Here is a 109,549-nt window from a genome sequence, read left to right as displayed (position 1 = left end):
GTCCGACTGGCTGCCCATGATGATCGCGACTGGTGGCCGCATGGCGCCCCCTGGCGGAACTCCGCGACAATGGCGAATTCCGGAAAATTGAGCGAGTTAGGCGAAGTGCCCGGCCATGGCAAGCGGAATGATCGGCGGCTTCAGGCGATGATGTCGGGGGTGAGCCTATCGGCGATGGCGGCGAGCCGATCGCGCAGGTAGAGCTTGCGTTTCTTGAGCCGCTGCACCTGCAACTGGTCGAATTTCCCGAGCGATTCAAGCGCCACGATGGCCGCGTCGAGATCGCGATGCTCGCTCTCGAGGCGATGCAGTTCGATTTCCAGCGCCTGGCGTTCCTCGTCGGTCAGTTGCACCCGCATGCCCGCACCTGCCTCGCCTCGCCCGGCACTCCCGAACCGGCAGCGCCGCCCGGACAAGGAGCCTGCCTCCTCCAGCCCGGACGCTCGCACGACGTCGTTAACCCGCCGCTAACAGCGTTGTCCACAGCCCTGTTCGCCGTCGATCCGAAGCCGCCGAATCGCCTTGCGGTTGCCCGATTTTGTGCGACACTTTTTTGTCCCGACATAAGGAACGGAGGTTTCTCTCATGTCGATGACGGCTCATATCGCCGAGCTCGAGCGCAAGCATCAGGCGCTCGACAAACGCCTCACCGAGGAACTGGCGCATCCGAACCAGGACAATGTCCGGATCGCCGCGCTGAAGCGCCAGAAGCTCGTCCTGAAAGACGAGATTTCCCGCCTCAGGGGCCGCAGCGCCGCCGGGAAATCCAAGCTTCACTGAGCGGCCGGCCCAGCCCGCCGAACCGCGCTTCGGGGCCAGGCCGGGAGCCTGCCCCGTCACAGCTGGCGCGCGCGTTCGCGCAGGAGGTATTTCTGGATCTTGCCGGTCGAGGTCTTGGGCAATTCGCCGAAGATCACGGTGCGGGGCGCCTTGAACGCCGCGAGATGCGTGCGCGCATAGGCGATGATCTCCGCCTCGCTGATTTCGGCGCCCGGCCGCAGCTCGATGAAGGCGCAGGGATGCTCGCCCCATTTCTCGTCGGGACGGGCGACGACCGCGACCAGCAGCACCGCCGGATGCCGGAACAGCACATCCTCGACCTCGATCGAGGAGATGTTTTCGCCGCCGGAGATGATGATGTCCTTCGAGCGGTCCTTGAGCTGGAGATAGCCGTCCGGATGCATCACCGCGAGATCGCCGGAATGGAACCAGCCGCCGGCGAACGCCTCCTCGGTGGCCTTCGGATTCTTGAGATAGCCCTTCATCACGATATTGCCGCGGAACATCACCTCGCCCATCGTCAGCCCGTCAGCCGGCACCGGCTGCATCGTCTCCGGGTCGAGGACGTCGAGATCCTCCAGGCCGGGGTAATTGACGCCCTGCCGGGCCATGCGCGCGCCGCGCGCCGCGTCCGGCAATGAATCCCATTGCGCCTGCCATTCGTTGACCACCGCCGGCCCGTAGGTCTCGGTGAGGCCGTAGACATGCGTCACGTCGAAGCCGGCGCCCTTCATCGCCGTCAGCACGGCCTCGGGCGGCGGCGCGGCGGCGGTGATGAACTTCACTCGCTGCGGGAAGGGCCGCCGCTCGTCATCCCCGGCATTGAGCAGCGTCGACATGACGATCGGCGCGCCGCAAAGATGCGTGACGCCGTGATGCTCGATCGCCTCGAAGATCGCACCGGCGCGGACATGGCGCAGGCAGACATGCGTGCCGCCGACCGCCGAAAGCGTCCAGGGGAAGCACCAGCCGTTGCAATGGAACATCGGCAGCGTCCACAGATAGATGGGATGCCTGCCGAGATCGGTCGCGAGCGTGTTGGCGAAGCACATCAGATAGGCCGAGCGATGCGAATAGACGACACCCTTCGGGTTGCCGGTGGTGCCTGAGGTATAGTTGAGCGTGATCGCATCCCATTCATCGTCTGGCCGGGCGAAGCGCGCCTCCGGATCGCCCTGGCGGCGGAATGCCTCGACCGTCTCCGCATAAAGCGCCGGCGGCGCGACCATAGCCCCGGCCTCGCGCCATTCGGGATCGCGCTCCTCGATCACGCGCGGCGGATCCGCCATGCCCTCGATCGCGGCCCGGAGCAGGGCCGAGAATTCGGTATCGACAAACACGATCCGCGCCTCGCCATGTTCGAGGATGAAGCGGATCGTCGCCGCATCGAGCCGGGTATTGATCGTGTTGAGCACCGCGCCGAGCATCGGCACCGCGTAATGCAGTTCGAGCATCAGCGGCGTGTTCGGCAGCAGCGCCGCCACCGTGTCGCCCTTGCCGATGCCCGCTTTCACCAAAGCCGAGGCCATGCGCCGCGCGCCGGCAAGGAACGCCGCATAGGAGATGCGCGCGCCGCCATGGATGATCGCAACCCGCTCCGGGAACACCTTGGCCGCGCGTTCGAGAAAGGTTATCGGCGTCAGCGGCTGGAAATTTGCCGCCCGCCGGTTGAGCCCGTGATCATAGGCCGCCATGTCACCCCCCTCCGGATTTCGTCCGCTCCGGTTCAAGTCCGGGAGGAGATTAGGCGCGTGCCGGGTTTTCGCACAAGCAGGGCGCAATTCGGCGCGACTTGATTGACTCGGGGCCGCGGATCGCTAACGAAGGCGCCAATCGCAACAGGCTCCGGAACGAAGGAACGCCATGTTCAATCGCGCGCAGCACGACGCGATGGCCAATGCCATTCGCGCGCTTTCCATGGATGCGGTGGAGGCGGCGAAATCCGGCCATCCCGGTCTGCCGATGGGCGCGGCAGATATCGCGACCGTTCTGTTCCGCGACCACCTCGTCTTCGATCCCGCCGATCCCGCCTGGCCGAACCGCGACCGTTTCGTGCTCTCGGCCGGCCACGGCTCGATGCTGCTCTATGCGCTGCTGCACCTGATCGGCGTCAAGGGCGTGACGATCAACGACCTCAAGGCCTTCCGCCAGCTCGGATCCCGGACACCGGGCCATCCGGAATTCGGACATACCCCCGGCGTCGAGACGACGACCGGCCCGCTGGGGCAGGGGCTCGCCAACGCCGTCGGCATGGCGATGGCGGAACGCTTCCTCCAGCACCGCTTCACGAAGAAGCTCGTCGACCATCACACCTATGTGCTCGCCTCCGACGGCGACCTGATGGAGGGGATCAGCCAGGAGGCGATCACCCTTGCCGGCCATCTGCGGCTCAACAAGCTGATCGTGCTCTTCGACGACAACGGCATCTCGATCGACGGCCCGCTGAGCCTCGCCGACAGCACCGACCAGCTCCGGCGATTCGAGGCGGCCGGCTGGCGCGCCGAGCGCATCAACGGCCACGATCCTGCGGCGATCTCCGCCGCGATCGAGCGCGCCAAGACCGCGGACCGCCCCTCCCTGATCGCCTGCGTGACGACGATCGGCTACGGGGCGCCGAACAAGGCCGGCAAATCCGCGGCCCACGGCGCCCCGCTCGGCGCCGAGGAGATCCGCGGCGCGCGCGAGACGCTCGGCTGGCCGCACGGCCCCTTCGCGGTGCCGGACGAGGTGGTCCGCCTCTGGAGTGCGACGGCCGAGCGCGGCAGCGCCGCCCGCAAGGCCTGGTCGCTGCGGCTCGACCATGCCCGGCCGAAGCTCCGGGCGGAATTCGAGCGTGTCCTCTCCGGCGCCCTGCCCAAGGCCCATGCCCGGGCGATCAGGGCCGTGAAGGCCTCGGCGATTGCGGCGCCGCAGGAGATCGCGACCCGCAAGGCATCCGAGCTGACGCTCGAGGCGCTCTCTCCCGCCATTCCCGAACTGATCTCCGGCTCGGCGGATCTCACCGGCTCGAACAACACCCGCACCCGCGACATGGGCGTGGTGAAGCCGGGCGATTTCTCCGGCCGCTTCGTGCATTACGGCATCCGCGAGCATGCGATGGCCGCGGCGATGAACGGGATGGCGCTGCATGGCGGGCTGATCCCGGCCTCGGGCACCTTCCTCGTCTTCTCGGATTATTGCCGGCCCGCAATCCGCCTCTCGGCGCTGATGAACCAGCGCGTCATCTACGTCATGACGCATGATTCGATCGGCGTCGGCGAGGATGGCCCGACGCATCAGCCGGTGGAGCATCTGGCCGCCCTGCGCGCCATTCCCAATTGCGACGTGTTCCGCCCCTGCGACCTGACCGAAACCGCCGAGGCCTGGGATTGCGCGCTCCAGAACAAGTCCGGCCCGTCGGTTCTCGCGCTAACGCGCCAGAACCTGCCGCAATTGCGCAAGGATGCGGGGCCGCGCAACCTCTCCGCGCTCGGAGCCTACGAATTGCTGGGCGCCGATGGCCGGGCGGAGGTCTCGATCTTCGCTTCCGGCTCGGAGGTGAGCCTCGCGGTTCGGGCACGCGCCGAGCTGCTGCGGCTCGGCATCCTCGCCCGTGTCGTCTCCGTCCCCTGCCTCGACCGCTTCCTTGCCCAGCCCGAGGCCTACCGGAAGAAGGTCATCGGCCGCGCGAAGGTGAAGATCGCCTGCGAAGCCGCGATCCGCATGGGCTGGGACGCGATCATCGGCACCGACGGGATTTTCATCGGCATGAGCGGCTTCGGTGCCTCGGGCCCGGCCGCCAAGGTTTACCAACATTTCGGAATTACCGCCGAGGCGATCGTCGCGGCGGCTATGGAGCGCGTGAAGCGCTGATCGGCACGGCCCATCCACGCACTCGGCGTGGGGACGGGCATGCCCATAAGGGCCAGGAGAATGAAATGACGGTTCGGGTAGCGATCAACGGGTTCGGGCGCATCGGCCGCAACGTGCTGCGCGCCATCGTGGAATCGGGCCGCAAGGACATTCAGGTCGTCGCGATCAACGATCTCGGGCCGGTCGAGACCAATGCCCATCTCGTGCGGTTCGATTCGGTTCATGGCCGGTTTCCCGGCACGGTGACGGTGGCGGGCGACACGATCGATGTCGGCACCGGCCCGATCAAGGTCACCGCGATCCGCGATCCCGGCCAGCTTCCGCACCGGGAACTCGGGGTCGACATCGCGATGGAGTGCACCGGCATCTTCACCGCCAGGGACAAGGCGGCCGCGCATCTCGAGGCCGGCGCGAAGCGGGTGCTCGTTTCCGCTCCGGCGGATGGCGCCGATCTCACGGTCGTCTACGGCGTCAACCACACCAAGCTGACGAAGGATCATCTCGTCGTCTCCAACGCCTCCTGCACCACCAATTGCCTCTCGCCGGTCGCGAAAGTGCTGCACGAGGCGGTCGGGATCGAGCGCGGCATGATGACGACGATCCATTCCTATACCGGCGACCAGCCGACGCTCGACACGATGCACAAGGATCTCTACCGCGGCCGCGCCGCGGCGCTGTCGATGATCCCGACCTCGACCGGCGCCGCCAAGGCGGTCGGCCTCGTGCTGCCGGAACTCAACGGCCGGCTCGACGGCATCGCGATCCGCGTGCCGACGCCGAATGTCTCGGTGGTGGACCTGAAATTCCTCGCCAAGCGCGAGACGACGAAGGACGAGGTGAACGCGGCGATCAAGGCGGCGGCCGATGGGCCGCTCAAGGGCATTCTCGGCTATACCAACCACCCGAATGTCTCGGTCGATTTCAACCACGATCCGCATTCCTCGATCTTCCACATGGACCAGACCAAGGTGATGGGCGGGACGATGGTCTCCATCCTCGCCTGGTATGACAACGAATGGGGCTTCTCCAACCGCATGTCCGACACGGCGGTGGCGATGGCGAAGCTGATCTGACGACAACCGCAGCACGGGAGCGGGCCATGAACGATCGTATCGAGCCGAGCATCGGGGTTGATCCGACCGCGGAGCCGGCACCGGCGCCGAAGGCCGCTCCCCGTTCCGCCCTCGACCAATTGTCGCGGATCGAGGACAAGGCCGCGCGGATCGAGGAAAAGTTCGCGCGCTATGAAGCGGTGTTCGGCCGCGCGCAGGACAATCTCGACCGCGCCGCCCAGCGTGTCGAGGAGGCGGCGCGCGGGGTCGACGCCGCCGAGCTCGCGGCCGAGGTAGGGCGGCTGCGCAAAACCGTCGCCAAGGTGCCGCGCTTCTCCGCGCTCATCGCCACCGCCTTCGTCACGGCGGCGGCCACGACGATCCTCGTCGTGCTGGTGTTGAGGCTGTTTCCGGGGCTCGCGAAATGAGGCGCGTCGCCGCGCTCGCCGCCGCCCTTGCCGGGCTGGGGGCCGCGGGCGCCGCATCGGCCTTCGACGACGCCACCACGGGGTTCGGCCTCGCGCCGCCTCCCGGCTATTCCGCCACCCGGACCGGCCATCGCCGGCAGTTCGATATCGGGGTCGGGCTGAACCCGATCGCGGGGCGGCCGACGAAGGCAGGCACCGGGGATTATCTCTGCGAGGCAGGGTTCAAGCAGGCCGAAGCCAACGCCAAGCTCTCCCGCGCCGAGATCAACGCGCTGATCGAGCGGCCGGAATGGGTCAATCTCGCCAAGGCCGCGTTCGAATTCGTGTTCCGCATCACCGATGAGGGCCGCTTCACCCTCCGGGGCTATCGCGGGCTCGAACTGCTCGCTGCGCCCAAGGCCGGCCCGGACCACGAGAATGTCCGCGTCTTCGTCTCGCTCGCGGAGACGCCGAAAGGACGCGTGACGCTGATCTGCGCCACGACCCGCGCCGAATTCGCGGCGGCGCTGGCGGATTTCCGCGCCATCCGCGCCGGCATCCGCCTTCCCGAATGATTGAGGCCAGGACCATGATTGAGGCCAGGACCATGACCACTTTCCGCACGCTCGACGATTTGGAGCCCAAGGGCAAGCGCGTGCTGGTGCGCGTCGATCTCAACGTGCCGATGGAGGATGGGCGGGTCACCGACGCCACGCGCCTCGACCGCATCCTGCCGACACTGCGCGATATCGCCGGGCGCGGCGGCCGGGTTATCCTCCTCGCGCATTTCGGCCGGCCGAAGGGCGAGAATTTCGCCGAGCGCGCCAACCCCGCCGAGAGCCTCGCCCCCGTCGCGGCGGAACTCGCCCGCCGGCTCGGCCAGCCCGTCGCCTTTGCGCGGAACTGTGTTGGCGAGGAGGCGGAAGCCGCCGTCGCCGCCCTGCGCGACGGGGAGATCCTCTGCCTCGAGAACACGCGCTTCCATTCCGGCGAGGAGAAGAACCGGCCGGCCCTGGTCGAGGCCATGGCGAAGCTCGGCGATGCCTATGTCAACGACGCCTTCTCCGCCGCGCATCGCGCCCACGCTTCCACCGAGGGTCTTGCCCATGCCCTGCCGGCCTATGCCGGGCGGACGATGGAAGCGGAACTGAAAGCACTCGACGCCGCGCTCGGCAATCCGAAGCGCCCCGTGATGGCCATTGTCGGTGGCGCCAAGGTCTCGACCAAGCTCGATCTGCTCGGCAATCTCGTGACCAAGGTCGATTGCCTCGTCATCGGCGGCGGCATGGCGAACACCTTCCTCGCCGCGCGCGGCATCCCTGTCGGAAAGAGCCTCTGCGAGCATGATCTCGCCGAAACCGCCCGCGCGATCAAGGAGAAGGCCCGAATTTCTGGATGCGAAATCCTTCTGCCGGTTGATGCTTTGCTAGCAAAAGAGTTTCGGGCGCATGCCGATCACCGCGTCGGCGATGTCTCGCATGTCCTGCCGGACGAGATGATCCTCGATATCGGCCCGAAATCCGTGGCGGCGATCGAATCGGCACTGGACCGGATGGCCACCCTGGTCTGGAACGGCCCGGTCGGCGCCTTCGAGCTTCAACCCTTCGATTCCGGCACGGTTGCCATCGCCCGCAAGGCCGCGAACCTCACCGATGCAGGCCGGCTCGTTTCGGTGGCGGGCGGCGGCGACACGGTCGCGGCGCTCAATGCCGCCCATGCCGCCGAGGAGATGTCCTATGTCTCGACCGCCGGCGGCGCCTTCCTCGAATGGATGGAGGGCAAGGACCTGCCGGGCGTGAAGGCGCTCATGAAATAAGCCGGCTTACCATAAGAGGGAAACGACATGGCCCGTATCACCCTTCGCCAATTGCTCGACCATGCCGCCGAGCATGATTACGGCGTTCCCGCCTTCAACATCAACAACATGGAGCAGGCGCTGGCCATCATGGCGGCCTGCGATGCGGTCGATGCGCCGGTGATCATCCAGGCAAGCCGCGGCGCGCGTGCCTATGCCCACGACATCATGCTCAAGCACATGATGGACGCGGTGACCGAAATCTACCCGCATATCCCGGTCTGCGTGCATCTCGACCACGGCAATGAGCCGGCAACCTGCATGACCGCGATCCAGGCCGGCTTCACCTCGGTGATGATGGACGGCTCGCTCAAGGCCGACGGCAAGACGCCGGGCGACTGGGATTACAATGTCGGCGTGACGAAAAAGGTCGTCGAGATGGCCCATCTCGGCGGGATTTCGGTCGAGGGCGAACTCGGGGTGCTGGGCAGCCTCGAAACCGGGATGGGCGACAAGGAAGACGGCCATGGCGCCGAAGGCAAGCTCAGCCACGACCAGCTTCTCACCAACCCGGACGAGGCGGTCAAGTTCGTGAAGGAAACCAAGGTCGATGCGCTCGCAATCGCCATGGGCACCAGCCACGGCGCCTACAAGTTCTCGCGCAAACCGGACGGCGCGATCCTCGCGATGCATGTGATCGAGGAAATCCACCGCAAGCTTCCCAATACCCATCTCGTGATGCATGGCTCGTCGAGCGTGCCGCAGGACTTGCAGGACATCATCAACCGGTTCGGCGGCAAGATGAAGCCGACCTGGGGCGTCCCGGTGGAAGAGATCCAGCGCGGCATCAAGAACGGCGTCCGCAAGATCAACATCGACACCGACAACCGCATGGCGATGACCGGGCAGATCCGCCGCGTGCTTGCGGAGGAACCCGGCGAGTTCGACCCGCGCAAATATCTCAAGCCGGCCATGGAGGCGATGACCAGGCTCTGCCGCCAGCGGCTCGAGGAATTCAACACCGCCGGCCAGGCGGGCAAGATCAAGAAGATCGTCCCGCTCGCCGAGATGGCGAAGCGCTACGCCTCGGGCGATCTCGACCCGAAGATCGCGTAACACCCTCACCTTCCGTCCGCGAAGGGCGAGTGCCGCCGGCATTCGCCCTTCGTCGTCTTTTATGGCATGCTTCTGACATGGTTCCGCAATTTTTCCTCATCACGCCCCCCGTCGCCGACCCGCAGGCCTTCCGGCCGCTGCTCGAATCCGTGATCGCGACCGGAGCGCTGGATGTCGTGCTGCTGCGCCTCGCGCCGCAGGCCGATCCGAAACGGGTCATCCCGCCGCTGAGGCCGCTCGTCCAGGAGGCGGGAATCGCCCTGCTGATCGAGGCGCCGGAGGATCCGCGCCTCGTCGCCCGGCTCGGGATCGACGGCGTGCATGTCGCCGCCCCCGGCCCACGCCTCGCGGAGGCGGTCGCGGCGCTGAAGCCGGACCGGATCGTCGGCATCGGCGGGCTCAAGGCGCGGCACGACGCGATGGAGGCCGGCGAGATGGACGTGGATTACGTGATGTTCGGCGAGCCGCGCGGCGACGGCTCGGTGCCGCCGCTTGCGCAGGTCGTCGAGCGGGCGGAATGGTGGGCCGCGATCTTCAACACGCCCTGCATCGCCTACGCCCCGGATCTCGAATCGGTCGCTCCGCTCGCCGCCACCGGCGCGGAATTCATCGCGCTGGGCCCCTGGCTCTTCGAGACGGCGGACCCGGCGGAGACGATCGCCCGCGCCCGCCGCGCGGCCAAGGCCCGCGCCGCCGGCCCCGCCCCGGCACCCTGAGCCCACCGGGCTTGCCTTCGGCGCCGATTTCCGCGACAGCCTTCCCGCCCCTTTCCGAACCGGAACGCCCCATGCTGCGCTCACCGCTGATGAATGTCATGACCGCCGCCGCGCTCAAGGCCGGCAAGGGCCTCAAGCGCGATTTCGCCGAGCTTGCGAGCCTGACCATCTCCAAGAAGGGGCCGGGCGATTTCGTCTCGGAGGCCGACAAGCGCGCCGAGCGCATCCTGTTCCAGGAATTGTCGAAGGCGCGGCCCGGCTACGGCTTCCTGATGGAGGAGGAGGGCGCGGTTGAGGGCAGCGACAAGACCCATCGCTTCATCATCGACCCGCTCGACGGCACGACCAACTTCCTGCACGGAATCGCGCAATTCGCGATCTCGATCGGCCTCGAACGGGATGGGGAGATCGTCGCCGGGCTGGTCTACAACCCCGCGACCGAGGAGATGTTCATCGCCGAGAAGGGACAGGGCGCCTTCGCGACGGGACCGACGAGCCGCGACAATTTCCGCCTGCGCGTCTCGCCGCGCAAGGATATGGCCGAGGCGGTGATCGGCTGCGGCGTCCCGCATGCCGGGCGCGGCGACCCCGCTTTGTTCGTGCGCGAGCTTGCCGGCATCATGCCGCGTTGCGCCGGCATCCGCCGCATGGGCGCGGCGGCGCTTGATCTCGCCTTTGTCGCGGCAGGCCGGCTCGACGGGTTCTGGGAGCGCAACCTCTCGCCCTGGGACATGGCGGCCGGCATCCTGCTCATCCGCGAGGCGGGCGGTTTCGCGACCGCGCCGGACGGCTCGGCCGCGATCTTCGACGGCCGCGCCGTCACCGCCGGCAACGAGGCGATCCACGCCGAATTGTTGCACCTCCTCGCCAAGGCGCGGGCCTGAACGCCTTTCATCCAAGATTGCCATCGGCGTGTTATCGGTCTTGACTACCGGCGCGGGCAGGCCCGTGATTCCGGGCGGATCCGACGGCAAGGATGAAAGCATGGCAAAACCGCGCGGCAGCCGAACCCTGACCTCTCCGGGGCTCTTCCTGTTCCGCATGATCGTGTTTCTCGTGCTGGCCGGGCTGATCCTGCTGGTGATCCAGAAACAGGTCATCGTCGCCTTCTGGGCGAATGCAGCGCTCAACAGCGTCATCCTGCTGGTGCTGCTGCTCGGCATCGTGTTCTCGCTGGCGCAGGTGACGCGGCTCTTCCGCGAGATCCGCTGGGTGAACAGCCGCATCCATCCCGACGAGACCCGGCCCGCCCCGCCCGAGCCGCTGCTGCTGGCGCCGATGGCCGCGCTACTCGGCGACCGCGCCGGCCGGACGGGCATCTCGACCCTCACCCTGCGCTCGGTGCTGGATTCGATCGGCGGTCGGCTCGACGAATCGCGCGAACTCGCGCGCTATCTCACCGGGCTGCTGGTGTTCCTCGGTCTGCTCGGCACGTTCTGGGGCTTGATCGAAACCGTGAGTTCGATCGGCGGCGTGATCGAGAAACTGCCGAGCGCCGGCGACAACAACACGCTGTTCGATGAATTGAAGCGCAGCCTCGCCGCGCCGCTCGGCGGCATGGGCATCGCGTTCTCGTCCTCGCTGTTCGGGCTCGCCGGTTCGCTGACGCTGGGCTTCCTCGATCTCCAGGCCGGGCAGGCCCAGAGCCGCTTCTTCTACGAGGTCGAGGAATGGCTCTCCTCGACCGTTCAGGACCAGCCCGCGGGCGGCGGCGCCCCCGCCGAACTGCGCCAGACGCTCGACGGCATCTCGCGCGCGGTGAGCGAAGCCGGGGCGGGGCGCAATGCCAGCCAGGCGATCGCCAGCCTCGCCGAGGGCATCCAGGCCATGGTCCAGCACATGCGCAACGAGCAGCAGATGATCCGGACCTGGGTCGAGGCGCAGGCCGCCCAGCAGGCCGATCTCAAGCGGTTGCTCGAGAAGCTCACCCGGGAGGAGCGGCCCGCATCCCCGGCCCGCGATCCCGCGCCCGCCGGCGAGAAGCGGAGCGAGTGACATGGCGCTCGGACGGACCCGAGGCCGCGAGCGCGGCATCGATTACTGGCCGGGCTTCGTCGACGCGCTCTCGACCCTGCTGCTGGTCTTCATCTTCCTGCTCGCCGTCTTCATGCTCGGGCAGTTCTTCATCAGCCGCGAGATCGCCGGCAAGGATGATTTCCTCCAGCGCCTCAACCAGCGCATCGCCGAACTGACCGATCTCCTGGCGCTGGAGAAAACCTCGAAGGAGGAGGGCGAGCGCCGCCTCACCGCGCTGGTCGCGACGCTCGAGGCCGAGCGCGCCGAGCGCGAGCGCCTCGCCGGCATCGCCGCCGGGATCGGACGCGAGCAGGACCGCGCCTCCGAACTCGTCCGCGCGGTCGAAAACGAGCGCAACATCGCCGCACGCGCCCTGCGCGAGGTCGAGCTGCTCAACCAGCAAGTCGCGGCGATGCGGCAGCAATTGCAGGCGCTCGAAAACGCGCTCGCCACCGCCGAGACGCGCGAGAAGGACGCGCAGGTCCGGATCGCCGATCTTGGTAGCCGGCTTAACGTCGCTCTGGCACAGCGCGTCCAGGAGCTGAGCCGCTACCGCTCGGACTTTTTCGGGCGGCTGCGCACGGTGCTCGGCAATCGGCCGGATGTCCGCATCGTCGGCGACCGCTTCGTCTTTCAGTCGGAAATCTTCTTCGGTTCGGGCGCCGATGAACTGGAGAATGCCGGCAAGGAGGAGCTCGACAAGCTGGCCGGCGCGCTGAGCGAACTGGAGCGCACGATCCCGCCCGACATCGCCTGGGTCGCGCGGATCGACGGGCACACCGACAAGCGCCCGCTATCGGGCCTCGGCCGCTTCAAGGACAATTGGGAACTCTCCTCGGCGCGCGCCATTGCCGTGGTGCGCTATCTCGCCTCGAAGGGCGTTTCGCCGCAGCGGCTGGTCGCCGCCGGGTTCGGCGAATTCGCGCCGATCGATTTCGGCGACAGCCCGGAAGCGCTCGCCCGCAACCGTCGCCTGGAGCTGAAGCTCACCGAACGTTGATCCGCGCACCCGCTCAGGCGGCGGTGAACTGGAGCGCGGCGAGGCGCGCATAAAGGCCGCCGGCGGCGTTCAGCGTCTCATGCGTGCCCTCCTCGACGATCCGGCCGCGATCCAGCACGAGGATGCGGTCCGCGTCCCGGATCGTCGCCAGCCGATGCGCGATGACGAGAGCCGTGCGCCCCGCCATGGCCCGCGCGAGCGCCGCCTGCACCGCGCGCTCGTTCTCGGCATCGAGCGCCGAGGTCGCCTCGTCGAGGATCAGGATCGGCGCGTCGCGCAGGATGGCGCGGGCGATCGCGATCCGCTGCCGCTCACCGCCGGACAGCGTGATGCCGCGCTCGCCGACCAGGGTCGAGAGCCCCTCCGGCAGGCGCGCGGTGAACGCCGTCACCGCCGCCTGCTCGGCCGCGGCCTGCACGGCCTCGTCATCGGCTTCCGGCCGCGCGAGGCGGATATTCTCGGCGATTGTCTCGGCGAAGATCACCGGATCCTGCGGCACCATGGCGATCAGGCCGCGCAGCTCCGCAAGCCGCATCCGCGCCACCGGCACGTCGTCGATCAGGATGGCGCCGGCATCGGGGTCGTAGAACCGCATCAGGAGCTGGAAGATCGAGGTCTTGCCGGCGCCCGACGGCCCGACGATCGCGACCCTTTCGCCTGGCCGGATCACGAGATCGAGCGGCCCCAGGACCGGCCGGTCCGGTGCGCCGGGATAGGCGAAGCGGATCCCCTCGAACCGGATCGCGCCGCGCGCCGGCCGCATCGGCGCAAGCGGCGCTGCCGGCTCGACCACCCGCGGCTCGGTCGCCAGCAGGTCCGCCAGCCGCCCGGCCGCGCCGCTCGCCTGCGCAAGTTCGCCATAGACTTCGGAAAGCTGGCCGAGCGCGCTGGCCGCGAACACCGCGAAGAGCACGAATTGCGACAGCCGCCCGGCGGTCATCTCACCAGCGATCACCGCCTTGGCGCCGGTCCAGAGCACGAAGGTGATGCTCGCGAAAACGAGGAAGATGAGCACGCCCGTCAGCCAGGCGCGCGCGGTGGTGGCGCCGCGCGCCGCGTCATAGGCCGCCTCGACCACCGCGGCGAAGCGCCGCCCCGCCGCCGCCTCGCCGCCGAGCCCCTGCACCACCCGCACCGCGCCGATGCGCTCGGACGCGAAGGCCACGGCCTCGGCAAGGCTGTCCTGCGCCGCGCGCGAACGGCGGCTCACGCCGCGGCCGGCCGCGACCAGCGGCAGCACGATGGCCGGAATCGCCAGCAGCACATAGGCGGACAATGTCGGCGAGGTCACGATCATCATCACCACTGCGCCGACAAGCAGGATGAGGTTGCGCAGCGCGATCGAGGCGCTGGCGCCGAAGGTCGATTTGAGCTGCACCGTATCAGCTGTGAGGCGCGAGACGATCTCGCCCGATCGGGCGGAGTCGAAGAAGGCGCCGTCGAGCCGCATGATCCGGTCGAACACCGCCGTCCGCAGCCTCGCGACGACGCGCTCCCCGATGGTCATCACCAGATAATAGCGCAGGCTCGAAGCCAGCGCGAGGCCGAGCGTCAGCAGCACGATCACCCCGAAATAGGCGTCGACAAGGCTGCGCGCATCGGCGGAGAACCCGAAATCGACCATCCGCCGCACGGCAAGGGGCACCGCGAGGGTGATGGCCGCGGCGGCCGCCAGCGCGGCGAGCGCCAGCACGATCCGACCGCGCTCGGCCGCGAGAAAGGGGGCGAGCCGGGCGAGCGATCCGAAATCGAGGCGTGGCCGGCGGCCGGGTTTCGCCTCATCCTGCGCGAGCGTCGCGTCGGTCATGCCGGGCGCATCCTTGTCTGTGGCGGCTGGCCGCCTGCTTCGGCCGAGGTTTGGCCGCTCGGTGCTTGTCCCGTCAAGCGCTCTCATGTATAGGGCGCTCTTCCGAACATGATCCGAGGGTCCGGACGGCCGAAATCCCGCCGCCGCCAGCCCGGTTTTTGACGAAAGGCGCGAGCGCGATGAAGGCCGACATCCATCCCGAATACCATTTCATCAAGGTCGTGATGACCGACGGAACCGAGTTCGTGACGCGCTCGACCTATGGCAGCGCCAATGACACGCTCAACCTCGACATCGACCCGAAGACGCATCCGGCCTGGACCGGCGGCAACCAGCAGCTGATGGATCGCGGCGGCCGCGTCTCGAAGTTCAACTCGAAATTCGGCGGCCTCACCTTCGGGAAGAAGTAAGCGGCCGGTTCCCGACCGCAGCGCCAGCCGACCGGACGAAAACCCGCAACAAAAGCCCGCCGGGATGCGCCCCGGCGGGCTTTTCGCATGAGCGGCGGATGCGGTGGGCGGATGACGTCAGCCGCGGCCGAACGCCGCCGCCAATGCGCCGATCTGCCCGGCGACCGGGTTGAGCGGCTCGGCCATGCGCTGGCCCTTGAGATCGGCATCAATGCGCTGGATGCGCTCCTGCAGGCGCTGGGAATGATCGATCAGTTCCAGGAGCCGGGCCGGCAATTGCTGGAAGATCTCCGGCGCCGTGCGCGATTCCGGCATGGCGATCACCACCCGCCGATGCTCGCGCTCGGCATCGTTGCGGGTGAGTTCGCCCTCATTGACCGCACGCTGGAGCAGCAGCCACGACGTGAGCTGCATCAGCCGCGTGGTGAGCCGCATGCTCTCGCTGGCATAGGCGAGCGCGATGGTGCGGTCGAGAATCTTCGATTGCTGCCGCCCCTCGCCGTCGAGATAGGCGGCCGTCGCCTCGACCAGCGCCATCCCCTCGCGGAACAGCGTCATGAACGCATCGGAGGCGAGCATCTTCTCCGTGAAGGAGACGGCACCCTCGTGTTCGGATGGGGAAAGGGGGCCGATGCCTGTCATGGGCTCGCGGGTCTTGTCCTGCATCGTCGGATCTCCGGTCTCCTTGTGCCACGCCGGGGCGGGCGCTGCCGATGCGGAGGGTTTCTGCAAGACTAACACCAAGCCTCGATGTCGAAACGAGGGCCGTGCCGGAATGGTTAACGCGCGCGACAAAAAAAGGACCGCCGAAGCGGTCCTGATGAAGTCCAACAGGGAGGCGTCAAACAGAGCGGCAGGAGCCACTCGGGATCCGGCGAGCCGGAACGGTTTCAGGATTAACCGGAAGCGCTTAACGCCGCGTTAAATTCGGAGAATTTTCATCAAATGCATGCGACATTCCTGTAACCCTATGAATTTCCACATCCTTCACGCTGATCACCCGTCAGGACCGGAAGAGCGCATCGGCCGCCGCCTGGCTGACGAGCTTGCCCGCCCGCGCCGCCTCGAGGCGCTGGATCTCGGCTTTCAGCATCTCCACCCGCGCGTCGATCTCGGCAACGGAGAGCGGCGCGAGATCCTGCCCGATTTCATGCGCGGCGGCTTTGCGTGGACGGTTCTCCTCCTCGAACATGCTGTCGCTCCCTTGCGGCCTTCAGGCGCTGCTTGCATGGCTCAATTCCGAACAGTATAAAGCGATATTCCCAATTTGGCATCGAGACTTTCTCGCTGCGGGCCGCCCGGGGAAGGCGGCGCGGACGAAGAATCGCATGCATTTCGGCCCGCGAGAGGCCGGACGAACGCTCAGGAGCCGAAAAACATGGCCACCCTCCTCATGCCGAAGGCGACCGCGGTCTGGCTGGTCGAGAACACCGCGCTGACCTTCGACCAGATCGCCGCCTTCTGCGCGCTGCACCCGCTCGAGGTGAAGGGAATCGCGGATGGCGACGTCGCGGCCGGGATGAAGGGCCTTGATCCCGTGCAGGCCGGCCAGCTCTCCCGCGAGGAGATCGAGCGCGGCGAGGCCGATCCCGATTACCGGCTCAAGGTGCTGGAGCCGAAGGTCCGGCTGCCCGATCTCAAGCGCACCAAGGGGCCGCGTTACACCCCGGTCTCGAAGCGGCAGGACCGACCGAACGCCATCCAATGGCTGCTCAAGAACCATCCCGAGCTGAAAGACAGCCAGATCATCCGCCTCGTCGGCACGACCAAATCGACGATCCAGTCGGTCCGCGAGCGCACGCACTGGAATTCGGGCAATCTCCAGCCGCTCGACCCGGTGACGCTGGGGCTGTGCACGCAGATGGACCTCGATCTCGAGGTGAGCCGCTCCGCCAAGGACCGGCCGGCGCCGTCGCCTGTGGAAACCGGCGCGACGCTGATCCCCGCCGAGATGACGACCGCCGCCGAGCCGCCACGCCGGAAGGCCGAGCTCGATATCGAGCATGTCTTCGCGAACCTCAAGGAGACGCGGCGCGACGACGATTCCGAGGGCTGATCCCGCCGGCATATCCGGATACACCAAAAAGTAGCAATAGGCGAGTTATGCTACTTTTGAGTGCATTTGTGGAGTGCTGCCTTGCCCTGCCTGATCGATACCTGCGTGCTGCGGGAACTGCATCTGCGCCGCCCCTATTGGCGGGTTCGCCGCGCCATCGATGACCTCTGGCTGGAAGATATCCATCTCTCGATCGTGACCTTCGCGATCATGGAGGGCGGCGTGCTGCGCCTGCCGGAGGAGTTCAAGCAGCGCCGCGTGCGCGGCTGGATGCGGGAAATCCGCCGCAAACTGGGCGCGAACCTGCACGGCATCGATTACGAGACGGCGATCCTCTGGGGGCAGATCATGACCTCCGCCGCGCGCCGGGAACTGCGCCTGCCCTATCCCGACGGGTTGATCGCCGCCACCGCCAAGCGCCACGGCCTCAAGGTCATGACCCGCAATGTCGGAAACTTCGTGCCCTTCGGGATCGAGGTCTTCGATCCCTGGGCCGATCCCAAGGAGAGCGGCTACGATTTCGGCGAGGAGCCGGCAAGCGACACGCCCGAGCCGGGCTCGACCAGTGCCGAACTCGCCATGCCGCTCGAACCCGGGGACGCGGAAACAGCCGGATTGGCGACGGCCACACCGGCCGCCGCCTGATCCGCTCAGCCGGGGCGATGCGCCTGTTTCAGGACGTCCCCGATCTCGTCGAGGATCGCGGGGTCGTCGATCGTCGCGGGCATGGTCCAGGGCTCGCCATCGGCGATCTTCTTCATCGTCCCCCGCAGGATCTTGCCCGAGCGCGTCTTCGGCAGGCGCCCGACGACGAGCGCCGTCTTGAAAGCCGCGACCGGGCCGATTTGATCCCGCACCCGCGCCACGCATTCCTGCGCGATCGTGTCAGGGGCGATGTTGACGCCGGCCTTTAGCACCACGAAGCCGAGCGGGACCTCGCCCTTCAGGCTGTCGCGGGCGCCGATCACCGCGCACTCGGCCACCGCCGGATGCCCGGCGAGCACCTCCTCCATCCCGCCGGTCGAGAGGCGGTGGCCGGCGACATTGATGATGTCGTCGGTGCGCCCCATGATGAAGAGATAGCCGTCGGCGTCGCGATAGCCGGCATCCGAGGTGCTGTAATAACCGGGGAATTCGGCGAGATAGCTGTCCTGGAAGCGCTCGTCCGCCTGCCAGAGCGTCGGCAGGCAGCCTGGCGGCAGCGGCAGGCGGATCGCGATCGACCCCATCGTGCCGGGCGCGACCGGGCGGCCGGTCTCGTCGAGGATCTGCACGTCATGGCCCGGCATCGGCACCGTTGGCGATCCGTGCTTCACGGGAAGAAGACCGAGGCCGAGCGGGTTGCCGGCGATCGCCCAGCCGGTCTCGGTCTGCCACCAATGATCGATCACCGGGACCTTGAGCATCGCTTCGGCCCATTTGACCGTATCCGGGTCGGCGCGCTCGCCGGCAAGGAACAGCGCCTTGAACCGCGTAAGGTCATAGCGCTTCAGATGCGCTCCGTCCGGATCCTCCTTGCGGATCGCGCGGAACGCGGTCGGCGCGGTGAAGAGCACGCGGACATCATGCTCGGCGATCACCCGCCAGAACGCGCCGGGATCGGGCGTGCCGACCGGCTTGCCCTCGTAGAGGATCGTGGTGCAGCCCTTCAGCAGCGGGCCGTAAACGATGTAGCTGTGGCCGACGACCCAGCCGACATCCGAGGCCGCCCAGTAGACATCGCCCGCCTCGACGCCGTAGAGCGCGCCCATCGTCCAGTGCAGCGCCACCATGTGGCCGCCGGTATCGCGCACCACGCCCTTGGGCCGGCCGGTCGTGCCGGAGGTGTAGAGGATATAGAGCGGGTCCGTTGCGTGCATCGGCTCGGGCGGCAGCGGGCCAGCGCCGCCCGCGATCACCTCCTGCCGCAGCGCTGCCCAATCATGGTCGCGGCCCGCCGCCAGCGTCGCCGGGGCCTGCTCGCGCGCAAGGATGAGGCAGGATTCCGGCTTGTGCCGCGCCTCGTCGATCGCGCGGTCGAGCAGCGGCTTGTAGGGCACGATCCGCCCCGGCTCGATCCCGCAGGAGGCGGCGAGGATCACCTTCGGCCGCGCATCGTCGATCCGGGTCGCGAGTTCATGCGCCGCGAAGCCGCCGAACACCACCGAATGCACGGCGCCGATCCGCGCGCAGGCGAGCATCCCGATCACCGCCTCGGGCACCATCGGCATGTAGAGGATGACACGGTCTCCCTTCGCAACGCCAAGCCGCCGCAGCATGTGTCCGGCGATCTCGACCTCGCGCAGCAAGTCGCGATAGCTCAGCTCGCGTCGGGCACCGGCAAGGGGCGAATCGTAGATCAGCGCCTTGCGCGCGCCATGGCCTGCAGCAACATGCCGGTCGAGGCAGTTCGCAGTGGTGTTGCAGATCCCGTCCGGGAACCAGCGGCCATAGATCCCGGCGGCCGGGTCGAACGCGGTCCGCGGCGGCTCGATCCATTCGAGATCGGCGGCGGCGGCGAGCCAGAACCCTTCCGGGTCCTCCCGCCAGGCCTGGTATGTCGCGTGGTATCCCGGATGCGCCCCGGCTTTCATGGTCGAACCTCCCGCGTTCTTGCTCTTGGCGTTGTTTTACCGCGTTCCGTCGCCGCCCGCTCCTAGCAATTTGTGGAAGATCCGGCGCCGCCACAACCGTGGCGTGATTTGCCCCGGATGAGTGATTGACCATGGCCTCACCCGATGTCTAAGCTTCGAGGCTCAAAGAATTGATTTGCCGGCACCGTGCGGCAAATCTCCCATCCGCCCGCATCTACTGGAGAATGGGGAGACGCCATTGAGCGAATCCATCCGCGAAGCCTTGGCGCGCCTCGGCGCCGCGCTCGATCGGCTCGACGCGGCCTCCCTGCGCCATGCCGACGGCGAAAGGGTGCGGGCCAATCTCGAAACCGAACTCGACCTGATGCGGGAGGACCGCCATCAACTCGCGCGGCAGCTCGACGGCGAAAGGGCCGGCCGCGAGGCCGCCGAGGCGGGGCTTGGCGAGATCGCACCGCGGCTCGACCGGGCGATCGCCGCCCTGCGCGCGAGCCTGGCATGAGGCGGCCGTCATGACGCAAGTGACGGTCATGATCGACGGCAAGCAGTTCCGCATGGCCTGCGATGACGGCCAGGAACCGCATCTCGAACGGCTGGCCGAGCATCTCGACACCCGCATCCGCATGATGCGGCAGAATTTCGGCGAGATCGGCGATCTGCGCTTGACCGTGATGGCGGCACTAATGGTCTGCGACGAACTGGCCGAGGCCGAACAGAAGGCAAAGGATCTCAAGGCCGCGCTCGACAGCGATCAGATGCTGCGCCATCAGGCGGCGGAAAGCGTATCGCAGCGCGACGCGGCGATTGCGGCGGCGATCGACGGGATGACGAGCCGCGTCGACCGCATCACCCGCATGCTTTCCGGTGCGCAGGCGGAATCCTGACCCCTTCTCATCGGCCCGCGAAGCGCCTACATTGGGAATGCGGGGCTGCGGGATGCGGCAGGTTATACGTATTCCCCGGGGCCTTATCGATCCTAAGGGAGCTGTCCCTGACCGGGTCCCTGGACCCGGACACACGGCGCCCACCTACTCATGTAGGTTCCCGGGATCGACACTCCACCGGTCCATGCGGCTCCGCAACTTCCGCCGGCCTCGCGGCGGCATTCCGGCCTGATCCTTACCGCGCGGGGTTCCGATGCGCATCCTGTTCCTCGGCGACGTGGTCGGTCGCCCCGGCCGCGAGGCTGTGACCCGACATCTGCCCGCCCTGCGCGCGCGCTGGGCGCTCGATTGCGTGGTGATCAACGGCGAGAATTCCGCCGGCACCGCCGGCATCACCGAGGCGATCTGCGCCGAGCTGCTCGATGCCGGCGCGGATTGCATCACCCTCGGCAACCATGCCTGGGACCAGCGCGAGGCGCTGGTGTTCATCACGCGCGAGCACCGCCTTATCCGCCCCGCGAATTTCGCCGTCGGCTCGCCCGGCCGCGGCGCGGCGCTGGTCGAGACCCGGACCGGCGCGCGCGTGCTGGTGGTCAACCTGATCGGCCGGGTGTTCATGGGCCTTGCCGATGATCCCTTCGCCGAGATCGAGCGGCAGATCGCCGCCTGCCCGCTCGGAACGGGCTGCGATGCGATGCTGATCGACATGCATGCCGAGGCAACGAGCGAGAAGCAGGCGCTCGCCTATTTCGTCGATGGCCGCGCATCCGCCGTCGTCGGCACCCATACCCATGTGCCAACCGCCGACCAGCGGATCCTGCCCGGCGGCACCGCCTATCTTTCCGATGCCGGCATGTGCGGGGATTACGATTCAATTCTCGGCGTCGAGAAATCCGCGCCGCTGCACCGTTTCCTGCATGCGACGCCCTCCGGCCGCTTCGAGGCCACGGAGGGCACGGCGACGCTCTGCGGCTTCGCCGTCGAGACCGACGACAGGACCGGCCTTGCGAAAGCATGCTGGGCGGTGCGGCTCGGCCCGCTGCTCGCGGAAAGCCTGCCGCAGGGCTGGGAATGACCGGCCGGTCGCGCCTCTCGGCTCCGGGCGTGGCCGCTCTCGCTGTCCTGCTCGCGACGGTCGCCGCCGCGCAGGATGCGGCGGATCCGGCCGGGCTCTGGGAACTGCGCGAGGCGCAACGCTTCGAGAACCAGCGCCGGGATTGCGCCGCACAATGGGAGGGAGCGGCGCGGAAAGGCCGGAGCGGCGACGGGCCGCGCGAGGCCTTCATTGCGGAATGCGCGGCGGCGGCACGCATCGCGCGCTGCCATCCGCCGGGTCATAACCCGACCTGCCGCTACGAGGCGCGCGAGCGCCGCAGGACACGAAGCGGAACGGCCGCCCCCTGAACCTGGCGGGAGGGCATCAGCTTCGAGCCGACTTCCCTTGCCGGATTTCTTTTCCTATAAGCCCGCCATCCCAGACCTTCGCGACCTTCGAGGCAGAAATGGCCGGTCATTCGCAATTCAAGAACATCATGCACCGCAAAGGCAAGCAGGATGCGGCGCGCTCGAAGCTGTTCGGCAAGCTCGCGCGCGAGATCACGGTCGCCGCCAAGATGGGCGCGCCGGACCCGAACATGAACCCGCGCCTGCGGATGGCGGTGCTCGCCGCGCGCGCCGAGAACATGCCGAAGGACAATATCGAACGCGCGATCAAGAAGGCCTCGGGCAGCGACGGCGAGAATTACGAGGAGGTCCGTTACGAGGGGCGCGGCCCCGGCGGCGTGATGCTGATCGTCGAGGCCCTGACCGACAACCGCAACCGCACCGGCTCGGCCGTGCGCTCCTATTTCACCAAGGCCGGCGGCGAACTCGGCGCCTCGGGCTCGGCAACCTTCATGTTCGACCGCCTCGGCGAGATCACCTATCCCGCCGCCGTCGGCGACGCCGACAGGGTGATGGAAGCCGCGATCGAGGCCGGCGCCGATGACGTCGTCTCCGACGAGAACGGCCATGTCATCACCTGCGCTTTCGCCGATCTCTCGGAGGTCTCGAAGGCGCTCGAGGCCGCGCTCGGCGCCCCGGCCTCGGCCAAGATCGTCTGGCGGCCGCAGAACACGGTCGAACTCGACGAGGAAAAGGCGATAAGCGTCATGAAGCTCATCGACAATCTCGACAACGACGACGACGTTCAGAACGTCTTTTCGAATTTCGAGGTGTCGGACGAGGTGATGGCGAAGCTCACCGCGTGAGCCGCTCTGCACAGCAAGTTTCGCCGCGCGCCGGCTTTCACTTTTCGTTCCGGTTCGAGGCGGCATAACCTCGCCGCATGAAACCCGCGACGCGAATCATCGGTATTGATCCCGGCCTGCGCCATACCGGCTGGGGCGTGATCGCGGTCGAGGGCACGCGGCTCAGCTACATCGCCTGCGGCGCCGTCGAGCCCAGCCCCGCCGCCGATCTGGCCGACCGGCTGGCCGCGATCCACGAGGGCCTTCGCGGGGTGATCCGGGAGCACGCACCGGAAGAGGCGGCGGTTGAAGAAACCTTTCTCAACAAGGATCCGCGCGCCACCCTCAAGCTCGGCGCCGCCCGCGGGGTGGCGATGCTCGTTCCCGCGCAGGCGGGTCTCAGGGTGGCGGAATACGCGCCGAACCAGATCAAGAAGGCGGTGGTCGGCGCCGGCCATGCCGAAAAGGCGCAGATCCGCATGATGGTGAAGGTGCTGCTGCCGAAAGCCGAGTTCCGCACCGACGACATGGCCGACGCGCTCGCCATTGCCATCTGTCATGCGCATCATCGAGGGAGGGAGAGATGATCATGCGGGGATTGACCGCTTTCGCAGCACCGGTTCTGGCGCTGCATGTCATGGCCGCGCCCGCCTCGGCCGAGCAGGCGCCGCGGCCGCTCTCGGGCCGCTATGCGCTCGATCTGCCGGCCTGCCGCGCCGGCGACAATTTCCTCACGCTGGGGCCGGACAGGCTCGACCTCCCGGTCTTCTCCTGCCAGGGGCTGACCTTCACGCCCGAGACCGCCGCCGGGGATCGTGTGCTGTGGTCGGTTTCCGCGCGGCGCTGCGAGGGCGAGGAGGGCGCGCCCGGCCCCCGCCGGTTCCGGATCGAGGCAAGCGGCGCCACCCTGCGCATCCTCTGGCCGGACGGCACGAAAAGCGCGCCGCTGCGGCGCTGCGGACGCTGAGCATGATCGGCCGGCTCCGAGGCGTGATTGACGGCTATGGCGAGGATCACGTCATCCTCGACGTGCATGGCGTCGGCTATCTGGTCCATTGCTCCGCCCGCACGCTGCAATCCCTGCCCCCGGCGGGCGAGGCGGCGACCCTGCATGTCGAGACCGTGGTGCGGGAGGACATGATCCGCCTGTTCGGCTTCGCGACCCCGGTGGAGAAGGACTGGTTCAACATCCTCATCGGCGTGCAGGGCGTGGGCCAGAAGGTGGCGCTGGCGATCCTCTCGACGCTGCGCCCCGCCGATCTCGCCAACGCCATCGCGATGAAGGACAAGGCGGCCATCGCGCGCGCGCCGGGGGTCGGCCCGAAGCTCGCGGAGCGCATCTGCGTCGAGCTGAAGGGCAAGGCCCCGGTCTTCGGCGGCATCGATCCGGCGATCGTCGCGCTCGCCGGCGATGTCGGGGACGGGCGCGCCAGCGGCCCGGTGAGGGACGCAATCTCGGCGCTCGTCAATCTCGGCTATGGCGAACCGCAGGCGACCGGCGCGATCGCCGCCGCGGCGAAGGTGCTGGGCGGGAACGCCGAAACCGGCGCGCTGATCCGGCAGGGCCTGAAGGAACTGGCGAAATGACGAAGGAAACCGGCATCCGCATCGAACCCATCACCGATACCGAATATCTCCGCGCGCTGCTGATGAAGCGCTGGGGGGATACGCTGCTGATGGGCGGGCGCGCCTGGCCCTGCGAGCAGGTGCGCGCCTTCCGCGCGATCGATCCCGATGGCGGGCTTCTCGGCTTCGTGTCTTGGAACATCCTGCGCGCGACCGCCATGGTCTTCACCCTCGACAGCCACAAGCCCGGCCTCGGCATAGGCGCCCGGCTTCTCGACGCGGTCGCGGAAGCTGCTCGCCGGGAAGGCGCGAAGGCGATCCGGGTGATGACGACCAACGACAACACCCCGGCGCTGTTCTATTATCAGAAGCTCGGGTTCCAGCTGGTCGGCTTCTTCCCCGCCGCCGTCGATATCTATCGCGCGGTGGCGCCGCATCTGCCGACGATCGGCCATGGCGGCTTGCCGATCCGCGACACGCTCGAACTGGAGAAGGCGCTGTGACCCAGCCCCGCCCCGGCCTGCTCAACCCCGAGAAGCGCGGCGACGATTCCGACAGCGCGATCCGTCCGCTCGCGCTCGGCGAGTTCATCGGGCAGGCGCAGGCGCAAGAGAACCTGAAGGTCTTCATCCAGGCCGCGAAGGCGCGCGGCGAGGCGCTCGACCACGTGCTCTTCGTCGGCCCGCCGGGGCTCGGCAAGACGACGCTGGCGCAGATCGTCGCGCGCGAGCTCGGCGTCAATTTCCGCTCGACCTCCGGCCCGGTCATCGCCAAGGCCGGCGATCTCGCGGCCCAGCTCACCAATCTCGACGAGCGCGACGTGCTGTTCATCGACGAGATCCACCGGCTCAACCCGGCGGTGGAGGAAATCCTCTACCCCGCGATGGAGGATTATCAGCTCGACCTCATCATCGGCGAGGGGCCGGCCGCCCGCTCGGTGAAGATCGACCTGCCGAAATTCACCCTGGTCGGCGCCACCACCCGCGCCGGGCTACTGACGACGCCGCTGCGCGACCGGTTCGGCATCCCCATCCGCCTCAATTTCTACACGGTGGAGGAACTGGAACGCATCGTCACCCGCGGCGCGCGCGTGCTTGGCATCGGCATGAGCGCGGACGGCGCCAACGAGATCGCCCGGCGCGCCCGCGGTACGCCGCGCATCGCCGGCCGGCTGCTGCGCCGCGTGCGCGACGTCGCCATCGTCGAGGGCGCGGAGACGGTCACCCGCGCGATCGCCGACCGGGCGCTGACCATGCTCGACGTGGATTCGATCGGCCTCGACCTGATGGACCGCCGCTACCTGACGACGATCGCCGAGAAATTCATGGGCGGCCCGGTCGGGATCGAGACCATGGCGGCGGCGCTTTCCGAGCCGCGCGACGCGATCGAGGACATCATCGAGCCCTATCTCCTGCAGCAGGGCTTCCTCCAGCGCACGCCGCGCGGCCGGCTTCTCACCGAGGCCGCCTTCCGCCATCTGGGCCTTGACCCGCCCTCGCGGCCCGCGCCGCAGCTCGGGCTGTTCGAGGACGGGGAGGAATAGCGCCGGGAGGCGCAGCAATTCAGGTCGGCAGCGAGGTCTGCCCGGCCGAACGCCGCCAGGCGACGATCCGCAACGCGAGCGCCACCGCGAAAAGCCCGAGGAAAAACCAGTAGATCGGCCCGCCCATCGCGGCCCGTTTCCCGAAAGCGATCACGAATTGCAGCCAGAGCCAGGAAATCCCGGCCAGATGCAGGATGCTCCAGGCTGACCGGCCGATCATCGCTGCCGGGCGCTGGAACGAGGTCGCCGCCATCAGGATGATCAGCGCATAGCCGATCGAGCCGGCAATGATCATGTCCGGCGTCACCGCCGCCGCGTATTGCTGCGGCCCCTGCGAGGCATAGGCGATGATCTGCCCCGCATGAACGCCATGCGAGAAGGCGAAGGCGAGGCCGAGATGGCGGCGGTTGGCCCGCAGCCAGCGGCTCGGCGCCGAGGGAAAGAGCCGCACCATCGCGCTCGCGACAAAGGCAAGCAGGAAAAGCACTGCCGAACTGCGGGCCGTGAAGCGGATGCCCCAGCGCAGTGCATCGGTCTCGAAGCCGTGCGCCGCCGGCACGCCAATCCCGATTACGAGCACAACTGCGCTGCTGAGCCAGAAAAACCGCCAGCCGGATGGAAATCCGGTATCGGACATCAAAACCTCCCGATGCACCAGCCGCCGATCGCGGCGCGACGGAAGGTCGCATGGAATGACGCCGCCCACGCTTCACGAAGCCGAGGCGCCGTTTCACATCAACGTGAGCAGAGCCAAGGCGATGCTCGGGCGGCGAGGGATGCCCGTTCAGCTCCCGCGCTTCTTGCGCTCGCGGTCGAGTTCGTCGAGCACCGCGACCACATCGAGATAATCCTCGTGCTTCGCGGGCGCGTAGCCCTTCACCTTGCCGTCGGTCAGCGCCTTCCAGACATCCGGGGCGCGCTCCTTCATCGTGAAGAACGCCTCCTTCACCGCATCCTGGAGCGCCTGCGGCAGGTTGGCGCGCGCGCAGAACGGGCTCGCCGGGATGAGCGGCGATTTCCAGATGATCCGCACGGCGCCCTTCGGGATCATGCCGCGGCTTTCGAGCCGCTGGACCATGCCGCTTTCCTCGTTGGTCCAGTAGGTGGCGGCGGCGTCGTATTGCCCGCGCACCACGCCGATCACGGAATTCTCGTGGCTGCCGGAGAAGGCGGTGGCGGAGAAATGCGCCGCCGGGTCGAAACCCTGCTTGCGCATGTAATATTGCGGGAAGGCATAGCCCGAGGTCGAGTTCGGGTCGGCGAACAGGAAGGGCTTGCCCTTGAGATCGGCGAGGGTCTGGTAGGGGCTCTCCGCCTTCACCACGACGATCGAATAATAGCCCTCGGCGCCGTTGTTATCGATGTCGCGGAACAGCGGCTTCAGCTTATCGCCCATCACGCGCCGCCCCATCGAATAGACGGCCGGCCCGAAGCGGGAGAACTCGATCTGGTCGCCGCGCATGCCTTCGACCAGGCCGGCATAATCCGCGACCCGATAGGTCCGGACCGGCACGCCGAGGACCTCGGTGAGATATTTCGCGACCGGTTCCCAGCGCGCGAGCGCGCCGGCCTCGTTCTCGGCCGACGAGACCCCGAGCCGCAATTCCTTGAACTGCGCCTTCCAATCCTGCGCGACGGCGCGCAGGGGCAGCAGCGACGCGGCGGCGGATGCGAGAACAACGCGACGGTTGAGATGGATCGCCATGGCTGTTACCTCCCCGACCGCTCCCAGCGGTCGGGACCGACGAAGCACGAAAGCATCACAACCCCATGACACGCCGCGCCGAACCATTCCCGCTCCGCGTCTATTACGAGGACACGGATTTCTCCGGGGCCGTCTACCACGCGCGCTACCTGCATTTCTTCGAGCGCGGACGGACGGAGGCGCTGCGCGCGCTCGGCATCGATCAGAGCCGGCTGTTCGCGGCCGCGGGCGGACCGCAGCTCTTCGTGGTCCGGCGGATGACGATCGAATACCATCGCCCGGCACGGATGGACGATCTCCTGCTGGTCGAGACGACGGTCGCGGCGATAACGGGCGCGCGGATCGCGATGCGCCAGCGGCTGCTGCGCGACGGGAACACCATCGCCGAAGCCGAACTGGAACTCGGCTTCCTCGTTCGCGGCCGGCCCGCGCGCGTGCCGGCGGAAATCGCCGCAGCGCTGGCGCTGATCACCAAAGGTTAACCATAACGCGCGATGGATGGTAGCATCGGGCCGGGCCATCGCGCCGGCCGCACATGGCCCTGCGCCTCAGTTTGGTCGCAAAACCACTGCATGTGCCCGCGTTTGCCGGGAAATCGGGCCCGGCCGGAAAGGTCTATCGCCATGCCAGCCGCTGAAGCCAGCGCCGATCTGTCGCTCGTCTCGCTGTTCCTCAACGCCCATGTCATCGTCAAGCTGGTGATGATGGGGCTGCTCGCCGCGTCGATCTGGTCCTGGGCGATCATCATCAACAAATGGCTGATGCTGCGCGCGATGAAGGCCCGGATGGACGAGTTCGAGGACATGTTCTGGTCCGGCCAGAGCCTCGACGATCTCTATCGGGCGCTGGTGCAGAAGACGAATGACGGCTTCGCGGCGCTGTTCGTGGCGGCGATGGGCGAATGGCGGCGCGCCCTCGAGGGCTCGGGGCGCGGCTTCGCGAGCCTCCAGACACGGATCGACAAGGTGCTCGACGTCTCGATCGCGCGCGAGGTCGAGCGACTCGAATCGAAACTGCTGGTGCTGGCGACGATCGCCTCCGTCGGCCCCTATATCGGCCTGTTCGGCACGGTCTTCGGCATCATGACGACCTTTCGTTCGATCGCCGCCTCGAAGAACACATCGCTCGCGGTCGTCGCGCCCGGCATCGCCGAAGCACTGTTCGCCACCGCGATCGCGCTGGTGGCGGCAATCCCCGCCAACATCTTCTACAACAAGTTCGTGAAGGACACGTCGCGCAACCAGAGCCGCCTCGAGGCCTTCGCCGACGAGTTCTCCGCCATCATCTCGCGGCAGATCGACGAGCGCGCCGGCCATGTGCCGACGCGCGCCGCGTGAGGTGCCGCCATGGCGATGGCGATGAGCCAGAACGGTGGCGGGGGCGGCAAGCGCCGGCGCGCGCGCCGCGCCGCGCCGATGGCCGAGCTGAACATGATCCCCTTCATCGATGTCATGCTGGTGTTGCTGGTGATCTTCATGGTCGCGGCGCCGCTGCTGACCGTGGGCGTGCCGGTGGATCTGCCGAAGACCGCCGCCGGCCAGCTCAACATCGAGCAGAAGCCGATTTCGGTCACGATCGACGCGCAGGGCAAGCTGTTCCTGCAGGATCGGGAAACCCGGCTCGAGACATTGGCGGCGGAGATCGGCGCGATCGCGAAGCAGGGCTTCGACGAGCGCATCTATGTCCGCGGCGCGGCGCAGGTCGAATATGGCCGCGTCGCCGCGGTGCTCGCGGCGCTGAACAAGGCGGGTTTCGTCAAGACCGCGCTCGTCAACCAGCCCCTTGCGGGGAACTAGGACGGCAAAAGGCATGCGATCCGGGTCCGATATCCTGCGGTCCTTCCTGTCCTGGCGTCAGCCGGGCGGGATCGTCTCGGCCACGGCGCATCTGACGCTGCTGCTCGCGAGCGTTTATGCCTTCGCCAGTGCCAAGCCCTTCGAGCCGGCCACCGAGGCGCTCGCGGTCGATGTCGTGTCCGAGAGCCAGTTCAACGAGATGATGAAGGGCGATTCGCGCGCCGAGAAGCGCCCGGAACCGCAACGCCGCGTCGATCGTGTCGCGGAAACGCGCGAGGACCGCGATCCCGGCCTCCAGCAGCGCGAAGTGCCGGTGCCACCGGTCCGCACCGAGGCAAGGCCGGAACCGCCGAAACCCGAACCGCCGAAACCCGAGCAGCTGGCCGCGATCACGCCGCCGGCACGGCCGCCCGAATTGCGCGCAGCGCCACCCGCCCCCGCCCCCGCCCCGCCGGAAAAGGCCGAGGAGGAGGAGGCGAAGGACGCCGAGATCATCCGCCAGCGCCCCTTCCCGCCGAGACGGGCGGAGCCGCCGAAGCCGGAGGCACCGCAGCAGGACGCACTCGAAAAGCTGCTGCGCGAGCAGCAGGCCGAAGAGAAGCAAAAGGCCGAGGAGGCCCGCAAGGCCGAGGAGAGGCGCCGCGCCGAGGAGAAGCGCAAGGCGGAGGAAAAACGCAAGGCGGAGGAAAAGGCTCGCAGGGAGCGCGAGGCGCGCGAGAAGGCCGAGGCCGAAAAGCTCAACGAGGCGATCCGCCAGAAGCTGCTGACCTCACGCGAGGCTCCGGCCTCGACCGGCGCCACCGGCGCGCAGGTCAGCCAGACCGCGAGCCTCGGCACCCAGAACGCCACGGGCCAGAAGCTGTCCCCCAGCGACCGCGCGCAGCTCATCGGCATCCTGACCGAGCAGATGAGCCGCTGCATCTCCTATAACGGCACCGCGCCGAAGACCGGGCCGCAGATCACCTTCACGCTCGGCCGCGACGGCGGGATCATCAGCAGCGTGCAGCTCGTCAACCGCTCGCCGGAACCGAATTTCGTGCCGTTCGCGGAAGCCTCGATCCGCGCGTTGCGCAATTGCCAGCCCTACCGCATCCCGGCGCGCTTCCTCGCGACCTACGAGGATTGGAAGAACGTCCGCCTCAACATGATCACCGACGATTTGCGATGAGCCCCAGCCTTGCGATGAGCCCCATGCCATGAACCGCCCGTTCCAGCTCTTCCGTCCCGTCTTCTTCATGCTCGGCCTCGGCGCGGCGCTCGCGCTGCCGCTGCTGATCAAATCCGAGGCGCGCGCGCAGGCCGGCGGCGGCTGCCGCCAGGGCGAATTGTGCATCGATCTCAACCCGCGCAACTTCAAGCCGATGCCGATCGCCATCCTCGATTTCAGCGGCGAGCAGCAGGCGGTGATGGTGGCGGAGATCATCGCCTCGAACCTGAAGCGCTCCGGCGTGTTCGAGCCGCTCGATCGCACGCGCTTCCCCGAGAAGCAGATCGGTTTCGACCAGGTGCCGAATTTCCCGGCCTGGTCGGCGGCCGGCGTGCAGGCGATCGTCACCGGTCGGCTGGTGCGCGACGGCGGCCGCCTCGCGGTGGAATACCGCCTCTGGGACGCGACGACCGGCAAGCAGATCGTCGGCCAGAAGCACGCGATCGATCCCGCCAACTGGCGCCGGCTCGGCCATCTCGCCTCCGACGCCGTGTTCGAGCGCATGACCGGCGAGAGCGGCTTCTTCGATACACGCATCATCTTCGTGGACGAGACCGGCCCGAAGGAGAAGCGCCGCAAGCGTCTCGCCATCATGGATTCCGACGGCGCCAATTTCCGCGCCATCTCCTCCGGCAGCGAATTGCTGATCACGCCCCGCTATTCGCCGAAGGGCGACCGCGTCGCCTTCATGGCGCTCGGGGATGACGGCCGCGCCAATGTCCAGATCCTCGATCTCGCGAGCGGCCGGCGCAGCCTTGCCGCCAATTCGGGCGCAACGACCTTTGCGCCGCGCTTCGCGCCGGACGGCACGCGGCTTGTCCTGTCGGTCGAGCAATCCGGCAACACCAATCTCGCCCTTGCGGATGGCACGGGCGGGCTGCGGCCGCTCACCTCCGGCGGCGCGATCGACACCTCGCCCTCCTTCTCGCCCGACGGGACGCAGATCGTGTTCGAAAGCGATCGCGGCGGCGGCCAGCAGATCTACATCATGGGCGCGGACGGCTCCGGCGCACGGCGGATCTCCTTCGGGGAAGGCCGCTATTCGACGCCCGTCTGGTCTCCCAAGGGCGATCTGATCGCCTTCACCCGCCAGCGCGGCAATACGTTCGCCATCGGCGTGATGAAGCCGGACGGCTCCGGCGAGCGCATCCTCACCGAGGGCTACCACAACGAGGGGCCGACCTGGGCGCCGAATGGCCGCTACATCATGTTCTTCCGCGATTCCGGCGGCGGGCCGAAGCTGCACATGGTCGATGTCTCGGGCCGGATCGACGTGCCGATCCCGACCCCGGCCTATGCCTCCGATCCGGCCTGGTCGCCGCTGCTCTCGGCACGCTGAACGCATGGACGATTCGGCCCTCGTGCTGTTCTCGGGCGGGCAGGATTCCGCGACCTGCCTCGCCTGGGCGCTCGCGCGCCATGCGCGGGTCGAGACGCTCGGCTTCGATTACGGCCAGCGCCACCTGGTCGAGCTTGAATGCCGCGACGGCTTGCGCGCCGGCATGGCGGCGCTGAACCCGGACTGGGCGGCCCGGCTGGGGCCGGACCACACCCTGCCGCTCGCCGCACTCGGCGCGATCTCCGAAACCGCGCTGACGCGGGAGGCGGAAATCCGCATGGGCGAGGCCGGGCTGCCCAACACCTTCGTGCCCGGCCGCAACCTCGTCTTCCTCGCCTTCGCCGCCGCCCTCGCCTATCGGCGCGGCATCCGTCGCATCGTCACCGGGGTCTGCGAAACCGATTATTCCGGTTACCCCGATTGCCGCGACGACACGATCAAGGCGCTGCAGGTAGCGCTCAATCTCGGGATGGAGCGCCGCTTCGTGCTGGAGACGCCGCTGATGTGGCTGGACAAGGCGGAAACCTGGGCGCTCGCCGAGCAGCTTGGCGGCACGGCGCTGGTGACACTGATCCGCGAGACGAGCCACAGCTGCTATCTCGGCACGCGTGACAAGCGCCATGATTGGGGCTATGGCTGTGGCCAATGCCCGGCCTGCACGCTTCGCGCCGCAGGTTACCGTCGCTTCATGGCGCGGCAGGGGCAGTAATCCAGGGTGGCTGATCCCTCTAAGCCGTCAGGTTTTGCAACCGGGCCAAAGCGAGAAAACATGATGTCCCGAATTTCCGATCCGCGCCGCGAGGGCCTTGCCTGCCTCGCGCTCTTCATCGCCTGCATTCCGGCGGCGAACTGGCTCATCCAGAATGTCGGCACCGTCTGCGTGCCGAACGGCCCCTGCCTCATCCCGGTCGGCCCCGGGCTGACCGCGCCGAGCGGGGTGCTGCTGGTCGGTGCCGCGCTTGTCCTGCGCGACATGATCCAGCGCCGGCTCGGGGCGGCCTGGGCGCTGGGCGCCATCGCGGCAGGCGGCCTGCTCTCCGCCTTCATCGCCCCTCCGGCCTTGGTCGTCGCTTCCGTGGCGGCGTTCCTGCTTTCGGAACTCGCGGATTTTGCGGTGTTCACGCCGCTCCAGAAGCGCGGCCTCGTCCGTGCCGTTCTGGTTTCGAGCCTGCTCGGCCTCGTCGTCGACAGCCTGGTCTTCCTGTGGCTGGCCTTCGGGAGCCTCGATTACCTCGCGGGGCAGGTCGCCGGAAAGGCGCTGATGGTGCTCGCGGCGCTGCCGGTCATCCACCTCGTGCGCAATCGCGACCGCCGGCTCGGCATCGAGGCGGCCTGAGCGGAGCGGGGCCGAGAATTCAAGGTTCCGTTCACCATTCGCCGCAAAGTCGCCATCGATCGCGGTGCATAGCCCTGCCTGCGAGGCTTAACGGAAGCTTTCGTTAAGCAGGCGAATTTTATCTGGTCGCAAGGGGCGGGGCGCCCTTTGCAAGGAGTGGTGGGATGGTTCCCGTTCGTTCACGCGCGCTCGCGGCGCGCTTCGCGGTGGCGGTCGTCGCCGCCGGCCTGCTGGCGGCCTGCGCCAAGAACAGCGCCGACACCGACGGGCTGGCGGCAGGCGCCGCGACGCCCGGCTCGGTGCAGGATTTCACGGTCAATGTCGGCGACCGGATCTTCTTCGATTCGGATTCCTCCGAAATCAACGCCGCCGGCCAGGCGACGCTCGACAAGCAGGCGCAATGGCTCCAGCGCTATCCGCGCTATTCCTTCACCCTCGAAGGCCATGCCGACGAGCGCGGCACGCGCGAATACAATTTCGCGCTCGGCGCGCGCCGCGCCGAAGCGGCGAAGAACTATCTCGTCGCCCGCGGCATCGGCGCCAACCGCATCCGCACCGTCTCCTTCGGCAAGGAACGGCCGGTGGCGGTGTGCAACGACATCTCCTGCTGGTCCCAGAACCGCCGGGCCGTGACCGTGCTTGCCGGGGCGGGAAGCTGAGGGCTCTTCCAGGGCGCCGGAATCTGCTAGGTTCAATCCATGGCGTTTTCGATCGCATCTCCGATTCGCCGGGCATCCCCGCTTGAGCGCGCCCTTCTCGGCGTCGCGCTGGTTCTTGTCGCGTCGGCGGGGCCGGTGCGGGCGCAGGATGCCGCCGAATTGCTGCTGCGCGTCGACCGGCTCGAGACCGAGAACCGCCGGCTCACCGGCCAGGTCGAGGAGATGCGCTTCCAGATCCGCCGCCTCGAGGAGGCACAGAAGCGCTTCGAGACCGATGCGGATCTCCGCTTCCGCGATCTCGAAGGCAAGGGCGGCGCGCAGCGCCCTGCCGGCCAGCCGGCCCCGGGCGCATCTCCCGCGCCGCAGCGCCGTTCGGATGCGTTCGACCCCGGCGCCAATGCTGCGGCACCCGGCGCGCCGCGCCCGCTCGGGACCACGCCGCCTTCCGCGCCCGCCGGCATGAACCCCGCCGGCATGAACCCCGCCTTGCCGGCCGGCGCCCTTGCGAGCCCGGGTGGCGATCCGGTCGGCGCGCCGCTCGACGTGACCGGCCGCCGCCCCCCGCCCCCCGCCCCGGTGGTCGGGCGGGGCGATGCGCGCAGCGATTACGCCTATGCGAAATCGCTCATCGATCGCGGCGATTACGAGCTCGCCGAGGGCGCGTTCCGCGATTTCCTGCGCGCCCACCCCAAGGACCGCCGCGCGGCGGAAGCGCATTTCTTCCTCGGCGAGAGTTATCTGCGCCGCACCCGCTACCGCGAGGCGGCGGAGCAGTTCCTCACCGTCACCAGCCAATACGCGAGCGCGCCGCGCGCGCCGGAGGCGATGCTCAAGCTCGGCATCGCGCTGCGCGGGCTCGGCGCGAACCAGGAGGCCTGCGGCACCTTCGCGCAGGTCGGCCGCAAATATCCGAACGCACCCGCCGAGATCAAACAGGCGGTGGAGCGGGAAAGGGCGCGCGCGCAGTGCTGATCGAGGCCGAGACGCAGGACCCGACCGACGAATGGCCCCTGACCCCGGAGGAGGCTCTCGCCCTCTATCGCGGTGCGATCGGCAATGACGAGGCGAGCGGAATGCTGCTTGCCGTTTCCGGCGGCCCAGATTCCATGGCCCTGCTCGGGCTGACGGCCGCCGCCCGCGCCTATCTGCCGCCGATCGCGGTTGCGACCGTCGATCACGGCCTGCGCCCGGAGGGACGGCGCGAGGCGGAATTCGTCCAGGAATTCTGCCGCGAGATCGGCGTTCCGCACAAGATCCTGCCCTGGAGCGACCGGCCGGAAGGTCCGGTGAGCCAGGAGGCGGCGCGCAAGGGCCGCTATGCCCTGCTGATGACCCATGCCCGCGCCATCGCGGCCTCGCATCTCGTGACTGCCCATACCCTCGACGATCAGGCGGAAACCGTGCTGATGCGCATGGCCTCCGGAAGCGGGCTCGCCGGACTCGGCGCGATGCGCCCGAACATCCGGCGCGGCATGCTCGGCCATCTTCGCCCCTTCCTCGAAGTGCCGAAATCGCGGCTTGTCGCCACCTGCGCCAGGAACGGCTGGCTGTTCTCCAAGGACCCCAGCAACGAGGATCATCGCTTCGCGCGCACGCGCTTTCGCGCGCTGATCCCGATCCTCGCCGGCGAGGGGCTGACCCCGGAGCGGCTCGGCAATCTCGCCGCCCGTGCGCGGCGCACCGAGGACGCGCTCGAACATGTGGCCCGGCGCAGCGTAGAGGAAGCGGTGATCCGCCGCGCGCCCGATGGCGGCGCGCTGCGGCTGCGGGCTGAACCGCTCTTCGCCGAACCCTTCGACATCGCGCTGAGGATGTTGCGCCGGGCGATGAACGAGATCGCGCAGGAGGAGCACGCGGAGATCCAGATCCCGCTCGTCAAGCTCGAGCGGCTGCTCAAGAACCTGCGCATAGCGATCCGCGACCAGCGCCCGATGCGCCAGACGCTGGCCTGGGCGGTGATCGCGCATGGCGGCGGTTTCGTCGAGGTGCGGACCGCGCCGCCGCGCCGCCTCCAGCGCGTGCAGAAGCTCGCCGCCGGGCAACGCTGAGCCCGCCCCGCAACCAAAACGTCGCGCGGCGCTTGGCAAGCCCCGCCCCGGCGCCTAGATAAGATTACAAGGGCCGCATCCGGCGAAAAAGCGCCCCGGTCGGGGATCCCCGGCCCGAACAGCCGCCCCAAGTGAGACAAGGCGTCGATGAACCCGAATTTCCGCAACATCGCTCTCTGGGCCATCATCCTGCTTCTGGTGCTGGCGCTGGTCTCCGTCTTCCAGAGCCCGTCCGGCCGCACCGGCGGGCAGGATCTGCCGTATTCGGGCTTCCTCGATGCGGTGGAGCGCGGCCAGGTCGATCGTGTCGTGATCTCCGGCCATGAGATCCAGGGCAGCTTCAACGACGGGCGCGGCGCCTTCCAGACCTACGCGCCGTTCGACCCGCGCCTCGTCGAGCGCCTGCGCGAGAAGAACATCAGCATCACCGTCCGCTCCCCCAACGCGGATTCGCCCTGGTACATGTCGCTGCTGCTCAACTGGCTGCCGATCCTGTTCTTCCTCGGCGTCTGGATCTTCATGTCGCGGCAGATGCAGAACGGCGCCGGCCGCGCGATGGGCTTCGGCAAGTCCAAGGCCAAGCTGCTGACCGAAGCGCATGGCCGCGTCACCTTCGAGGATGTCGCGGGGATCGACGAGGCGAAGGAGGATCTTCAGGAGATCGTCGAGTTCCTGCGCGATCCGCAGAAATTCCAGCGCCTCGGCGGGCGCATCCCGCGCGGCGTGCTGCTGGTCGGCCCGCCCGGCACCGGCAAGACGCTGACCGCGCGCGCCGTCGCGGGCGAGGCCAACGTGCCCTTCTTCACCATCTCGGGCTCCGATTTCGTCGAGATGTTCGTCGGCGTCGGCGCCTCGCGCGTCCGCGACATGTTCGCCGAGGCCAAGAAGAACGCGCCCTGCATCATCTTCATCGACGAGATCGACGCTGTCGGGCGCCATCGCGGCGCCGGGCTCGGCGGCGGCAATGACGAGCGCGAGCAGACGCTCAACCAGCTCCTCGTCGAGATGGACGGGTTCGAAGCCAATGAAGGCATCATCATCATCGCCGCGACCAACCGCCCGGACGTGCTCGACCCGGCGCTGCTGCGCCCCGGCCGCTTCGACCGGCAGATCGTCGTGCCGCTGCCGGATGTGAACGGCCGCGAGAAGATCCTGCGCGTCCATGCGCGCAAGGTGCCGATGGCGCCGGATGTCAACCTCAAGACATTGGCGCGTGGCACGCCCGGCTTTTCCGGTGCCGACCTGATGAACCTCGTCAACGAGGCGGCCCTGCTCGCCGCGCGGCGCAACCGCCGTCTGGTGACGATGCAGGAATTCGAGGATGCCAAGGACAAAGTCATGATGGGCGCCGAGCGCAAATCCATGGCCATGTCCGACGAGGAGAAGCGCAACACCGCCTATCACGAGGCCGGCCACGCGATCATCGCGCTGAAACTCGAGGGCATCGACCCGATCCACAAGGCGACGATCATCCCGCGCGGCCGCGCGCTCGGCATGGTGATGACCCTGCCGGAGAGCGACCGCTATTCGATGAGCCGCGAGAAGGCCATCGCCCGGCTCGCCATGCTGTTCGGCGGCCGCGAGGCCGAGATCTTCAAGTTCGGCCCCAGCAAGGTGACCAACGGCGCGACCGGCGACATCCAGATGGCGACCCGCCTCGCCCGCTCGATGGTGATGGAATGGGGCATGTCGGACAGGCTCGGACGGGTCCGCTATCAGGGTAACGAGCAGGAGGTCTTCCTCGGCCATTCGGTGACGCAGACCACCAACATGTCGGACGAAACCGCGAAGCTGATCGACGAGGAGGTCCGCAAGCTGATCGAGGACGGCGAGACAACCGCCCGCCGGATCATCACCGACAACAAGGATCAGTTCGAAGCCATCGCCCAGGCCCTGCTCGAATTCGAGACCCTGACCGGGGACGAACTCCGCGCGCTGATGGAAGGCAAGCGCCCCGACCGTTCGGACAGTGATGAGCCGCAGACGCCGCGCGGCTCGGCGGTGCCCTCGGCCGGCAAGCCGCGCCCGCCGGAGGCGCAGGGCGGGCTGGAGCCGCAGCCGCAAGGCTGAACGCGGAGGGCTGAGCGCGCCCGTGGCTTAACCGCGCCGCGCGCTTTCGCTTGCCAGACGCCGCGTTCCGGGGCACTCCATCCGGATTCCGGGGATACGGAAACGGGTGCGAAGGGGAACCTCATGGCACGCAAGTTTTTCGGCACGGACGGGATCCGCGGCCTCGCCAATGGCAAGATCACGCCGGAACTCGCCCTCAAGGTCGGCCAGGCGGCAGGGCTCGTGTTCCATCGTGGCGAGCATCGCCATCGCGTGCTGATCGGCAAGGATACCCGCCTCTCGGGCTACATGATCGAGAACGCGCTGGTGGCGGGGTTCACCTCGATCGGCATGGACGTGATGCTGACCGGCCCGATCCCCACCCCCGGCATGGCGATGCTGACCCGCTCGATGCGCTGTGATATCGGCGTGATGATCTCCGCCTCGCACAATGCCTACGAGGACAACGGCATCAAGCTGTTCGGCCCGGACGGCTACAAGCTCTCCGACGAGGTCGAGAACGCGATCGAGGATCTGCTGGCGCAGGATCTCTCGAACCGTCTTGCTCCGCCGAAGGCGATCGGCCGCGCCAAACGGATCGAGGATGCGCAGGCCCGCTACATCGAATTCGCCAAGCGCACCCTGCCCCGCAACCTGGAACTGGACGGCATGCGCATCGTGATCGATTGCGCGCACGGCGCCGGCTACAAGGTAGCGCCCGAGGCGCTGTTCGAACTCGGCGCCGAGGTGATCCGCATCGGTGTCGAGCCGGACGGTTTCAACATCAACCGCGATCTCGGCTCGACCGAGCCTGCCGCGCTCCAGCGCAAGGTGCGCGAACTGCGCGCCGATATCGGCATCGCGCTCGACGGTGACGCCGATCGCGTGCTGATCGTCGACGAGAAGGGCCATGTCGTGGACGGCGACCAGCTGATGGCGCTGATCGCCGAGAGCTGGCACCAGGAGGGCAAGCTCGCGCAGCCGGGCATCGTCGCGACGATCATGTCCAATCTCGGCCTCGAACGCCATCTCGGCGGTTTCGGGCTCACGCTGCACCGCACCGCCGTGGGAGATCGCTATGTGCTGGAGCATATGCGCGAGCACGGCTTCAATGTCGGGGGCGAGCAATCCGGCCACATCATCCTTTCGGACCACTCGACGACCGGCGATGGGCTGATCGCCGCGCTCCAGGTGCTCGCCGTGGTCCGGCGCGAGAACCGGCCGGTCAGCGAGCTTTGCCATCGGTTCGAGCCGCTGCCGCAGATCCTCAAGAACGTGAAGATCCGCGGCGGCAAGCCGCTGGCCGATGCCGGCGTCACCCGCGCGATCGAGCAGGTCCGCGCCCGCCTCGGCGAAGGCGGGCGGCTCGTCATCCGCCCCTCCGGCACCGAGCCGGTGATCCGCGTCATGGCCGAGGGCGACGACCGCGACCTCGTCGAGCGCGTGGTGGATGACGTGATCGAGGCGATCTCCAAGGCGGCGTGAGGGCTCGGCGCGGCGCATGCGCCGCGCAATCCAGGCAAGGTGGCCGGTCTTCAGCCGCGGTTAACGGTAATTTTTAGGGTTAAGCTCGGCTTAACCTGCTTCTGGCATCGTCGGTTCCGTTCGAGTCCCGCGGCCGTACGCCGCGACACCATGAAGGAACATGACATGCTGAGCCTGAAGTCGCTTCGCTCGGCGGCCGTCGCGGCGCTTCTCGCCAGCGCGAGTGCCGGCATGGCCGAGGCGGCCGATATCCTGCGCGGCCCGGCGCCGCCGCCGCTCGCCCCCCCGCCCGTCCTCGATGCCGGTGGCGGATTCTATCTGCGCGGCGATGTCGGCATCGGCATCCACGATCACAAGACGATCGACACGCTGCCGCCGCTCGCCGGTCTGCGGACGATCGACAGCAACGTCAACACCACCGGCTTCGTCGGGATCGGCGCGGGCTATGCGTTCAATTCCTGGCTCCGCACCGACGTGACCGGCGAGTACCGCTTCAGCGCCCGCCACCGCCATGTCGACACCTATACGGGTGGCGGCAACCTGATCAAAGGCCGGCTTGACGGCTTCGTCGGCCTCGTCAACGCCTATGTCGATCTCGGCACCTGGCACCGCGTGACGCCCTTCATCGGCGCCGGCATCGGCGCGGCCTCGCTGACCATGAGCAGCACGCGCGACATCAACGTCGCGAACGGCACGGTCGCGGCCGGCACCAACAAGACCGAGACGCATTTCGCCTGGGCGCTGCATGCCGGCCTCGGCTTCGACATCACGTCGAACTGGAAGGCCGAACTGGCCTATCGCTACCTGCATATCGGCGACGTCAAATCCGGCACCGTGCAATGTCCCGGCGCGCCCTGCTCCGGGCCCTACCATGTCCGGATCAAGAGCCTCGACAGCCACGACGTGAAGCTCGGCCTGCGCTACATGTTCGCGGATGCCGCGCCCATCTTCGCGCCGGGGCCTCTGGTGCGCAAATACTGAGCGGCATCCCGTCTCCAGCCGCGGCGCGGGCCCTCCCGCGCCGTTCGCATGTCATGAGCCGGTTCAGCGCCCGAAGCGCCGCTCGATATAATCCGCGACGATCGTCTTGAACGCATCCGCGATGCCGGCGCCGCGCAGCGTCAGCCGCTTCTCGCCGTCGATGAAGACCGGCGCCGCCGGGGCCTCGCCGGTGCCAGGCAGCGAGATGCCGATATCGGCATGCTTGGATTCGCCCGGTCCGTTGACGATGCAGCCCATCACCGCGACGTTGAGCGTCTCGACGCCGGGATAGCGCGTCTTCCATTCCGGCATCGATTCCGAGATCCAGTTCTGGATATCGCGCGCGAGTTCCTGGAACACGGTCGAGGTCGTGCGGCCACAGCCCGGACAGGCCGCCACCAGCGGCACGAAGGTGCGGAACCCCATGGTCTGGAGCAGTTCCTGCGCGGTCCGGACTTCGAGCGTCCGGTCGCCGCCGGGTTCGGGGGTCAGCGAATAGCGGATCGTGTCGCCGATCCCCTCCTGCAACAGGATCCCGAGCGCGGCCGAGGAGGCGACGATGCCCTTCGAGCCCATGCCCGCCTCGGTCAGCCCGAGATGCAGGGCATAGCGCGAGCGCCGCGCCAGCTCGCGGTAGATGGTGATCAGGTCCTGTACCGCCGAGACCTTGGCGGAGAGGATGATCCGCTCGGCGCCGAGGCCGATCTCCTCGGCGCGTGCCGCCGAGCGCAGCGCCGATTGCACCATCGCCTCGCGCGTGATGGCGCGGGCATCGAGCGGGCGCGCGGCGCGGGCGTTCTCGTCCATCAGATGCGTGAGCAATTCCTGGTCGAGCGAGCCCCAATTGGCACCGATCCGCACCGCCTTGCCGTGCCGGATGGCGCATTCGATGATGGCGCCGAACTGGCGGTCGCGCTTCTCGCGGAAGCCGACATTGCCGGGATTGATGCGATATTTGTCCAGCGCCTCGGCGCAGGCCGGATGATCGGCGAGGAGCTTGTGCCCGATATAGTGGAAATCGCCGACAAGCGGTGCATTCACCCCGCGCCGCAGCAGCCGTTCCCTGATATGCGGCACGGCGGCGGCGGCCTCGTCGCGATCGACCGTGATGCGCACGATCTCCGACCCCGCGCGCGCGAGCGCCGCCACCTGCGCGACGGTGCCGTCGATATCCGCCGTATCGGTATTGGTCATCGACTGCACGACGATCGGCGCCGGATGTCCGGCGATCCGTCCGCCGACCTGGACGAAGCCGACGCGGACGCCGGCCGTTTCGTGGCGCGTCCGGGGGCCGAAGGCGGCTGCCTCAAGGCAGGGGGGCGGCGACAGATCCATGCCTCAGCTCCGCGATTCCGCCGCACAGGCGCGGCAGGATCCGGCCAGTTCCACCACTTGCCGGCGGGGCGTGAAGCCCTGCGCCGCAGCGATCTCGCCGAGGGTCTTGTCCAGTTTTTCCGCCACCGCCTCCTCGACATGACGGCAGGTCTCGCAGATCAGGAACACCACCCGCGCCGAGGCGCCATGACCATGCGGGCAGGCAATGAACGCGTTGAGCGTCTCCAGCCGGTGGATGAAGCCGTTCTCGCGCAGGAAATCGAGCGCGCGATAGATCGCGATCGGCGCCGGCGCCCGCCCCGTCTCCGCGCGCAGCAACTCGATCAGATCATAGGCGCCGAGCGGGCGCTGCGAAACCGCAAGCCTTTCGAGCACCGCGCGGCGCTGCGCGGTGAGGCGCAAACCCCGGGCCCGGCACGTCTGTTCGGCGGCGGCAAGCGTCTGCTCCGCCGGCACGGCATGGCCGGCGCAGCAGGCATCATGCCTGTGCGCGGAGGCATGGGGACGGGTTTCGAGCCGCAGCGACATGCGCGACATATAATTCGCTCGCGTCGCGAAGGCGAGATCGCGCATACGGATATTGCAGCGCGCATGGATATTGCGACGCACCATGCTAGAAGGGGCTCCGCGCCCCGGACGGGGCTTCGCGAAAGGAACCCAGGATGTCGATGAAGGGAAAAAGCGCGCTCGTGACCGGTTCGACGAGCGGGATCGGCCTCGCCATGGCGCGGGCCTTCGCCAGGGAGGGCGCGGATGTGATGCTGAACGGCCTCGGCGACGCCGCCGAGATTGAGGCGACGCGCGCCGCGATCGAACGGGATTTCGGCGTCCGCGCGGCCTTCGATGGCGCCGACATGCTGAAGCCCGACGAGATCCGCCGCCTTGTCCGGGCCACGGAGGATGCCTTCGGCAAGATCGACGTACTGGTCTGCAATGCAGGAATCCAGTTCGTCTCGCCGGTCGAGGATTTTCCGGACGAGAAATGGCAGCAGATCATCGGCATCAACCTCTCCTCCGCCTTCTATGCGATCAAGGCCGCCGTGCCGGGCATGAAGCGCCAGGGCGGCGGGCGGATCATCAACCTGTCCTCCGCGCATTCGCTGGTCGCCTCGCCGTTCAAATCCGCCTATGTCGCGGCCAAGCACGGCATTGCCGGCCTCACCAAGACGGTGGCGCTCGAACTCGCGCAGGCGAAGATCACCGTCAACGCCATCGCGCCCGGCTATGTCTGGACACCGCTTGTCGAGCGCCAGATCCCCGACACGATGAAGGCCCGCAACATGACCGAGGAGCAGGTGAAGCGCGACGTGCTGCTCGCCGCCCAGCCGACCAAGGAATTCGTGACCGTCGAGCAGGTCGCAAGCCTCGCGCTCTACCTCGCCTCCCCCGCCGCGGCATCGATCACCGGGACGACGATCTCGATGGATGGCGGCTGGACAGCGCAGTAAGCGGACCGGGCCGGTGGACGGCATCAAGCCGATCAACATCGCGCTCCAGGGCGGCGGCGCGCATGGCGCCTTCACCTGGGGCGTGCTCGATGCGATCCTCGAGGACGAGCGGCTCGCGATCCGCGCGCTTTCCGGCGCTTCAGCCGGGGCGATGAACGCGGTCTGCCTTGTCGAGGGCTATGCCGAAGGCGGGCGCCAGGGCGCGCGCGACCAGCTTCGCCGCTTCTGGGAGCGCGTCTCGGACGGGGCGCGCTATTCGCCGATCCAGCGCAGCCTGTTCGACCGGCTCCTCGGGCGCTGGGGCATCGAGCAGACGCCGGGCTTCCTCTGGTTCGAATGGCTGAGCCATGTCGTCAGCCCCTACGAGACCAACCCGCTCGACCTCAATCCGCTGCGCGACGTGCTGAACGCGGAGATCGACTTCACCCGCGTGCGCGGCTGCGCCAATATCCGGCTCTTTATCGCCGCGACCAATGTCCATACCGGCCGCATCGAGGTCTTCGACCAGAAGAAACTGACGGCGGAGCATGTCCTGGCCTCGGCCTGCCTGCCCTCGATCTTCCGGGCGATCGAGATCGACGGCGTGCCCTATTGGGATGGCGGCTATACTGGAAATCCCGCGCTATTCCCGCTCTTCCACGCGACCGAGAGCGCCGATCTCCTGATCGTCCAGCTCACGCGGATGATCCGGCGCGAATTGCCGACCACCGCGCGCGCGATCGAGAACCGTCTCAACGAGATCACGTTCAACGCCTCGCTCCTCGGCGAGTTGCGGGCGATCGAGTTCGTCCAGCGTCTGATCGAGGGCGGGATGGTGCCGGCCGACCGCTATCGTCGCCTCCGGCTGCACCGGATCGACGCCGACAAGGCGCTCGCCGATCTCGACGCTTCCTCCAAGATCAATGCCGAGCGCGATTTCATCGAGACGCTGTTCGAGCGCGGCCGCAAGGCGGGCCGCGACTGGCTGCGTCGGCATTACGACGATATCGGCCGGCGTGACACGCTCGATCTCGCCGGTATCCTGGCCGGCCGCGCCAATGGCGGCTGAACGGCTTCATTCCGCCGGCTGAGGCCGCGCCCCCGCCCGCCGCGCGCGGCGGCGGTCCCGGCGGGCGGCGCGCCAGCCGGAGAGATTGGCGACGAGCTGGAGCGCCGCCGGCGTGACGATCAGCGTCAGGATCGTCGCGAAGGACAGCCCGAACAGCATCGCGGTCGACAATTGCACCCACCATTGCGTCGCGGGCGCGCCGATCGTCACCTCGCGTGCGGCGAACTCGATATTGACCCCGAAGGCGATGGGCGCGACGCCGAGCACCGAGGAGGCTGCCGTCATCACCACCGGGCGCGCGCGCTCGGCGCAGGTGCGCAGGATCGCCTCCCGCGCCGCAAGCCCCTCGCGGCGCAGGATGTCGTAGGTATCGATCAGCACGATGTTGTTGTTCACGATCACCCCGGCGAGGCTGATGACGCCGAGCCCGGTCATCACCACGCCGAAGGGCTGATCCATGACGATGAGCCCGATGAACACGCCGATCAGCGCCAGGACCACCGAGGACAGGATCAGCCCGACGCTGGTGAAGGAATTGAACTGCGCGAGCAGCACCGCGAAGATCAGGAAGATCGCCGCCCCGAACGCCTTGGAGAGGAAGGCGGACGCCTTCGCGCGTTCCTCATCCTCGCCCTTGAGGCGGAAGAACACGCCGGCGCCGAGATCGAGCCGGCCGAGCTCGGCCTGCACCTCCTTCTGCACCAGGGCCGTGGGCACGCCCTCGGCGACATTGGCAGAGAGCGTGATGACGCGGTTGGCGTTGATCCGGTTGAGGGTGCCGACCGAGCGCGTCGCCTCGCGGCTGACCAGGGTGCCGATCGGCACCGGGCCGACGGGCGTGTTGACGAGCATGTCGTCGAGCTGATCGAGGGAGCGGCGGTTCTCGGGAAAACGCAGCAGCACATCCACCGATTTGTCGGCGGTGACCGGGCGATATTCGGTGAGCTTGACGCCGTTCGTCACGAGCTGCACCGCAGTGCCGACCGTTCCGGCCGCCGCGCCCACCTTCGCCGCCTCGCCCCGGTTCAGCCGCAAGGTCCAGTCGATCCCCGGCAGCGGCAGCCCGTCGTCGAGATCCTTCAGATCGCGGCGTGCGGCGAGCATCGCCGCCACCTTGCGGGCCGCCGGCTCCAGCCGTTCGGGGTCGAGCCCGGTCAGCTCGATCTGGATCGGCTTGCCGGTCGGCGGGCCGGCGCGCGGCTTCGTCACCGCGATCTCGACGCCGGGAATATCGGCCGTGCGGGCGCGGATATCCTCCATGATCGCGCTGGCCTTGCGGCGCTTCTGCCAATCGACGAATTCGAACTGGATGATCCCCACCGTGTCCGGCGAGACCTCGTTGTTGCCGCCGCGCTGCATCTCGCCGACGCGGGTATAGACCGTCTCGACCTCGCGCATGTCGAGCAGGCGCTGCTCCACCCGCTTCACGAGCCGGTCCTTCTCGGCGAGGCTGAGATTGCCGCGCGCCCGCACCTGCACCAGCGCGTAATCCGGCTCGACATCGGGGAAGAACTCCACCCCCTTGCCGACCTTGGCGTGGATCATCGGGATTGCGACCAGCATGGCGATCGCGAGCAGGATCGTCAGGCCGGGGAATCGCAGCGCGAGGCGGACCGTGCGCATGTAGAGCCCGTTCCGGGAAAGGGCGTCGCCCTCGTCCGGCGTGCCGGAGCGGCCGATCAGGGCGCCGAAGGCGGGCACGAACAGCAGGGCATAGACAAGGCTCGCGGCCAGGGTGGCGATCAGCGTGATCGGCAGGTATTTCATGAACTCGCCGACGATGCCCGGCCAGAACAGCAGCGGCGAGAAGGCCGCGACGCGCGTCGTCGTGGCGGCGATGACCGGCACCGTCATCCGGCTGGCGGCGAGCGCATAGGCCTCGCGCGGGGCGATGCCCTCCGCCATCCGCCGCTCGGCGAATTCCGTGACGATGATCGCGTCATCGACCAGTTCGCCCACGGCGAGGATCAGCGAGAACAGCACGACGATATTGACCGTCAGTCCCGCCACGGAGAGCACGAGGATGCCGGCCAGGAACGAGAACGGCACCGCGAGCCCGACCAGGAAGGCCGCGCGGAAGCCGAGCGTCGCCAGGATGACGATCGCAACGAGCAGCACGCCGGAAATCACCGAATTCTGCAGATCTCCGAGCATCTGCCGGATATTGGTCGAGCGATCCTGGGTCGTGGTCAGCTCGATGGTCGGCGGCAGAAGCGGCCGGGCGCGCTCCAGCGCGGTCTTCACGCCGTCCACCGTGTCGATCAGGTTGGCGCCGACGCGCTTCGAAACCTCGATCGTGACCGCCGGCTTGCCGTCGACGCGGGTGATCGAGACCGCGTCCTTGAAGGTCGGCCGCACCTCGGCGACATCGCCGAGCCGCACCACCGCGCCGCCGGTCGCGAGCACGGGAAGCTGGAGGATATCCTCCGGCTTTTCGAGCAGGCTCGGCACCTTGACCGAGAAGCGCCCGCTCGCGCTCTCGATCGCGCCGGCCGCGATCAGCGTGTTGCCGGCCGAGACGACGCGCACGAGATCGTCGAGCGAGACGTTATAGGCGGCGAGCAGAGTCGGCTCGACGATGATCTCGACCACCTCGTCGCGCGCGCCCTTGAGATCGGCCGCCAGCACGCCCGGCACCTGCTCGATCGCGGTGCGAAGCTGGCGGGCGAGCCGGACCATGGTCTGCTCCGGCACGTCGCCCTTCATCGCGACGATGATCACGGGGAACAGCGAGACATTGACCTCGGTGACCTTGGGTTCATCGGCGTCGCGCGGCAGGTCGCGCTTGGCGTCGTCGACCTTGGCGCGCACATCCGCGATCGCGCGGCGGGAATCGAAGCCCGGCTGGAATTCCAGCAGCACATAACCGCCGCCCTCATAGGCCGCGGCGCGCATCTCCTTGACGTTGGAAACGGATTTAAGCTGCGTCTCGAGCGGCCGCAGGATCAGCCGTTCCGCATCCTCCGGCGAGATGCCGCGCTGGGTGACCGAGACATAGACGATCGGGATCTGCACATCCGGCTCGGCCTCCTTGGGGATGCCGAAATAGGCCGTGACGCCGGCGAGGAGCAGGAACACCATCGCCGCCGCCGTGAGGCGCACATGGCTGATCGCGTATCCGATCAGCGCGGTCATCGCCGGCTCGCCTGGATCTCGAGCGGCTCCTCGACCGCCTCGACCCGCTCGCCCTCGCGGATGAAATCCTGTCCGCGCACGATGATCCGCTGCCCGTCCTTCAGGCCGCGGACCCAGATCGAGGCATCGTCATCCTCGATCAGTTCGACCGGCGCAAACCCGACCATCCCCGCCGGATCGACGACGCGCAGCCCGAGCCGGCCCTCGCTCGAGAAGGTCAGCGCCGAGCGTGGCACCTGCGCCGCCTCGACCGGCGCCAGAACCACCGCCACCTCGGCGGCGATGCCGTCGGCGATCGCCCCGTCCGGATTGGCGAACCGCACATCGACGCGATAGGTCCGCGTCTGCCCGCTCGGCCGGCGGGCGATGAACCGCACCTCGCCGCCGCGGATCTCCCCGGTCACCAGCCGGATCTCGGCCCGATCGCCTACCGAAACCCCGCCAAGCCGCCGCTCCGGCAGTTCCACCACCGCGAGGATCGGATCCGGCGCGATGATCTCGGCGACCTGCGCCCCGACGACGACCCCCTGCCCCACCTCGACCGGAAGATCGTTGATCATGCCGGCGATCGGCGCGGTGATGTTGGCGCGCAGCAATTCAGCCTCGGCGCTCGCGAGCGCAGCCTCGGCCGCCCGCTTCTCTGCCCGCACCTCCTCAAGGCTCAGCATCGGGTAATTGCCGCGCCGCGCCAGCGCCTCGCGCGCCTCCAGCTCCGCGGCCCGCTGCGCGAGCCGGGCCCTGGCCTGCGCGACATTGGCCTCGCGCGCCTCGTCGGAAAGCTCGGCGATCAGGTCGCCCACCGCCACCTGCGCGCCGCGGCTCACCGCGAGCCGCGTGATGATGCCGCTGGTGCGCGCGCTGACCATCACGCGCTGGTCGCTCTGGGTGCGTCCGGTCAGCGTCAGCCGGCGCGCATGCGCCACCACCCGCACCGGCGCCACCGCCACCTTGAACAGCGGCCGCTGCTGTTCCGCGACGCGCGCCGGCGGCACTGGCGGCGTCGCCGGGCGGAGATAGCCCGAGGCAACCCAAAGGCTCGCGAGAACCAGAACGGCCAGCGCGGAAATGCGCGCCCAGATCATGACACGTGCCTTTCCAGCGCCCCGTGAACGGCTTACGCATGCGCACGGGAACAGATCACGCAGGCGGAAGGAGATACCGGTGTCGCACGACACGGGGAAGCCCGGCAAGAGCCCCTTCGGCCCGCCTCATCGGCGGCAATTGCGGCTCATTCATGGTGGCGGCGAAGGCACAAGGCGCTTCGGCAGATGACGGCGGCCGAGTTCGGAAGAGCGGCCTTCATCCGCGCCAACACGGCGCTGCGCCCGGTGCCGCATGTGCCGGAAATCCGCCTCCATGTCGCGCATGAGGCAATCGCGCTCTGGCAGAAGACCGAGGAGGATCTGGCCGAGATGGGGCTGCCGCCGCCCTTCTGGGCCTTCGCCTGGGCCGGCGGGCAGGCGCTGGCCCGCCATCTTCTCGATCATCCCGGCATTGTCGCCGGGCGGCGGGTGCTGGATTTCGCCTCCGGCTCCGGGCTCGTGGCCATCGCGGCGGCGAAAGCCGGGGCGCGCCGGGTCGAGGCCGTGGATATCGACGGCTACGCGGCCGCCGCGATCGCGCTCAATGCGGCCGCGAACGGCGTCGCGATCGCGCCGGAGCAGGCGGATCTTGTCGGCGAGGATCGCGGCTGGGAGGTCGTGCTCGCGGGCGATGTCTGCTACGAGCAGGCACTGGCCGCGCGCGTCTTCGCCTGGCTGTCGGCGCTCGCGACGCGCGGCGCCGAGGTGCTGATCGGCGATCCCGGCCGCGCCTATCTGCCGAAGGACCGGCTCGACGCGATCGCGACCTATTCGGTGCCGGTCGTCGGTGCACTGGAGGACAGCGAGATCAAGCGCACCAGCGTCTGGCGGATCGCGTCGGCGCGATCCGCCTGAGCGGGGAGGTCAGCGGCGATCCACCGAGAACGCGCCCGGCCCGGCAACCGCCAGCGCGAGGAACCCGCCGGTGACCGAGATGTTCTTCATGAACAGCAGGAACTGCATCTGATCGGCGAGCTTGAAATGGAACAAGAGCGCCGCCGCGAGCGTGAAGCCGGCCAGCGCCAGAGCCGCGAGCCGCGTCTGGAACCCGACCATGACCATCGCCCCGCCGATCAGTTCGACGATGATGACGAGCGGCAGCAACGCGCCGGGAACCCCGAACGCCTCCATGTATTTCTGGGTGCCGGCATAGCCTCCGATCTTTGAATAGCCGCTGAGGACAAACATCAGTGCCAGCATGAGGCGGGCGGCGAGCAGGATGAGATTGGAAAGGGCGGGGGGAAGAGACATGACGACCTCGATGATGTGAAACGGCAGCTATGAGACGAAGTGTTAACACGCTCTTCAAGACACTGAAATGAATTGAAAATTGCAATCCGGCAATGAGAACTTGTCCAGAATGCGCCGCATCCGGCGGGCACGCCGCCCGCCTCCCCCAAAGGAAAAGGCCCGGATCGCTCCGGGCCCTCGCATCGCTGGATCGGGCGCGCAGATTGGCTGCGCGCGGCAGGGTTCCGATCCGGGCATGGCCCGGATCGGCGCCGGATGGCCTTAGAAATCCATCCCGCCCATGCCGCCGCCCGGCATCGCCGGGGCCGGGGTGTCCTTCTTCGGGGCTTCCGCAACCATCGCCTCGGTGGTGATGAGCAGCCCCGCGACCGAAGCCGCGTCCTGGAGCGCGGTGCGCACGACCTTGGCCGGATCGACGATGCCGGCCTCGATCATGTCCACGAACTCCTCGGTCTGGGCGTTGAAGCCGAAGGTCGGCGACTTGTTCTCGGAGATCTTGCCGACGACGATCGAGCCTTCGACGCCCGCATTCTCGACGATCTGGCGGATCGGCGCCTCAAGTGCCTTCAGCACGATGTTGATGCCGGCCTTCACGTCCTCGTTGTCGGACTTGACCTTCGCCGCCGCCGCCTTGGCGCGGAGCAGCGCGGTGCCGCCGCCCGGAACGATGCCTTCTTCCACAGCCGCGCGGGTCGCGTTGAGCGCGTCGTCGACGCGGTCCTTCTTCTCCTTCACCTCGACCTCGGTCGCGCCGCCGACGCGGATCACCGCGACGCCGCCCGCGAGCTTCGCAAGGCGCTCCTGGAGCTTCTCGCGATCGTAATCGGAGGTGGTCTCCTCGATCTGGGCCTTGATCTGGTTGACCCGGGCCTCGATCTCCTTCTTCTTGCCGGCACCGTCGACGATCGTGGTGTTCTCCTTCTCGATCCGCACCTTCTTGGCGCGGCCGAGCATGGCGAGCGTGACGGATTCGAGCTTGATGCCGAGATCTTCGGAGATCATCTGGCCGTTGGTGAGGATCGCGATGTCCTCGAGCATGGCCTTGCGGCGGTCACCGAAGCCCGGCGCCTTGACGGCCGCAACCTTGAGGCCGCCACGCAGCTTGTTGACGACGAGCGTGGCGAGCGCTTCGCCCTCGACATCCTCGGCGATGATCAGCAGCGGCTTGCCGGTCTGCACCACGGCCTCGAGAACCGGCAGCATCGGCTGGAGCGACGACAGCTTCTTCTCGAAGATCAGGATGTAGGGATCGTCGAGCTCGGCGACCATCTTCTCGGCATTGGTGATGAAATACGGCGAGAGGTAGCCACGGTCGAACTGCATGCCCTCGACGACGTCGAGTTCGGTCTCGAGGCTCTTGGCCTCTTCGACCGTGATGACGCCCTCGTTGCCGACCTTCTGCATCGCGTGCGCGATCATCTCGCCGATCGACTTGTCGCCATTCGCCGAGATCGTGCCGACCTGCGCCACTTCCTCGGAATTCTTGACTTTCTTGGCCCGCGCCTTGATGTCCTCGATCGCCGCGGCGACCGCGAGGTCGATGCCCCGCTTGAGATCCATCGGGTTCATGCCGGCGGCAACCGACTTGGCGCCTTCGCGAACGATCGCCTGCGCGAGAACGGTCGCGGTCGTGGTGCCGTCGCCGGCGACGTCATTGGTCTTCGAGGCAACCTCGCGGACCATCTGCGCGCCCATGTTCTCGAACTTGTCGGCGAGCTCGATTTCCTTGGCGACCGTCACGCCGTCCTTGGTGATGCGCGGGGCGCCGAACGACTTCTCGATCACGACATTGCGGCCCTTGGGGCCGAGCGTCACCTTCACCGCATTGGCGAGGATGTCCACGCCGCGCAGCATCTTCTCGCGGGCATCGCCCGAAAACTTCACGTCCTTGGCAGCCATTTCGACTTACTCCGGTTCTGGTTTGCTGGCGGGGCGATCAGGCGATCACGCCCATGATGTCCGACTCCTTCATGATGAGGAGTTCGACACCGTCGATCTTGACTTCCGTGCCCGACCACTTGCCGAACAGGATGCGGTCGCCGACCTTCACGTCGAGCGGGACGAGCTTGCCATCGTCGCGGGCGCCGGGGCCAACCGCGATGACTTCACCTTCCTGCGGCTTCTCCTTGGCCGTGTCGGGAATGATGATCCCGCCCTTGGTCTTCTCCTCGCTGTCGATGCGCTTCACGACAACGCGGTCATGCAGGGGACGAAACTTCGTCATGGTGTCCTCGTGGCAGTTTGAACGGATGGCCGGTCGGGACCTGTCGGGCCATGCCATGGGCAGAATCGCCGGTCGGCCGGAATTGTTAGCACTCGACGGTGGTGAGTGCTGACCGACGATATGGTCGGCACGGCAGCAAGAGTCAAGCCCCGGCCCATCAAGCCGCGGCCTGTCAGGGGTCTTGTGGGGCCGATGCCCTCACGGCGCCGGCTCGATCGGCGGCTCGGCTGGCCTGGCGTCCTCGCGCCGCCCGCGGATCGTGATCAGCGTGCCGGCGACGATCAGCGCCGTGCCGAGCAGCGTGGCGAGGCCGGGCGTCTCGTCGAAGATCAGGAAGCCGAAAGCGGTTGCATAGAGCAGCGCGGAATATTCGGTCACCGCAAGCCTCGAGGCCTCCGCCCGCCGGAAGGCCATGCCCATCAGCAGATGTCCGGCGACCCCCATCAGCGCCAACGCGACATAGATCGCAAGCTCCGCGCCGGTCGGCGGCACCCAGACCAGCGCCGCCGGCACCGCCATCACAATGGCCGGCACGACATGCTGGAACAGCACGATGGTGATCAACGCATCCTGCTGCGCGCGCTGGCGGAGGAGCACCAGCGAGAGCGCGTAGGTCACGGCGGAGCCGATCGCCGCCGCAACGCCGGATGCCGGAAGGCCCTGACCGCCGAATCCCTGGCCGAGCACCATCGCCGCCATGCCGCCGAAACCGAGCACGAGACCGGCGAGAACCCGGCGATCGAGCGCCTCGCCGAGCAGCAGCGCGCCGAACCCGGCGAGAAACAGCGGCGAGAGGAACGAGAACGCGATCGTCTCGGCGAGCGGCAGGGTCTGGAGCGCATAGAAGAACATCGAGGCCGTGCACAGCCCGATCAGCCCGCGCACGAGATTGATCCGCACCGCCGCGCATCCCGGCAGCGGCGTCCGCATCCAGAGCCACAGCGCGCCCGCCGCCACGAGCCCGAAGGCGAAGCGCAGGAAGACGAGCTGGAAGGTGGGAAACCGGGCGCCGACGAGCTTGATCAGCACATCCATCGCCGAGAGAACGCCGATGGCCAGGATCGCGGTCGCGGCCGGAGGAAGACGGTCGAGCATCACGGAAGGAGCGCCTTCGCCGCCACATAGACCAGCCGTGCGCCGCCGATCACCAGCAGGCTGTTGGTCAGGAGCAGGATCGCACGCTGCGAGAGCCGGTGGTGAAGCGCGATCCCGGCGCGCACCGCGAGCGGAATCACCGGCGCCAGCATCAGCGCCGCCGCCGCCATGTCCGGCCGCGCCGCCATCAGCATGCCATAGGGGCCGAGCTTGAGCAGATTGCCCAGGGTGAAGAACGCCGTCGTCGTGCCGACGAAGAGCCGTTTGTCGAGCCCGCGCCGGATGAGATACATCGCCACCGGCGGCCCGCCGGCATGCGCGATGAAGGTGGTGAAGCCGGAGGCCGCGCCCGCGACGAAGCCGAGCGCCGGCTCGATCGGCCGCAGTGTCGGCGATGCCCGGCGCCAGAGCTGCCAGAACCAGTGCCCCGCGAAGCCGAGGCTGACGAGGCCGATCACCAGCGCGACGATCCGCCCATCGATCTCGGACACCAGCAACCAGCCGAGCGCCAGGCCGAGAAGCAGGCCCGGAACCAGTACGCCGAGATCGGGCCGCGACCAGCTCGACGGGCCGAAGCTGCGCAGCGTGAACATGTCCATCACCGAGATGAGCGGCGCAACGAGGATCGCCGCGCCGACCGGATCGGTCACGAAGGAGAGCATCGGCACGCCGAGCGAGGCGGCGCCACCGCCGAACGCCCCCTTCGAGAAGGCGATCAGGCCGATCGTCGCGAGGCCGATCGCCCAGAAGAGCGGGTCGGCGGCAAAGCGCGTCGCGGCCGCGAGCATGAGATCGGAATAGGGCACGGGGAATCCGGCGGAACGGTCAGCTTCACGAGATAGCGCGGCGATGGCGCGAGAACAATGCGCAGCCGCTTGCCTTCGCCGGCGCTTTCAACGCAATAGGCATGATGCTGATGCCCGCCACCTTCCTCGCTTCCGCCCTGGTTCAGTTCGGGCTCGGGCTGGCAACGGCCTGGATCCTCGGGCCGACGGAATTCGGCCGCTACGCTTTGGCGCTGGCCGGCGCCGTGCTCGCCCAGACGCTGATCTTCGAATGGCTGCGCCTCGCGGCGATCCGCTACCATCAGGCCGGCGCGCCGGCGGGGCGGTTCCTGCACCTCTTCGCGGGCGCGGCGGCGCTGGCACTGGCGCTGGCAGGGTTGGCCGTCGCGATTCCCGGTGCGCCGCGCGGGCTACTGCTGCTCGGGGCCGCAATCACGCTCGCGGCCGGCTATGCCGAACTGCGCGCGGCGCTCCTGCGTGCGGCTTTCGACGAGGCGGGCTATGTCCGAATCGTGGCGATCCGCAACGGCACGGCGATCCTCACCATGCCCGTCGGCGCCCTGGCGACCGGCTCCGCGGAAGGCGGCCTCGCAGGCTTCCTCGGCTCGGTTCTCGCCGCTTTGGCGGCGGATGCGCTGCGCTTCCGCCGCGCTGCCGCGGTTGCGCGACCGGACGACCTGCCCCGCCTGGGCGCGCTGATCGGCTATTCCGGCCCCATCATCGCGACGAATGTCGGCTATCTGGCGATCTTTCTCGCGTTGCGCGGTGTCAGCGCGACGCTTGGCGGCCTCGCGGCGGCAGGGCAGTTCAGCCTCGCCTTCGATCTGATCGCGAAGCTCGTCACCACCATCGGCACCGCCGCCGATCTCGCGCTGTTCCAGCTCGCGGTCCGCGCCGAGCGCGAGAACGGCGCCGAGGCCGGGTTCGCCGCCGCACGACGCAACCTCACCGCGCTGCTGGCCATCCTGTCGCCGGTGGCGCTGGGCCTGATGCTCGTCCTGCCGGATCTCGAGATCCTACTCGTGGCGCCCGATTTCCGCGGCCCGTTCCGTGCGTTCGCAGAGGCGCTGATTCCCGGACTCACGCTTTACGCGCTGATCCAATATGCCCTGCACCCGTTCTTCCAGCTCCGCCACCGCACCCTGCCGCTCACGGGCGCGGCGCTGGCGGCAATGGCGATCATCGCGACATCGCTGCCGATCCTGCGCCTCGCTGGCGCGGGCTTGCCGCTCGCGATCGGCCTGTCGCTCACGGCGGGGATGACCGGCGCCGGCGCATTGCTGGCGTCACGGCTCGGCCGGTCGATTCTGCCGGAACGCGGAAATGGCCTACGGCTCGGCGTGGCGCTCGCGGCATTGCTGCTCGGGGCTCTGCCGGGGCGGATGCTCGATCCCGGCCCTGCGGCCCTGCTGGCTACGGCGGCGGGCGGCGTCGCCGGGTATGGCTTCGCCGCGCTCCTGCTCGATCTCGCCGGGGTAAGGGCGCTGCTGCGCGGCAGGGGCCCGACCGGGCTCAGCTGAACAGCGCGTCGATCTCGTTCTGGTCGACGTGATCCTCGGAATTGACCGGAACCGGCCCGGTGAGCAACGCCGCGGCGCCCTCGGTCGCGCGCTCCTCCTCCTTGGTGGAGATTTCCGCCTCGATGAGGTCGTGCAGCGCCTGCAACCCGCCCCAGGCATCGATCATCCGGTGGATGCGGCTCTCCACGAAATTCAGCGTATCCACAACCCGGCTGACGCGCTGGCCCGAGAGATCCTGGAAGTTGCAGGCCATGTAGATCACGGTCACCTTCTCGGCGATCTCGGCGGCGCGGGCCTTGGCGTCCTCGAGCGTGGTGTCGCTCTGGATGGCGCCGGCCAGCGTCTCGATCGCTTCGCTCGCCGCGAGGATGTCATTGGTCGCCTGCTCGGTCTGGCTGACCACGGTCGTCAGCTCCAGCGCCGCGATGTCGACGCCGCCGATATTCGCGCCGACCTTGATCGCGGCGAGTTCCTTCTTGGTGCCGCGGATCGCCTCGTCGATCTCGCCGATATCCGAACGCAGCATGGAGACGCTGCGCAATTCGTTGCGATAGCTGTCGCTGAGATTCTCGATGATGCCGCGCAACGGCGCCACCAGCGCGCGCAGCGCCCGCAATTCCTCGAGAATCGGCTGCGAAAGCCCCGGCGGTTCGGCGCTTGCGGGCATGTCGGTTCCTCCGATCTCGATGGGGGCCGGCAACGCGAAGGCAGGGACGGCCATCCGCGGCGCCGGACGTGGGACGCCACCTTCAATGCGGAACCGGCGGGCACTCTCGCTCATGGAACAATCTCTGGTTGTCGCAGCCTGTTTCCGCAGCTTCGCCCGGACAAGTTAAGCATCGGTTCATCCGCTTGGAATCACTCAATTACGTTCCGTTAATCCTGAATAATTCGTCAAATCGTTCAAGGTCCTATAAATGATTCTTTAACCCTAAGACGAATGGTTCACATTCCTGCTGAACAGAAGCTTACATTAACCACGAAGATTAGCGATTTCTATCCAGAAGCAGATCGAAACTTGAAAAGACGGCGGGAATGCATGCCAAAGGCATCGTTCCGGGCTCGGCCGTTCGTGCAACGCCCAGAGGTTGGTGCCATGAACGTTGATACCATGAACAAGGTGATGCCATGAGCGCCTCGCTGATTTCCTTCCGCCGCCGTGCGGCCCTCCCCGTGCGTTCGCCGCTGGCGATCGCGATCTGCCTCGCCGCGACGACGCTGCCGGCCGCCGCCGATCCGCGCGGCGGCAATCTCGGCGGTGGATTCATCGAATTCCTGATGACCGGCGCGGCGCCCTCCCATCGCCAGGGCGCGCCGCTCTATGCCGCGCCGCCGCAGCCCGTCCATCCCGGACGCGTCTACGCTCCCGCTCCGCAGCGGCGCGGCCTGGTCCAGCAGCAGGCGGTGGCGCCGATCCTGGCCGAGGACGAGCCGGATTTCGGCGCGCCGCCGCGCGGCATGCGCCGCGAACGCATGCCCGCGCCGGTCGCGCCCGGCTTCGACCCCCGCTACGAGAAGCAGGAGGTCGCCTATCCCGGCCGCCATGCGCCCGGAACGATCGTGATCGATACGCCCAACAAGTTCCTCTATCTCGTGCAGGGCAATGGCCGCGCCTTGCGCTACGGCATCGGCGTCGGCCGGCCGGGCTTCGAATGGGCCGGCGTCAAGGCGATCACCCGCAAGGCGGAATGGCCGGATTGGCGTCCGCCGGCGCAGATGCTGAGGCGCCGCCCCGATCTGCCGCGCTACATGGCCGGCGGCCCGGAGAATCCGCTCGGCGCCCGCGCGCTCTATCTCGGCTCCTCGCTCTACCGCATCCACGGCACCAACGAGCCCTCGACGATCGGGCAGGCGGTGTCCTCGGGCTGCATCCGCATGCGCAACGAGGATGTCGTCGATCTCTACGGCCGGGTGCGGGTGGGGACGAAGGTCGTCGTCATCTGACCCGTCCGGTGCAAGACACCAGCAAAAAGGCCCCGGAACCCGGGGCCTTTCGCGTTACCGGTGTGCCGGATCACGCCTCATAGCTGTCGTCGCCGCCATCGAAGAAACCGCCATCGTCGCCGGTATCCTCCTCGTAGCCCTGATGCTCCTCCGGCGGCAGCTGCGGATCATTGGGCTGGCCGAAGAAATTGCTCGACGCGGCAGGCGCGGCATGCGCCTGCCCGCCGCCGAACGCGCCGGAAAGCAGGTTGCCGATCATCATGCCGCCGGCGACACCGGCCGCCGCGGCCGCCGCGGTGCCGAGAAAACCCATGCCCTGCCGCTGCTGGGGCTGCGCCGCCTGCCCCCAGGGGCCGGCCGGAGGCTGCGGCTGGCCGCCCCAGGGGCCGGCCTGCGGCGCCATGCCTTGGGCTGCCATCGGCGCACCGCGCTGGCCATAGGCGGGCATGGCCGGCTCGGGCGCGCGCGCGCCGCCGAACAGCCCGGACAGGAAGCCGCCCGATGCCTGCGGCGCCGCCGAAACCTGCTGCTGGAGCCGGGCGACCTCCTGCTGGAGCCGCTCGATCTCCGCCTGCTGGTTCATCAGCGCCTGCTCCTGCACGAACACCGATTGCGTGAGCGCGTAGGGCGCATAGGGCTGCTGGCGGACAAGTTCGGCAATGTGCTTCTCGGCCTCCGGATCACGGGGCTGGGTCGCCACATTCTTCAGACGCTCGAAAATACCGTCGATAACCTTACGCTCTTCAGCGTTCATGCGATCCTCCTCACGACCCTACGCCTCTCCCCGGCGGGGGTCATAAGATGAGATAGCGAGCCTTGATGGCAATTGCACCGCCCGTTACGAAAATTTCATGCAGGCCCCGTGCCGGCGGGGGCCCGGCGCCGAGAACGCCGGCCGCGGCAAAGTCCGGCCCGTCAGTCGATCTTCGCGTAGGCCGGAACGGTGAGGAAATCCTCGAATCGCGGCGCAAGACTCAGGGCGCGGAAGAGTTCGATCGCCTCCGGGAAGCGGCCCCTGTCATAGTTCTCGGCGCCGATCTCCTCCTTCACCCGCGCCATTTCCTCGGCGAGGCAGGCATCGAAGAAGGCCGCATCGGCCTTGCGGCCGCTCTCGAAGGCAAGCCCGTATTTCACCTGCTGCCAGATCTGCGCCCGCGAGATCTCGGCGGTCGCGGCGTCTTCCATCATGTTGTAGATCGGCACCGCGCCGCGCCCGCGCAGCCATGCCTCGATATATTGCACGCCGACGCGGATGTTCTCGCGGAACCCCGCCTCGCTGCGGGTGCCCTGATGAACCTCCAGCAGATCCTTCTGCGTGACATTCACGTCCTCCCGCAACCTGTCGAGCTGGTTGGGCTGCGGCATCAGCCGATCGAACACCTCCATCGCCACCGGCACGAGATCGGGATGCGCGACCCAGGTTCCGTCATGCCCGTCGCCGGCCTCGCGCTCCTTGTCGGCGCGCACCTTGGCGAAGGCGGCCTCGTTGGCGGCCGGATTGTTCTTGACCGGGATCTGCGCCGCCATGCCGCCCATGGCGAAGGCGCCGCGCCGGTGGCAGGTCTTGATCAGCAGCAGCGAATAGGCGCGCAGGAACGCCTTGCCCATCACCACCTGTCCGCGATCCGGCAGGGCGTAGTCCCTGTTGGCGGCGAGCTTCTTGATGAACGAGAAGATATAGTCCCAGCGCCCGCAATTGAGCCCGACGATGTGATCGCGCAGTTCGAACAGGATCTCGTCCATCTCGAACGCCGCCGGCAGGGTCTCGATCAGCACAGTGGCCTTGATCGTGCCCTTCGGGATGCCGAGGGCCTCCTGCGCCATCACGAACACATCGTTCCAGAGCCGCGCCTCGAGATGGCTTTCGAGCTTCGGGAGGTAGAAATAGGGGCCGCTTCCTTGCGCGATCTGCGCCTTCGCGTTGTGGAAGAAATAAAGCCCGAAATCGAACAGCGAGCCGGAGCAGGGCTCGCCATCAATGAGCAGATGACGCTCCGGCAGGTGCCAGCCGCGCGGGCGCACGAGCAGCACGGCCGGCTTCGGGCCGAGCCGATACGCCTTGCCGCTGACGGGATCCGTAAAATCGAGCCGGCCGGCCCAGCGATCCTTCAGGTTGATCTGGCCTTCGACATTGTTGGCCCAGGTCGGGGAATTGGCGTCCTCGAAATCGGTCATGAACACCTTCGCGCCGGAATTCAGCGCGTTGATGACCATCTTGCGGTCCACCGGACCGGTGATCTCGACGCGGCGATCCTGAAGATCGGCCGGAATCGGCGCGACCTTCCAGTCTCCGGCGCGGATATTGGCGGTCTCCGGCAGGAAATCGGGCAGCGTGCCGGCATCAAAGGCTGCCTGCCGCTCAATCCGCGCGGCGAGCAGATCCTTGCGGCGGCCGTTGAAGGCACGCTGGAGGGCGGCAACGAAATCCAGCGCCGCCGGCGTGAGGATCTCGTCGAAGCGCGGGGCCATCGCCCCCTTGATCTCGATTCCGGCCATGGCGCGTCTCCCTGTTCCCCTGGTTCGTGACCGGGAACCATAAGAACGACGCTCCGGCCGGCGCAAGGCGCCATTCGGCGATGATACTCTTTCCAGAAAAGACAAAATCGCGCGCATGATTGCGCCCAACGAAAAAGGCGGCCCGAAGGCCGCCTCGCTTCGCACCGGAAGATCCGGCGATCGGCTCACGAACCGCTGGTCTTGGACTTCAGCGTTTTGCCGATATTGGTGAAGGCCTGCGACAGATCGCCCGAGAAGGCGTTGAGCGCGGCGATGATGGCGGCAGCCATGAGGGCGGCGATGAGGGAATACTCGATCGCGGTGGCGCCGGACTCGTCCTTGGCGAAGCGCGTGAAGATCGACATGATGTGCTCCTTACTCTGTCTGTGCTCCAGGTTTCCGTTCGCTGCGCCGCAAGGCTTCCGCGCCGGAACCGAGGGCAAACATAAGCCCCCGGCCTTTCAAGCAAGTTAATTCGATTGGAAATAAAGGATCTCAATCTTCGCAATAACAGCGATAGTTAATACAGTAAAAAACTTTTGAGTGGATGGCGAAATCTGAAGAAAAAAATGCCTAACAGCACGTTAATACAAAAATACGATCAAAGATTTTTAAAAAGCAACTCGATTTCTGCTTTTATATCGATTTCTCTCTCTGCCCTTTCGTAAAGCGCCATGCTCAGAAAACTATCCGTGAGGCGCTCTTCCGCTATAAGAACAATCCTGAGTTGCGTTTCATGAAGGAGAAATCGCGCCGCAAAACTTGATGTCCGCCCCAAACCGGTCCGAGAGCGATGAAGCCCGCGAATCCCCTTCAGCCTGCTTTACCGATTGTTCACCCTGCTCGGGCAGGCTTGCCGCGTGAGCCGGCATGCGCATAGCCCCGCGCCGCCCGGTCTGTGGAGTTGAGCGATGGACATGGCCCGCAAGCACCGAGCCCAAGGGATGCGAGGCTGCGGAACGGCGATCGTCGCCGCGCTGCTGGCAATCTGCGGCGCGGCCCGGGCTGAGGAGGGCGCGATCCGCGTCGTTCTCGATCAGGCCAAGCTCGTGAAACTGCCGGCGGGCACCGAAACCATCGTCATCGGCAACCCCGCGATCGCCGATGTCACGGTCCAGCGCGGCGGCGTGATGGTGATCACCGGGCGCTCGCCCGGCCGCACCAATTTCATCGCGCTCGACGGCGCCGGCACGATCATCTCCGAATCGCAGGTGGCCGTGGCGGATCAGGAGACCGGGCGACTCGTCGTCCAGCGCGGGCTTGAACAATCGAGCTACGATTGCACTCCGCGCTGCCTGCCGACCGTGACCCTCGGCGACGACGACAAGCATTTCACCCGCGCCGTCAGCCAGGCTGCGGCCAGGGACGGCATGGCAAATGGCAGCACCGCCGCCAACAGCAAGGCCGAGAAGAAATAAGCCGCGCGCGCCCGCGCGAGGCGCGCGGAGGCTTTGTTAAAAAACCGTCTACTGGCTGCGCGGGATTCTCCCGAACGGCCGAAACGGAACGGAAATCTGTCTCTGCTATCCAGAATCCGCAAGGTTGGCCCATGCCGCGCAAGGCGGGCCGGCAGGTTTCGCGACCGGACGGGTGAGACAATGAACGAACGGAAGCCGGACGGAATCACGGCGACGACGGCGACCAGGCCAGGCTGGATGCGGCGTTTCGCGCGCCATCGCGCGGGCGCGACGGCGGTCGAGTTCGCGATGATCGCGCCGCTTCTGTTCGGTTCGCTCTTCGCGATCATCGAGAGCGGCACGCTTTATCTCAAGGCCACCGCGATGGAGGCCGGGGTCGAGGAGGCCAAACGCGTCACCATGACCGGCCAGGTCGCGGGAGCGGGCGCCGCCGAGGCGCAGATCGCCAAGTTCCGCTCGGCGTTCTGCAGCCAGGTGGACTGGATCATTTCCTGCGACGCGGTGAAGTTCGATGTCCGCGCCTTCGATACGTTCGGGCTCGCCGCCATGCCGAACCCGGTGGTGGATGGCGTGCTCAAATCCGGCGACATGCAGTTCAACACCGGCAAACCCTGCCAGATCGTGGTGATCCGCGCCTATTACGAGGCGACCGCCATCACCGCGCGCATCCGCAACGATGTCGCGCAGCTCGCGAACCGGAACGTGCTGATCTCCGGCTCAGCCGCGTTCAAGAACGAGCCGTTCGGCGCCTGCTGAGGAGGAACAGCCGATGATTCGCCCCCTCGCCACCCGCTCGCGCCGCACGCTTCGTCGCTTCATCGCCGCGCGCCGGGGCGCCGCCGCCGTCGAATTCGCGCTGCTCGCGCCGGCCATGCTCGCCGTCTGGGTCGGGATGATCGTCGCCACCGATGCGCTGACCGCCGACAAGAAGGTGACGCTGCTTGCCCGCACGCTCGCCGACATGACGACGCAGATGCAGGCCGTCAGCCAATCCGACATGGATTCGATCTTCGCGGCGACGGCATCGGTGATCTGGCCGCATCCGATCGACAAGATGGGCATGCGCACCGTGTCGATCGATATCGACGGCAACGGCACCGCCTTCGTGGATTGGTCGATGGTGCCGTCGGATGCGAAGCTCAGGGGCAATTTCACCCCGCTCGCGCGTTGCACCAAGTTCACCAACCTGCCCGCGGGCCTGAAGGTGGCGCGGACATCGGTCGTGCTGGCCGAGGTCACGATGCGCTATCAGGCCTCGGTCGCGACGCAGATCGTCGACGAATTGTTCAAGGGCTCAGCCATCGATGGCGAGATGGGCCTCGGCGATTTCCTCTACATGCGCCCGCGACAATCGACCAAGGTGACGCTCAACCCGCCGCCGAGCGGGAATTGCCCCGGCTATGTGAGCTGACCGACCTGTTTGGGATCACAAAAACGCGGCAGGGCAGGAATGGTAGCAGTGGGCGGGCTCGAACCGCCGACCTTGGCATTATGAGTGCCACGCTCTAACCAGCTGAGCTACACTGCCATGCGAACCGGGCCGCGAGCCGGGCGCGAAGGCTTGCCTTAAAGGCCGGTTGCCTGCCGCTGTCAAGCCTCGACGGGCGCGTCAGGCGGCGCTGGCGGCGATGCCTTGCGCCGCGCGCTCGTCCTTCAGGCGGATCACCGTGAAGAAGCCGACCGGCGCCACCTTCCGGGCCGAGACAAGCCGGAACCCCGCACGCTCGGCCCAGGCGCGGATCCGCGCCAGCCGGAAATCCGTGCTCCAGCCGACCTTGCGCGCGAGTGGCGAGATCAGATCCTCGAAAGCGGCGACGACGCCGCCATCCGCCCCGAGATGGTTGACAAGAACGATCTCGCCGCCGGGGCGCACCACGCGTGCGAACTCGTCGAGCGCCGCCTCGGGGTCCGGCACCAGCGTGATCACATATTGGCTGACGACGGCATCGAACCGCGCGGCGGGGAAGCCGAGACGGCAGGCATCCATCACCGCGAGCCCCTTGACCTGCCGGAGCCCCTGCGCCGCCACCTTCTCGGCTGCCTTGTCCAGCATCGCCTTGGAGAGATCGACGCCGATCAGCTCGGCTTGCGCGGGATAATAGCCGAGCGAAAGCCCGGTTCCCACCCCAACCTCGAGGATTCGCGGGCCGCAGGCCATCGCCAGGCGCACCGCTTCGAGCTGACCGGGCTTCAGGATCCGGACATAGACCGCGTCATAGATCGGTGCCCAGCGGCCATAGGCCTTGGACATCTTGATCCGGTCGGAATCAACATCATCCACCCGCGCCATTTCCGCCCCCTGTCATTCCGCTGCTCGAACGGCCGGCGCGTGCGGCACCGGCTGCGACACCGCCTCCCGCCTGGCGATCGTGCCGCCGCCAAGCACGCGCGCACGCGCGCCGCCATCGGCATAAAGCACGCAGGCCTGGCCCGGCGCCACACCCTCCTCGCCCTCGGGCAGATCGATCCAGGGCGCATGATCCTCGATCCGCAACAACGCGGGGCGCGGGGCGCGCGTGGAGCGCACCCGCGCATGGACCTCGAGCCCCTCGGCCGGCAGATCCTCGAGCGCGCCGTCCCCCAGCCAATTGAAATCACGCAGCCGCAGCGCATGCGTTTTCAGCGCTTCGCGCGGGCCGACGATCACTTCCGCCGTGTCGGGATCGATCCGCACCACGTAGAGCGGCTCGCGCGCAGCGATGCCGAGCCCCCGCCGCTGCCCGATCGTGAACCGGATGATGCCTTCGTGCCGGCCCATCACCCGCCCGTCGGCATGACGGATCACGCCGGGCCGGACCGCATCCGGCCGCAGCTTGGCGACGAGGGCGGCGTAATCGCCGCTGGGGACGAAGCAGATGTCCTGGCTGTCCGGCTTCTCCGCATTTCCGAGCCCCAGTTCGCGTGCGATGGCGCGCGTTTCGGGCTTGGTGAGGCCGGCGAGCGGGAAGCGCAGCAGGTCGAGCTGCGCGCGCGTCGTGGCGTAGAGGAAATAGCTCTGGTCGCGGTCGAGATCGGCCGGGCGGAACAGCCCACGCCCCCCGCCGGACAACGGCCGGCTCTCGACGTAATGGCCGGTCACCAGGCAATCGGCGCCGAGATCCTCGGCGAAGGCCAGGAGATCACGGAACTTCACCGAACGATTGCATTCCACGCACGGGATCGGCGTTTCGCCGGCCGCATAGCTGTCAACGAACCGGTCGATGACCGATTCCTGGAACCGGCTCTCGTAATCGAGCACGTAATGCGGGATGCCGAGGCCGGCGGCGACATTGCGGGCATCCTGGATGTCGCGGCCGGCGCAGCACGCGCCCGCGCGATGGATCGCGGCGCCGTGATCGTAGAGCTGCAGCGTGATCCCGATCGTCTCGTAGCCGGCGCGATGCATCAGCGCCGCCGCCACCGAGGAATCGATGCCGCCCGACATCGCGACAACGACGCGCGTCTCGGCGGGCAGCTTCGGGATATCGAGGCGGATCGGGTCCATCACGCGCAGCGGGTGGTTGGCACGGCCTGTTCCATACCGCGTCGCAAGCCGGCTTTCCAGCCTTGCGCGCCGAAACCGGCAGATTTTGCCGCCCCGGCAGGGAGGGGTCGGCGCTTCCTGCCGTGAAACCGTCCGTTCCTGCGAAAATTCTCTATGCTTTACAGATACATAAAAGTATGGCGCCGCTGGCCTCCGCTTTGCTTGACAACGATCGAACAGCAAATGGGTTCTGATCGATGTCCAGTGAAGTCTCCCTTTCCCTCGCCAATGCCCTGACAGATCTCATCACCCGGCGCGCCGGCGAGAAGCCTGCGACGCCCGAGAATGACTCGGCGCCCGGCGGCGGGGGGACGGCACAGACAACCTTCGGCATGCTGGTTCGCGAAACGGCCGGCGCGGAGGGGGCACGCGAGGCGCGGCGCCCCATACGGGCGCGCCCGGATGAGCGCCTGATGCCCGGCGAACTGCCCCGCCCGCAACGGCCCGAACCGGAATCGCGACCGGGCGCCCGCGCCGAGGATCGCCCCGCCCAGGAGGCGCGTCCCCAGGAGGCCCGTCCCGAGCCGGCCCGTTCCAAGGATCGCTCTCCCCTTCGTGAGACGGACGCGCCGCGCGCCCCCAGCGACGACGAAACCGCGCGCGATGCTGCCGGCGAGGCGGCGGAGGAGCCCGCCGCTTCCGAGGCCGTCGCCACGGAGGCCGGAGAGACCGGTCCGGCGAAAGGCGAAACGGCCGCCGCAGAGGGTGAGGTCGTTGCGGATGCCGCCGGCACCGGCGAGACCGTCGCCGCCGATCCGGCCGCGACGGCGGCGGAGGCCCTGCTGATCGCCGCCGCCCCGGTGAAGACCGATCCCGTCGCAGCTGCGGCGTCTGCGACGGCCGGGACGGACGGCAGCGAGGGCCCGGCGGCCGCGCCCGCCCTCGTCGCGGCGGCGGCCAGCGAACCGGCGGCGGAGAAGATCGCGGCCGGCACCCCGGCCGGAACCGGCCTCGACGCGCCCGCCCGCCCGGGCACTGCGGCAGCGAAGGCCGCGACGGCCGGCGAAGCCGCCCCGGCTGCGATGGAGTCCGCCGCCGGCGAGGACACGGCGAAAACCGCTGCGGCAACACCTGTGACCACAGCGGCCGGCAAGACCGGCGCGCAGGGCGCGGCGACCGAGGCGGGCAAGGCCGCGAAGCCGGCCCAGCCGAACCTGCATCCCGTGCGCACCAGCCCCTTCGCCGAGATTCTCGAGAGCTTCCATTCCGGCAGCATCCACCGCCCGGCGGATATCCTCGCCGGCCTCGAGCGCAACGCGGCACCGCAGGCCCAGCGCGCCGAAACCGTGAGCCGCCCGACCCCGCTCCAGATGCTGCCGATCGAGATCGGCATGCAGGCGGTGCGCGGCGCGACGCAATTCCAGATCCGTCTCGACCCGGCCGAACTCGGCCGCATCGATGTCCAGCTCCAGATCAAGGAGAACGGGGAAGTGAACGCGAATCTCGTCGTCGACCGGGTCGAGACGCTGGCGATGCTCCGCCGCGACGCCTCGACCCTCCAGCAGGCTTTCGAGCAGGCCGGGCTGCGCCAATCCTCCGATGGGCTCTCCTTCTCGCTGCGCGGCGAGGGCCAGCAGGGCGAGAGCCGGCAGGGTTCGGGCCAGCCCGGCCGTCAGGACGCGCTCGACGAAGCCGCACTCGCCAATCTCGCCTCCGAGGTCGCGATGCGCCGGGTGATGATCCCCAACGCCTCGATCGACCGGATGATCTAGTGCCCGGCCGGCCCCGCGGCCGGCTCATCCACCCGCGTTTCCCGAATCCCGCAAAAGCCCAGGCACCCGTCATGACCACCGTCAGCAACGCCACCGCGAGCACCGCCAAAACGACGAGCGCGACCGATTCCAAGGCCCGGATCGCCGATAATTTCGATCAGTTCCTCCAGCTCCTGACGACCCAGCTCAAGAACCAGAGCCCGCTGGATCCGCTCGACACCAACCAGTTCACGCAGCAGCTCGTCCAGTTCGCGAGCGTCGAGCAGCAGATCAAGACCAACGACAACCTCGCCGCGCTTCTTGTCTCGAACAAGACCGCAACCCTGACCAACGCGCTGAGCTTCGTCGGCTCGCGCGTGACCGCCGACGGCACGACGAGCGCGCTGAAGGACGGCAAGGCCACCTGGCAGATCAACGCGCCGCGCGCCGGCACCATGGCCTATGTCGTCACCGATAAGAGCGGCAACCAGCTCTTCTCGGGCACGCGCACCGTCACCGCCGGCGACCAGACGCTCATCTGGGACGGCCGCATGTCGAACGGCCAGACGGCGCCGGCCGGGGATTACACCATCACCGTCGCTGCCAAGGACGCCAACGGCCAATCGATGACCGTCAAGTCCGAGGTCTCCGGCACGGTCGAATCGGTCGATGTCACGGGCAGCGAGCCGGTGCTGAAAATCGGCGGCGTGCTGATCCCGATGTCGAAGGTCAAGTCGGTGGCCCGCTGAGAGCCGGCAACGTTTCGAGGCTGTGATTTAGGCGTTTCTTAAGAGGCGGACCGCTACATTGGCGCGCGTTATCGTTGCGTTTCGTGAGCGTACCCATGAGTGAGCCGCTTCGCCCTCGCGTGAAGTATGTCATCGGTCCTGATGGCAGCCCGTTGACGATCTCGGATCTGCCGCCGCCCGAAACCCGGCGCTGGGTGATCCGCCGCAAGGCCGAAGTGGTTGCCGCCGTGCGCGGCGGGTTGCTCTCGCTCGACGAAGCCTGCTCGCGTTACACGCTCACGGTCGAGGAATTCCTGTCCTGGCAGCACTCGATCGACGAGCACGGGCTCGCCGGTCTGCGCACCACCCGGATCCAGCATTACCGCCAGTGACCGGCCCGTCCCGCGCCGCCTGCCACCCGCCCGCGCCCTCCGCGCGGGCGTTTCGTTTCAGGCAGACCCCTTGCGCGCCGCCGCCATGGCGCGGGCGACGGCCACCGCCTCGGCGAGGCTCGACGGATCGGCGATGCCCCGGCCCGCAATGTCGAAGGCGGTGCCGTGATCGACGCTGGTGCGGATGATCGGCAGCCCGACGGTGATGTTCACGCCCTTCTCGATGCCGTTGAGCTTGACCGGGATCAGCCCCTGATCGTGATATTGCGCGACGACGATGTCGAACTCACCGCGCCGGGCCCGCATGAACACCGTATCCGGCGGGTATGGCCCCGAGACATCAAACCCGGCCGCGCGTGCCTCCGCCACCGCCGGCGCGATGATCTCGATCTCCTCGCGCCCGAACAGTCCCCCCTCCCCCGCATGCGGGTTGAGCCCGGCGACCGCGATCCGCGGCCGCGCGATGCCGAGCGCGCGGCAGCCCTGATCGGCGAGGCGGATGGTGCGCGCTTGGGCCTGCGGCGTCACCCGGTCGAGCGCCGCGCGCAGCGAAAGATGGATCGAGACCAGGATGACGCGCAGCCCGCCCTCGACCAGCATCATGCCGAAATCGCGCGTGCCCGTCCGCTCGGCGAGGATCTCGGTATGGCCTGGAAACGGCACGCCGGCGGTGCGCAGCGCCTCCTTGTGGAGCGGCGCGGTGACGATGGCCGCGATCTCGCCCGCCAGCGCGAGATCGATCGCCCGTATCACGGCGTCATAGGCAAGCTGACCGGCGCGCGCGTCGATTCGCCCCGGCGCCAGGTCCGGCGGCAGGCGCCCGACCTCGACAACGGGCAGGATCGACGGCCTTCGAGGCAAAGTGTTGAGACTTTGCTCGCCCGGCCATGGGAGGATTTCGCGCGTGCCGCCGAACGCGGCGCCGGCGCGGGCCATGGTGCCGGGATCCCCGATCACGACCAGATCGTCGGCTCCCGCGGCGGAAAGGTAGCGGGTGATGATTTCCGGGCCGATTCCGGCGGCATCGCCCATGGTGATCGCGATCGGCTTCGACAATGTCGGCATCCTTTCAGGCGGCGCGGCGCAGGGAACGCCCCGGCGGGCTTTTTCCACGCGATGGGCAAAAAAGACCGCCGCATTAACGGGGCGGTAACCATCCGCCGGGCAATTCTTGCCTAGCGCAGAACTCGCTCGAGACGCAAACCGCGTCGGTTTTACGGGAATGGTGGGGCAGTGAACGGCATCCTTGAACTCGTCAACAAGCTCGGCCCGCAACGCCTCGTGGCGATGGGGGCCGTCACGCTGGCCCTGGTCGGCTTCTTCGCCTTCGTCATGACGAAGATGTCGACGCCGGGCCTCGGCGTCCTCTTCACGGACCTTCCGATGCAGGATTCGAACGCGATCCTGCGCGAACTCGAAACCCGCGGCGTCAAATACGAGATCCGGCAGGATGGCGGCACCATCCTCGTCCCGCGCGACATGGCGACCCGGCTCAGGATGGAATTCGCCGGCAAGGGGCTGCCGGCGGGCGGCTCGGTCGGCTACGAGATCTTCGACAAGGGTGACAGCTTCTCCTCGACGAGCTTCGTCCAGAACATCAACCAGCTCCGCGCCCTCGAAGGCGAACTCGCCCGCACCATCAAGGGCCTCGACCGGGTGCAGCAGGCGCGCGTCCACCTCGCCATCCCGGAGAAGAAGCTCTTCCAGCGCGATACGCCCGAGGCGCGCGCCTCGATCGTGCTCAAGGTGCGCGGCGAACTCGATGCCGGCCAGATCCGCGCGATCCGGCATCTCGTCGCCACGGCCGTGCAGGGGCTCAAGCCGGAGCGCGTCTCGATCGTCGACGAATCGGGCCGGCTTCTCGCCGACGGCGCCGGCAACGAGGCCGACACCGCCGCCATCGCCCAGGACAAGCAATCGAATTACGAACGCCGGCTGCGTGGCCAGGTCGAGGAGATCGTGGCGAGCGTCGTCGGGCGCGGCCGGGCGCGCGTTCAGGTCGCGGCGGAGATGGATTTCAACCGCATCCAGCAGGTGACCGACAATTTCGATCCCGAGAGCCGCGTCGTCCGCTCGACGCAGACCCGGACCGAGAACCAGCAGAGCCAGGAGCAGCGCGACACGCAGGTGACCGTCGCCAATGAACTGCCGCAGAACCAGCAGCAACAGCAGCAACAGCCGCAGCAGCGCGACGCCACCCAGCGCAACGAGGAGATCATCAATTACGAGATCTCGAAGACCACCCGCACCGAGGTGATCGAGGCGGGCCGGGTGAAGCGCCTCTCGGTCGCGGTGCTGGTCGACGGCATCTACAATCCCGGCCAGAACGGCCAGATGGCCTACCAGCCGCGCACGGCCGAGGAACTCGACCGCATCGCCGCGCTGGTCCGCTCCGCCATCGGCTTCGATCGCAACCGCGGCGACCAGGTGGAGGTGATCAATCTCCGCTTCGCCGAGGGGGCGAGCATCGCACAGCCGGGTCCGACGCCGAGCCTCGTCGAGCAGTTCCTCGCGCTCAGCAAGGAAGAGGCGCTGCGCATGGTCGAACTGGCGGTGTTCGGGGTGCTCACGCTGCTGGTGACGCTGCTGGTCGTCCGGCCGTTGCTGCGCCAGATGGGCATCGGCGCCCGGCCGGGCAAGGAGGAGGGCGCGGCCGCCGCGCCGCAGATCTCCGGCCTCGGCAGCGTCATCGCGAATTCGGTCATGGCCAACCAGCCGCCGGGCGGCGCCCCGCTCGCGCTGCCGGCGCCGGGGCAGGAGGGCGCGCTGGTTCCGGCCAACACCAACCAGGCCGCGGCCAACCAGGTGGCGATCCAGCAGGCGCTCCACCAGAGCGCGGTCGATCACCTCGGCAAGATCGTCCAGGACAATCCGAGCGAATCGGTCGCGATCGTCCGGCAATGGATCGCGCAGACGCGCTGACGGCAGTGAGAAGAACTCGGATCTGACGGATTGGAATCATGGCGAAAGCAGCGACAGCACAGGATACCAGCGCGGAGCAGAAGGCTTCGTCGCCGAACCGCGAGCTCACCCGCTACCTCACGGGGCCGGAAAAGGCAGCGATCATCCTGCTCGTGCTCGGCGAGCGTTATGGCGGCGAGATCTGGGCCTCGCTCGACGAGGACGAGATCCGCACCGTCAGCCGCGCGATGTCCCGCCTCGGCGCGGTGACGGCGGAGGCGGTGGAAGCGCTGGTCGCCGAATTTCTCTCGATGATGGCCCAAGGCGGCGCGGTGACCGGCGATTTCGACCGCACCGAGGCGCTGCTCTCCAAGCTCCTGCCGAAGGAGAAGGTCTATTCGCTGATGGAGGAGCTGCGCGGCCCGGCCGGCCGCAACATGTGGCAGAAGCTCGGCAATGTGCAGGATCAGGTGCTGGCCAATTACCTCAAGGGCGAATATCCGCAGACCGTCGCCGTCATCCTCTCGAAGATCCGCTCCGAACATGCCGCGCGCGTCCTCTCGCTCCTGCCGCATGAATTCGCGCTCGAGGTCGTCAACCGCATGCTCAACATGGAGCCGGTTCAGAAGGAGGTTCTGAACCATATCGAGGAAACGCTGCGGACGGAGTTCATCTCGAACCTCTCGCAGACCTCGCGGCGCGACAGCCACGAGATGATCGCCGAGATCTTCAATTCCTTCGACCGCCAGACGGAAAGCTGGTTCCTCGCCGCGCTCGACGAGCGCAACCGCGAAGCGGCGCAGAAGATCCGCTCGCTGATGTTCACCTTCGAGGATCTCCAGAAACTCGATCCCGGCTCGACCCAGACGCTGATCCGCTATTCCGACCGCGACCTTCTGGCGGTGGCGCTCAAGGGCGCACCGCCGGCGATCAAGAAGTTCTTCTTCTCGCAGATGTCGACCCGCGCCGCGCGCAACATGGAGGAACTGATGCAGAGCCGCGGCCCCGTGCGCCTTAAAGAGGTGGACGACGCTCAGACAAAGATCGTGATGCTCGCCAAGGAACTCGCCTCGCGCGGCGAGATCACCATCGGCAAGAACCGCGCCGAAGACGAACTGATCTACTGAGGCGGGGGCCATGGCGGACGCGCATTCCACATTCACCTTCAACCGGGATTTCACGCGCGCCGGGCGCGGAACCCCCTTCGTTCCGCCAGGCGCGCGCGTGCCGGTTCCCTATGCCGAGCATATCCGGCTGCTCGAAGAGGCGAAGGCCGCCGCCATGGCGGCCGGAATCGCGGAGGGACGCCGGCTCCAGACTGATCACGAGGCGATGCGGCTCGCGACCTGCCTCGACCAGATCCTTGCCCAGCTCCAGGTGGCGACCATCGAGATGCGGCGGCTGGAGGAGGAGGCGCGGCGCGAGGCGGTCGAGTTCGGCATGATCTTCGCCCGCAAGCTCGCGGGGCGGATGATCGAGAACCAGCCGCTCGGGCCGATCGAGGCCACGGCGCGGGCGATCTTCAACGATATCCGCGGCACGCCGCATCTCGCGCTGCGCGTGGCGCCGGATCTCGTCGATTCCTGCAAGAGCCGGATCGGCGCGCTGCTCGCCGAGAACGGGCTTGAGACCAGGCTCTTCGTCTTTCCCGATCCCGAGATCGCCGCCGGCGATTGCCGGATCGAATGGGCCGATGGCGGCATCGTCCGCGATCGCGCCAAGCTCGAGGCGCTGCTGGAGCGTGCGATGGCGCTGCTCTTCCCGGCACCGGACAACACCATTCTCGATGGCTGAAGGCAGGGTGACCCATGTCGACTGAAGGAAATTTCGAACTCCAGGATCTCGAATCGACCGCGGATCTCGTCGCGGCCGCCTATGGCACGGATGGCGAAGGCCCGATCTCGGCGAAATCCGCCGCGGACCTCGAACATGTCTTCGACGTGCCGGTGCAGGTCTCGGCCGTCCTCGGCCGCACCAAGATGGGCGTCGGCGATCTGCTGCGCATGACTCCCGGCCATATCCTCGAACTCGACCGCCGGGTCGGCGAGGCGATCGACATCTTCGTCAACGACCGGCTGGTCGCGCGCGGCGAGGTGGTGCTCGTCGACGACAAGCTCGGCGTGACCATGACCGAGATCATCAAGTCGGAGCGCTGAGGCGCTCCGCATCACGGAACGACGCGGCGCCGGCGCCCGTGCCGGCCCCGCGCAAGAAGAACAGGAGAAGCCCCATGCGGCTGCTGATCGTCGGAACGCTGCGCGGCGAACTCATCACCGCCGCCAAGATCGCGCGCGAGCGCGGCGCCGCCGTCGCGCAGGTCGACGGGATCGAGGCCGCCCTGTCGCATCTGCGCCAGGGCAAGGGCGCGGATCTCGCGATGGTCGACGTTCATCTCGACATTCCCGCGCTGGTCGCCGGGTTGGAGGCCGAGCATATCACCCTGCCGCTCGTCGCCTGCGGCACCGCCAACGACAAGCGCGCGGCGGTCGCGGCGATCGAGGCCGGCGCCAAGGAATACGTGCCGCTGCCGCCCGATCCCGAGCTGATCGCCGCGATCCTCGAGGCGGTGAGCCGCACCGAGACCTCGGTCATCTTCCGCGACGAGGCGATGGGCCGGGTCGTGAAACTCGCCCAGCAGATTGCCGGCTCCGACGCCTCGGTGCTGATCACCGGCGAATCGGGCGTCGGCAAGGAGGTGATGGCGCGCTTTCTCCACGAGAAATCGAAGCGCGCGGCCAAACCCTTCGTTTCGGTGAACTGCGCGGCGATCCCCGAGAATCTGCTGGAATCCGAATTGTTCGGCCATGAGAAAGGCGCCTTCACCGGTGCCGTCGCGCGGCGCGTCGGCAAGTTCGAGGAGGCCGATGGCGGCACGCTGCTGCTCGACGAAATCTCCGAGATGGATATCCGGCTTCAGGCGAAGCTGCTGCGCGCCATTCAGGAACGCGTCATCGACCGCGTCGGCGGCAACCGGCCGGTTCCGGTCGATATCCGCATCATCGCGACCTCGAACCGGAATCTCGCCGAGCATGTGAAGGCAGGCCATTTCCGCGAGGACCTGCTCTACCGCCTCAACGTCGTCAATCTGCGCATCCCGGCGCTGCGCGAGCGGCCGAACGACATCGTCGAACTCGCGAACCATTTCGCCAAGCGCTACGCACAGCTCAACGGCCTGCCAAACCGGCCGATCAGCCACGACGCCAAGCGGATCCTGCTCGCCAATCCCTGGCGCGGCAATGTCCGCGAGCTGGAGAACACGATCCATCGCGCCGTCCTGCTCGCGGCCGGCGCCGAGATCGGCCCGGATTCAATCCTGACGCCGGAGGGCGATTCGATCGCCCGCGACGCGAGCGAGGCGACCGCGCGCCGCGCCGCCGAGGCCGCCGAGGCCGCGACCCGCGCGCTGGTCGGCCGCACGGTGGCCGATGTCGAGCGCGAGCTGATCCTCGACACGCTCGACCATTGCCTCGGCAACCGCACCCATGCCGCGAAGATCCTCGGCATCTCGATCCGGACCCTGCGCAACAAGCTCAACGAATATGTCGCGACGGGAATCGACGTGCCCGAGCCCGGCGCCGCGCGGGTCGCGACAATCTGACCGAAGTTCCGATCCGAGCCCGCTCCAGCCCGCGCGCACCAGGCCCGCGGGCTTTTTCATACGCAGGCATCCCCTTCGATCCTCCCCGCTTCGGCACGGCAAAACACCAGCCGCTAACCGGACATTAACCATCCACCCGGCAAGAATTGCCTAGGGGCGGACCGATGCATCCAGCATCGGCATCGCGCGATCGGCAGGATCGTGTTGGACAGGGGCAGGCGAATGAGCGACGCGAGCGTGGGGCAGACCGGCGGCGGCCTTGGGCTGCGGTTGGGCCAAGGCATGTCCCGCAAGGACGTGACGGATTTCCTCAAGCGCGGCGACATCGCGCTGGCGATGGGCGTCCTGACGATTCTCGTCGTGCTGATCGTGCCGCTGCCGCCGATCCTGCTCGACCTGTTCCTCGCCGTCTCGATCATCCTCTCGGTGCTGATCCTGATGACGTCGCTGTTCATCATGGCGCCGCTGGAATTTTCCTCCTTCCCCACCATCCTGCTGATCGCGACCATGCTGCGGCTGGCGCTGAACCTCGCCTCGACCCGGCTGATCCTCGCCAACGGCCATACCGGAACCGGCGCGGCGGGGCATGTGATCGAGGCGTTCGGCTCGTTCGTGATGAGCGGCAATTTCGTCATCGGGCTCATCGTCTTCATCATCCTGGTGATCGTGAACTTCGTCGTCATCACCAAGGGCTCGGGGCGCATCGCCGAGGTCGCGGCCCGCTTCTCGCTCGATGCGATGCCGGGCAAGCAGATGGCGATCGACGCCGATCTCTCGGCAGGGCTGATCGACCAGGACGAGGCCAAGGTGCGGCGCAAGCATCTCGAGGACGAGAGCGCCTTCTACGGCGCGATGGACGGCGCCTCGAAATTCGTGCGCGGCGACGCGATCGCCGGCATCCTCATCACCTTCGTCAACATCATCGGCGGCATCATCATCGGCGTCGCCCAGCACGGCATGACCTTCGGCGATGCCTCGCGCGCCTACACGCTGCTGACCGTCGGCGACGGGCTCGTCACCCAGATCCCGGCGCTGATCGTCTCCACCGCCGCCGGCCTGCTCGTCTCGAAGGCGGGCGTCAGCGGCGCGGCCGACAAGGCGCTCGCCAAGCAGCTCGCATCAATGCCCAAGGCGCTCGGCATGTCCGCCTTCGTGATGGTCGTGATCGCGATCCTGCCCGGCATGCCCGCACTGCCCTTCCTGGGGCTTGCGGGGCTCGCCGGCTATTTCGCCTACACGCTGCATCAGAAGACACGGCGTGCCGAGCTTGAGGAAGTGGCTTTCCAGGCCCTTGCCCATGCGGATGCGAAGAAGGACGAAGCGCCCGTCCAGGACGCGCTGAAGCTCGACGAATTGCGCATCGAGATCGGCTACGCGCTGCTGCCGCTCGTGCAGGGCGAGGGCGGCGAGGACAAGATCACCGAGCAGATCAAGGCGCTGCGGCGCACGCTCGCGACCGAGATGGGCTTCATCCTGCCCTCGGTGCGGCTCGTCGACAACGTCCAGCTCGAATCGAACCAATACGTCATCAAGATGAAGGAGATCGAGATCGGGAACGGCATCGTGTTCCCCAACCAGTACATGGCAATGGACCCGGCAGGCGGCCAGGTGCAGCTTCCCGGCGCGCATCTCCTCGAGCCGACCTTCGGCCTGCCCGCGACCTGGATCGACGAGAGCCTGCGCGACGAGGCGCAGCTGCGTGGCTACACCGTCGTTGATCCCGCCACCGTCATCGCCACCCATCTCACCGAGGTCATCAAGACCAACATGGCCGAGCTGCTCTCCTTCGTGGAAGTGCAGAAGCTCATCAAGGATCTGCCCAAGGCGCACCAGGACCTCGTCAAGGAAATGGTCCCCTCGCAGATCGCCATGACGGGCATCCAGCGCGTGCTCCAGCTCCTGCTTGCCGAGCGCGTCTCGATCCGCGACCTCGGCACCATCCTGGAAGCGATCGCCGAGGTCGCCGGCGCCCTGCGCGATCCGCGGATGATCGTCGAGCATATCCGGTCCCGCCTCGGCCGGCAGATATGCGCCCAGCATACCGGCCCGACCGGCCAGCTGGCGCTGATCACCCTCTCGCCGCAATGGGAGGATGCCTTCGCCTCCTCGCTGATCGGCGAGGGCGAGGTGAAGCATCTCGCGATGCAGCCTTCGAAGCTGCACGATTTCGTGATCGCGCTGCGTGATCGCTTCGAGGAGGCGGCCAAGCTCGGCGAATTGCCGGTCCTGGTGACATCAAACGCCGTCCGGCCCTATGTGCGGATGATCGTCGAGCGCTTCCGGCCGCAGACCGCTGTGCTCGCCCAGGGCGAGATCCACCCGGCCGCGCGGCTGCGCACCGTGGGCTCGATCTGACGGATGCTCAGGCCGGCCCCTGCGGATCGGCCGGTTCCCGCCCCGCCGCGCTGAGCTGCGCCTTCTCGAACAGCAGCACGACCGGCAGGGAGATGGCGAGCGGAATCAGCAGATAGAGCAGGCGCCAGACCAGCAACGCGGCGAACACCTCGGAGGCCGGCATGCCCGGCATCACCTTGAGGAAGATCGCCTCCATGACGCCGATCCCGCCGGGAACCTGGAACAGCAGCCCGGCCGAGAATGACAGCAGGAACGCGCCGAGCACGATCATGAAGCCGGGATTGCTCTCGCCAGGCAGCGCGAAATAGATGATCCCCGCAGCACCGATCAGTTCCATCGGCGCCGCGAGCCATTGCCGCCAGACGATGTTGAGCCGCGGATATTCGATCTTGAAATTGCGGATCACGAGCGGCTTGAACTGGAGCCAGGAACCGACCGTGTAGGCGAGGCAGAACGCAAGCATCGCCACGCCGACCGCCTGCACCATGCCGGTGCCGATCGGTGCCAGCGGCCGGACGATCTCGGGCTCGTAGAGCAGCACCGCGCCGCCGAGCAGGATCGTCCCGAAGCCGAAGGTGAACGAGCAGAGCGCGACCAGCACCGCCACCTCGGCCGGCGAAAGCAGCTTCGCCGTATAGGCCCGATAACGCACCATGCCGCCGGAGAAGACCGAGGCGCCGATATTGTGCGAGATCGCGTAGGTGGTGAACGAGCAGACGGTGATGTAGAGCCAGGAAATCCCCTTCGTCCGGTTGAGATGGACGAGCGCGATCCGGTCGTACCAGGCAAGCGCCCAATAGGCGATGAGGGTGGAAACCACCGCGAGCACATAGCCCTGCGCCGGAATGACCGCCAGTTTCTGGCCGATCAGGCTTGCGATGATGCCGATGCTCTTGAAGAAGCCGGCGCCATCGATCAGCGCCTCGGTCGCGGCATCGGCGGCAGCCTCGGCGCGCAGTTTCGAGTAGAGCACCTTGAGCGACCAGATGACCGCAACGAGGCCGACGACCGGCCAGAAGAAATCTTTCGCTCGCTTCATCTTGTCCCCTGAGCGCGCCGGTTCCGGCCCGATTCTCGATCCAGACCGGGCACGTTCCCGCGCCCTGCCCCCCACCTTCGTCACTGCCCGAGCTTGCCGCAGGTTGCAAGGGGCGCGATCCTCGGCAAGGAAGGCCGCCCAAGCCCTCAACACGCGGGAAATCCGGATGGATCTCGACGGCTATATCGATCTTCCCCCACACCGCCTCGCGGCGCTGGTGACCTATCTCGCGCGGGATCTCGGCAATATCGAGCCCGGCATGCCGGCGCTGCCCGACGGCGTGACGCTCGAGCGGCTCGCCGGGCGCAATGCGGCGCGCTACCGTCATCTCTTCATCCGCGTCGGGCGGGACTGGCTGTGGTTCTCGCGCCTGCGCCTCACCGTCTCCGAGATCGAAGCCCTGCTGGACGATCCCCGGATCGAGGCGCTGGCCGTTCGCGCCGGGGAGGCGGATATCGGGCTGATCGAACTGGATTACCGCAATCCGGATGCGCCGGAACTGGTCTATTTCGGGCTGGTGCCCGAGGCGCTCGGCCGCGGCCTCGGATCTGCCTTGATGGCGGAAGCGTTGCGCCGCGCCCGGGCGGCAGGCCTGCGCCGGCTTCAGGTGCATACCTGCTCGCTGGATCACCCGCGCGCGCTGCCGTTCTATTGCCGTGCCGGGTTCCGGCCCGTCGGCCGCGCGATCGAGATCTTCGACGATCCCCGGCTCGATGGCACCCTGCCGCGTGACGCGGCGCCCTGGCTGCCGCTCATCGAGCCCCGGGCGCGATGAGCGCGGGCATGTTCCGATCAACCGGACACGGTTGATCGCGAGAGAATGCGCGGGGACAGATCCTAGAGCCGGCCGGCGGCGTAGCGCATGCGCGCGGCGATGCGATCCGTTTCCATCTGGTCGCGCAGCGCCATCTCGGCACGCTCGGCCGCCTTCTCGCGATCCTCGAGGATCTCGACCTTCTTCAGCTCCTCGAACGCCTCGTTGAGCTGCGCCCGTGCTTCCTCAAGCTGCCCGGCGAGTTCGGCTGCCGAATTGAGCAGGTTGTCGCGGCGCTGCCGCGCGGCCTTGGCATAGGTCGGGTAGGCGAAATGTGCGGTATCCGAAATGCCAGCCCGACGCTCCTCGCCTTCGATCTCGCGGTCGAGCTCGCCCGCCATGCGCTGGAATTCCGCGATCATCGCCTCGATTTGTGTGACCCGGCGGCGCTTCTCGTCGACATGGAAGCGCTTCAGCCGGATAAGCGTATCGCGCGACTTCATGATCCCCAAACTCCTCGACCCACCCCGGAATGACGCCCGGAGGCCAGGGCGCGGGATCAGGAAGAACCAGCGCCCAGGCGATTAACAATATCCGCGAGACGGAGATAGCTTTCACCCAAGGAGGTTGATTCTTCCTTACCCTGTCCGAGAAAGCTTTCGAGTTCGGGATAGGCGTCGATGGCGCGGTCGACCTCCGGCGAGGCCCCCCGGCGATAGGCGCCGAGCCGGATCAGCTCCTCCATGTCGGAATAGGTCGCCATCAACGCCCGCGCCGCCTGCACGCTCGGCAGGAAGGCGGGATCGGCCGCGCGCGGCATGGTGCGCGATACCGATTTCAGGATGTTGATCGCCGGATAGCGGCCCCGTTCGGCGATCCGCCTTTCCATCACCACATGCCCGTCGAGGATGCCGCGCACCGCATCCGCTACCGGCTCGTTATGGTCGTCGCCATCGACAAGAACCGTGAAAAGCCCGGTGATCGTGCCGGCCCCGACCGGCCCCGGCCCCGCACGTTCGAGCAGCTTCGGCAATTCGGCGAAGACCGAGGGTGTATATCCCTTGGTGGTCGGCGGTTCGTTGACGCTGAGGCCGATATCGCGCTGCGCCATCGCGAAACGCGTGATCGAATCGATCATGCACAGCACGTCGAGCCCCTCATCGCGGAAATATTCGGCGATCGACAGGGTGAGATAGGCCGCCTGCCGCCGCATCAGGGCGGATTCATCCGAGGTCGCGACCACGACGACCGAACGCGCGAGCCCTTCCTCGCCGAGATCGTCCTGAAGGAATTCCTGCACCTCGCGGCCACGCTCGCCCACAAGCCCGACCACCGAGACATCGGCCGCGGAATTCCGCGCGAACATCGACAGCAGCACGGATTTCCCGACGCCGGAGCCGGCGAAAATGCCCATGCGCTGGCCGCGGCAGGTGGTGAGGAAGGCATTGAGCGCGCGCACTCCGAGATCGAGCGGCTCGCCGACCCGCTGGCGGCGATGCGCGGCCGGCGGCTCGTTGCGGAACGGATAGGGACGCGGGCCGGGCTGGATCGGCCCCTTGCCGTCGATCGGCCGGCCGAAGGCATCGACCACGCGGCCGAGCCAGTTCCGCCCCGGGCGGATCGTCGCCCGTTTGGAGACGACATGCGCCGGGCATCCCCGGCGCAGGCCGTCGACACTGGCGAACGGCATGACGAGCGCCCGCCCGGCATCGAACCCCACCACCTCGCAAAGGATCGGCTCGCCCGCCTGGACCTCGATCGAGATCAGCCCGCCGAGTTCCATCGCGCTCAGCGGACCGACGATCTCGATCATCAGCCCGCGCACCGCGCCGACCCGGCCGAACACCTCGGTCTCGGCGATCTCGTCGACGACGCTTCTCACGGCTTCGATCGCCATGACGGCCTCCCTCGCTGCCCCGCCGCGCTCCGGCTTGGGCGGGCCGGATGCGCGTGATTCGCCGGCGAATCACGTCTTCGACCTTACCCAAGCGCGCCTCCGCGCGCGAGGGCGTGCCGCCGGCGCCCCCAGGCATGGCGCCAGGCGCATGGTCGCTGCCCGGCGGAGCAGGTCCGTCGCAAGGTGAAAAGCTGAGTCCGTTGAATCGCTTGGGTTCAAGTTCTCAGGAATTGATTCACCATTCTACTACTTTAAAGTGCCCGATCTCGATCCTGCCAATGATAGGAATTAAGGGTTACCGCGCCTGGAAAGCTTGCCTTAACGAATTACGTTTTGTTAACTCTTGCGGCGTAATTTGTGTCGGAAGTTTTAAGACATCGTTCGTGCATGGGGGCATCGGCAATGCTCCGGGCCCGGCGCACGATGAGGCAACGACTGCAGGTTGGGGACCATCCGATGCGCGTTCTCCTGATTGAAGACGATTCCGCGACCGCCAAGAGCATCGAGTTGATGCTGAAGTCCGAGAACTTCAACATCTACCTGACCGATCTCGGCGAGGAAGGGATCGATCTCGGCAAGCTCTATGATTACGACATCATCCTTCTCGACCTGAACCTGCCCGACATGTCCGGCTACGAGGTGCTGCGCTCGCTGCGTGTCGCCAAGGTCAAGACGCCGATCCTGATCCTGTCCGGCATGGCCGGCATCGACGACAAGGTGAAGGGCCTCGGGTTCGGCGCCGACGATTACCTGACCAAGCCCTTCCACAAGGACGAACTCGTCGCGCGCATCCACGCCATCGTCCGCCGCTCGAAGGGCCATGCGCAATCGGTGATCCAGACCGGCGACCTCATCGTCAATCTCGACCAGAAAACCGTCGAGGTCGCCGGCCATCGCGTGCATCTGACGGGCAAGGAATACCAGATGCTCGAACTGCTCTCGTTGCGTCGCGGCACGACGCTGACGAAGGAGATGTTCCTCAACCATCTCTATGGCGGCATGGACGAACCGGAGCTGAAGATCATCGACGTCTTCATCTGCAAGCTCCGCAAGAAGCTCGCCAATGCCTCGGACGGCAAGAATTACATCGAGACGGTCTGGGGCCGTGGCTACGTGCTGCGCGAACCGACCGATGCCGACGAGCGCATCCCCGCCTGAACGCATTCTTCGCCCATGCGCGCATAGGAAAACCCGCCCATTCGGGCGGGTTTTCCTATGCGCCGGGCCTGGCCTGCTCAGGCGATGGCGGGGCGGACGGCAGCGGCGGGCATGGTCGCGGCGCGCTTCGGCACCGGCACCTGCAGCATCCGCTCCTTGGGATGGGAGGTGAAGCGGTCGGTGACGCCGAACGTGCTCTCCGCGCCGCCGAGCAGCAGGTAGCCGTCGGGCGCGAGCCGGTCCGCGAGCCGCTCGAAGATCGCGGCGCGGGTCGTCCGGTCGAAATAGATCAGCACGTTGCGGCAGAACACGACATCGAAGGTGCCGAGCGCACGCGGTTCGTCGAGCAGATTGAACTTGAAGAAGTTCACCCGGCGGACGACATCCTGGCTGATCTTCCAGTTGTCGCCATCCTTGGTGAAATACTGGAGCAGCATCTTCGTGGGCAGCCCGCGCTGCACCTCGAACTGGTTGAAGACACCGCTTTTCGCCTTGGTGAGGATCGATTCCGAGATATCCGAGGCGTGGATCTCGACATTGCGCCCCCCGAGCTGCGCCTTCATCTCGTCGAGGATCATCACCAGCGAATAGGGCTCCTGGCCGGAGGAACAGGCCGCGCACCAGATGCGCAACGTCTTGCCCGCCGGCCGGCGCGCGAGCAATTCGGGGATGATGATCGTCTTGAAATGCTCGAAGGGCGACTTGTCCCGGAAGAAGAAGGTCTCGTTGGTGGTAAGCGCGTCGATCACGCGCTGGGCGAGCCGCCGGTCGCCGCGCTCGGCACGGTTCATCAATTCATCAATGGACGGCAGGTTTTCCTCGCGAATGACCGGCGAAAGACGCGCGTCGATGAAATACGCCTTCTCGGTCGTCAGCACGATCCCGGCGGCCTTGTTGATGAAATCGATGACGCGATGGATGGTCGGAACGCTCATGGGGTTTGTGCTTCGAGCAGCGTGACCGCAAGCTCGCCGAGTTTTTCCGGAGGGAGGAGCGCGTTCGCGAGGCCGGCCTCGGCGATGGAGCCCGGAATGCCCCAAACCACGCTGGATGCTTCATCCTGCACGATGACATTGGCCGCGCGCCGCGCGAGATGCTGTGCGCCCTCGGTGCCGTCCCGTCCCATGCCGGTCAGCGCGATCGCCAGCGCCTCGCCGCCGAAGGTCTCGGCAGCGCTCGAGAACAGGAGATCGATCGAGGGGCGCCACGGCCCCCGCGCCTCCGAGGGCAGCATCGCGATCACGATCTGCCCGTCGGGCTTCTTGCGCACCACGGTGTGGCACCCGCCTGGCGCAAGATAGATCGCGCCGGGCATCAGCACCGCCCCATCCGCCGCCTCGACGGCCGGCAGCCCCGCATGCTGTTTGAGATGCGTGGCGAAGATCGAGCCGAAGATTGGCGGCATGTGCTGGGCGATCACCACCGGCACACGGCCAAGCGCCGGGCGCATCCGCGCGAGCAGCGCGACGAGCGCCTGCGGTCCCCCGGTGGAGGCTCCGATCACGACGAGTTTCGGGCGCCCGCGTTCGATCGGCCGCAGACGGATCTGTCCCGGCGCCGCCGGCGCGGACACGGCGGGCCGCACGAACGGTGTCGGGATGGCCGGGCGCTCGGGCAGCGCCGCCGGCTGCGGCGGGCGCGGCCGCGCCAGAGGGGAAACCGGCGCGGGCACAGATGCCGGCTGGACCGGCACCCGCGCCGCCAGCCGCACACCGCCGACCGCCAGCACCTTGGCGACCAGCGCCTGGCGGAAATCCGCCGAGGTCGAGACCTCGCGATGGTTCGAGGGCTTCGGCAGGTAATCCGTCGCGCCACGCATCAGCGAGCGCATGGTGAGTTCGGCGCCGTGGACGGACAGCGACGAGACGACGATCACCCGCGAATGCGGCGATTTCGCCAGGATCAGCGGCAGCGCGGTGATCCCGTCCATCTCCGGCATGTCGAGATCGAGCAGGATGATCTTGGGCATCACGCCCGGCAGGGCGTTGATGATCTCGCGCCCCGAGCGATAGGTGCCGACGACCTCGACGCCGTTCGTCTCCGACAGCCATTTCGACAGCAGGCCGCGCACGACGACGGAATCGTCGACGACCGCGACGCTCACCGGCTGCGGACCGGCTCGGGGGAGGACTCGGTGCGGAACGGCCACCATGCGGAAACTCCAGGGCGCGAGGGCCCCCATCAAGGGTTGTGGTGGGCCGTCCTGGCCGCGAAGCGCTCAGACGAGGCCGACCTCGCCGAACTTCGAGGTGATGATGTCCTTGTCGAACGGCTTCATCACATATTCGTCGGCGCCCGAATCCATCGCCTTGGCGATATGGGCGACATCGTTCTCCGTGGTGCAGAACACGACCTTCGGCCGGTCCCCGCCCGACATCTTGCGCAGCAGGGTCAGGAATTCGTAGCCGTCCATGTTCGGCATGTTCCAATCGAGCAGGATGGCGTCCGGCATCCTGGCCGAGCAGGCGTCCAGCGCCTGCTTGCCATCCTCGGCTTCGGCGATCTCGAACTGCATGCCCTCGAGGATGCGGCGTGCAACCTTCCGGATGACGCTCGAATCATCGACCACAAGGCAGTATTTCATCGGACCGTTCCCTTCAGGCAGCCTGGAGCGTCATCGTTTCGAGAAGCGCGTGCAGGTCGATTTCGATCATCAGTTCGCGCTCGAGCTTGTGCACCCGCCGCGTGAAGCGCGTCCAGCTATGGCCGAGATTGGCGGGCATCGCCTCGCTCGAATCCGCGGAGAGCGACAGAACGTCGCCGATCTCGTCGACGACGAGACCGAACACCTCGCCCTGCCATTCGACCCCGACCGCCATCGGCTCGTGATCCTTCGGGCGGCCCGTCTTGCGGGCGTTGAGCAGCGAGCCGAGATCGAGAATGGTCACGATATGGCCGCGCAGGTTGACGAGCCCCGCGACCGCGCGATCGGCGCGCGGCACCGGCGTCATCGCATGGATCGAGAAGACATCGCGCACCGAGGTGATAGGCAGGCCGATGAGCTGCCCCTCGATGCGGACGGAGACGAGCTGGATATCGTCGACGATCGCCATGTCCAGGCGCCTGCGATTGTCCCCACTCATGCCGCGACCCCCCATTGCGTGTTGCCGTAGCCGCCGAGCGCCTCGCCAAGGGCGCCGAGCAGGCCCTGCCGGTCGAACTTGCCGACGAGATCATAGAGCCCGGCGGCCTTGCCGCGCTCGATGAGCTTCGGCGCCGCACGGCTGACGAGCCCGATGACCGGCGCATCGAACCCGGCCTCGGCAAGCTCACGGACGAAGGCGAAGCCCTCCTCGCCCGGCTGGTCGAGGTCGAGCACCACCACCGCCGGCCTCTGGCGCGCCATCGCGGCCTTGGCCTGCTGCATGGAGCCGACCACCGAGAGCCGGTAACCCGCATTCTGGAGCAGCGGGGCAAACAGCGCCCGGAAGAATTCCGAACCCTCGACGAGCATCACATCGACATGCTCCTCCGAGGTCGCCCCCATCTTCTCGCTGCCTTCCGGCGCCACCAGTTCCGAGACATCGACGATCTCGACCGCCTTGCCGTCGATGATCGCCGCGCCGACCGTGCCCGGCACCGCGTGGCTGGTATCGATCTCGATCGCGACCTCGACGACATCGACGATCTCGTCGACCGCCATGCCGATCTCGCGATCCTTCTGGTGGAAGACAAGAACCGGCTGGCGCGATTCGAGATCGAAGCCTTCGCCGAAACCGCTCTGGCTCGGATAGCCGAGGATCGGCATGAGCCGGCCCTGATACTGGACCACCGCCTTGCCGCCGGTATCCTCGATCTTGGAGCGCTCGAATTCCTCGAGGCGGCCGATGAAGGCGAGCGGGATCGCCTTGAGATTGACCCCGCCGGCGCGGAACAGCAGCAGCAGCGAGCGTTCGGTGCTCGCCGCCAGCTCGGCCGCAAGTTCGGCCTCGCTCTGGCCCGTGCCCTCGCGGCTGCTGCTGTCGATGACGGAGCGCGCCACGCCGGCCGGTTCGAGAATGAGGATCACCGAACCGTCGCCGAGGATCGTCGCGCCGGAATAGACCGACATGTGCCGGAGCTTCGAGGAGATCGGCTTCACGACGATTTCCTCGGTGTGCAGGATCGAATCGACGATGATGCCGAAGCGATGGCCGCCGACATGGCAGACGACGACCAGCTTGTCCTCGCCCGCCGCCTTGCCCGCCGACCCATCCTCGCCGCGCGCGGCCTCCAGTCCGAGTTCGTCCGCGACATCCACCACGGGCAGCAATTTCTGGCGCAGCCGCAGGGTGGATTGGCCGTTGAGCTTCTCGATCCGGACCTCACCGGATTCCTGGGTGCGCACCAGTTCCGCCACCGAGATCTGCGGAATCGCGAAGCGCTGTCCGGCCGCCTCGACGATCAGCGCCGAGGCGATCGCCAGGGTCAGCGGCAGCTTGATCGTGACCGTAAGCCCCTTGCCGGCCCGCGAGCGCAGATCGACGACGCCGCCGACCTGCTCGACCTGGCTGCGCACCACGTCCATGCCGACGCCGCGGCCGGAAATATTGGTGATTGCCTGCGCGGTGGAGAAGCCCGGCTCCATGATGAAGCGCAGGATCTGCTCGTCCGAGAGGCGCGCGGCATCCGCCTCCGTCGTCAGGCCGTTGCGGATCGCCTTGGCCTTGACGCGGTCGAGATCGATGCCGCGTCCGTCATCCGCCACCTCGACGATGATATAGCCGGATTCCTGGGCCGCGCGCAGATGGATGGTGCCGTGCGCAGGCTTGCCGGCCGCCACGCGCTCGTCGGGCATTTCGAGCCCGTGATCCGCGGCGTTGCGCACCATGTGCAGCAGCGGATCCTTGATCATTTCGAGGAGCTGCCGGTCGATCTCGGTCTCGGCGCCGCTCGTGACCAGCTCGATCTTCTTGCCGAGTTCGGCCGAGAGATCGCGGACAACGCGCGACAGCTTGGTCCAGGCCGAGCCGATCGGCTGCATCCGCGTCTGCATCACGCCGTCCTGGAGTTCGGCGGTGATGTGGGAGAGGCGCTGGAGCGGCGACTTGAAATCGGCATCGTCCCGCTGGCGGGCGATCTCGAGCAGCTGGTTGCGGGTCAGGACCAGTTCCGAGACCATCGTCATCAGCCGGTCGAGCGTGCCGACAGAAACGCGGACCGATTGCTTGGAAACCGAATTCTGGTTGTCGCCGCCGCCCTCGCCACCCTCGGCGGCCGCTTCCGGCTTGGAGGCGGACTTGTCGGCGAACGACTTGTCGGTGGACGACTTGGCGGCAGTTTTGGCCGCCGGCGCGGCTTCGGCCCTGGCAGGCTCCTTGGCGGGGTTCGGGGCGGAATCAGGGACCGCAGTCGCGGCAAAGCTCACCGCATCCGGCCCCGGCGCCTCGCGGAAGGCGCGCTCGAGTTCGTCGAGCGTCACCTCGTCCTCGCGCAGGTTGCGCTCAAGCACCTGGAAGGCCAGCGAACCGCTGGTCTCGGCGCCGACCGCTGCGAGCGCCGGTGCCGGCGCGTCCTCCGGCAATGCCTCGCCATTGGCAAGGGCGCGCAGCGCGGTGACCAGATCCTCGTCGTCGCCCTCGGGTTCGGCCCCGTTCTTCTCGATCTCGGCGATGATCCCCTTGATGCGATCGATGGTCTTCAGGATCATCGTCACCGCCGGCGCGGTAACCGGCTTGCCGTCGCGGAACCCGGAAATCACGTCCTCGCCGGCATGGGCGAGATGCTCGAGCCGTGGCAGGCCGAGAAAGCCGCAGGTGCCCTTGATCGTGTGGACCAGCCGGAAAATGAGCGCCAGCGTCGCGCTGTTGTTGGGGTCGCGCTCGAAGCGGACCAGCTCCGCATCGACGATGTCGAGATGCTCGGAGGTCTCGACCACGAAGTCCTTGAGGAGGTCATCCATACCGTTCGATCCGAACTTGCTCGGCGCAAGGCGCGCACGATCCATCCGGCTGAACGTTGCCCGACAAGGGTTTATGATTGGTTTGCGCGGCCGGTCCTTCGCTCAACAGGCCACAAAAAATTCACCTCAGGTTGTAGGCTTCGCGGAGATCCGGACCCGCTCCTCGTCCACCGCGACGTCGAGCGCCATGCCGCCCGCGCGCGCGATCGCGCCCGTATAGAAGACCTGGAAACCATGCGCGTCCACGCCCCCGGTCTCGCTGCGGCCTTCGAGCAGGTCGAGCACATGCGGGCCGAGCCGCGGCTTCGGCCCCCGCGCCTCGACGAGAAAATGCGGGTTTTCGGCATCGCCCTCCATGCCCACCTCGATCGTGCCGCCGAGCGGAATGGCGGCCAGCGCGATGACAACGAGGTTCATCAGCAGCTTGACGCGGTTCTTTTCGACGAAGAGCCGGGGCGTCGACCAGTTGAGCGTCACCTTCTCGTCCTGCAAGAATTGCTGCGTAAGCTGCTGCGCATAGCCGAGATCGACCGCCGAACCGGCAGAACCCGCCGCGCCAAACGCGATCCGCGCGAATTGCAGCCGTGCCGAAGCCTGCCGGGCGCTCTTGCGGATCAGCTCCAGCGACAGCGCCTGCGTCTCGGGGCTGTCATCCTCGTCGAGCAATTCGAGCCCGTTGACGATCGCCCCGACCGGGCCGACTGCGTCGTGGCAGACCCGGCTGCACAACAGGGCCGCGAGGTCGAGCGGCGAGAGTTCGATGGTCTTGAGATCATTCGCCATGTGCCGGCTCCGCGCTGCGCCCCGCGGCGCGGCCGGGGCATGCCCGCCCCGCCGCAACCGGGCCCTTTCCGGGTGATACATGCGCTTTTCGTCCGCGCCAACCCGGCGGCGGTTTTCCGTTCTGGAAAAGCACCCTACCTTTGTGGTGATTCCTCGTTCCCCGGCGCGCAATGCCAAGCCAGACACCCCGTTCCGCTCCCGCCCTCTCCCCGGATCGCCGCGACGCGATCGCCCGCCGGCTGGCCGGGATCGCGCGCGAGGCCGGCGATTGCCTGCTGCGCTACCGCGATGAACCCTGCCCTTCGGCGCTCAAGGCGGACGGGTCGCCGGTCAGCGCCGCCGATCTCGCTGCCGAGACCCTGATCCGCACCCAGCTCGCAGCCGCCTTCCCGCATTGGCCGGTCGTCAGCGAGGAACACACGGAGAGCCATGCGGCAGCCGCCATGCCGATTCACTTTCTCGTCGATCCGCTGGACGGCACCCGCCCCTTCCTCTCCGGAGGCGCGGAATTCTGCGTGCTGATCGCGCTGATCGCCGGCGGGAACCCGATCGCCGGCGCCATCCACGCCCCCGTCTCGGGGCGGAGCTGGTGGGCAGGCGCGCGCGCCTTCACCGCAGCGGGCCGCGCGTCCCGCCGCGGCCGAGCGCTGCCGCAGGGCGAGCGCCGGCTCTCGGTGGCGATCGTCTCGCGGGACCAATCCGGCGAGGACAGCCGGCCGCTCTGCGCGGCCTGCGGCGCGGTCGAGATCCGCCGCGAGAATTCGGCGCTGAAATTCGCGCGCCTGGCCGATGGCGAAGCCGATATCTATCCCCGGCGCGGCCGGACGATGCAATGGGACATCGCGGCCGGCGATGCCCTGCTGCGCGCGCTCGGCGGCGGCGTCTTCGATCTCGACGGAAAACCGCTCGTCTACGGCCCGGGACCGGATGGCTGGGCGAGCCCTGATTTCATCGCCTGCCGGCGGGCGCCGCCGCCGGCCTGCCGCTAGGGCACGAGATCACGCTTGACCTGCGGCCAGTTGCGGGCCGCCGCTTCGCGGATCGCCGGGTCGCGCAGGAAGGCTTCGCGGGATTCGGGCTTGCGGAACAGATAGATCCGCTCGTCGAGGATCAGGAACAGCTCCGGGCTGCCCGCCACCGCGAACCCGGCCGCGATAGCCGCGGGATCATAGCCGCCGAACACCGGCAGGTAACTCTGCGGCTCGGCCAGGAACGCAGCACGGTTGGCTTCGGATTCGAAATGCCAGACCTTGCCGGCGAAATAGACCCGGTGGTTCTCGCTGCCCGTCACCGCCTGGTTGCGGGTGAAATACGCGACCGGATCGAAACCGAAGATCGCCGCACCGGTCAGCGGATCGGAAATCGGGTCATCGCCGAGACGCAATTCGATCGCCCGCGCTCCGGCCGACGTCGTGAGGCTCGCCACGAATGCCGTGACGACCAGCGCAAATGCACGCCTCCGTGCAGCGGGAACGCGCATTTTGGCCTTGAGAACGCCGCCTTGTCGGTCAAGTCTCGGTTTCATGGCGATTCGTCCACCCGCTTCCGCTTCGTTCCCCGCGATGCCCATGGCCCCGTCCCGCCCCGCCGCACGAGGTTCCCGCATGATGGCCGAGACCCGACGCCCCGCTGCCGCCCGCATGGTCGGCCCGACCGCCCGCGGACCACATTCCGCCGCAGCACGGATGGTGGCGCTTCTCGCCCTGTTGCTTCTCGTTCTGCCAGCATTTCCTTTCCGAGCCGTTGCCCAGCAGGCGACACGGCCGGGGGACGGTTCGACCTATTCGACGCGCGAGCTGGTCGGCTCGGGCCATCGCTTCTTCGGCTCGGTCTCGCGCGGCCTTGCGCTCACCATCGAGGAAGCGACGCGGCGCTGGGGTGAGCCGAACGGCTATATCCTCGGACAGGAAGCGGCCGGCGCCTTCGTCGGCGGGCTCCGCTACGGCGAGGGCGTGCTCTATACCCGCAATGCGGGCGACCGGAAGGTGTTCTGGCAGGGCCCTTCGGTGGGCTTCGATTTCGGCGGCGACGGCGCGCGGACGATGATGCTCGTCTATCAATTGCCGCGCGTGAACGACATCTACCAGCGTTTCGTCGGGGTGGATGGCTCGGCCTATCTGGTCGGCGGCTTTGGCATGACCGCGCTGACCGCCAACAACATCCTGGTGGTGCCGATCCGGGCCGGCGTCGGCGCGCGGCTCGGCGTCAATCTCGGATATTTGAAGTTCACGCCCGAATCGACCTGGAATCCGTTTTGACGCCATCGGGTTTTCATGCTGAACAATCCTCGCGTGCAGGTTGTTGAGGCATGATCGAATACGCTCTCGTCTTTACCCTCGGCGCCCTTCTCGCCGGGCTTGTCTGGCTGATCCTGCTGCCGGCCTTCTGGCGCCGCGCGGTTCGCATCACGACGGACCGGCTCGAGCAGCAATTGCCGATCTCCCCCGAGGATATCTTCGCGGCGCGGGACCGGATCCGGGCCGCCCATGCCGTGGCCATGGCGCGGATCGAGCAGGAGGCGAAGCAGACGCGGGCCGCACTTGCCGCAGCCAAGGCCGAGATCGGTGAGCGCCTGAAGGCCGAGAGCGCGCTCCATGACGCGCTCGCCGCCGAACGCCGGCGCGTTGCCGCGTTCGAGACCGACCTCGCCGCCCTCAGGGTCGAGGCCGAGGCCAGCGCCGCCCGGCTCGCCGATCTCGCCGCCCAGCGCGACGAGGCACGCGCGACGATCGCCGCCCTCGAAGGCCAGCGCGAAACCCTGGCCTCCCGGCTCGACGCGGCCATCGACCTGGCGGAAAGCCGCCGCCTCGCGCTCGACGAGGCCCGGCTCCAGGCCGAACGGGCGCGCGAGGCCCATCAGGAGGAGGCGCGCCGCGCCGCCCTGCTGCGGCAGGATCTTCAGGCGCGGCAGGCGGAACTGCGCGAATTCGAGCGCCGCCTCGGCGGGCTCGATACCGGCGCCGCCCTGGCCCGCTTCCGCGGCGGCGAGGAGACCTACCGCTCCGAGATCCCCCGCCCCGGCGACCGCCGGACCGGCTGAAACCGTTCACCCCGCCCGACTCAGCGATACCAGAGCGTCGGCAGATAGAGCGTGATCTGCGGAATCGCCGAGATCAGCACCAGCACGACGATGAGCGGGATCAGGAACGGCAGGACGGCCTTCACCGTCCGGTCGAAGGACAGGTTCGCGACGCGGCTCAGCACGAACAGCACCATCCCGACCGGTGGCGTCAACAGCCCGATCATCAGGTTCAGCACCATCACGACGCCGAATTGCACCGGATCGATCCCCACCTTCTCGACCGCCGGCATCAGCACCGGCACCAGGATCGAGATCGCGGCGATCGTCTCCATGAAGCAGCCGACGACGAGCAGGATCAGATTGATGATCAGCAGCAGCATCAGCGGATCGGTGGTGATGCCGAGCAGATGCCGGGTCACCTGCTCGGTCACCTGCGTCACCGTGAGAACCCAGCCGAACAGCGAGGCCGCCCCGACGATGATCAGGACGCTCGCGGTGGTCTCGATGGTCTGGACCGAGATTGCGTAGAAGCGCTTCAGGTCGAGCGTGCGGTAGAACAGCGCGCCGAGCAGCAGCGCCCAGGCGCAGGCCGCGATGGCGGCCTCCGTCGGCGTGAAGGCGCCCGACGCCATGCCGCCGATGATGATCACCGGCGTCAGCAGCGCCGGCACGGCCCGGAAGAAGGTCTTGCCGAGCACGCGCCAGCGGAACGCGGCATCGCGGCCGATGCCGTGCAGATGCGCATACCAGGTGACATAGGCCATCATGCCGAGCGCCATCAGCAGCCCCGGCACGAAGCCGGCCGCGAAGAGCTGGCCGATCGAGACATTGGCCATCACCCCGAAGATCACCATCGGCAGCGAGGGCGGGATGATCGGCCCGATCGTCGAGGAAGCGGCGGTGATGCCGACGGCGAATTCGGGCGGATAGCCGTGATCGCGCATCGCCTTGATCTCGATCGTCCCAAGCCCGCCGGCATCGGCGACCGCCGTGCCCGACATGCCGGCGAAGATCACCGAGCCGACGACATTGACATGCCCGAGCCCGCCGCGCAGCCAGCCGACCGCCGCGATCGCGAAATCATAGATGCGGTTGGTGATCCCGGCCGAATTCATGAGATTGCCGGCGAGGATGAAGAACGGCACCGCGATCAGCGGGAAGGAATCGACCCCGCCCGCCATCCGGTGCAGCACCACGAAATCCGGGATGCCGGCGATGAAATGCGTATAGAGCAGCGAGGCGCCGCCGAGCGCGATGAAGATCGGGACGCCGACCAGCAGGGCGACGAGAAAGGCGATGATGAGCAGAGCCATGCGGGTCAGTCCAGGATCAGGGTCGTGGCATGGGGATCGGGGCGCCAGCCGCGCCGCGCATTGGCGATGAAGACCTGCACCGCCCGCCAGAGCATCAGGAAGCAGCCGAAGGCGATCCCCGCATAGACGACGCTCATCGAGACATCGATCACGGTCATGCGCTGGATGCCCATGCGCTCGGTGATCATCACCGAGAACCAGCACAGCAGCGCGATGAAGCCCAGCGTCACGACATCGATCAGGAAGCGCAGGCCGCGGCGCGAAGCCTCGGGCAGCATGTGCAGCAGTACCTCGACGCCGATATGGGTGCCGCGCCGCGTCACGATCGCCGCGCCGATGAAGGTCAGCCACATCAGCATGTAGCGCGCGATTTCCTCGGTCCAGGCCGCGCTGTCGTTGAGGATATAGCGCGAGAAGAACTGGAGGAAGACGACACCCGCCATCCCCCAGAACACCGCGAAGGCGATCATGTCGTCGAGATGCAGATCGACCTGCGTCTCCGCCTCCTCGACATGAATGATATGGGTCTCGGTCAGATCGTCGTTGGCCTCGGGTGCAGGAACGCCCATTGCTCACCTCGCGCTGGAGAAAGGCCGGCGCCGCCGCGGCACCGGGATTGCGGCGATGATCGCGGAACGCGGTTATTTCAGCGCCTGCAGCGCGTCATATTCGGCCTTCGACCAGCCCGCGCCGGCGGCGGGATCATTGTGGAGCGGCGCGGCCGCCGCGATGAAGGGCTTGCGGTCGACCTCGATCACCGTCTTGCCGAGCTTGCGGAACTCGTCGGCGAGCTTCTGCTCGGAGGCGCGGATCTGGTCGGTCGCCTTGGCGGCGGCCTCCATCAGCACCTCGCTGACGATCTTCTTCTGGCCCTCGTCGAGCCTCGCCCAGACATGGCCGCCGACGATGGTGAGCAGCGATTCCGTGATATGGCCGGTGAGCATGATATGCGTCTGCACCTCGTGGAACTTCTTGGCCATGATGGTCGGCAGCGGGTTTTCCTGGCCGTCCACCGTCTTCTGCTGGAGCGCGAGATAGACCTCGGCGAAGGCGATCGGCGTCGCATTGGCGCCCACGGATTTGGTGAACATCAGGAAGAGGGGCGCCGGCGGCACGCGCAGCTTCATGCCCTTCATGTCCTCGGGCTTGGTGATGGCGCGGTTCGCCGTCAGCATGCGCTGGCCGTAATAGGTGAGCGCGATGATCTTGTGCCGGGTCTTGTCCTCGTAGCCCTTGGCGATATCGCGGAAGAGCGTGGAGCCGCGATAGGCCTTCCAATGGTCGAAATCGCGCAGCACGAACGGCGCGTTGGTGATCGCCATCGGCTTGTGGATCGAGCCGGCGAAGGCGACGCCGGTATAGATGATGTCCACCGTGCCGAGGCCGAGCCCCTCGTTGATCTGGTTCTCGTTGCCGAGCTGGGAGGCCGGGTGGATCGAGATCTCGATCTTGCCGCCGGTGCGCTTCCTGATCTCCTCGGCCGCCCAGAGCGCTTCGGTATGGTAGGGCTCGTTGGTCTCGTAGACATGCGCCCAGCGCAGCTTGGTCTGCGCCAGCGCCGGCGCCGCGAAAGCCATCGCGAATGCGGTGGCGAGCAGGAATGTTCTTTTGGTCGTCATGGCCGTTCCTCTCCTTGTCGTTGCTATCGCCCGCCTTCAGCCGCGCGGTGCGTTCCTCCCCCGGTCTGTGCCGGCCGGTCGAATTCCCCCTCGAAGAAATCCGGGTTGGCATCGCGCACCGCCTCGATGCTGATCACCAATCCGGAAACATGCGCCGCCATCGCCCGTGCGGCCGCATCGGGATCGCCATGAGCGATGGCTTCGAGCACGGCGCGATGTTCACGCACCACGCGCTCCATGCGCCCCGCCTGCGGCAGCGTGAGGCGGCGATAGCGGTCGATATGCATCTTGGCGCGCTCGACGAGGGTCCAGATCCCCGGCAGCCCGGCAATTCCGGCGATCAGAGCGTGAAATTCCTCATCGGCGAGGTGGAAACTGTCGAAATCCGCCGCCGCGACGAGTTCCTCCTGGCTCAGGATCGAGGCCTCGAGCCGAAGCAGGTCCGAGCGCGTCGCCCGCGCCGCGGCATGGCGGACCGTCACATCCTCGAGCGCCTGGCGGACGAGGATCGCTTCGGGCAACAGATGAACCGGGATGCGCGAGACCATCGTCCCGGATTTCGGAATGATCAAGACGAGCCCCTCGTCGGCAAGCCGGATCAGCGCCTCGCGGATGGGGGTGCGGCTGACGCCGTATTGCAGCGCAAGATCGGGTTCGGACAAGGCCGCGCCGGGCGCGAGATCAAGATCGAGGATTCGTGCCTTGATGCGCCCGTAGACGCCTTCGGAAACGCCCATCGGCCTGGCCGCGCGCCAGAGCTGCGCCCTACCCGCCATCCTCGCCCGTGTTCCACCCTGCGCCATGCGATCTCTGCCCGGATCGGTTCAAGCGTTACTGCGACGACCGTAAGTTAAGTATATCATGCATGCAAGATATCCGCCCGATGGAAGGCATGCCCTGTCGCGCAAAGGCCGGCATGCTGACCGGAACGGCCGCAAGGGCGGTGGAAAAGCGGGGATGGGACAGGCGGGATTGGCGCTCCCAAGGGGATTCGAACCCCTGTTACCCACGTGAGAGGCGGGTGTCCTGGGCCTCTAGACGATGGGAGCGTGGCAACCGGCGCGCTGCGAGAGCGAGGATCGGTCGCGAGGCGGTTGCTATAGGCATTCTCGGCGCGTATCGCAAGATGAAACTCGCCGCCATGGCGCCGTCGACGCGGCACGCCGGATCATGCCCCAGAACGCAACCCCCACCACCATCGAGATCACGCCCGCCGAGGCCGGAACCCGCCTCGACAAGGCGCTGGCCGGACATCTGGGGGATCTGTCCCGCGCCCGCATCCAGACGCTGATCGCCGCCGGCCATGTCGCCGTGGACGGCGAGATGGTGCGCGACGCCGCCCGCCGACTGCGCGGTGGCGAGACGATCCGGCTCGACAGGCCTCCGCCCGAGCCGGCCGAGCCGCGCGGCGAGGCGATTCCGCTCGCGATCCTGTATGAGGATGCCGATCTCGTCGTGCTCGACAAGCCCGCCGGCATGGTCGTCCATCCCGCGGGTGGCCACGAGAGTGGCACGCTCGTCAACGCGCTGATCGCGCATTGCGGCGCGAGCCTTTCCGGCATCAACGGCGTGCTGCGACCGGGCATCGTCCACCGGCTCGACAAGGAGACATCGGGGGTCATGGTCGCCGCGAAGAACGACCATGCCCACCGCGCGCTGGCCGCGCAATTCGCCGATCACGGCCGCACCGGCCCGCTTGAGCGGCGCTATCTCGCGCTGGTCTGGGGGGAATTGCCGCGCAGGAGCGGCACCATCGACGCCGCCATCGCCCGCAGCAGCGCCAACCGCGAGAAGATGATCGTCTCGCGCGCCGCGCAGGCCCGTTTCGCCATCACGCATTACGACGCGATCGAGACCTTCGCCGCCGGCGGGCGCGGCCTCGCGAGCCTCATCGCCTGCCGGCTCGAAACCGGCCGCACCCACCAGATCCGCGTTCATCTCGCGCATATCGGCCATCCCCTGCTCGGCGATCCGCTCTACGGCTCGGGGTTCCGCACGCGGGAGGCAAATCTGCCGCCCGCGGCGCGCCAGGCGCTCGAACGGCTCGGCCGGCAGGCGCTGCATGCCGAAATGCTCGCATTCGCGCATCCGCGGACGGGCGAGACGATGCGGTTCGAAAGCCCGCCGCCGCCGGACTTCGCCGCGCTGGTGGCCGCGCTCGCAGAGGCGGTGGCGATGACGGATCGGTGATCCACGCCCCGCTTTCGCCACGTAAAGGGTGTGATATAACCACCGACGCGCCGAACGGTGTTGCACATCGGCGTTGGGCCTGCCGCGTCCGGGGGCCCGAAGGAGGACAAATGACCGCTGCCGCATTGCCCGTGATCGCGGGTGAAGGGGGCCTTTCCCGCTACCTCACCGAAATTCGTCGCTTTCCCGTCCTGAAGCCGGATGAGGAATACATGCTGGCGAAGCGCTACCAGGAATACCAGGATTCTCAGGCCGCACATAAGCTCGTGACCTCGCATCTCCGGCTCGTCGCCAAGATCGCGATGGGATATCGCGGCTATGGGCTTCCCATCGGTGATGTCGTCTCGGAGGGCAATATCGGCCTGATGCAGGCCGTGAAGCGCTTCGACCCCGACAAGGGCTTCCGCCTCGCGACCTACGCCATCTGGTGGATCAAGGCCTCGATCCAGGAATACATCCTGCGCTCGTGGAGCCTCGTGAAGATGGGCACCACCGCCAACCAGAAGAAGCTGTTCTTCAACCTGCGCAAGGCGAAAGGCCGTATTTCCGCGCTCGAGGACGGCGATCTCCGGCCCGATCAGGTCGCGGAAATCGCCCGCAAGCTGGGCGTGGAGACGCACGAGGTCATCGAGATGAACCGCCGCCTCGGCGGTGATTCCTCGCTCAATGTCCAGATGCGCGACGACGGCTCCGCCGAATGGCAGGACCTGCTCGCCGACGAGAGCGACAATCAGGAGGCGATCCTGGTCCGCTCGGAGGAGAGCGAGAACCGCCACGCCGCGCTCGGCCAGGCGCTCACGGTGCTGAACCCGCGCGAGCGGCGCATCTTCGAGGCCCGCCGCCTCGTCGAGGAGCCGATGACGCTCGAGGAATTGTCCGAGGAATTCGGCGTCTCCCGCGAGCGCGTGCGCCAGATCGAGGCCCGCGCCTTCGAGAAGGTGCAGGGCGCGGTGAAGCGCAACCTCGCCGCCATCGAGGCCCGCGCCTGAGCGCCTGGGCCGGCGCTCCCCGCGCGCAGGCCGCACGGCATGTTGAAAGGGCGCCTTCGGGCGCCCTTTCCGTTCAGCGCCATTCCGCGAGCGCTTCGGCGATCGCCCTGTCCCCCGGCGCGCCCTTCTCGACCAGCACCGCGCCGCGCCGGCCATTGGCGAGCCGGATCTCGAACACCATCCAGCGCTGAAGGCGCAGAATATCGAGATTGCGCTGCTGCGCGGCATTGCTGCGGTCGAGCCCGATCATGAAGACATTGTCCTGCACCGGCACCACGATGCCGGCCAGGCTCTGCCCGGCTTGGCTCTCGCGCTCGCGCCATTCGATCGGGCTCATCTCGCGGACATTTTCAAGCGCGCCGCCGGATTCGAACACGACCATGATCGTGTGCGAGGCATTGATTGCCGCATCCGTGTTGCGTGCCAGCGCGATATCGATCGTGAGATTGGCCTGCGGGAAGGCCACGATCGTCTTGAGTGATTTCTGGCCGCGCAGGGCCGGATCGGGCGCGAAAGTCCAAGACGCGAGCCCCTCGAACTGGTTGGGCGCACCGCCGCCGGATTCGAGCACCATAAAGGCGCGGCTCGTCGTCACGGGGGCTTCGATGCTGCCGTTGCGCGCCGGCGGCTCGGCGCTCGCCTGACGCTGCGGTTCCGCCGGCCGTGGCGGTTGCGGAACCGGCTGCTGCGTCTCCTTCTGCGGCACCGGCCGGGATGCGGGCTCTGCCGCCGCGAGGCGCCCCTCGATCTTCGGCTCCTCGCCTTCCTCGACCGGCGCCGCGCCGCCCGCGCCCGGCTGCGCCACCATCGGCGTGCCGGAATCGCGCAGCGAAAGCGCCGTCAGGCCCATGGCAATGATGGCGGCCGCGGCGAGCGCCGCGAACAGCGCCACGCGCTTCTTCGGGCGCGGCGCCTCGTCCCGCGCCGGCACACGCGGCCGCAACATCGGATGCGGCGGCGGCGATGGCAGATCGGGCGGCGACGCGATATCCGCCCCAGTGTCGGGCGCCTCCGCTTCGGGCCCCACCTCCGGAAACGGAGCCGAGGGCGCCGCATCCTCGGGAACGCGCGGTTCCGACGCGGCCTCGGTATCGGTATCCTTGCCCGCATCCGGCGCCGGGACGGATCGGGCCGCCACCGGTTCCGGCGCGGGCAGAACAACGGGCGGGGCCGCCGGCGGCAGCTTCGGCCGCTCCATCCGGCCCGGAACCGGCCGGGGCATCCGAGGCTCCGGCGGAAGCGCAGCAGCCGGCGCTGGAACGGCTTCATCCTGCGGGATATCCTTTGGCGGGGTATCCTTTGGCGGAATGACGGCGGGCCTGGCCTCCGGCGCCACGGATGCGCCAAGCTCATTCGCCTCCTGCGCAGCAAGTGCCGTCTCGGAAGCATTCTCCTCGGCGGCGGCTCCGGGGCTGTCGCTCTCCGTTGCGGCGGTGACCGGCGGCCCGGCCTCCGCCTCCACGCGCAGGATCACCGCCTCCAGCGCCGCCAGTTCCGCCTGGATCGCCGCCGGCTCCAGCGGCGGATCGAAGGCGCCGAGCTGCCGTTCGAGCGCTCCGCGGGCACGATCATAGATCGCGCTGCGCTCCGCGGCCTCCTTGCCTGCGGTCGCCCGGCTGAGCAGGGGGTAGTAATCCGCCATCGGTCAGGCTTCGAACGGGTTCTTGACGAGAATGGTGTCGTCGCGCTCCGGGCTGGTGGAGAGCAGCGCCACCGGCGCGCCGATCAGCTCCTCGATGCGGCGGACATATTTGATCGCCTCGGCTGGCAGATCCGCCCAGGAGCGCGCCCCGGCCGTGGAGCCGGACCAGCCGGAAATGGTCTCGTAGACCGGCTCCAGCCGCTTCTGCGCCGATTCGCTCGCCGGCAGATAATCGATCAGAACGCCGTCGAGGCGATAGCCCGTGCAGACCTTGATCGTCTCGAACCCGTCGAGAATGTCGAGCTTGGTCAGCGCGATGCCGGAAATCCCCGAGGTCTTGACCGTCTGGCGCACCAGCACGGCGTCGAACCAGCCGCAACGCCGCGCCCGGCCGGTGACGGTGCCGAATTCGCGGCCGCGTTCGCCGATCTGCCGCCCGGTCTCGTCATGCAGCTCCGAAGGGAACGGCCCCTCGCCGACCCGCGTCGTATAGGCCTTGACGATGCCGAGCACATAGCCGACCGCGCCGGGGCCCAGCCCCGAGCCGGTCGCCGCCTGGCCGGCGACGGTGTTCGAGGAGGTGACGTAAGGATAGGTGCCGTGATCGATGTCGAGCAGCGCGCCCTGCGCGCCTTCGAACAGGATGCGCCGCCCCTCGCGCCGCGCATGGTCGAGCGTATCCCAGACGCGATCCATGAACGGCAGGACCTTCGGGGCGATCTCGTTCAGCAGCCGCAGCAGGGAATCGGCCTCGACCTCCGCCAGCCCCAGCCCGCGCCGCAGCGCGTTGTGATGCGCGAGCAGCCGCTCGACCTTGGGCGGCAGGGCATCGGGCTCGGCAAGATCGCGGACACGGATTGCGCGGCGGCCCACCTTGTCCTCGTAGGCGGGGCCGATTCCGCGCTTGGTGGTGCCGATCTTGGTGCCGCTGTTGGCATTCTCGCGGAACCCGTCGAGTTCGCGATGCAGCGGCAGGATCAGCGCGGCATTGTCGGCCAGCTTCAGCTCCGCCGGGGTGACCTTCACCCCCTGGCTCCGCAGCCGCTCGATCTCGTCGCACAGCGCATGCGGATCGACGACGACGCCATTGCCGATCACCGAGAGCTTGCCGCCGCGCACGATGCCGGAGGGCAGCAGGCTGAGCTTGTAGGTCACGCCGTCGATCACCAGCGTGTGGCCGGCATTGTGGCCACCCTGGAAGCGCACGACGATATCCGCCTGCTCGCTCAGCCAATCGACGATCTTGCCCTTGCCCTCGTCGCCCCATTGGGCGCCGACCACCACGACATTGGCCATGAAGACCCCACGCTCCGGTTTGCCGCGCGGGAACAGGCGTCGCGGCCAGCCATCAAAGGCTCCGGATACCGAAAGGCTTCCGGCGGGTAAAGCGTCAACGCCGTGCGTTGACGCACGCCGCGACGTTTTCCTCCGACAATCAGCGCGGCAGCGGCGTGATCCGGGTTTCCTTGCCCGCGGGCCAGCGGATGCGGTAGGCGGTAACGAAGGCGCGCTCCTCCTGAGGCTTGAGCTGCGCCGCCCAGGCGAAGACCCCGCGCCGGTCGTCCGGCGCCTCGAGATCCGGCTTCGTCATCTCCGCGAGGCGCTCGACCTGGATCGCCTGATCCTCGCTGACGGGCACGCGGTCCTCGATCCGCACGGGAATCGCGAAACCGTGCAGGTTGCGCACCTGGATGCGGAAGCGGACCTCGTCGGAGCGGGTCGAACCGAGAAGCCCCGGCTCGCGCGTCATCCGCCCGAGCGGCACGCGCGTCACCGTCACCCGCTCGTCGGCGCCGAACCCGAGCCTGGCCTCGACGCCCGGCGCGACGAGCGGCAGCCGGCCGCGGCCGATGAAGGCGCCGTCGCGGGTGAGGAGCACCTCGCCGGCCAGCAGCGGCGCATCGGCCGGGGCGGTGAAGGCCGCCTCGAGATAGGCGCGCGGGTCGAGCGCCGGCGCGCTCAGGACCGTCAGCCGGACCTCCGGCCGCTCGGCGCCGAGGCGCACGCTCTTCTCCGCCGGGCCGGACGGCACGCTGGTCCGGCCCGGCACCGCGTAGCTGCTCTGGTAGGCGCCGGCATCGAGCCGCGCCTCCGCCTCCTCGACCGGCGCGGCCGCCATGCGCGGCGCCGCTTCCGGCATCGCCAGATCCGCCTGGCCCGGCGCTGCGCGCCCCACCGCCATCGGCGCCGCAGGCCGGGGCGGCAGCGGCTCGTGGAACGCGACGCGCTCGCCCCGCAGCAGCGGCGCGGCCGTCGCGCGCGCGATCTGGAGCGTGGAGAGCGTCAGCGCGACATCGCCCCAATCCTCGCCGCTATTCTGGCGGATCATCGCGCGGCGGACCAGTTCCAGCACCGGCTGCGCGCCGCGCGTGTCGAGCCGCGCATCGTAGACGGGACGCCAGCCGGCGCCCTGCACGCGATAGGTCAGCGACAGCGTAACCCGCCCGGAAACACCCGCCTCGACCGCGATCGCCGCGGCGCGGCGCGGCTCGGCGCGGCCCGGCCGCGGCTGGGCGACTGGCGGCTCCAGCGCCGCGATCTCGGCCTCGACACGCTGGATCTCGTCGCGAAGGCCGCGCAATTCCTCGTTTGCTGCCTGCAATCCCTTGCCAACCGCCTCCCAGGCGCGGCTCCAATGCTCGATCTCGAGCGGCTTGCCCTCGCGGCCGTCGCCGCCCTGGCCGAAGCGCTGGATCATCGCCTTGCGGCCCTCGACCGCATCCGCCCGGTCGGCGAGCCGGTCGCGTTCGGCGCGCAATGCCTTGAGCCGGCGCTGCGTCTCGGGTTTCTCGTGCTCCGCCGCCGGCCGCGCGCGGAGATCGATGGCGGTCACGACGACACGCTGGTCACCCGCCCCCTCGACGCGCAGCGACGCCGGATCGAGCGTGCCCGGCAGGCCGTCGACGATGATCTCGTGCGTCCCGGCGGGGAGCTCGACGCTCAGGTCGCGGCGCACGATCGCGGAATCCGGATGAAGCGTCACCGCGCCGACGCGCGAGGCGGCCTCGATCTGCGCAGCCTCGGCACCCGCCAGCGCGGCGCAAGAGACCCCGGCGGCCAGCCAGAGCCGGGCGGCAGGCCGGAAACGGGCAGGAAAACCGGACATGAGGGGCTGCGGCATGGGATCCTCCGGATGCGGTTCGGCGCGGCATGAGCCAAGGCAGCGCTTCCGGCAAAGTTGCGACGCCGGCGCGGCCCAATTCAGGCAGCGCGCCGGATCGCCCGTGGCCGGACCTGCGCCGCGATGAAATTGCGCAATTCGGTTGTCCGCAGGACCGGATCCGTCACGTCCGGCCCGAGCCCGTAGCGCCAGGCGGCATGGCGCAGGCCGGGATCGGCATCGATCGCGCGGAGATCGGCGACGAAGGCTTCCTTCTGCCGCGCATCGGCGAAGAACCCCTCCGCGATCAGCGTCTCCATCCGCCGCTCGATGAGATGGGCGAGCTGCGAGAGCGAATATTCGGGATGATATTGCACGCCCCAGAAGGTGCCGCCGGCATGGCGGATCTCCGCCGCCTGCACGCGCGACACCGCGTTCGAGGCAAGCAGCGTCGAATCCGGCGGCAGCACCGCCACCTCGTCGAGATGCGAGCAGGGCGCATCGAAGACGTCCGGCCGCCCCGCGAGCAGGGGATGCGCCCGCCCTTCGGCATTGGGCGCGATCCGCCGCGCGAAGCCGATCTCGCGCCCGTTCGGATTGCGGTGGACCACACCACCGGCCGCGACGCTCGCGACCTGCAGCCCCCAGCAGGAGCCGAAGAAGGGCACGCCGCTCGCGAACACGGCCTGCGCGAGTGCGACCTGACGCAGCGCCTCCGGCTCCTCCTGCCAGATATGGAGCGAGGAGCCGGTGATGATTGCGGCGTCGTAATCCGCCAGCGCAACCCCGGCGGGGAGCGCCGCATCGGCATCGGCGGCGTGGAGGATATCGAAATGCCCGCCGGCAATGGCGACCAGCACCTCCCCATAGGCCTGCGCGGGGGTGCGGCCGGTCTCGGCACGGTAGCCTTCGCGCACCGCGCGGGTATTGCCTTCAAGGATCAGGAAGCGCAGAGAAGGAGACATGGAGCGGGCCGGGTTCAAGGTCTGATCCGCATCGGATAGCGACCCTCCCCCTCGAATTCAACGTCCTCCGCTGATGTCCCGCCTTTTCGCCAGCCCCTATCCGCTGCTCGGCATCACCATGCTCCTGTGGGGCGGCAACGCCATCGCCGCGCGGCTCGCGGTGGGCGAGATCTCGCCGATGGTGCTGACCGCGGGGCGATGGCTGATCGTGGCGCTGATCATCGCGCTGTTCCTGCGCCGCGAGGTGGTGGAAGCGCTGCCGGTGCTGCGCGCACGCTGGCGCTTCGCGCTCGCGATGGGCACGCTCGGCTACACCGTGTTCAACGCGATGATGTATGTTTCCGGCCATTACACCAGCGCCGTGAACCTGACCCTGCTCCAAGGTGCGATCCCGATCTTCACGCTGATCGGCGCCTTCCTCGCCTACCGGACGCCGATCCGCGCGCTTCAGCTTGTCGGCATCGCCGTGACGATGCTCGGCGTGGTGATGACCGCGACGCACGGTCATCCCGAGCGGATCCTCGATCTCGCCCTCAATCTCGGCGACGTGCTGATGGTCGCGGCCTGCGCGCTCTATGCCGGCTACACCGTGGCCCTGAAGCAGCGGCCGGCCATTTCCGGCCTCGCCTTCTTCGCGGGCATGGCCTTCGCCGCGCTGATCGTCTCGCTGCCGCTCGTCATCATCGAAATCGCCCTCGGCAAGGCCGTCTGGCCGGGCTGGGCGGGCCTCACGATCCTCGTCTATGTCGCGATCGGCCCGAGCTTCCTCGCACAGGTGTTCTTCATGCGCGCGGTGGAACTGATCGGCCCCGGCCGGGCCGGGCTCTTCGCCAATCTCGTGCCGGTGATCGGCGCGATCCTCGCCGTGCTGATCCTTGCCGAGCCCTTCGGGTGGCACCACGCGGTCTCGATGGCGCTGGTGCTTGGCGGCATCGCCATCGCGGAACGGGGGCGGAGCGCCTGAGCGCCCCGCCGGTCCTGGCTCAGAACGCCAGCCGCCGCGCGCGCTTCACATGCGGGATGGCGTGGATCTCCGCGAGCACCGCGTCGCTGATCCGCTCGTCGACCGCGACGAAGCAGATCGCATCGCCGCCCGGCTTGTCGCGGCCGAGATTGAAGGTCGCGATATTGATGCCCTTCTCGCCGAGCAGCGTGCCGAACCGGCCGATGAAACCCGGCTTGTCGTCATTGCGGACATAGAGCATGTGCGGCGCGAATTCGGCATCCATCTGGATGCCGCGGATCTCGACGATGCGCGGCTTGCCGTCCTGATAGACCGTACCGGCGGCATGGCGCACCATGTCCTCGGCCTCGATCTCGATATAGATCCGGCTCTCATGGTCGCCCTCGGCGCTGCGCTTCACCTCGTCGACCGCGATTCCCTTCTCCTTCGCGGTCATCGGCGCATTGACCATGTTGATCTCAGGCAGGAAGGGCCGGAGCGCGCCGGTGATCGCGGCGGCCGTGATCGGCCGGACATTGAGATCCCCGACCTCGCCCTCATACTGGATGCGGATCGACTTGATCGGCGCCTCGGTGAGCTGGCCGAGGAAGGCGCCGAGCTTCTCGCCGAGCGCGACGAAGGGCTTCAGCTTCGGCGCCTCCTCGGCGGTGATCGACGGGAAATTGACCGCGTTCGCGATCGCGCCGTTCAACAGGTAATCCGCCATCTGCTCGGCGACCTGGAGCGCGACATTCTCCTGCGCCTCGGAGGTCGATGCGCCGAGATGCGGCGTGCAGATCACGTTCGGCAGGCCGAAAAGCGGATTGGTCTCGGCCGGCTCGACCGAGAACACGTCGAAAGCCGCACCGGCGACATGCCCGGCCTTGATCGCCTCGGCGAGCGCAGCCTCGTCGACGAGCCCGCCGCGCGCGCAATTGATGATGCGCACGCCCTTCCGCGTCTTCGCGAGCGCCTCCCGCGAGAGCAGGTTCTTCGTCTGCTCGGTCAGGGGCGTATGCAGGGTGATGAAATCGGCCCGGGCGAGGAGCTGGTCGAGTTCCAGCTTCTCGACGCCGATCTGCACCGCGCGCTCCGGCGAGAGATAGGGATCATAGGCGACGACCTTCATGCCGACCCCGATCGCCTTGCGGGCGACGATCGAGCCGATATTGCCGGCGCCGATCAGGCCGAGCGTCTTGGCCTCGAGTTCGACGCCCATGAACCGGTTCTTCTCCCATTTGCCGGCCTGGGTCGAGAGGTCGGCGGCGGGGATCTGGCGCGCGAGCGCGAACATCAGCGCGATCGCGTGCTCGGCGGTGGTGATCGAATTGCCGAAAGGCGTGTTCATCACGATGATGCCGCGCGCGGTGGCGGCAGGGATATCGACATTGTCGACGCCGATTCCGGCGCGACCGATCACCTTGAGCTTCGTTGCACCCGCGAGCAGGCCGGCATTGACCTTGGTCGCGGAGCGGATGGCGAGCCCGTCATATTCGCCGATCACGGCCGCGAGCTTGTCCTTGTCCTTGCCGAGATTGGCGTCGAACGTCACGTCGATGCCGCGATCCTTGAAGATCTGCACGGCGGCGGGGGAGAGGGCATCGGAAATCAGAACGCGGGGCTTGGTCATGGGGCTATCCTCATGCGTCAGGCCGGCGCCGGCCATCCACGCTCGGGGATGTCGGGCGGGCTTCAGGGGGAAGGCATGGATGCCCGGGCCGGGCCCGGGCATGGCGGCGGGCGGCCTCAGCCGAGCTTCGCGCGTTCCTTCGCGAAGGCGTATTCGATCCAGGGGATCAGCGCCTTGACGTCGCGCGCCTGCACGGTCGCGCCGCACCAGATCCTGAGACCCGGCGGCGCATCGCGGTAATGGCCGAGATCGAGGCCGGCGCCCTCGTCCTCCAGCGTCGCGACGACGCCCTTGGCGAAATCCGCCTGCTTCTCCGGCGGCAGCGCCGTCACCTTCGGATCGGTGAATTTCAGGCAGACGGAGGTGTTGGAGCGCGTCTTGGGCTTCACGGCGAGGAAGTCGATCCACGGCGTATTCTTCACCCAGCTGGCAAGCGCGCGGGTATTGGCATCCGCCCGCTTGACCAGCCCGTCGAGGCCGCCGACCTTCTGCGCCCAGAGGAGCGCGTCGATGTAATCCTCGACGCAGAGCATCGAGGGCGTGTTGATCGTCTCGCCCTGGAAGATGCCCTCGATCAGCTTGCCGTTCGAGGTGAGGCGGAAGATCTTCGGCAGCGCCCGATCCGGCTTGAAGCTCTCGAGCCGCGCCACGGCGCGGGGCGAAAGGATCAGCATGCCATGCGCGGCCTCGCCGCCGAGCACCTTCTGCCAGGAGAAGGTGACGACATCGAGCTTGGGCCAGTCGAGCCTCTGCGCGAAGGCCGCCGAGGTCGCGTCGCAGATCGTGATTCCCTCGCGGTCGGCCGCGATCCAATCGGCATCCGGCACGCGCACGCCCGAGGTCGTGCCGTTCCACGTGAAAACCACGTCGCGGGTTTTCGTGTCGACCTTCTTCAGGTTCGGCAATTCGCCGTAAGGCGCGCCGACGATCTCGCAATCCTGAAGCTTGAGCTGCTTGACCGCATCCGTCACCCAGCCCTCGCCGAACGATTCCCAGGCGAGCATCGTGACCGGGCGCGCGCCGAGCATCGTCCACATCGCCATCTCGACCGCGCCGGTGTCGGAAGCGGGCACGATGCCGATGCGGTAATCGGCGGGAACCTGGAGGACCGCGCGGGTGAGGTCGATCGCCTGCTTGAGCTTTGCCTTGCCGATCTTCGCGCGGTGCGAGCGGCCGAGGGCGGCATCGTTCAGGGCCTTGAGGGACCAGCCCGGCCTTTTGGCACACGGACCGGAAGAGAAATTGGGCACGCGCGGGCGCGCTGCGGGCTTGGTCGTCATCTGTGTCTCCATCCTTCCAGATGGGCGTCTCCCGTTGGGGGGAGATGACCCGCGCCGAGAGCTACGCGCGAACCCGCTCGGCGTCAAGCCGGAACAGCGGGGCACGCGATCAATTCCATCCGACCGTCCCGCCGCGTGGCATGCCTCTTGCCGCACAGGCGGCAGGAGGAGCCATCATGACCCGTTTCAGGACATTCGCGGAGGATACGCGCGGCGCCGTCACCCAAATCGTCACGCTGATGCTGCTGCCGCTGGTGGCGATTTCCGGCATCGGCGTCGATTACGCGCGCACCTGGCAGGCGCGCGCGCAAATCCAGGGCGCCGCCGATTCGACCGTGCTGATGCTCTCGCGCGAGGCGCCGAAGCGGGATGCGGCGGCCCTCAAGGCGCTGGCCGATTCCTATTTCAAGGCGCTGCTCTCGCATCGCGACCCGATCGCCGTCAGCGGCATCACCGTGACCAAGACCGAAACCAGCGTCAGCGTCGGCGCGAAAGCCGTGGTGCCGACGCTGTTCGGACCGGCCTACGCCCTGGCCGCCCGGCTGTTCGGAGACGGCTCCGCGCCCGCCTTCGAGAGCTGGACGATCGATGTCGGCGCAACGGCCGCCTACGGCACGCGCAAGATCGAGCTGGCCATGGTGCTCGACAATACCGGCTCGATGCGGCAATCGAACAAGATCGGCGAGTTGAAAAAGGCGACGCATGCGCTGCTCGACATCCTGAAATCGAGCGCGATCCAGCCGGATCAGGTGCGTGTGGCGCTGGTGCCCTACACCACGCGCATCAATCTCGGCACCGCCCACCGAGAGGCGGAATGGCTGACGCCGAACCCGACCGGCACGTTCGAAAAGAACAGCGCCAATTACGCCAAGGTCGCGAACCGCAACGCCTGGGACGGCTGCGTGGCAGACCGCGACGCTGGCTACAACGCCACGATCGCCGGCTACACGCCCGGCAAGGATGCAACCAAATACCCGATGATCAAATGCGCCGACGGCCTTGCGCGCGCCATGCCGCTCAGCGCCGATTGGGCCGGGTTGCACAAGCGGGTCGACGAGATGCGGGCCGAGGGCTGGACCAACATCACGCTCGGCGCACAATGGGGCTATGAACTGCTCTCGCGCGCCGAACCCTTCGCGGAAGCCTCCGGCGCGGGGAATGTCGAGCGCTTCATGATCCTGCTCACGGACGGCAACAACACCGTCGACCGCTGGACCAGGAAGGGGCAGGAAGGCGCCTGGACCAACGAGCAGCGCATGAACGCCGACACCAAGGCGATGTGCGACGCCATCACCGAACGCGGCGTCGCGGAGGCCGCCAGGGTGCTGAAGATCACGCTCTACACCGTGCTGGTGATCGACGGAAACGAAGGCCTGCTGAAAGCCTGCGCCTCTTCACCCGAGAAGTTCATGAAGGTCAACCAGGCGACCGAACTGGAGGCGGTGTTCCGGAAGATCGCCAACGAGATCGGCGGCATCCGCCTCACGATGTGAGGCGGCGGCGCCGGCCTGGTCAGGCGGCGCGGACGAGGCTCTCGAACAGGCCGCGCCCGTCCGTCCCGCCGACGAGCCCGTCGATCAGGTTCTCGGGATGCGGCATCATGCCGAGCACGCGCAGATTGGCTGAATAGATCCCGGCGATGGCGTTGAGCGAACCGTTCGGATTGGCGTTGAGGACATTGCCCGCGCTGTCGCAATAGCGGAAGGCGACGCGGCCGGAATGCTCCAGCTCCTGAAGCGTCGCGGCATCGCAGACGTAATTGCCCTCGCCATGGGCGATGCAGACCTTGATCACCTGCCCGGGGGAATAGGCGCGCGTGAAGGCCGTGTCCGCACGCTGGACGAGCAGATGCTGCATCCGGCAGACGAATTTCAGCCCGGCATTGCGCATCAGAACGCCCGGCAGCAGCCCCGCCTCGCAGGCAATCTGGAACCCGTTGCAGATGCCGAGCACATAGCCGCCGCGCGCGGCATGGGCGCGCACCGCATCCATGATGGCGGCGCGGGCGGCGATCGCGCCGGTGCGCATGTAATCGCCATAGGAGAACCCGCCCGGCAACACGACGAGATCGGTACCCGCGGGCAGGTCGGCATCCGCGTGCCAGGCATGGGCGACCGATGCGCCCGCCTGTTTCAGCGCCCGCGCGACATCGCCGTCGCGATTGGAGCCGGGAAAGGTAATGACGGTGGCGCGCATCACCCCAGAACCTCGATCGTGTAATTTTCGACCACCAGATTCGCGAGCAGCTTCTCGCAGGCCTCCTTCAGCATCGCCTCGGCGCGGGTCCGGTCCGCGGTCTCGACCTCGATGTCGAACACCTTGCCCTGCCGCACGCTGCCGATGCCCTCGATGCCGAAGCTTTTCAACGCCCCCTCGATCGCCTTGCCCTGCGGATCGAGGACGCCATTCTTGAGGGTGACGGTGACGCGGGCTTTCATGGGCGGCCTGTGATCGAGCGGGGGGAATGATCGCTGCGGATTAATGCCATTGCCGTTGCGGCGCAATCCTTCCGTCCGGGAGCGCGGCGCCGCCTGACGCAGCCCTGCGCATCCCTGCAGGAGAAACGGATTGCCGCACCGTCTCACGCTCCGCCGGAACGGCGCCGTCACTGCACCAGCTTGGGGCCCGCAGCCTTGGGGTTGTCACCCTCGGTCAGGATGCCGAGCCGGCGCGCGACCTCGGAATAGGCCTCGATCAGCCCGCCCATGTCGCGGCGGAACCGGTCCTTGTCCATCTTGTCCGAGGATTTCATGTCCCAGAGCCGGCAGGAATCCGGGGAGATCTCGTCCGCCACCACGATGCGCACCATGTCGCCCTCGTAGAGACGGCCGCATTCCATCTTGAAATCGACGAGCCGGATGCCGACGCCGAGGAACAGGCCGGAGAGGAAATCGTTGACGCGGATCGCGAGCGACATGATGTCGTCGATTTCCTGCGGCGTCGCCCAGCCGAAGGCGGTGATGTGTTCC

111 protein-coding genes, 2 tRNA genes and 1 other RNA gene (2 of these 114 only partly in view) are annotated in these 109,549 nt (G+C 67.7%); 64 read left to right on the top strand and 50 right to left on the bottom strand.

Annotated features, from left to right (window positions below):
* On the bottom strand, positions 1–42 hold the beginning of the coding sequence (gene purE / locus FWJ24_RS02430; RefSeq protein ID WP_150286175.1) for a 5-(carboxyamino)imidazole ribonucleotide mutase. 447 nt of this gene lie to the left of the window's left edge; only the first 42 of its 489 coding nucleotides appear in the window; the start codon lies at positions 40–42; its stop codon lies off the left edge, out of view.
* A 98-nt stretch (positions 43–140) separates the two neighbouring features.
* A complete protein-coding gene (locus FWJ24_RS02425; RefSeq protein ID WP_150286174.1) occupies positions 141–359 on the bottom strand; it encodes a YdcH family protein in 219 nt (72 codons plus the stop codon).
* 226 nt (positions 360–585) lie between these two features.
* Here FWJ24_RS02425 and FWJ24_RS02420 point away from each other — a divergent pair, with 226 nt between their 5' ends.
* On the top strand, positions 586–780 hold the full coding sequence (locus tag FWJ24_RS02420; RefSeq protein WP_150286173.1) for a YdcH family protein: 195 nt from the start codon (positions 586–588) through the stop codon (positions 778–780).
* Between the two features lie 56 nt (positions 781–836).
* Here the strand turns inward: FWJ24_RS02420 and FWJ24_RS02415 are convergent, their stop codons facing one another.
* Positions 837–2,474, bottom strand: coding sequence for an acyl-CoA synthetase (locus tag FWJ24_RS02415; RefSeq protein WP_150286172.1), 1,638 nt, complete (start codon positions 2,472–2,474; stop codon positions 837–839).
* Between the two features lie 169 nt (positions 2,475–2,643).
* Between FWJ24_RS02415 and tkt the strand changes: the two genes are divergently transcribed.
* The 10 genes from tkt (at position 2,644) to FWJ24_RS02365 (ending at position 12,734) form a co-directional block, all read left to right on the top strand.
* Positions 2,644–4,632: a transketolase gene (tkt, locus tag FWJ24_RS02410; protein WP_150286171.1), complete on the top strand. Its 1,989-nt coding sequence runs from the start codon at positions 2,644–2,646 to the stop codon at positions 4,630–4,632.
* 65 nt (positions 4,633–4,697) lie between these two features.
* Entirely contained in the window at positions 4,698–5,705 is a 1,008-nt protein-coding gene (gene gap, locus FWJ24_RS02405) for a type I glyceraldehyde-3-phosphate dehydrogenase (protein ID WP_150286170.1), read from the top strand.
* 26 nt (positions 5,706–5,731) lie between these two features.
* A complete protein-coding gene (locus FWJ24_RS02400) occupies positions 5,732–6,112 on the top strand; it encodes a hypothetical protein (protein ID WP_150286169.1) in 381 nt (126 codons plus the stop codon).
* Positions 6,109–6,666, top strand: a complete 558-nt coding sequence (locus FWJ24_RS02395) for a hypothetical protein (RefSeq protein WP_150286168.1) — start codon at positions 6,109–6,111, stop codon at positions 6,664–6,666. The genes FWJ24_RS02400 and FWJ24_RS02395 overlap by 4 nt, the downstream gene beginning before the upstream one ends.
* Positions 6,667–6,698: 32 nt before the next feature.
* On the top strand, positions 6,699–7,907 hold the full coding sequence (locus FWJ24_RS02390; protein WP_150286631.1) for a phosphoglycerate kinase: 1,209 nt from the start codon (positions 6,699–6,701) through the stop codon (positions 7,905–7,907).
* 27 nt (positions 7,908–7,934) lie between these two features.
* On the top strand, positions 7,935–9,002 hold the full coding sequence (gene fba / locus FWJ24_RS02385; protein ID WP_150286167.1) for a class II fructose-bisphosphate aldolase: 1,068 nt from the start codon (positions 7,935–7,937) through the stop codon (positions 9,000–9,002).
* Positions 9,003–9,079: 77 nt separating this feature from the next.
* A complete protein-coding gene (locus tag FWJ24_RS02380; RefSeq protein ID WP_150286166.1) occupies positions 9,080–9,718 on the top strand; it encodes a thiamine phosphate synthase in 639 nt (212 codons plus the stop codon).
* Between the two features lie 71 nt (positions 9,719–9,789).
* A complete protein-coding gene (locus FWJ24_RS02375) occupies positions 9,790–10,602 on the top strand; it encodes an inositol monophosphatase family protein (protein ID WP_150286165.1) in 813 nt (270 codons plus the stop codon).
* Between the two features lie 100 nt (positions 10,603–10,702).
* Positions 10,703–11,713, top strand: coding sequence for a flagellar motor protein MotA (locus FWJ24_RS02370; RefSeq protein ID WP_150286164.1), 1,011 nt, complete (start codon positions 10,703–10,705; stop codon positions 11,711–11,713).
* A gap of 1 nt (position 11,714) precedes the next feature.
* Positions 11,715–12,734, top strand: coding sequence for a peptidoglycan -binding protein (locus tag FWJ24_RS02365; protein WP_150286163.1), 1,020 nt, complete (start codon positions 11,715–11,717; stop codon positions 12,732–12,734).
* Between the two features lie 13 nt (positions 12,735–12,747).
* On the opposite strand, the gene FWJ24_RS02360 is transcribed toward FWJ24_RS02365, so the two are convergent.
* The gene (locus tag FWJ24_RS02360; RefSeq protein ID WP_150286162.1) at positions 12,748–14,541 is read right to left on the bottom strand and encodes an ABC transporter transmembrane domain-containing protein; all 1,794 of its coding nucleotides are present in this window, start codon (positions 14,539–14,541) and stop codon (positions 12,748–12,750) included.
* Positions 14,542–14,720: 179 nt separating this feature from the next.
* Between FWJ24_RS02360 and rpmE the strand changes: the two genes are divergently transcribed.
* Complete coding sequence (gene rpmE / locus FWJ24_RS02355) at positions 14,721–14,951, top strand: 50S ribosomal protein L31 (protein WP_150286161.1); 231 nt, start codon at positions 14,721–14,723, stop codon at positions 14,949–14,951.
* A 117-nt stretch (positions 14,952–15,068) separates the two neighbouring features.
* On the opposite strand, the gene rcdA is transcribed toward rpmE, so the two are convergent.
* Positions 15,069–15,617, bottom strand: coding sequence for a protease adaptor protein RcdA (rcdA, locus tag FWJ24_RS02350; protein WP_246155475.1), 549 nt, complete (start codon positions 15,615–15,617; stop codon positions 15,069–15,071).
* Between the two features lie 337 nt (positions 15,618–15,954).
* Entirely contained in the window at positions 15,955–16,143 is a 189-nt protein-coding gene (locus FWJ24_RS02345) for a DUF1192 domain-containing protein (RefSeq protein ID WP_150286160.1), read from the bottom strand.
* 186 nt (positions 16,144–16,329) lie between these two features.
* Here FWJ24_RS02345 and FWJ24_RS02340 point away from each other — a divergent pair, with 186 nt between their 5' ends.
* Together FWJ24_RS02340 and FWJ24_RS02335 are read left to right on the top strand one after the other, a co-directional pair.
* Positions 16,330–17,007: a DUF1013 domain-containing protein gene (locus FWJ24_RS02340; RefSeq protein ID WP_150286159.1), complete on the top strand. Its 678-nt coding sequence runs from the start codon at positions 16,330–16,332 to the stop codon at positions 17,005–17,007.
* 81 nt (positions 17,008–17,088) lie between these two features.
* Positions 17,089–17,652, top strand: a complete 564-nt coding sequence (locus FWJ24_RS02335) for a PIN domain-containing protein (RefSeq protein WP_166443561.1) — start codon at positions 17,089–17,091, stop codon at positions 17,650–17,652.
* Between the two features lie 5 nt (positions 17,653–17,657).
* Here the strand turns inward: FWJ24_RS02335 and FWJ24_RS02330 are convergent, their stop codons facing one another.
* Positions 17,658–19,580: a propionyl-CoA synthetase gene (locus FWJ24_RS02330; RefSeq protein WP_150286157.1), complete on the bottom strand. Its 1,923-nt coding sequence runs from the start codon at positions 19,578–19,580 to the stop codon at positions 17,658–17,660.
* Positions 19,581–19,818: 238 nt separating this feature from the next.
* Between FWJ24_RS02330 and FWJ24_RS02325 the strand changes: the two genes are divergently transcribed.
* The 11 genes from FWJ24_RS02325 (at position 19,819) to ruvB (ending at position 25,801) form a co-directional block, all read left to right on the top strand.
* The gene (locus tag FWJ24_RS02325; RefSeq protein ID WP_166443560.1) at positions 19,819–20,082 is read left to right on the top strand and encodes a DUF4164 family protein; all 264 of its coding nucleotides are present in this window, start codon (positions 19,819–19,821) and stop codon (positions 20,080–20,082) included.
* Between the two features lie 10 nt (positions 20,083–20,092).
* On the top strand, positions 20,093–20,464 hold the full coding sequence (locus FWJ24_RS02320) for a cell division protein ZapA (RefSeq protein WP_150286155.1): 372 nt from the start codon (positions 20,093–20,095) through the stop codon (positions 20,462–20,464).
* 39 nt (positions 20,465–20,503) lie between these two features.
* Positions 20,504–20,661, top strand: a non-coding RNA gene (ssrS, locus tag FWJ24_RS02315) — 6S RNA.
* A 56-nt stretch (positions 20,662–20,717) separates the two neighbouring features.
* Positions 20,718–21,539, top strand: coding sequence for a TIGR00282 family metallophosphoesterase (locus FWJ24_RS02310; RefSeq protein WP_150286154.1), 822 nt, complete (start codon positions 20,718–20,720; stop codon positions 21,537–21,539).
* Positions 21,540–21,568: 29 nt separating this feature from the next.
* Positions 21,569–21,868 (top strand): hypothetical protein, encoded by a 300-nt coding sequence (locus FWJ24_RS02305; RefSeq protein ID WP_150286153.1) that lies wholly within the window; start codon positions 21,569–21,571, stop codon positions 21,866–21,868.
* Between the two features lie 98 nt (positions 21,869–21,966).
* A complete protein-coding gene (locus FWJ24_RS02300) occupies positions 21,967–22,713 on the top strand; it encodes a YebC/PmpR family DNA-binding transcriptional regulator (protein WP_150286152.1) in 747 nt (248 codons plus the stop codon).
* 77 nt (positions 22,714–22,790) lie between these two features.
* Positions 22,791–23,279, top strand: coding sequence for a crossover junction endodeoxyribonuclease RuvC (ruvC, locus tag FWJ24_RS02295; RefSeq protein WP_150286151.1), 489 nt, complete (start codon positions 22,791–22,793; stop codon positions 23,277–23,279).
* A gap of 2 nt (positions 23,280–23,281) precedes the next feature.
* The gene (locus tag FWJ24_RS02290) at positions 23,282–23,659 is read left to right on the top strand and encodes a hypothetical protein (protein ID WP_150286150.1); all 378 of its coding nucleotides are present in this window, start codon (positions 23,282–23,284) and stop codon (positions 23,657–23,659) included.
* Positions 23,660–23,661: 2 nt separating this feature from the next.
* Positions 23,662–24,279, top strand: coding sequence for a Holliday junction branch migration protein RuvA (gene ruvA, locus FWJ24_RS02285; protein ID WP_150286149.1), 618 nt, complete (start codon positions 23,662–23,664; stop codon positions 24,277–24,279).
* Positions 24,276–24,761 carry a GNAT family N-acetyltransferase gene (locus FWJ24_RS02280; protein WP_150286148.1) on the top strand — a complete coding sequence of 162 codons (486 nt, stop codon included), beginning with the start codon at positions 24,276–24,278 and terminating at the stop codon, positions 24,759–24,761. The genes ruvA and FWJ24_RS02280 overlap by 4 nt, the downstream gene beginning before the upstream one ends.
* Positions 24,758–25,801, top strand: a complete 1,044-nt coding sequence (gene ruvB / locus FWJ24_RS02275) for a Holliday junction branch migration DNA helicase RuvB (protein WP_150286147.1) — start codon at positions 24,758–24,760, stop codon at positions 25,799–25,801. The genes FWJ24_RS02280 and ruvB overlap by 4 nt, the downstream gene beginning before the upstream one ends.
* Positions 25,802–25,820: 19 nt before the next feature.
* On the opposite strand, the gene FWJ24_RS02270 is transcribed toward ruvB, so the two are convergent.
* Positions 25,821–26,438, bottom strand: a complete 618-nt coding sequence (locus FWJ24_RS02270; protein ID WP_150286146.1) for a hypothetical protein — start codon at positions 26,436–26,438, stop codon at positions 25,821–25,823.
* A gap of 147 nt (positions 26,439–26,585) precedes the next feature.
* Positions 26,586–27,506: a phosphonate ABC transporter substrate-binding protein gene (phnD, locus tag FWJ24_RS02265; RefSeq protein ID WP_166443558.1), complete on the bottom strand. Its 921-nt coding sequence runs from the start codon at positions 27,504–27,506 to the stop codon at positions 26,586–26,588.
* A 65-nt stretch (positions 27,507–27,571) separates the two neighbouring features.
* Between phnD and ybgC the strand changes: the two genes are divergently transcribed.
* The 13 genes from ybgC to FWJ24_RS02200 all read left to right on the top strand — a co-directional run bounded on the left by ybgC (position 27,572) and on the right by FWJ24_RS02200 (position 40,406).
* The gene (gene ybgC, locus FWJ24_RS02260) at positions 27,572–27,988 is read left to right on the top strand and encodes a tol-pal system-associated acyl-CoA thioesterase (RefSeq protein WP_150286144.1); all 417 of its coding nucleotides are present in this window, start codon (positions 27,572–27,574) and stop codon (positions 27,986–27,988) included.
* 141 nt (positions 27,989–28,129) lie between these two features.
* On the top strand, positions 28,130–28,843 hold the full coding sequence (gene tolQ / locus FWJ24_RS02255) for a protein TolQ (protein ID WP_150286143.1): 714 nt from the start codon (positions 28,130–28,132) through the stop codon (positions 28,841–28,843).
* A 9-nt stretch (positions 28,844–28,852) separates the two neighbouring features.
* Positions 28,853–29,302, top strand: coding sequence for an ExbD/TolR family protein (locus FWJ24_RS02250; RefSeq protein ID WP_150286142.1), 450 nt, complete (start codon positions 28,853–28,855; stop codon positions 29,300–29,302).
* Between the two features lie 13 nt (positions 29,303–29,315).
* Complete coding sequence (gene tolA, locus FWJ24_RS02245; protein ID WP_150286141.1) at positions 29,316–30,470, top strand: cell envelope integrity protein TolA; 1,155 nt, start codon at positions 29,316–29,318, stop codon at positions 30,468–30,470.
* A gap of 28 nt (positions 30,471–30,498) precedes the next feature.
* A complete protein-coding gene (tolB, locus tag FWJ24_RS02240; protein ID WP_246155473.1) occupies positions 30,499–31,848 on the top strand; it encodes a Tol-Pal system beta propeller repeat protein TolB in 1,350 nt (449 codons plus the stop codon).
* A gap of 4 nt (positions 31,849–31,852) precedes the next feature.
* A complete protein-coding gene (gene queC, locus FWJ24_RS02235) occupies positions 31,853–32,557 on the top strand; it encodes a 7-cyano-7-deazaguanine synthase QueC (RefSeq protein WP_150286140.1) in 705 nt (234 codons plus the stop codon).
* Positions 32,558–32,620: 63 nt separating this feature from the next.
* The gene (locus FWJ24_RS02230) at positions 32,621–33,184 is read left to right on the top strand and encodes a VUT family protein (RefSeq protein ID WP_150286139.1); all 564 of its coding nucleotides are present in this window, start codon (positions 32,621–32,623) and stop codon (positions 33,182–33,184) included.
* Between the two features lie 164 nt (positions 33,185–33,348).
* A complete protein-coding gene (gene pal, locus FWJ24_RS02225) occupies positions 33,349–33,843 on the top strand; it encodes a peptidoglycan-associated lipoprotein Pal (RefSeq protein WP_150286138.1) in 495 nt (164 codons plus the stop codon).
* Between the two features lie 39 nt (positions 33,844–33,882).
* Positions 33,883–34,815 carry a tol-pal system protein YbgF gene (gene ybgF, locus FWJ24_RS02220; protein WP_150286137.1) on the top strand — a complete coding sequence of 311 codons (933 nt, stop codon included), beginning with the start codon at positions 33,883–33,885 and terminating at the stop codon, positions 34,813–34,815.
* Positions 34,809–35,891 (top strand): tRNA lysidine(34) synthetase TilS, encoded by a 1,083-nt coding sequence (gene tilS, locus FWJ24_RS02215; protein WP_150286136.1) that lies wholly within the window; start codon positions 34,809–34,811, stop codon positions 35,889–35,891. The genes ybgF and tilS overlap by 7 nt, the downstream gene beginning before the upstream one ends.
* 147 nt (positions 35,892–36,038) lie before the next feature.
* Complete coding sequence (gene ftsH, locus FWJ24_RS02210; protein ID WP_150286135.1) at positions 36,039–37,961, top strand: ATP-dependent zinc metalloprotease FtsH; 1,923 nt, start codon at positions 36,039–36,041, stop codon at positions 37,959–37,961.
* Between the two features lie 123 nt (positions 37,962–38,084).
* Positions 38,085–39,425, top strand: coding sequence for a phosphoglucosamine mutase (glmM, locus tag FWJ24_RS02205; RefSeq protein WP_150286134.1), 1,341 nt, complete (start codon positions 38,085–38,087; stop codon positions 39,423–39,425).
* A gap of 165 nt (positions 39,426–39,590) precedes the next feature.
* Positions 39,591–40,406: an outer membrane protein gene (locus tag FWJ24_RS02200; RefSeq protein ID WP_166443557.1), complete on the top strand. Its 816-nt coding sequence runs from the start codon at positions 39,591–39,593 to the stop codon at positions 40,404–40,406.
* Between the two features lie 63 nt (positions 40,407–40,469).
* On the opposite strand, the gene ispG is transcribed toward FWJ24_RS02200, so the two are convergent.
* Both ispG and FWJ24_RS02190 read right to left on the bottom strand, forming a co-directional pair.
* On the bottom strand, positions 40,470–41,741 hold the full coding sequence (gene ispG / locus FWJ24_RS02195; protein WP_150286132.1) for a flavodoxin-dependent (E)-4-hydroxy-3-methylbut-2-enyl-diphosphate synthase: 1,272 nt from the start codon (positions 41,739–41,741) through the stop codon (positions 40,470–40,472).
* A 3-nt stretch (positions 41,742–41,744) separates the two neighbouring features.
* Positions 41,745–42,353 (bottom strand): transcriptional repressor, encoded by a 609-nt coding sequence (locus FWJ24_RS02190; RefSeq protein WP_246155471.1) that lies wholly within the window; start codon positions 42,351–42,353, stop codon positions 41,745–41,747.
* Positions 42,354–42,403: 50 nt separating this feature from the next.
* Here FWJ24_RS02190 and FWJ24_RS02185 point away from each other — a divergent pair, with 50 nt between their 5' ends.
* Both FWJ24_RS02185 and FWJ24_RS02180 read left to right on the top strand, forming a co-directional pair.
* The gene (locus FWJ24_RS02185; protein WP_150286131.1) at positions 42,404–43,189 is read left to right on the top strand and encodes a 3-hydroxybutyrate dehydrogenase; all 786 of its coding nucleotides are present in this window, start codon (positions 42,404–42,406) and stop codon (positions 43,187–43,189) included.
* Positions 43,167–44,237, top strand: coding sequence for a patatin-like phospholipase family protein (locus FWJ24_RS02180; protein ID WP_150286130.1), 1,071 nt, complete (start codon positions 43,167–43,169; stop codon positions 44,235–44,237). The genes FWJ24_RS02185 and FWJ24_RS02180 overlap by 23 nt, the downstream gene beginning before the upstream one ends.
* Positions 44,238–44,243: 6 nt before the next feature.
* On the opposite strand, the gene FWJ24_RS02175 is transcribed toward FWJ24_RS02180, so the two are convergent.
* A complete protein-coding gene (locus tag FWJ24_RS02175; protein ID WP_150286129.1) occupies positions 44,244–47,372 on the bottom strand; it encodes an efflux RND transporter permease subunit in 3,129 nt (1,042 codons plus the stop codon).
* The gene (locus FWJ24_RS02170) at positions 47,369–48,454 is read right to left on the bottom strand and encodes an efflux RND transporter periplasmic adaptor subunit (RefSeq protein WP_150286128.1); all 1,086 of its coding nucleotides are present in this window, start codon (positions 48,452–48,454) and stop codon (positions 47,369–47,371) included. Before FWJ24_RS02170 ends, FWJ24_RS02175 begins: the two co-directional genes overlap by 4 nt.
* A 186-nt stretch (positions 48,455–48,640) precedes the next feature.
* Here FWJ24_RS02170 and FWJ24_RS02165 point away from each other — a divergent pair, with 186 nt between their 5' ends.
* Positions 48,641–49,309: a class I SAM-dependent methyltransferase gene (locus FWJ24_RS02165; RefSeq protein WP_150286127.1), complete on the top strand. Its 669-nt coding sequence runs from the start codon at positions 48,641–48,643 to the stop codon at positions 49,307–49,309.
* A gap of 9 nt (positions 49,310–49,318) precedes the next feature.
* Here FWJ24_RS02165 and FWJ24_RS02160 read toward each other — a convergent pair whose 3' ends face one another.
* The 5 genes from FWJ24_RS02160 to FWJ24_RS02140 form a co-directional block, all read right to left on the bottom strand.
* Positions 49,319–49,705, bottom strand: coding sequence for a DoxX family protein (locus FWJ24_RS02160; RefSeq protein ID WP_150286126.1), 387 nt, complete (start codon positions 49,703–49,705; stop codon positions 49,319–49,321).
* Positions 49,706–49,966: 261 nt separating this feature from the next.
* Positions 49,967–51,604: a chaperonin GroEL gene (groL, locus tag FWJ24_RS02155; protein WP_150286125.1), complete on the bottom strand. Its 1,638-nt coding sequence runs from the start codon at positions 51,602–51,604 to the stop codon at positions 49,967–49,969.
* Positions 51,605–51,641: 37 nt separating this feature from the next.
* The gene (gene groES / locus FWJ24_RS02150) at positions 51,642–51,929 is read right to left on the bottom strand and encodes a co-chaperone GroES (RefSeq protein ID WP_150286124.1); all 288 of its coding nucleotides are present in this window, start codon (positions 51,927–51,929) and stop codon (positions 51,642–51,644) included.
* A 198-nt stretch (positions 51,930–52,127) separates the two neighbouring features.
* Positions 52,128–53,024 carry a DMT family transporter gene (locus FWJ24_RS02145; RefSeq protein WP_150286123.1) on the bottom strand — a complete coding sequence of 299 codons (897 nt, stop codon included), beginning with the start codon at positions 53,022–53,024 and terminating at the stop codon, positions 52,128–52,130.
* Entirely contained in the window at positions 53,024–53,830 is an 807-nt protein-coding gene (locus FWJ24_RS02140) for a sulfite exporter TauE/SafE family protein (RefSeq protein ID WP_150286122.1), read from the bottom strand. Before FWJ24_RS02140 ends, FWJ24_RS02145 begins: the two co-directional genes overlap by 1 nt.
* A gap of 101 nt (positions 53,831–53,931) precedes the next feature.
* Between FWJ24_RS02140 and FWJ24_RS02135 the strand changes: the two genes are divergently transcribed.
* Positions 53,932–55,329: a polysaccharide biosynthesis protein gene (locus FWJ24_RS02135; protein ID WP_150286121.1), complete on the top strand. Its 1,398-nt coding sequence runs from the start codon at positions 53,932–53,934 to the stop codon at positions 55,327–55,329.
* Here FWJ24_RS02135 and FWJ24_RS02130 read toward each other — a convergent pair.
* Positions 55,322–55,996, bottom strand: a complete 675-nt coding sequence (locus tag FWJ24_RS02130; protein ID WP_166443556.1) for a protein phosphatase CheZ — start codon at positions 55,994–55,996, stop codon at positions 55,322–55,324. The genes FWJ24_RS02135 and FWJ24_RS02130 overlap by 8 nt on opposite strands.
* 461 nt (positions 55,997–56,457) lie before the next feature.
* On the opposite strand from FWJ24_RS02130, the gene FWJ24_RS02125 reads away from it, so the two are divergent.
* A complete protein-coding gene (locus FWJ24_RS02125; protein WP_150286119.1) occupies positions 56,458–57,273 on the top strand; it encodes a L,D-transpeptidase in 816 nt (271 codons plus the stop codon).
* Between the two features lie 70 nt (positions 57,274–57,343).
* Here the strand turns inward: FWJ24_RS02125 and FWJ24_RS02120 are convergent, their stop codons facing one another.
* From FWJ24_RS02120 to FWJ24_RS02110, 3 genes are all read right to left on the bottom strand, one after another.
* Complete coding sequence (locus FWJ24_RS02120) at positions 57,344–58,027, bottom strand: DUF2076 domain-containing protein (RefSeq protein ID WP_150286118.1); 684 nt, start codon at positions 58,025–58,027, stop codon at positions 57,344–57,346.
* A 161-nt stretch (positions 58,028–58,188) separates the two neighbouring features.
* Positions 58,189–59,769, bottom strand: a complete 1,581-nt coding sequence (gene aceB, locus FWJ24_RS02115; protein WP_150286117.1) for a malate synthase A — start codon at positions 59,767–59,769, stop codon at positions 58,189–58,191.
* Positions 59,770–59,954: 185 nt separating this feature from the next.
* Positions 59,955–60,137, bottom strand: coding sequence for a Flp family type IVb pilin (locus FWJ24_RS02110; protein ID WP_150286627.1), 183 nt, complete (start codon positions 60,135–60,137; stop codon positions 59,955–59,957).
* Between the two features lie 576 nt (positions 60,138–60,713).
* On the opposite strand from FWJ24_RS02110, the gene FWJ24_RS02105 reads away from it, so the two are divergent.
* The 3 genes from FWJ24_RS02105 (at position 60,714) to FWJ24_RS02095 (ending at position 62,598) form a co-directional block, all read left to right on the top strand.
* A complete protein-coding gene (locus tag FWJ24_RS02105) occupies positions 60,714–61,187 on the top strand; it encodes a pilus assembly protein N-terminal domain-containing protein (RefSeq protein ID WP_166443555.1) in 474 nt (157 codons plus the stop codon).
* Positions 61,188–61,367: 180 nt separating this feature from the next.
* Complete coding sequence (locus FWJ24_RS02100) at positions 61,368–61,943, top strand: TadE/TadG family type IV pilus assembly protein (RefSeq protein ID WP_150286115.1); 576 nt, start codon at positions 61,368–61,370, stop codon at positions 61,941–61,943.
* A 13-nt stretch (positions 61,944–61,956) separates the two neighbouring features.
* On the top strand, positions 61,957–62,598 hold the full coding sequence (locus FWJ24_RS02095) for a TadE/TadG family type IV pilus assembly protein (RefSeq protein ID WP_150286114.1): 642 nt from the start codon (positions 61,957–61,959) through the stop codon (positions 62,596–62,598).
* 40 nt (positions 62,599–62,638) lie between these two features.
* Here FWJ24_RS02095 and FWJ24_RS02090 read toward each other — a convergent pair.
* The 3 genes from FWJ24_RS02090 to mnmA all read right to left on the bottom strand — a co-directional run bounded on the left by FWJ24_RS02090 (position 62,639) and on the right by mnmA (position 64,671).
* Positions 62,639–62,715: transfer RNA gene (locus FWJ24_RS02090), tRNA-Met, on the bottom strand.
* Between the two features lie 81 nt (positions 62,716–62,796).
* Positions 62,797–63,477 (bottom strand): class I SAM-dependent methyltransferase, encoded by a 681-nt coding sequence (locus tag FWJ24_RS02085; protein WP_150286113.1) that lies wholly within the window; start codon positions 63,475–63,477, stop codon positions 62,797–62,799.
* 12 nt (positions 63,478–63,489) lie between these two features.
* Positions 63,490–64,671, bottom strand: coding sequence for a tRNA 2-thiouridine(34) synthase MnmA (gene mnmA, locus FWJ24_RS02080; RefSeq protein ID WP_150286112.1), 1,182 nt, complete (start codon positions 64,669–64,671; stop codon positions 63,490–63,492).
* A 236-nt stretch (positions 64,672–64,907) separates the two neighbouring features.
* Between mnmA and FWJ24_RS02075 the strand changes: the two genes are divergently transcribed.
* The 3 genes from FWJ24_RS02075 (at position 64,908) to sciP (ending at position 67,521) form a co-directional block, all read left to right on the top strand.
* Entirely contained in the window at positions 64,908–66,422 is a 1,515-nt protein-coding gene (locus FWJ24_RS02075; protein ID WP_150286111.1) for a flagellar hook-length control protein FliK, read from the top strand.
* A 71-nt stretch (positions 66,423–66,493) separates the two neighbouring features.
* Complete coding sequence (locus FWJ24_RS02070) at positions 66,494–67,150, top strand: flagellar hook assembly protein FlgD (RefSeq protein WP_150286110.1); 657 nt, start codon at positions 66,494–66,496, stop codon at positions 67,148–67,150.
* Between the two features lie 95 nt (positions 67,151–67,245).
* Positions 67,246–67,521: a CtrA inhibitor SciP gene (gene sciP / locus FWJ24_RS02065; RefSeq protein WP_150286109.1), complete on the top strand. Its 276-nt coding sequence runs from the start codon at positions 67,246–67,248 to the stop codon at positions 67,519–67,521.
* Positions 67,522–67,578: 57 nt separating this feature from the next.
* On the opposite strand, the gene pdxA is transcribed toward sciP, so the two are convergent.
* Positions 67,579–68,586 (bottom strand): 4-hydroxythreonine-4-phosphate dehydrogenase PdxA, encoded by a 1,008-nt coding sequence (pdxA, locus tag FWJ24_RS02060; RefSeq protein WP_150286108.1) that lies wholly within the window; start codon positions 68,584–68,586, stop codon positions 67,579–67,581.
* Positions 68,587–68,754: 168 nt separating this feature from the next.
* Between pdxA and fliF the strand changes: the two genes are divergently transcribed.
* From fliF to flhA, 6 genes are all read left to right on the top strand, one after another.
* Entirely contained in the window at positions 68,755–70,443 is a 1,689-nt protein-coding gene (fliF, locus tag FWJ24_RS02055; protein WP_150286107.1) for a flagellar basal-body MS-ring/collar protein FliF, read from the top strand.
* A 38-nt stretch (positions 70,444–70,481) separates the two neighbouring features.
* A complete protein-coding gene (gene fliG, locus FWJ24_RS02050) occupies positions 70,482–71,549 on the top strand; it encodes a flagellar motor switch protein FliG (RefSeq protein WP_150286106.1) in 1,068 nt (355 codons plus the stop codon).
* A 10-nt stretch (positions 71,550–71,559) separates the two neighbouring features.
* A complete protein-coding gene (locus tag FWJ24_RS02045) occupies positions 71,560–72,216 on the top strand; it encodes a FliH/SctL family protein (RefSeq protein WP_150286105.1) in 657 nt (218 codons plus the stop codon).
* A 14-nt stretch (positions 72,217–72,230) separates the two neighbouring features.
* A complete protein-coding gene (gene fliN, locus FWJ24_RS02040) occupies positions 72,231–72,578 on the top strand; it encodes a flagellar motor switch protein FliN (RefSeq protein WP_150286104.1) in 348 nt (115 codons plus the stop codon).
* Between the two features lie 74 nt (positions 72,579–72,652).
* Positions 72,653–74,020: a sigma-54-dependent transcriptional regulator FlbD gene (gene flbD / locus FWJ24_RS02035; RefSeq protein ID WP_150286103.1), complete on the top strand. Its 1,368-nt coding sequence runs from the start codon at positions 72,653–72,655 to the stop codon at positions 74,018–74,020.
* A gap of 222 nt (positions 74,021–74,242) precedes the next feature.
* Positions 74,243–76,375, top strand: coding sequence for a flagellar biosynthesis protein FlhA (gene flhA, locus FWJ24_RS02030; RefSeq protein ID WP_150286102.1), 2,133 nt, complete (start codon positions 74,243–74,245; stop codon positions 76,373–76,375).
* 7 nt (positions 76,376–76,382) lie between these two features.
* Here the strand turns inward: flhA and FWJ24_RS02025 are convergent, their stop codons facing one another.
* Positions 76,383–77,414 carry a lysylphosphatidylglycerol synthase transmembrane domain-containing protein gene (locus FWJ24_RS02025; RefSeq protein WP_150286101.1) on the bottom strand — a complete coding sequence of 344 codons (1,032 nt, stop codon included), beginning with the start codon at positions 77,412–77,414 and terminating at the stop codon, positions 76,383–76,385.
* 166 nt (positions 77,415–77,580) lie between these two features.
* Between FWJ24_RS02025 and FWJ24_RS02020 the strand changes: the two genes are divergently transcribed.
* Positions 77,581–78,189 carry a GNAT family N-acetyltransferase gene (locus FWJ24_RS02020; RefSeq protein WP_150286100.1) on the top strand — a complete coding sequence of 203 codons (609 nt, stop codon included), beginning with the start codon at positions 77,581–77,583 and terminating at the stop codon, positions 78,187–78,189.
* A gap of 62 nt (positions 78,190–78,251) precedes the next feature.
* Here FWJ24_RS02020 and fliJ read toward each other — a convergent pair whose 3' ends face one another.
* Together fliJ and fliI are read right to left on the bottom strand one after the other, a co-directional pair.
* Positions 78,252–78,671, bottom strand: a complete 420-nt coding sequence (gene fliJ, locus FWJ24_RS02015) for a flagellar export protein FliJ (protein ID WP_150286099.1) — start codon at positions 78,669–78,671, stop codon at positions 78,252–78,254.
* A 56-nt stretch (positions 78,672–78,727) separates the two neighbouring features.
* Entirely contained in the window at positions 78,728–80,065 is a 1,338-nt protein-coding gene (gene fliI, locus FWJ24_RS02010) for a flagellar protein export ATPase FliI (protein ID WP_150286098.1), read from the bottom strand.
* Between the two features lie 456 nt (positions 80,066–80,521).
* Here fliI and ctrA point away from each other — a divergent pair, with 456 nt between their 5' ends.
* On the top strand, positions 80,522–81,223 hold the full coding sequence (gene ctrA / locus FWJ24_RS02005) for a response regulator transcription factor CtrA (RefSeq protein WP_150286097.1): 702 nt from the start codon (positions 80,522–80,524) through the stop codon (positions 81,221–81,223).
* A gap of 77 nt (positions 81,224–81,300) precedes the next feature.
* On the opposite strand, the gene FWJ24_RS02000 is transcribed toward ctrA, so the two are convergent.
* The 6 genes from FWJ24_RS02000 to chpT all read right to left on the bottom strand — a co-directional run bounded on the left by FWJ24_RS02000 (position 81,301) and on the right by chpT (position 87,887).
* On the bottom strand, positions 81,301–82,158 hold the full coding sequence (locus tag FWJ24_RS02000) for a CheR family methyltransferase (protein ID WP_150286096.1): 858 nt from the start codon (positions 82,156–82,158) through the stop codon (positions 81,301–81,303).
* A complete protein-coding gene (cheB, locus tag FWJ24_RS01995) occupies positions 82,155–83,327 on the bottom strand; it encodes a chemotaxis-specific protein-glutamate methyltransferase CheB (RefSeq protein WP_166443554.1) in 1,173 nt (390 codons plus the stop codon). Before cheB ends, FWJ24_RS02000 begins: the two co-directional genes overlap by 4 nt.
* 114 nt (positions 83,328–83,441) lie before the next feature.
* Positions 83,442–83,807, bottom strand: coding sequence for a response regulator (locus FWJ24_RS01990; protein WP_150286094.1), 366 nt, complete (start codon positions 83,805–83,807; stop codon positions 83,442–83,444).
* 13 nt (positions 83,808–83,820) lie between these two features.
* The gene (locus tag FWJ24_RS01985; RefSeq protein WP_166443553.1) at positions 83,821–84,276 is read right to left on the bottom strand and encodes a chemotaxis protein CheW; all 456 of its coding nucleotides are present in this window, start codon (positions 84,274–84,276) and stop codon (positions 83,821–83,823) included.
* Positions 84,277–84,302: 26 nt separating this feature from the next.
* Positions 84,303–87,104 (bottom strand): hybrid sensor histidine kinase/response regulator, encoded by a 2,802-nt coding sequence (locus FWJ24_RS01980; RefSeq protein ID WP_150286092.1) that lies wholly within the window; start codon positions 87,102–87,104, stop codon positions 84,303–84,305.
* Between the two features lie 126 nt (positions 87,105–87,230).
* Positions 87,231–87,887, bottom strand: coding sequence for a histidine phosphotransferase ChpT (gene chpT / locus FWJ24_RS01975; protein WP_150286091.1), 657 nt, complete (start codon positions 87,885–87,887; stop codon positions 87,231–87,233).
* 170 nt (positions 87,888–88,057) lie between these two features.
* On the opposite strand from chpT, the gene FWJ24_RS01970 reads away from it, so the two are divergent.
* Positions 88,058–88,876 (top strand): 3'(2'),5'-bisphosphate nucleotidase CysQ family protein, encoded by an 819-nt coding sequence (locus tag FWJ24_RS01970; RefSeq protein ID WP_150286090.1) that lies wholly within the window; start codon positions 88,058–88,060, stop codon positions 88,874–88,876.
* On the opposite strand, the gene FWJ24_RS01965 is transcribed toward FWJ24_RS01970, so the two are convergent.
* Positions 88,873–89,367: a YHS domain-containing (seleno)protein gene (locus FWJ24_RS01965; protein WP_150286089.1), complete on the bottom strand. Its 495-nt coding sequence runs from the start codon at positions 89,365–89,367 to the stop codon at positions 88,873–88,875. The genes FWJ24_RS01970 and FWJ24_RS01965 overlap by 4 nt on opposite strands.
* Before the next feature lie 205 nt (positions 89,368–89,572).
* On the opposite strand from FWJ24_RS01965, the gene FWJ24_RS01960 reads away from it, so the two are divergent.
* Both FWJ24_RS01960 and FWJ24_RS01955 read left to right on the top strand, forming a co-directional pair.
* Positions 89,573–90,145 carry a DUF1134 domain-containing protein gene (locus FWJ24_RS01960; RefSeq protein WP_150286626.1) on the top strand — a complete coding sequence of 191 codons (573 nt, stop codon included), beginning with the start codon at positions 89,573–89,575 and terminating at the stop codon, positions 90,143–90,145.
* A 50-nt stretch (positions 90,146–90,195) separates the two neighbouring features.
* Entirely contained in the window at positions 90,196–90,927 is a 732-nt protein-coding gene (locus tag FWJ24_RS01955; RefSeq protein WP_150286088.1) for a hypothetical protein, read from the top strand.
* A 20-nt stretch (positions 90,928–90,947) separates the two neighbouring features.
* On the opposite strand, the gene FWJ24_RS01950 is transcribed toward FWJ24_RS01955, so the two are convergent.
* The 5 genes from FWJ24_RS01950 to FWJ24_RS01930 form a co-directional block, all read right to left on the bottom strand.
* Positions 90,948–92,222 (bottom strand): TRAP transporter large permease, encoded by a 1,275-nt coding sequence (locus tag FWJ24_RS01950; RefSeq protein ID WP_150286087.1) that lies wholly within the window; start codon positions 92,220–92,222, stop codon positions 90,948–90,950.
* 5 nt (positions 92,223–92,227) lie between these two features.
* Positions 92,228–92,791, bottom strand: coding sequence for a TRAP transporter small permease (locus tag FWJ24_RS01945; RefSeq protein WP_150286086.1), 564 nt, complete (start codon positions 92,789–92,791; stop codon positions 92,228–92,230).
* Positions 92,792–92,863: 72 nt separating this feature from the next.
* Entirely contained in the window at positions 92,864–93,841 is a 978-nt protein-coding gene (locus FWJ24_RS01940; RefSeq protein ID WP_150286085.1) for a sialic acid TRAP transporter substrate-binding protein SiaP, read from the bottom strand.
* A 23-nt stretch (positions 93,842–93,864) separates the two neighbouring features.
* Positions 93,865–94,617, bottom strand: a complete 753-nt coding sequence (locus tag FWJ24_RS01935; protein ID WP_150286084.1) for a GntR family transcriptional regulator — start codon at positions 94,615–94,617, stop codon at positions 93,865–93,867.
* Between the two features lie 197 nt (positions 94,618–94,814).
* Positions 94,815–94,890 (bottom strand) — tRNA-Glu (locus tag FWJ24_RS01930).
* 121 nt (positions 94,891–95,011) lie between these two features.
* On the opposite strand from FWJ24_RS01930, the gene FWJ24_RS01925 reads away from it, so the two are divergent.
* Together FWJ24_RS01925 and rpoH are read left to right on the top strand one after the other, a co-directional pair.
* Positions 95,012–96,031 carry an RluA family pseudouridine synthase gene (locus FWJ24_RS01925; RefSeq protein WP_150286083.1) on the top strand — a complete coding sequence of 340 codons (1,020 nt, stop codon included), beginning with the start codon at positions 95,012–95,014 and terminating at the stop codon, positions 96,029–96,031.
* Between the two features lie 110 nt (positions 96,032–96,141).
* Positions 96,142–97,020 (top strand): RNA polymerase sigma factor RpoH, encoded by an 879-nt coding sequence (gene rpoH, locus FWJ24_RS01920; protein ID WP_150286082.1) that lies wholly within the window; start codon positions 96,142–96,144, stop codon positions 97,018–97,020.
* A gap of 73 nt (positions 97,021–97,093) precedes the next feature.
* Here the strand turns inward: rpoH and FWJ24_RS01915 are convergent, their stop codons facing one another.
* From FWJ24_RS01915 to FWJ24_RS01900, 4 genes are all read right to left on the bottom strand, one after another.
* Complete coding sequence (locus tag FWJ24_RS01915) at positions 97,094–98,662, bottom strand: hypothetical protein (RefSeq protein ID WP_150286081.1); 1,569 nt, start codon at positions 98,660–98,662, stop codon at positions 97,094–97,096.
* A gap of 3 nt (positions 98,663–98,665) precedes the next feature.
* A complete protein-coding gene (locus FWJ24_RS01910; RefSeq protein WP_150286080.1) occupies positions 98,666–99,958 on the bottom strand; it encodes an adenylosuccinate synthase in 1,293 nt (430 codons plus the stop codon).
* A gap of 139 nt (positions 99,959–100,097) precedes the next feature.
* On the bottom strand, positions 100,098–101,783 hold the full coding sequence (locus FWJ24_RS01905) for a mucoidy inhibitor MuiA family protein (RefSeq protein ID WP_150286079.1): 1,686 nt from the start codon (positions 101,781–101,783) through the stop codon (positions 100,098–100,100).
* A gap of 80 nt (positions 101,784–101,863) precedes the next feature.
* Positions 101,864–102,727: a type 1 glutamine amidotransferase gene (locus tag FWJ24_RS01900; RefSeq protein ID WP_150286078.1), complete on the bottom strand. Its 864-nt coding sequence runs from the start codon at positions 102,725–102,727 to the stop codon at positions 101,864–101,866.
* A 73-nt stretch (positions 102,728–102,800) separates the two neighbouring features.
* On the opposite strand from FWJ24_RS01900, the gene FWJ24_RS01895 reads away from it, so the two are divergent.
* The gene (locus FWJ24_RS01895) at positions 102,801–103,691 is read left to right on the top strand and encodes a DMT family transporter (protein WP_150286077.1); all 891 of its coding nucleotides are present in this window, start codon (positions 102,801–102,803) and stop codon (positions 103,689–103,691) included.
* A 19-nt stretch (positions 103,692–103,710) separates the two neighbouring features.
* Here the strand turns inward: FWJ24_RS01895 and serA are convergent, their stop codons facing one another.
* The gene (gene serA, locus FWJ24_RS01890; RefSeq protein WP_150286076.1) at positions 103,711–105,300 is read right to left on the bottom strand and encodes a phosphoglycerate dehydrogenase; all 1,590 of its coding nucleotides are present in this window, start codon (positions 105,298–105,300) and stop codon (positions 103,711–103,713) included.
* Positions 105,301–105,416: 116 nt separating this feature from the next.
* The gene (locus FWJ24_RS01885) at positions 105,417–106,580 is read right to left on the bottom strand and encodes a phosphoserine transaminase (RefSeq protein ID WP_150286075.1); all 1,164 of its coding nucleotides are present in this window, start codon (positions 106,578–106,580) and stop codon (positions 105,417–105,419) included.
* A 176-nt stretch (positions 106,581–106,756) separates the two neighbouring features.
* Between FWJ24_RS01885 and FWJ24_RS01880 the strand changes: the two genes are divergently transcribed.
* Complete coding sequence (locus FWJ24_RS01880; RefSeq protein WP_166443552.1) at positions 106,757–108,073, top strand: TadE/TadG family type IV pilus assembly protein; 1,317 nt, start codon at positions 106,757–106,759, stop codon at positions 108,071–108,073.
* Between the two features lie 19 nt (positions 108,074–108,092).
* Here the strand turns inward: FWJ24_RS01880 and purQ are convergent, their stop codons facing one another.
* The 3 genes from purQ to purC form a co-directional block, all read right to left on the bottom strand.
* Complete coding sequence (gene purQ / locus FWJ24_RS01875; protein WP_150286073.1) at positions 108,093–108,776, bottom strand: phosphoribosylformylglycinamidine synthase subunit PurQ; 684 nt, start codon at positions 108,774–108,776, stop codon at positions 108,093–108,095.
* A complete protein-coding gene (purS, locus tag FWJ24_RS01870) occupies positions 108,776–109,018 on the bottom strand; it encodes a phosphoribosylformylglycinamidine synthase subunit PurS (RefSeq protein ID WP_150286072.1) in 243 nt (80 codons plus the stop codon). The genes purQ and purS overlap by 1 nt, the downstream gene beginning before the upstream one ends.
* 167 nt (positions 109,019–109,185) lie before the next feature.
* A protein-coding gene (gene purC, locus FWJ24_RS01865) for a phosphoribosylaminoimidazolesuccinocarboxamide synthase (protein WP_150286071.1) crosses the window boundary here: on the bottom strand, positions 109,186–109,549 show its final stretch. It continues 431 nt past the right edge of the window; 364 of the gene's 795 nt are visible here — the last part of the coding sequence; its start codon lies off the right edge, out of view; its stop codon occupies positions 109,186–109,188.

The sequence above is a fragment of the Rhabdaerophilum calidifontis genome, from assembly GCF_008641065.1.
In the GTDB taxonomy this organism is placed as follows: Bacteria; Pseudomonadota; Alphaproteobacteria; order Rhizobiales; family Beijerinckiaceae; genus Rhabdaerophilum; species Rhabdaerophilum calidifontis.
The sequence above is the reverse complement of the archived record's forward strand: the minus strand, read 5'-3'. Positions and strand labels throughout refer to the sequence as shown.

What these genes read in the sequence shown, in the direction of transcription:
- FWJ24_RS02310 (WP_150286154.1), top strand. Translation starts at nt 20,718, where the DNA reads ATGCGCATCCTGTTCCTCGGCGACGTGGTCGGTCGCCCCGGCCGCGAG.
- FWJ24_RS01910 (WP_150286080.1), bottom strand. Translation starts at nt 99,958, where the DNA reads ATGGCCAATGTCGTGGTGGTCGGCGCCCAATGGGGCGACGAGGGCAAG.
- FWJ24_RS02280 (WP_150286148.1), top strand. Translation starts at nt 24,276, where the DNA reads ATGACGAAGGAAACCGGCATCCGCATCGAACCCATCACCGATACCGAA.
- ftsH (WP_150286135.1), top strand. Translation starts at nt 36,039, where the DNA reads ATGAACCCGAATTTCCGCAACATCGCTCTCTGGGCCATCATCCTGCTT.
- FWJ24_RS02250 (WP_150286142.1), top strand. Translation starts at nt 28,853, where the DNA reads ATGGCGATGGCGATGAGCCAGAACGGTGGCGGGGGCGGCAAGCGCCGG.
- FWJ24_RS02165 (WP_150286127.1), top strand. Translation starts at nt 48,641, where the DNA reads ATGACGGCGGCCGAGTTCGGAAGAGCGGCCTTCATCCGCGCCAACACG.
- aceB (WP_150286117.1), bottom strand. Translation starts at nt 59,769, where the DNA reads ATGGCCGGAATCGAGATCAAGGGGGCGATGGCCCCGCGCTTCGACGAG.
- glmM (WP_150286134.1), top strand. Translation starts at nt 38,085, where the DNA reads ATGGCACGCAAGTTTTTCGGCACGGACGGGATCCGCGGCCTCGCCAAT.
- ybgF (WP_150286137.1), top strand. Translation starts at nt 33,883, where the DNA reads ATGGCGTTTTCGATCGCATCTCCGATTCGCCGGGCATCCCCGCTTGAG.
- ctrA (WP_150286097.1), top strand. Translation starts at nt 80,522, where the DNA reads ATGCGCGTTCTCCTGATTGAAGACGATTCCGCGACCGCCAAGAGCATC.
- FWJ24_RS02345 (WP_150286160.1), bottom strand. Translation starts at nt 16,143, where the DNA reads ATGTTCGAGGAGGAGAACCGTCCACGCAAAGCCGCCGCGCATGAAATC.
- FWJ24_RS02380 (WP_150286166.1), top strand. Translation starts at nt 9,080, where the DNA reads ATGGTTCCGCAATTTTTCCTCATCACGCCCCCCGTCGCCGACCCGCAG.
- FWJ24_RS02135 (WP_150286121.1), top strand. Translation starts at nt 53,932, where the DNA reads ATGATGCTGATGCCCGCCACCTTCCTCGCTTCCGCCCTGGTTCAGTTC.
- groES (WP_150286124.1), bottom strand. Translation starts at nt 51,929, where the DNA reads ATGACGAAGTTTCGTCCCCTGCATGACCGCGTTGTCGTGAAGCGCATC.
- FWJ24_RS02330 (WP_150286157.1), bottom strand. Translation starts at nt 19,580, where the DNA reads ATGAAAGCCGGGGCGCATCCGGGATACCACGCGACATACCAGGCCTGG.
- FWJ24_RS01965 (WP_150286089.1), bottom strand. Translation starts at nt 89,367, where the DNA reads ATGCGCGTTCCCGCTGCACGGAGGCGTGCATTTGCGCTGGTCGTCACG.
- FWJ24_RS02200 (WP_166443557.1), top strand. Translation starts at nt 39,591, where the DNA reads ATGCTGAGCCTGAAGTCGCTTCGCTCGGCGGCCGTCGCGGCGCTTCTC.
- FWJ24_RS01880 (WP_166443552.1), top strand. Translation starts at nt 106,757, where the DNA reads ATGACCCGTTTCAGGACATTCGCGGAGGATACGCGCGGCGCCGTCACC.
- queC (WP_150286140.1), top strand. Translation starts at nt 31,853, where the DNA reads ATGGACGATTCGGCCCTCGTGCTGTTCTCGGGCGGGCAGGATTCCGCG.
- FWJ24_RS02375 (WP_150286165.1), top strand. Translation starts at nt 9,790, where the DNA reads ATGCTGCGCTCACCGCTGATGAATGTCATGACCGCCGCCGCGCTCAAG.
- fliI (WP_150286098.1), bottom strand. Translation starts at nt 80,065, where the DNA reads ATGGCGATCGAAGCCGTGAGAAGCGTCGTCGACGAGATCGCCGAGACC.
- FWJ24_RS02360 (WP_150286162.1), bottom strand. Translation starts at nt 14,541, where the DNA reads ATGACCGACGCGACGCTCGCGCAGGATGAGGCGAAACCCGGCCGCCGG.
- FWJ24_RS01985 (WP_166443553.1), bottom strand. Translation starts at nt 84,276, where the DNA reads ATGGCGATCGTCGACGATATCCAGCTCGTCTCCGTCCGCATCGAGGGG.
- chpT (WP_150286091.1), bottom strand. Translation starts at nt 87,887, where the DNA reads ATGGCGAATGATCTCAAGACCATCGAACTCTCGCCGCTCGACCTCGCG.
- purS (WP_150286072.1), bottom strand. Translation starts at nt 109,018, where the DNA reads ATGAAAGCCCGCGTCACCGTCACCCTCAAGAATGGCGTCCTCGATCCG.
- FWJ24_RS02075 (WP_150286111.1), top strand. Translation starts at nt 64,908, where the DNA reads ATGTCCAGTGAAGTCTCCCTTTCCCTCGCCAATGCCCTGACAGATCTC.
- FWJ24_RS02160 (WP_150286126.1), bottom strand. Translation starts at nt 49,705, where the DNA reads ATGTCTCTTCCCCCCGCCCTTTCCAATCTCATCCTGCTCGCCGCCCGC.
- flhA (WP_150286102.1), top strand. Translation starts at nt 74,243, where the DNA reads ATGAGCGACGCGAGCGTGGGGCAGACCGGCGGCGGCCTTGGGCTGCGG.
- fliJ (WP_150286099.1), bottom strand. Translation starts at nt 78,671, where the DNA reads ATGAAGTCGCGCGATACGCTTATCCGGCTGAAGCGCTTCCATGTCGAC.
- FWJ24_RS01980 (WP_150286092.1), bottom strand. Translation starts at nt 87,104, where the DNA reads ATGGATGACCTCCTCAAGGACTTCGTGGTCGAGACCTCCGAGCATCTC.
- FWJ24_RS02105 (WP_166443555.1), top strand. Translation starts at nt 60,714, where the DNA reads ATGCGAGGCTGCGGAACGGCGATCGTCGCCGCGCTGCTGGCAATCTGC.
- FWJ24_RS01885 (WP_150286075.1), bottom strand. Translation starts at nt 106,580, where the DNA reads ATGACGACCAAGCCCGCAGCGCGCCCGCGCGTGCCCAATTTCTCTTCC.
- FWJ24_RS02100 (WP_150286115.1), top strand. Translation starts at nt 61,368, where the DNA reads ATGAACGAACGGAAGCCGGACGGAATCACGGCGACGACGGCGACCAGG.
- FWJ24_RS01945 (WP_150286086.1), bottom strand. Translation starts at nt 92,791, where the DNA reads ATGGGCGTTCCTGCACCCGAGGCCAACGACGATCTGACCGAGACCCAT.
- FWJ24_RS01905 (WP_150286079.1), bottom strand. Translation starts at nt 101,783, where the DNA reads ATGCCGCAGCCCCTCATGTCCGGTTTTCCTGCCCGTTTCCGGCCTGCC.
- FWJ24_RS02370 (WP_150286164.1), top strand. Translation starts at nt 10,703, where the DNA reads ATGGCAAAACCGCGCGGCAGCCGAACCCTGACCTCTCCGGGGCTCTTC.
- tolB (WP_246155473.1), top strand. Translation starts at nt 30,499, where the DNA reads ATGAACCGCCCGTTCCAGCTCTTCCGTCCCGTCTTCTTCATGCTCGGC.
- FWJ24_RS02170 (WP_150286128.1), bottom strand. Translation starts at nt 48,454, where the DNA reads ATGATCTGGGCGCGCATTTCCGCGCTGGCCGTTCTGGTTCTCGCGAGC.
- rcdA (WP_246155475.1), bottom strand. Translation starts at nt 15,617, where the DNA reads ATGCAGGACAAGACCCGCGAGCCCATGACAGGCATCGGCCCCCTTTCC.
- flbD (WP_150286103.1), top strand. Translation starts at nt 72,653, where the DNA reads ATGCGGCTGCTGATCGTCGGAACGCTGCGCGGCGAACTCATCACCGCC.
- FWJ24_RS01935 (WP_150286084.1), bottom strand. Translation starts at nt 94,617, where the DNA reads ATGGCGGGTAGGGCGCAGCTCTGGCGCGCGGCCAGGCCGATGGGCGTT.
- FWJ24_RS02365 (WP_150286163.1), top strand. Translation starts at nt 11,715, where the DNA reads ATGGCGCTCGGACGGACCCGAGGCCGCGAGCGCGGCATCGATTACTGG.
- FWJ24_RS02045 (WP_150286105.1), top strand. Translation starts at nt 71,560, where the DNA reads ATGGCGGACGCGCATTCCACATTCACCTTCAACCGGGATTTCACGCGC.
- FWJ24_RS02290 (WP_150286150.1), top strand. Translation starts at nt 23,282, where the DNA reads ATGCGGGGATTGACCGCTTTCGCAGCACCGGTTCTGGCGCTGCATGTC.
- FWJ24_RS02390 (WP_150286631.1), top strand. Translation starts at nt 6,699, where the DNA reads ATGACCACTTTCCGCACGCTCGACGATTTGGAGCCCAAGGGCAAGCGC.
- FWJ24_RS01990 (WP_150286094.1), bottom strand. Translation starts at nt 83,807, where the DNA reads ATGAAATACTGCCTTGTGGTCGATGATTCGAGCGTCATCCGGAAGGTT.
- FWJ24_RS02145 (WP_150286123.1), bottom strand. Translation starts at nt 53,024, where the DNA reads ATGCTCGACCGTCTTCCTCCGGCCGCGACCGCGATCCTGGCCATCGGC.
- FWJ24_RS01955 (WP_150286088.1), top strand. Translation starts at nt 90,196, where the DNA reads ATGATCGAATACGCTCTCGTCTTTACCCTCGGCGCCCTTCTCGCCGGG.
- FWJ24_RS02175 (WP_150286129.1), bottom strand. Translation starts at nt 47,372, where the DNA reads ATGACCGCGCTGATCGGATACGCGATCAGCCATGTGCGCCTCACGGCG.
- ruvA (WP_150286149.1), top strand. Translation starts at nt 23,662, where the DNA reads ATGATCGGCCGGCTCCGAGGCGTGATTGACGGCTATGGCGAGGATCAC.
- gap (WP_150286170.1), top strand. Translation starts at nt 4,698, where the DNA reads ATGACGGTTCGGGTAGCGATCAACGGGTTCGGGCGCATCGGCCGCAAC.
- FWJ24_RS02320 (WP_150286155.1), top strand. Translation starts at nt 20,093, where the DNA reads ATGACGCAAGTGACGGTCATGATCGACGGCAAGCAGTTCCGCATGGCC.
- tolQ (WP_150286143.1), top strand. Translation starts at nt 28,130, where the DNA reads ATGCCAGCCGCTGAAGCCAGCGCCGATCTGTCGCTCGTCTCGCTGTTC.
- FWJ24_RS02180 (WP_150286130.1), top strand. Translation starts at nt 43,167, where the DNA reads ATGGCGGCTGGACAGCGCAGTAAGCGGACCGGGCCGGTGGACGGCATC.
- FWJ24_RS02340 (WP_150286159.1), top strand. Translation starts at nt 16,330, where the DNA reads ATGGCCACCCTCCTCATGCCGAAGGCGACCGCGGTCTGGCTGGTCGAG.
- FWJ24_RS02270 (WP_150286146.1), bottom strand. Translation starts at nt 26,438, where the DNA reads ATGTCCGATACCGGATTTCCATCCGGCTGGCGGTTTTTCTGGCTCAGC.
- ruvC (WP_150286151.1), top strand. Translation starts at nt 22,791, where the DNA reads ATGAAACCCGCGACGCGAATCATCGGTATTGATCCCGGCCTGCGCCAT.
- FWJ24_RS02415 (WP_150286172.1), bottom strand. Translation starts at nt 2,474, where the DNA reads ATGGCGGCCTATGATCACGGGCTCAACCGGCGGGCGGCAAATTTCCAG.
- FWJ24_RS01960 (WP_150286626.1), top strand. Translation starts at nt 89,573, where the DNA reads ATGGTGGCGCTTCTCGCCCTGTTGCTTCTCGTTCTGCCAGCATTTCCT.
- FWJ24_RS02190 (WP_246155471.1), bottom strand. Translation starts at nt 42,353, where the DNA reads ATGGTGCGTCGCAATATCCATGCGCGCTGCAATATCCGTATGCGCGAT.
- fliN (WP_150286104.1), top strand. Translation starts at nt 72,231, where the DNA reads ATGTCGACTGAAGGAAATTTCGAACTCCAGGATCTCGAATCGACCGCG.
- sciP (WP_150286109.1), top strand. Translation starts at nt 67,246, where the DNA reads ATGAGTGAGCCGCTTCGCCCTCGCGTGAAGTATGTCATCGGTCCTGAT.
- FWJ24_RS02400 (WP_150286169.1), top strand. Translation starts at nt 5,732, where the DNA reads ATGAACGATCGTATCGAGCCGAGCATCGGGGTTGATCCGACCGCGGAG.
- FWJ24_RS02425 (WP_150286174.1), bottom strand. Translation starts at nt 359, where the DNA reads ATGCGGGTGCAACTGACCGACGAGGAACGCCAGGCGCTGGAAATCGAA.
- tolA (WP_150286141.1), top strand. Translation starts at nt 29,316, where the DNA reads ATGCGATCCGGGTCCGATATCCTGCGGTCCTTCCTGTCCTGGCGTCAG.
- FWJ24_RS02020 (WP_150286100.1), top strand. Translation starts at nt 77,581, where the DNA reads ATGGATCTCGACGGCTATATCGATCTTCCCCCACACCGCCTCGCGGCG.
- tkt (WP_150286171.1), top strand. Translation starts at nt 2,644, where the DNA reads ATGTTCAATCGCGCGCAGCACGACGCGATGGCCAATGCCATTCGCGCG.
- FWJ24_RS02070 (WP_150286110.1), top strand. Translation starts at nt 66,494, where the DNA reads ATGACCACCGTCAGCAACGCCACCGCGAGCACCGCCAAAACGACGAGC.
- FWJ24_RS02230 (WP_150286139.1), top strand. Translation starts at nt 32,621, where the DNA reads ATGTCCCGAATTTCCGATCCGCGCCGCGAGGGCCTTGCCTGCCTCGCG.
- FWJ24_RS01970 (WP_150286090.1), top strand. Translation starts at nt 88,058, where the DNA reads ATGCCAAGCCAGACACCCCGTTCCGCTCCCGCCCTCTCCCCGGATCGC.
- FWJ24_RS01925 (WP_150286083.1), top strand. Translation starts at nt 95,012, where the DNA reads ATGCCCCAGAACGCAACCCCCACCACCATCGAGATCACGCCCGCCGAG.
- ybgC (WP_150286144.1), top strand. Translation starts at nt 27,572, where the DNA reads ATGACACGCCGCGCCGAACCATTCCCGCTCCGCGTCTATTACGAGGAC.
- rpoH (WP_150286082.1), top strand. Translation starts at nt 96,142, where the DNA reads ATGACCGCTGCCGCATTGCCCGTGATCGCGGGTGAAGGGGGCCTTTCC.
- FWJ24_RS02095 (WP_150286114.1), top strand. Translation starts at nt 61,957, where the DNA reads ATGATTCGCCCCCTCGCCACCCGCTCGCGCCGCACGCTTCGTCGCTTC.
- FWJ24_RS01950 (WP_150286087.1), bottom strand. Translation starts at nt 92,222, where the DNA reads ATGGCTCTGCTCATCATCGCCTTTCTCGTCGCCCTGCTGGTCGGCGTC.
- phnD (WP_166443558.1), bottom strand. Translation starts at nt 27,506, where the DNA reads ATGGCGATCCATCTCAACCGTCGCGTTGTTCTCGCATCCGCCGCCGCG.
- groL (WP_150286125.1), bottom strand. Translation starts at nt 51,604, where the DNA reads ATGGCTGCCAAGGACGTGAAGTTTTCGGGCGATGCCCGCGAGAAGATG.
- mnmA (WP_150286112.1), bottom strand. Translation starts at nt 64,671, where the DNA reads ATGGACCCGATCCGCCTCGATATCCCGAAGCTGCCCGCCGAGACGCGC.
- FWJ24_RS02185 (WP_150286131.1), top strand. Translation starts at nt 42,404, where the DNA reads ATGTCGATGAAGGGAAAAAGCGCGCTCGTGACCGGTTCGACGAGCGGG.
- fba (WP_150286167.1), top strand. Translation starts at nt 7,935, where the DNA reads ATGGCCCGTATCACCCTTCGCCAATTGCTCGACCATGCCGCCGAGCAT.
- purQ (WP_150286073.1), bottom strand. Translation starts at nt 108,776, where the DNA reads ATGCGCGCCACCGTCATTACCTTTCCCGGCTCCAATCGCGACGGCGAT.
- FWJ24_RS02420 (WP_150286173.1), top strand. Translation starts at nt 586, where the DNA reads ATGTCGATGACGGCTCATATCGCCGAGCTCGAGCGCAAGCATCAGGCG.
- FWJ24_RS02120 (WP_150286118.1), bottom strand. Translation starts at nt 58,027, where the DNA reads ATGAACGCTGAAGAGCGTAAGGTTATCGACGGTATTTTCGAGCGTCTG.
- pal (WP_150286138.1), top strand. Translation starts at nt 33,349, where the DNA reads ATGGTTCCCGTTCGTTCACGCGCGCTCGCGGCGCGCTTCGCGGTGGCG.
- fliG (WP_150286106.1), top strand. Translation starts at nt 70,482, where the DNA reads ATGGCGAAAGCAGCGACAGCACAGGATACCAGCGCGGAGCAGAAGGCT.
- FWJ24_RS01900 (WP_150286078.1), bottom strand. Translation starts at nt 102,727, where the DNA reads ATGTCTCCTTCTCTGCGCTTCCTGATCCTTGAAGGCAATACCCGCGCG.
- FWJ24_RS01895 (WP_150286077.1), top strand. Translation starts at nt 102,801, where the DNA reads ATGTCCCGCCTTTTCGCCAGCCCCTATCCGCTGCTCGGCATCACCATG.
- FWJ24_RS02000 (WP_150286096.1), bottom strand. Translation starts at nt 82,158, where the DNA reads ATGAGCGTTCCGACCATCCATCGCGTCATCGATTTCATCAACAAGGCC.
- FWJ24_RS02085 (WP_150286113.1), bottom strand. Translation starts at nt 63,477, where the DNA reads ATGGCGCGGGTGGATGATGTTGATTCCGACCGGATCAAGATGTCCAAG.
- rpmE (WP_150286161.1), top strand. Translation starts at nt 14,721, where the DNA reads ATGAAGGCCGACATCCATCCCGAATACCATTTCATCAAGGTCGTGATG.
- FWJ24_RS02130 (WP_166443556.1), bottom strand. Translation starts at nt 55,996, where the DNA reads ATGCCCGCAAGCGCCGAACCGCCGGGGCTTTCGCAGCCGATTCTCGAG.
- FWJ24_RS02300 (WP_150286152.1), top strand. Translation starts at nt 21,967, where the DNA reads ATGGCCGGTCATTCGCAATTCAAGAACATCATGCACCGCAAAGGCAAG.
- FWJ24_RS01915 (WP_150286081.1), bottom strand. Translation starts at nt 98,662, where the DNA reads ATGGCGGATTACTACCCCCTGCTCAGCCGGGCGACCGCAGGCAAGGAG.
- FWJ24_RS02395 (WP_150286168.1), top strand. Translation starts at nt 6,109, where the DNA reads ATGAGGCGCGTCGCCGCGCTCGCCGCCGCCCTTGCCGGGCTGGGGGCC.
- FWJ24_RS02125 (WP_150286119.1), top strand. Translation starts at nt 56,458, where the DNA reads ATGAGCGCCTCGCTGATTTCCTTCCGCCGCCGTGCGGCCCTCCCCGTG.
- FWJ24_RS02025 (WP_150286101.1), bottom strand. Translation starts at nt 77,414, where the DNA reads ATGAAGCGAGCGAAAGATTTCTTCTGGCCGGTCGTCGGCCTCGTTGCG.
- FWJ24_RS01940 (WP_150286085.1), bottom strand. Translation starts at nt 93,841, where the DNA reads ATGACGACCAAAAGAACATTCCTGCTCGCCACCGCATTCGCGATGGCT.
- ispG (WP_150286132.1), bottom strand. Translation starts at nt 41,741, where the DNA reads ATGGATCTGTCGCCGCCCCCCTGCCTTGAGGCAGCCGCCTTCGGCCCC.
- pdxA (WP_150286108.1), bottom strand. Translation starts at nt 68,586, where the DNA reads ATGCCGACATTGTCGAAGCCGATCGCGATCACCATGGGCGATGCCGCC.
- serA (WP_150286076.1), bottom strand. Translation starts at nt 105,300, where the DNA reads ATGACCAAGCCCCGCGTTCTGATTTCCGATGCCCTCTCCCCCGCCGCC.